This window comes from Pseudarthrobacter sulfonivorans (assembly GCF_014712225.1).
Lineage (GTDB): Bacteria > Actinomycetota > Actinomycetes > Actinomycetales > Micrococcaceae > Arthrobacter > Arthrobacter sulfonivorans.
On sequence record NZ_JACXBW010000010.1, the window covers coordinates 115,344 to 230,686 of the forward strand.

99 protein-coding genes and 1 pseudogene (2 of these 100 cut by a window edge) are annotated in these 115,343 nt (G+C 62.3%); 64 read left to right on the forward strand and 36 right to left on the reverse strand.

Features of this window, described 5'->3' with window-relative positions:
- A protein-coding gene (locus IAQ70_RS14120) for a 3-hydroxyacyl-CoA dehydrogenase NAD-binding domain-containing protein (RefSeq protein ID WP_190989942.1) crosses the window boundary here: on the forward strand, nt 1–528 show its 3' portion. Its footprint begins 1,593 nt before the window's first position; 528 of the gene's 2,121 nt are visible here — the last part of the coding sequence; the start codon falls outside the window, past its left edge; the stop codon is at nt 526–528.
- A gap of 19 nt (nt 529–547) precedes the next feature.
- Here IAQ70_RS14120 and IAQ70_RS14125 read toward each other — a convergent pair whose 3' ends face one another.
- From IAQ70_RS14125 to IAQ70_RS14135, 3 genes are all read right to left on the reverse strand, one after another.
- A complete protein-coding gene (locus IAQ70_RS14125; RefSeq protein WP_190989943.1) occupies nt 548–1,558 on the reverse strand; it encodes a zinc-dependent alcohol dehydrogenase family protein in 1,011 nt (336 codons plus the stop codon).
- Between the two features lie 447 nt (nt 1,559–2,005).
- A complete protein-coding gene (locus IAQ70_RS14130) occupies nt 2,006–3,112 on the reverse strand; it encodes a Zn-dependent alcohol dehydrogenase (protein WP_190989944.1) in 1,107 nt (368 codons plus the stop codon).
- 67 nt (nt 3,113–3,179) lie between these two features.
- Nucleotides 3,180–4,619, reverse strand: a complete 1,440-nt coding sequence (locus IAQ70_RS14135; RefSeq protein WP_190989945.1) for an aldehyde dehydrogenase family protein — start codon at nt 4,617–4,619, stop codon at nt 3,180–3,182.
- Between the two features lie 193 nt (nt 4,620–4,812).
- On the opposite strand from IAQ70_RS14135, the gene mftA reads away from it, so the two are divergent.
- The 7 genes from mftA (at nt 4,813) to mftG (ending at nt 11,982) form a co-directional block, all read left to right on the forward strand.
- Nucleotides 4,813–4,923, forward strand: a complete 111-nt coding sequence (gene mftA, locus IAQ70_RS14140) for a mycofactocin precursor MftA (RefSeq protein WP_190989946.1) — start codon at nt 4,813–4,815, stop codon at nt 4,921–4,923.
- Nucleotides 4,924–4,945: 22 nt separating this feature from the next.
- Nucleotides 4,946–5,239 (forward strand): mycofactocin biosynthesis chaperone MftB, encoded by a 294-nt coding sequence (mftB, locus tag IAQ70_RS14145; RefSeq protein WP_223860069.1) that lies wholly within the window; start codon nt 4,946–4,948, stop codon nt 5,237–5,239.
- Nucleotides 5,232–6,467 carry a mycofactocin radical SAM maturase gene (gene mftC / locus IAQ70_RS14150; protein ID WP_190989948.1) on the forward strand — a complete coding sequence of 412 codons (1,236 nt, stop codon included), beginning with the start codon at nt 5,232–5,234 and terminating at the stop codon, nt 6,465–6,467. The genes mftB and mftC overlap by 8 nt, the downstream gene beginning before the upstream one ends.
- Before the next feature lie 32 nt (nt 6,468–6,499).
- Nucleotides 6,500–7,702: a pre-mycofactocin synthase MftD gene (gene mftD, locus IAQ70_RS14155; protein WP_190989949.1), complete on the forward strand. Its 1,203-nt coding sequence runs from the start codon at nt 6,500–6,502 to the stop codon at nt 7,700–7,702.
- A complete protein-coding gene (gene mftE / locus IAQ70_RS14160; RefSeq protein ID WP_317983666.1) occupies nt 7,699–8,451 on the forward strand; it encodes a mycofactocin biosynthesis peptidyl-dipeptidase MftE in 753 nt (250 codons plus the stop codon). Before mftD ends, mftE begins: the two co-directional genes overlap by 4 nt.
- 382 nt (nt 8,452–8,833) lie before the next feature.
- Complete coding sequence (mftF, locus tag IAQ70_RS14165; RefSeq protein WP_190989950.1) at nt 8,834–10,246, forward strand: mycofactocin biosynthesis glycosyltransferase MftF; 1,413 nt, start codon at nt 8,834–8,836, stop codon at nt 10,244–10,246.
- 155 nt (nt 10,247–10,401) lie between these two features.
- Nucleotides 10,402–11,982, forward strand: coding sequence for a mycofactocin dehydrogenase MftG (gene mftG, locus IAQ70_RS14170; protein ID WP_190989951.1), 1,581 nt, complete (start codon nt 10,402–10,404; stop codon nt 11,980–11,982).
- Between the two features lie 890 nt (nt 11,983–12,872).
- Here the strand turns inward: mftG and IAQ70_RS14175 are convergent.
- From IAQ70_RS14175 to IAQ70_RS14205, 7 genes are all read right to left on the reverse strand, one after another.
- On the reverse strand, nt 12,873–13,208 hold the full coding sequence (locus IAQ70_RS14175; RefSeq protein ID WP_190989952.1) for a hypothetical protein: 336 nt from the start codon (nt 13,206–13,208) through the stop codon (nt 12,873–12,875).
- A 351-nt stretch (nt 13,209–13,559) separates the two neighbouring features.
- Nucleotides 13,560–14,540, reverse strand: coding sequence for an NADP-dependent oxidoreductase (locus IAQ70_RS14180; protein WP_190989953.1), 981 nt, complete (start codon nt 14,538–14,540; stop codon nt 13,560–13,562).
- A gap of 68 nt (nt 14,541–14,608) precedes the next feature.
- On the reverse strand, nt 14,609–15,568 hold the full coding sequence (locus IAQ70_RS14185) for an HpcH/HpaI aldolase/citrate lyase family protein (RefSeq protein ID WP_190989954.1): 960 nt from the start codon (nt 15,566–15,568) through the stop codon (nt 14,609–14,611).
- A gap of 75 nt (nt 15,569–15,643) precedes the next feature.
- Nucleotides 15,644–16,825: a thiolase family protein gene (locus tag IAQ70_RS14190; protein ID WP_190989955.1), complete on the reverse strand. Its 1,182-nt coding sequence runs from the start codon at nt 16,823–16,825 to the stop codon at nt 15,644–15,646.
- 234 nt (nt 16,826–17,059) lie between these two features.
- The gene (locus IAQ70_RS22800; protein ID WP_317983667.1) at nt 17,060–18,019 is read right to left on the reverse strand and encodes a cytochrome b/b6 domain-containing protein; all 960 of its coding nucleotides are present in this window, start codon (nt 18,017–18,019) and stop codon (nt 17,060–17,062) included.
- 455 nt (nt 18,020–18,474) lie between these two features.
- Complete coding sequence (locus IAQ70_RS14200; protein ID WP_190989957.1) at nt 18,475–19,461, reverse strand: electron transfer flavoprotein subunit alpha/FixB family protein; 987 nt, start codon at nt 19,459–19,461, stop codon at nt 18,475–18,477.
- Nucleotides 19,462–19,472: 11 nt separating this feature from the next.
- Nucleotides 19,473–20,249, reverse strand: coding sequence for an electron transfer flavoprotein subunit beta/FixA family protein (locus tag IAQ70_RS14205; protein WP_190989958.1), 777 nt, complete (start codon nt 20,247–20,249; stop codon nt 19,473–19,475).
- A 507-nt stretch (nt 20,250–20,756) separates the two neighbouring features.
- On the opposite strand from IAQ70_RS14205, the gene IAQ70_RS14210 reads away from it, so the two are divergent.
- The 9 genes from IAQ70_RS14210 (at nt 20,757) to IAQ70_RS14250 (ending at nt 30,802) form a co-directional block, all read left to right on the forward strand.
- Nucleotides 20,757–21,887 carry a thiolase family protein gene (locus IAQ70_RS14210; protein WP_190989959.1) on the forward strand — a complete coding sequence of 377 codons (1,131 nt, stop codon included), beginning with the start codon at nt 20,757–20,759 and terminating at the stop codon, nt 21,885–21,887.
- Between the two features lie 120 nt (nt 21,888–22,007).
- On the forward strand, nt 22,008–22,775 hold the full coding sequence (locus IAQ70_RS14215; RefSeq protein ID WP_190989960.1) for an SDR family NAD(P)-dependent oxidoreductase: 768 nt from the start codon (nt 22,008–22,010) through the stop codon (nt 22,773–22,775).
- 8 nt (nt 22,776–22,783) lie between these two features.
- Complete coding sequence (locus tag IAQ70_RS14220) at nt 22,784–23,566, forward strand: enoyl-CoA hydratase/isomerase family protein (protein ID WP_190989961.1); 783 nt, start codon at nt 22,784–22,786, stop codon at nt 23,564–23,566.
- 15 nt (nt 23,567–23,581) lie between these two features.
- Nucleotides 23,582–24,373, forward strand: coding sequence for an enoyl-CoA hydratase/isomerase family protein (locus tag IAQ70_RS14225; RefSeq protein WP_190989962.1), 792 nt, complete (start codon nt 23,582–23,584; stop codon nt 24,371–24,373).
- 28 nt (nt 24,374–24,401) lie between these two features.
- A complete protein-coding gene (locus tag IAQ70_RS14230) occupies nt 24,402–25,556 on the forward strand; it encodes an acyl-CoA dehydrogenase family protein (protein ID WP_190989963.1) in 1,155 nt (384 codons plus the stop codon).
- Entirely contained in the window at nt 25,553–26,602 is a 1,050-nt protein-coding gene (locus tag IAQ70_RS14235) for an acyl-CoA dehydrogenase family protein (RefSeq protein WP_190989964.1), read from the forward strand. Before IAQ70_RS14230 ends, IAQ70_RS14235 begins: the two co-directional genes overlap by 4 nt.
- Nucleotides 26,603–26,782: 180 nt before the next feature.
- Nucleotides 26,783–28,339, forward strand: a complete 1,557-nt coding sequence (locus IAQ70_RS14240; protein WP_190989965.1) for a Re/Si-specific NAD(P)(+) transhydrogenase subunit alpha — start codon at nt 26,783–26,785, stop codon at nt 28,337–28,339.
- On the forward strand, nt 28,336–29,811 hold the full coding sequence (pntB, locus tag IAQ70_RS14245; RefSeq protein ID WP_223860071.1) for a Re/Si-specific NAD(P)(+) transhydrogenase subunit beta: 1,476 nt from the start codon (nt 28,336–28,338) through the stop codon (nt 29,809–29,811). The genes IAQ70_RS14240 and pntB overlap by 4 nt, the downstream gene beginning before the upstream one ends.
- Before the next feature lie 433 nt (nt 29,812–30,244).
- A complete protein-coding gene (locus IAQ70_RS14250; protein ID WP_190989966.1) occupies nt 30,245–30,802 on the forward strand; it encodes a nuclear transport factor 2 family protein in 558 nt (185 codons plus the stop codon).
- Nucleotides 30,803–30,934: 132 nt separating this feature from the next.
- Here IAQ70_RS14250 and IAQ70_RS14255 read toward each other — a convergent pair.
- The 6 genes and pseudogenes from IAQ70_RS14255 to IAQ70_RS14280 form a co-directional block, all read right to left on the reverse strand.
- Nucleotides 30,935–31,931 (reverse strand): annotated as a pseudogene (locus IAQ70_RS14255) (IS110 family transposase).
- A gap of 511 nt (nt 31,932–32,442) precedes the next feature.
- Nucleotides 32,443–33,546, reverse strand: coding sequence for a CaiB/BaiF CoA transferase family protein (locus tag IAQ70_RS14260; protein WP_190989967.1), 1,104 nt, complete (start codon nt 33,544–33,546; stop codon nt 32,443–32,445).
- A complete protein-coding gene (locus IAQ70_RS14265) occupies nt 33,543–34,196 on the reverse strand; it encodes a TetR/AcrR family transcriptional regulator (RefSeq protein ID WP_190989968.1) in 654 nt (217 codons plus the stop codon). The genes IAQ70_RS14260 and IAQ70_RS14265 overlap by 4 nt, the downstream gene beginning before the upstream one ends.
- A gap of 79 nt (nt 34,197–34,275) precedes the next feature.
- On the reverse strand, nt 34,276–35,487 hold the full coding sequence (locus tag IAQ70_RS14270) for an acyl-CoA dehydrogenase family protein (RefSeq protein ID WP_190989969.1): 1,212 nt from the start codon (nt 35,485–35,487) through the stop codon (nt 34,276–34,278).
- Nucleotides 35,488–35,642: 155 nt separating this feature from the next.
- A complete protein-coding gene (locus tag IAQ70_RS14275) occupies nt 35,643–37,841 on the reverse strand; it encodes a molybdopterin-containing oxidoreductase family protein (protein ID WP_190989970.1) in 2,199 nt (732 codons plus the stop codon).
- The gene (locus tag IAQ70_RS14280) at nt 37,841–39,532 is read right to left on the reverse strand and encodes a 4Fe-4S binding protein (RefSeq protein ID WP_190989971.1); all 1,692 of its coding nucleotides are present in this window, start codon (nt 39,530–39,532) and stop codon (nt 37,841–37,843) included. The genes IAQ70_RS14275 and IAQ70_RS14280 overlap by 1 nt, the downstream gene beginning before the upstream one ends.
- Nucleotides 39,533–39,777: 245 nt before the next feature.
- Between IAQ70_RS14280 and IAQ70_RS14285 the strand changes: the two genes are divergently transcribed.
- Genes IAQ70_RS14285 through IAQ70_RS14305 form a run of 5 tightly spaced genes read left to right on the forward strand, consistent with a single transcriptional unit; the run spans nt 39,778 to nt 44,373 of the window.
- A complete protein-coding gene (locus IAQ70_RS14285; RefSeq protein WP_317983668.1) occupies nt 39,778–40,308 on the forward strand; it encodes a MaoC family dehydratase in 531 nt (176 codons plus the stop codon).
- A complete protein-coding gene (locus IAQ70_RS14290) occupies nt 40,301–41,224 on the forward strand; it encodes an HpcH/HpaI aldolase/citrate lyase family protein (protein ID WP_190989972.1) in 924 nt (307 codons plus the stop codon). Before IAQ70_RS14285 ends, IAQ70_RS14290 begins: the two co-directional genes overlap by 8 nt.
- Complete coding sequence (locus IAQ70_RS14295) at nt 41,221–42,459, forward strand: CaiB/BaiF CoA transferase family protein (protein WP_190989973.1); 1,239 nt, start codon at nt 41,221–41,223, stop codon at nt 42,457–42,459. The genes IAQ70_RS14290 and IAQ70_RS14295 overlap by 4 nt, the downstream gene beginning before the upstream one ends.
- A gap of 2 nt (nt 42,460–42,461) precedes the next feature.
- Nucleotides 42,462–42,974: a MaoC family dehydratase gene (locus IAQ70_RS14300; RefSeq protein ID WP_190990044.1), complete on the forward strand. Its 513-nt coding sequence runs from the start codon at nt 42,462–42,464 to the stop codon at nt 42,972–42,974.
- Nucleotides 42,975–42,978: 4 nt separating this feature from the next.
- Entirely contained in the window at nt 42,979–44,373 is a 1,395-nt protein-coding gene (locus tag IAQ70_RS14305) for an MmgE/PrpD family protein (protein WP_190989974.1), read from the forward strand.
- A 413-nt stretch (nt 44,374–44,786) separates the two neighbouring features.
- Here IAQ70_RS14305 and IAQ70_RS14310 read toward each other — a convergent pair whose 3' ends face one another.
- Complete coding sequence (locus tag IAQ70_RS14310; protein ID WP_190989975.1) at nt 44,787–46,946, reverse strand: amylo-alpha-1,6-glucosidase; 2,160 nt, start codon at nt 46,944–46,946, stop codon at nt 44,787–44,789.
- Nucleotides 46,947–47,300: 354 nt separating this feature from the next.
- Here IAQ70_RS14310 and IAQ70_RS14315 point away from each other — a divergent pair, with 354 nt between their 5' ends.
- Nucleotides 47,301–48,572 (forward strand): MFS transporter, encoded by a 1,272-nt coding sequence (locus IAQ70_RS14315; RefSeq protein ID WP_190989976.1) that lies wholly within the window; start codon nt 47,301–47,303, stop codon nt 48,570–48,572.
- A 925-nt stretch (nt 48,573–49,497) separates the two neighbouring features.
- Here the strand turns inward: IAQ70_RS14315 and IAQ70_RS14320 are convergent.
- From IAQ70_RS14320 to IAQ70_RS14330, 3 genes are read right to left on the reverse strand one after another with little or no spacing between them, the layout of a single operon-like run.
- Nucleotides 49,498–50,391 carry an ABC transporter permease gene (locus tag IAQ70_RS14320; protein WP_190989977.1) on the reverse strand — a complete coding sequence of 298 codons (894 nt, stop codon included), beginning with the start codon at nt 50,389–50,391 and terminating at the stop codon, nt 49,498–49,500.
- On the reverse strand, nt 50,384–51,265 hold the full coding sequence (locus tag IAQ70_RS14325; RefSeq protein WP_223860072.1) for an ABC transporter ATP-binding protein: 882 nt from the start codon (nt 51,263–51,265) through the stop codon (nt 50,384–50,386). Before IAQ70_RS14325 ends, IAQ70_RS14320 begins: the two co-directional genes overlap by 8 nt.
- Nucleotides 51,262–52,215 (reverse strand): ABC transporter substrate-binding protein, encoded by a 954-nt coding sequence (locus tag IAQ70_RS14330; protein WP_190989978.1) that lies wholly within the window; start codon nt 52,213–52,215, stop codon nt 51,262–51,264. Before IAQ70_RS14330 ends, IAQ70_RS14325 begins: the two co-directional genes overlap by 4 nt.
- Nucleotides 52,216–53,130: 915 nt before the next feature.
- On the opposite strand from IAQ70_RS14330, the gene IAQ70_RS14335 reads away from it, so the two are divergent.
- The 13 genes from IAQ70_RS14335 to IAQ70_RS14395 all read left to right on the forward strand — a co-directional run bounded on the left by IAQ70_RS14335 (nt 53,131) and on the right by IAQ70_RS14395 (nt 68,088).
- Complete coding sequence (locus IAQ70_RS14335) at nt 53,131–54,318, forward strand: thiolase family protein (RefSeq protein ID WP_190989979.1); 1,188 nt, start codon at nt 53,131–53,133, stop codon at nt 54,316–54,318.
- 2 nt (nt 54,319–54,320) lie between these two features.
- Complete coding sequence (locus IAQ70_RS23385) at nt 54,321–54,824, forward strand: Zn-ribbon domain-containing OB-fold protein (protein ID WP_190989980.1); 504 nt, start codon at nt 54,321–54,323, stop codon at nt 54,822–54,824.
- 446 nt (nt 54,825–55,270) lie between these two features.
- Nucleotides 55,271–56,473, forward strand: a complete 1,203-nt coding sequence (locus IAQ70_RS14345; protein WP_190989981.1) for a thiolase C-terminal domain-containing protein — start codon at nt 55,271–55,273, stop codon at nt 56,471–56,473.
- Between the two features lie 46 nt (nt 56,474–56,519).
- Entirely contained in the window at nt 56,520–56,981 is a 462-nt protein-coding gene (locus IAQ70_RS23390; protein WP_407682595.1) for a Zn-ribbon domain-containing OB-fold protein, read from the forward strand.
- Nucleotides 56,978–59,164, forward strand: a complete 2,187-nt coding sequence (locus IAQ70_RS14355) for a hydantoinase/oxoprolinase family protein (protein ID WP_190989983.1) — start codon at nt 56,978–56,980, stop codon at nt 59,162–59,164. The genes IAQ70_RS23390 and IAQ70_RS14355 overlap by 4 nt, the downstream gene beginning before the upstream one ends.
- The gene (locus IAQ70_RS14360) at nt 59,161–61,233 is read left to right on the forward strand and encodes a hydantoinase B/oxoprolinase family protein (protein ID WP_190989984.1); all 2,073 of its coding nucleotides are present in this window, start codon (nt 59,161–59,163) and stop codon (nt 61,231–61,233) included. The genes IAQ70_RS14355 and IAQ70_RS14360 overlap by 4 nt, the downstream gene beginning before the upstream one ends.
- A gap of 80 nt (nt 61,234–61,313) precedes the next feature.
- The gene (locus IAQ70_RS14365; protein WP_190989985.1) at nt 61,314–62,537 is read left to right on the forward strand and encodes an ABC transporter substrate-binding protein; all 1,224 of its coding nucleotides are present in this window, start codon (nt 61,314–61,316) and stop codon (nt 62,535–62,537) included.
- A 6-nt stretch (nt 62,538–62,543) separates the two neighbouring features.
- Complete coding sequence (locus IAQ70_RS14370; protein ID WP_190989986.1) at nt 62,544–63,419, forward strand: branched-chain amino acid ABC transporter permease; 876 nt, start codon at nt 62,544–62,546, stop codon at nt 63,417–63,419.
- A complete protein-coding gene (locus IAQ70_RS14375; RefSeq protein ID WP_190989987.1) occupies nt 63,416–65,248 on the forward strand; it encodes a branched-chain amino acid ABC transporter ATP-binding protein/permease in 1,833 nt (610 codons plus the stop codon). The genes IAQ70_RS14370 and IAQ70_RS14375 overlap by 4 nt, the downstream gene beginning before the upstream one ends.
- The gene (locus IAQ70_RS14380; RefSeq protein ID WP_190989988.1) at nt 65,245–66,015 is read left to right on the forward strand and encodes an ABC transporter ATP-binding protein; all 771 of its coding nucleotides are present in this window, start codon (nt 65,245–65,247) and stop codon (nt 66,013–66,015) included. The genes IAQ70_RS14375 and IAQ70_RS14380 overlap by 4 nt, the downstream gene beginning before the upstream one ends.
- A complete protein-coding gene (locus tag IAQ70_RS14385) occupies nt 66,012–66,746 on the forward strand; it encodes an NADPH-dependent F420 reductase (protein WP_190989989.1) in 735 nt (244 codons plus the stop codon). The genes IAQ70_RS14380 and IAQ70_RS14385 overlap by 4 nt, the downstream gene beginning before the upstream one ends.
- Nucleotides 66,743–67,360 carry a nuclear transport factor 2 family protein gene (locus IAQ70_RS14390; RefSeq protein ID WP_190989990.1) on the forward strand — a complete coding sequence of 206 codons (618 nt, stop codon included), beginning with the start codon at nt 66,743–66,745 and terminating at the stop codon, nt 67,358–67,360. Before IAQ70_RS14385 ends, IAQ70_RS14390 begins: the two co-directional genes overlap by 4 nt.
- The gene (locus tag IAQ70_RS14395; RefSeq protein ID WP_190989991.1) at nt 67,345–68,088 is read left to right on the forward strand and encodes an SDR family NAD(P)-dependent oxidoreductase; all 744 of its coding nucleotides are present in this window, start codon (nt 67,345–67,347) and stop codon (nt 68,086–68,088) included. Before IAQ70_RS14390 ends, IAQ70_RS14395 begins: the two co-directional genes overlap by 16 nt.
- Before the next feature lie 282 nt (nt 68,089–68,370).
- Here IAQ70_RS14395 and IAQ70_RS14400 read toward each other — a convergent pair whose 3' ends face one another.
- From IAQ70_RS14400 to IAQ70_RS14415, 4 genes are all read right to left on the reverse strand, one after another.
- Nucleotides 68,371–68,589 (reverse strand): hypothetical protein, encoded by a 219-nt coding sequence (locus IAQ70_RS14400; RefSeq protein WP_190989992.1) that lies wholly within the window; start codon nt 68,587–68,589, stop codon nt 68,371–68,373.
- 19 nt (nt 68,590–68,608) lie between these two features.
- Nucleotides 68,609–68,992: a hypothetical protein gene (locus tag IAQ70_RS14405; protein WP_190989993.1), complete on the reverse strand. Its 384-nt coding sequence runs from the start codon at nt 68,990–68,992 to the stop codon at nt 68,609–68,611.
- A 305-nt stretch (nt 68,993–69,297) separates the two neighbouring features.
- Nucleotides 69,298–70,287, reverse strand: coding sequence for an acyl-CoA dehydrogenase family protein (locus IAQ70_RS14410; protein WP_190989994.1), 990 nt, complete (start codon nt 70,285–70,287; stop codon nt 69,298–69,300).
- Between the two features lie 4 nt (nt 70,288–70,291).
- Nucleotides 70,292–71,515 (reverse strand): acyl-CoA dehydrogenase family protein, encoded by a 1,224-nt coding sequence (locus tag IAQ70_RS14415; RefSeq protein ID WP_190989995.1) that lies wholly within the window; start codon nt 71,513–71,515, stop codon nt 70,292–70,294.
- Nucleotides 71,516–71,895: 380 nt separating this feature from the next.
- Here IAQ70_RS14415 and IAQ70_RS14420 point away from each other — a divergent pair, with 380 nt between their 5' ends.
- From IAQ70_RS14420 to IAQ70_RS14460, 9 genes are all read left to right on the forward strand, one after another.
- Nucleotides 71,896–73,191 carry an aldehyde dehydrogenase family protein gene (locus IAQ70_RS14420; protein ID WP_223860075.1) on the forward strand — a complete coding sequence of 432 codons (1,296 nt, stop codon included), beginning with the start codon at nt 71,896–71,898 and terminating at the stop codon, nt 73,189–73,191.
- Entirely contained in the window at nt 73,188–74,342 is a 1,155-nt protein-coding gene (locus tag IAQ70_RS14425; protein WP_190989997.1) for an acyl-CoA dehydrogenase family protein, read from the forward strand. Before IAQ70_RS14420 ends, IAQ70_RS14425 begins: the two co-directional genes overlap by 4 nt.
- On the forward strand, nt 74,339–75,148 hold the full coding sequence (locus IAQ70_RS14430) for an amidohydrolase family protein (protein WP_190989998.1): 810 nt from the start codon (nt 74,339–74,341) through the stop codon (nt 75,146–75,148). The genes IAQ70_RS14425 and IAQ70_RS14430 overlap by 4 nt, the downstream gene beginning before the upstream one ends.
- The gene (locus IAQ70_RS14435; protein WP_190989999.1) at nt 75,145–75,891 is read left to right on the forward strand and encodes an SDR family NAD(P)-dependent oxidoreductase; all 747 of its coding nucleotides are present in this window, start codon (nt 75,145–75,147) and stop codon (nt 75,889–75,891) included. Before IAQ70_RS14430 ends, IAQ70_RS14435 begins: the two co-directional genes overlap by 4 nt.
- 2 nt (nt 75,892–75,893) lie before the next feature.
- Nucleotides 75,894–76,673, forward strand: coding sequence for a crotonase/enoyl-CoA hydratase family protein (locus IAQ70_RS14440; RefSeq protein WP_190990000.1), 780 nt, complete (start codon nt 75,894–75,896; stop codon nt 76,671–76,673).
- Between the two features lie 100 nt (nt 76,674–76,773).
- Nucleotides 76,774–77,529, forward strand: a complete 756-nt coding sequence (locus IAQ70_RS14445) for an SDR family NAD(P)-dependent oxidoreductase (RefSeq protein ID WP_190990001.1) — start codon at nt 76,774–76,776, stop codon at nt 77,527–77,529.
- A gap of 146 nt (nt 77,530–77,675) precedes the next feature.
- A complete protein-coding gene (locus tag IAQ70_RS14450) occupies nt 77,676–77,993 on the forward strand; it encodes a hypothetical protein (protein ID WP_190990002.1) in 318 nt (105 codons plus the stop codon).
- A gap of 28 nt (nt 77,994–78,021) precedes the next feature.
- Nucleotides 78,022–80,178: a 3-hydroxyacyl-CoA dehydrogenase NAD-binding domain-containing protein gene (locus IAQ70_RS14455; RefSeq protein WP_190990003.1), complete on the forward strand. Its 2,157-nt coding sequence runs from the start codon at nt 78,022–78,024 to the stop codon at nt 80,176–80,178.
- A gap of 51 nt (nt 80,179–80,229) precedes the next feature.
- Entirely contained in the window at nt 80,230–82,188 is a 1,959-nt protein-coding gene (locus tag IAQ70_RS14460) for an MFS transporter (RefSeq protein ID WP_190990004.1), read from the forward strand.
- A gap of 829 nt (nt 82,189–83,017) precedes the next feature.
- Here IAQ70_RS14460 and IAQ70_RS14465 read toward each other — a convergent pair.
- From IAQ70_RS14465 to IAQ70_RS14515, 11 genes are all read right to left on the reverse strand, one after another.
- Nucleotides 83,018–84,385 carry an MFS transporter gene (locus IAQ70_RS14465; protein WP_223860076.1) on the reverse strand — a complete coding sequence of 456 codons (1,368 nt, stop codon included), beginning with the start codon at nt 84,383–84,385 and terminating at the stop codon, nt 83,018–83,020.
- 61 nt (nt 84,386–84,446) lie between these two features.
- A complete protein-coding gene (locus IAQ70_RS14470; protein WP_190990005.1) occupies nt 84,447–85,721 on the reverse strand; it encodes a M20 family metallo-hydrolase in 1,275 nt (424 codons plus the stop codon).
- 2 nt (nt 85,722–85,723) lie between these two features.
- A complete protein-coding gene (locus IAQ70_RS14475; protein ID WP_190990006.1) occupies nt 85,724–86,530 on the reverse strand; it encodes an IclR family transcriptional regulator in 807 nt (268 codons plus the stop codon).
- Nucleotides 86,531–86,532: 2 nt separating this feature from the next.
- A complete protein-coding gene (locus tag IAQ70_RS14480) occupies nt 86,533–87,918 on the reverse strand; it encodes a dihydroorotase (protein WP_190990007.1) in 1,386 nt (461 codons plus the stop codon).
- A gap of 280 nt (nt 87,919–88,198) precedes the next feature.
- A complete protein-coding gene (locus IAQ70_RS14485; protein ID WP_190990008.1) occupies nt 88,199–88,585 on the reverse strand; it encodes a hypothetical protein in 387 nt (128 codons plus the stop codon).
- Nucleotides 88,586–88,686: 101 nt separating this feature from the next.
- Complete coding sequence (locus IAQ70_RS14490; protein ID WP_190990009.1) at nt 88,687–89,274, reverse strand: hypothetical protein; 588 nt, start codon at nt 89,272–89,274, stop codon at nt 88,687–88,689.
- A gap of 413 nt (nt 89,275–89,687) precedes the next feature.
- Entirely contained in the window at nt 89,688–90,233 is a 546-nt protein-coding gene (locus tag IAQ70_RS14495) for a carboxymuconolactone decarboxylase family protein (protein WP_190990010.1), read from the reverse strand.
- A gap of 139 nt (nt 90,234–90,372) precedes the next feature.
- Entirely contained in the window at nt 90,373–90,978 is a 606-nt protein-coding gene (locus tag IAQ70_RS14500; RefSeq protein WP_190990011.1) for a VOC family protein, read from the reverse strand.
- Nucleotides 90,979–91,008: 30 nt separating this feature from the next.
- Entirely contained in the window at nt 91,009–92,388 is a 1,380-nt protein-coding gene (locus IAQ70_RS14505; RefSeq protein ID WP_190990012.1) for an MmgE/PrpD family protein, read from the reverse strand.
- A gap of 47 nt (nt 92,389–92,435) precedes the next feature.
- On the reverse strand, nt 92,436–93,416 hold the full coding sequence (locus tag IAQ70_RS14510) for a flavin reductase (RefSeq protein WP_190990013.1): 981 nt from the start codon (nt 93,414–93,416) through the stop codon (nt 92,436–92,438).
- A gap of 51 nt (nt 93,417–93,467) precedes the next feature.
- Nucleotides 93,468–94,727 (reverse strand): acyl-CoA dehydrogenase family protein, encoded by a 1,260-nt coding sequence (locus tag IAQ70_RS14515; protein WP_190990014.1) that lies wholly within the window; start codon nt 94,725–94,727, stop codon nt 93,468–93,470.
- A 231-nt stretch (nt 94,728–94,958) separates the two neighbouring features.
- Between IAQ70_RS14515 and IAQ70_RS14520 the strand changes: the two genes are divergently transcribed.
- Genes IAQ70_RS14520 through IAQ70_RS14530 form a run of 3 tightly spaced genes read left to right on the forward strand, consistent with a single transcriptional unit; the run spans nt 94,959 to nt 97,594 of the window.
- Nucleotides 94,959–95,930: an alpha/beta fold hydrolase gene (locus IAQ70_RS14520; protein WP_223860077.1), complete on the forward strand. Its 972-nt coding sequence runs from the start codon at nt 94,959–94,961 to the stop codon at nt 95,928–95,930.
- On the forward strand, nt 95,927–96,736 hold the full coding sequence (gene hpaH, locus IAQ70_RS14525; protein WP_190990015.1) for a 2-oxo-hept-4-ene-1,7-dioate hydratase: 810 nt from the start codon (nt 95,927–95,929) through the stop codon (nt 96,734–96,736). Before IAQ70_RS14520 ends, hpaH begins: the two co-directional genes overlap by 4 nt.
- A gap of 12 nt (nt 96,737–96,748) precedes the next feature.
- Entirely contained in the window at nt 96,749–97,594 is an 846-nt protein-coding gene (locus tag IAQ70_RS14530) for an HpcH/HpaI aldolase family protein (RefSeq protein WP_190990016.1), read from the forward strand.
- Here IAQ70_RS14530 and IAQ70_RS14535 read toward each other — a convergent pair.
- The gene (locus IAQ70_RS14535) at nt 97,588–98,889 is read right to left on the reverse strand and encodes a TetR/AcrR family transcriptional regulator (protein WP_190990017.1); all 1,302 of its coding nucleotides are present in this window, start codon (nt 98,887–98,889) and stop codon (nt 97,588–97,590) included. The genes IAQ70_RS14530 and IAQ70_RS14535 overlap by 7 nt on opposite strands.
- Before the next feature lie 217 nt (nt 98,890–99,106).
- Between IAQ70_RS14535 and IAQ70_RS14540 the strand changes: the two genes are divergently transcribed.
- The 16 genes from IAQ70_RS14540 to dmpG all read left to right on the forward strand — a co-directional run.
- Nucleotides 99,107–99,916: an IclR family transcriptional regulator gene (locus IAQ70_RS14540; RefSeq protein ID WP_190990018.1), complete on the forward strand. Its 810-nt coding sequence runs from the start codon at nt 99,107–99,109 to the stop codon at nt 99,914–99,916.
- Between the two features lie 149 nt (nt 99,917–100,065).
- Nucleotides 100,066–101,070: an ABC transporter substrate-binding protein gene (locus IAQ70_RS14545; protein ID WP_190990019.1), complete on the forward strand. Its 1,005-nt coding sequence runs from the start codon at nt 100,066–100,068 to the stop codon at nt 101,068–101,070.
- A gap of 5 nt (nt 101,071–101,075) precedes the next feature.
- Nucleotides 101,076–101,927 (forward strand): ABC transporter permease, encoded by an 852-nt coding sequence (locus tag IAQ70_RS14550; protein WP_190990020.1) that lies wholly within the window; start codon nt 101,076–101,078, stop codon nt 101,925–101,927.
- The gene (locus tag IAQ70_RS14555; RefSeq protein ID WP_190990021.1) at nt 101,924–102,682 is read left to right on the forward strand and encodes an ABC transporter permease; all 759 of its coding nucleotides are present in this window, start codon (nt 101,924–101,926) and stop codon (nt 102,680–102,682) included. The genes IAQ70_RS14550 and IAQ70_RS14555 overlap by 4 nt, the downstream gene beginning before the upstream one ends.
- A gap of 9 nt (nt 102,683–102,691) precedes the next feature.
- Nucleotides 102,692–103,537, forward strand: coding sequence for an ABC transporter ATP-binding protein (locus IAQ70_RS14560; protein WP_190990022.1), 846 nt, complete (start codon nt 102,692–102,694; stop codon nt 103,535–103,537).
- Nucleotides 103,538–103,587: 50 nt separating this feature from the next.
- Nucleotides 103,588–104,817, forward strand: a complete 1,230-nt coding sequence (locus IAQ70_RS14565) for a CaiB/BaiF CoA transferase family protein (RefSeq protein WP_263406507.1) — start codon at nt 103,588–103,590, stop codon at nt 104,815–104,817.
- A gap of 54 nt (nt 104,818–104,871) precedes the next feature.
- Complete coding sequence (locus IAQ70_RS14570; RefSeq protein ID WP_190990023.1) at nt 104,872–106,032, forward strand: acyl-CoA dehydrogenase family protein; 1,161 nt, start codon at nt 104,872–104,874, stop codon at nt 106,030–106,032.
- A gap of 12 nt (nt 106,033–106,044) precedes the next feature.
- Nucleotides 106,045–107,520: an aldehyde dehydrogenase family protein gene (locus IAQ70_RS14575; RefSeq protein ID WP_190990024.1), complete on the forward strand. Its 1,476-nt coding sequence runs from the start codon at nt 106,045–106,047 to the stop codon at nt 107,518–107,520.
- The gene (locus IAQ70_RS14580; protein ID WP_317983669.1) at nt 107,507–108,397 is read left to right on the forward strand and encodes a 3-hydroxyacyl-CoA dehydrogenase family protein; all 891 of its coding nucleotides are present in this window, start codon (nt 107,507–107,509) and stop codon (nt 108,395–108,397) included. Before IAQ70_RS14575 ends, IAQ70_RS14580 begins: the two co-directional genes overlap by 14 nt.
- Before the next feature lie 88 nt (nt 108,398–108,485).
- Nucleotides 108,486–109,184, forward strand: a complete 699-nt coding sequence (locus IAQ70_RS14585; RefSeq protein WP_317983670.1) for an IclR family transcriptional regulator — start codon at nt 108,486–108,488, stop codon at nt 109,182–109,184.
- Nucleotides 109,185–109,337: 153 nt separating this feature from the next.
- The gene (locus IAQ70_RS14590; RefSeq protein WP_190990025.1) at nt 109,338–110,207 is read left to right on the forward strand and encodes an alpha/beta fold hydrolase; all 870 of its coding nucleotides are present in this window, start codon (nt 109,338–109,340) and stop codon (nt 110,205–110,207) included.
- A gap of 31 nt (nt 110,208–110,238) precedes the next feature.
- A complete protein-coding gene (locus tag IAQ70_RS14595) occupies nt 110,239–111,966 on the forward strand; it encodes a bifunctional 3-(3-hydroxy-phenyl)propionate/3-hydroxycinnamic acid hydroxylase (protein ID WP_190990026.1) in 1,728 nt (575 codons plus the stop codon).
- The gene (locus tag IAQ70_RS14600; protein WP_190990027.1) at nt 111,935–112,873 is read left to right on the forward strand and encodes a 3-carboxyethylcatechol 2,3-dioxygenase; all 939 of its coding nucleotides are present in this window, start codon (nt 111,935–111,937) and stop codon (nt 112,871–112,873) included. Before IAQ70_RS14595 ends, IAQ70_RS14600 begins: the two co-directional genes overlap by 32 nt.
- Nucleotides 112,873–113,688: a 2-keto-4-pentenoate hydratase gene (locus tag IAQ70_RS14605; protein WP_190990028.1), complete on the forward strand. Its 816-nt coding sequence runs from the start codon at nt 112,873–112,875 to the stop codon at nt 113,686–113,688. The genes IAQ70_RS14600 and IAQ70_RS14605 overlap by 1 nt, the downstream gene beginning before the upstream one ends.
- A gap of 10 nt (nt 113,689–113,698) precedes the next feature.
- Nucleotides 113,699–114,637, forward strand: a complete 939-nt coding sequence (locus tag IAQ70_RS14610) for an acetaldehyde dehydrogenase (acetylating) (RefSeq protein WP_190990029.1) — start codon at nt 113,699–113,701, stop codon at nt 114,635–114,637.
- A gap of 2 nt (nt 114,638–114,639) precedes the next feature.
- On the forward strand, nt 114,640–115,343 hold the 5' portion of the coding sequence (gene dmpG / locus IAQ70_RS14615) for a 4-hydroxy-2-oxovalerate aldolase (RefSeq protein WP_190990030.1). The gene runs 343 nt beyond the window's last position; 704 of the gene's 1,047 nt are visible here — the first part of the coding sequence; it begins with the start codon at nt 114,640–114,642; the stop codon falls past the right edge of the window.

A 115,343-nucleotide genomic window follows, 5' to 3' on the forward strand; every position in this document is an offset into this window, starting at 1 on the left:
TTGCGCCTGTTGACGGAAGTCTCGAAGGCCTTCGACAACGGCACCCCGGCCGGGATCGCGGACAACGCGCTCAAACCCATGGGCCTGCCGATGACACCATTTACGCTCCTGGCCATGATCGGCCTCCCGGTCGCCCAGCATGTCACCGAATCCCTCCATACTGCATTCGGTGAGCGGTTCACCGTTTCGGCCAACCTGGCGAAGCTCGTCGAACAGGGGATCGCCACGCTTTGGGTCACCGACCACGACGGCGGCCGGAACGTCCCGCAATCCACACTCGATCTCCTGGAGTTTGGCACGTCCCCGGCTACCTCCGCCCAGCTGCTCGAAAGAGTGCAGGACGCCCTTGCACAAGAGATTGGACTGTTGTTAGACGAGGGTGTCGTGGCCTCTCCCGAAGACGTTGACCTTTGTATGATTACCGGCGCCGGATGGCCGCTGCACCTAGGCGGCATCACCCCCTATCTGGACCGGACCGGCGCCTCGGAACGGGTCAACGGCATGCGCTTCCACCCTCAAAGGCGCTAGGTCGAACGGGGCAAAGCTGTCAGAACCCGTCCCGGGTGACCGCGATTTTTCCGAAATGGTTGCCTGAGTTGAGACGGCGGAACCCGTCCGCGAGTGTCTCGAAAGTGAAGGTCGAGTCGATGACCGGCCTGATCCCGATCGCGTCGAGGGCTTTGACCAGGTCCCGCTGATGGTGCCGGCTTCCCACACAGAGGCCCTGCAGGTGGATTTGCCTGCCGAGCATCCGTGCAATTGGCACCTTCCCGACAGCCCCTGCCCGGACGCCTACCATCGCGATGTGCCCGCCCACGGAGACCGCTTCGAAGGACTGCGTCAAGGTTTCTGCGCCGCCGATCTCAATTACGATGTCCGCACCGCGGCCATCGGTGATGTCGCGTACCTTCATGCCCCAGTCAGGGGTCTCGCGGTAGTTGATGAGGTGATCAGCGCCGAGGGCATGCAAGCGCTCGAGTTTGGTTTGATTTGATGATGTGGAAATTACGGTCGCTCCCATAGCCTTCGCGATCTGCAACCCAAAAACCGCGACGCCTCCTGAGCCCATGGTCAGAACTACGTCTCCGGCCTTCACACCTCCCTGCTGGAGAGCTCGCCACGCCGTTACCCCCGCTGTTGGCAACGTGGCTGCCTCGACGTGGGTCCAGCCGCTCGGAGCCCTTGTGAATGACGTTGCGGACCTCACGACGACCTCTTGTGCGTATCCATCGATTCCGTCGCCGGGAACGGTCCTCATATCCGGCAGGACAGGCGGGCCAGCAACCCACCCGGGCCAGAACGTCGAGATGACAGGGTCACCGGCGCGGAACTCGGTGACGCCTGCTCCGACATCTTCGACGATACCCGCGCCATCGGCAAGAGGAACCTGGCCGTCGTTGCCGAAGGTGCGCACGATTGCCAAATAGTCATGTGCGTTGAGCGAGTTGGCCTCAACGCGGACGCGGACTTGTCCCGGCCCCGGATTCCCGGGATCTGCAACCGTCTCGGTTGTCAGCCTTTTCAAGCCTGTTGCCGAACTCAATTTGACGGCCTTCATGGAGCCTCCTTTGGCTGTAAACGCCGCCGCGAAATGGGTCAAGTGCATGCCAAGGTGTCAGTCCTTGAGGTGTGTGGCACCAACAGTTCGTGGCTGTGATGGAGCAAGAACTCGTGGCGGGGGTGGAGACCAATCCACGGGCTTGCTGACAGGTCGTCAATGTTGATGGCCTGCCGGGATACCGCTGCTTCCTGTGCGGGTGGAGGCTGATCCGGCAGGCTCGACCCTAGCGGGCGCTGAACAGTGCGATTAAGAGACACTTCGCGTCTGGGCATGGTTTTTCTTTCGTTGGAGGATACAGGAGGATGTCGTTGATTTCACGTTCCCGCAAGTAACCGGCCCGGGCAATAAGCCACTGCCCGGGCCGGTTCGATTCATTACCTTCAGGGTGCTAGTTGGCGAAACTTTGACGGCCCCGGGAATTAGCGGGAGGTTGGGTCGCCGTTATCAGTCGTCGTAGACGATGAGGCCGCGGATGTTCCGTCCTTCGAGCATGTCTTTGAAGCCGGTGTTGATCTCATCGAGGGTGTACTTGCGCGTGATCATCCCGTCCAAGTCCATTTTTCCGGCGCGGGCCAGTTCCAGGAGCCGCGGGACGTCCACGCGGGGGTTGCAGTCACCGTAGAGGGTGCCGATGATCCGCTTCCCGAACAGGGTGAGCAGCGAGCTCGACAGGTGCATGTTCTCCTCGGCAGCGTCGTCGGCGACGCCGGTCAGGACGATGGTGCCGCCCTTACGTGTGAGGAAGAAGGCGTCGCGGATGATGTCCCCGGTGACGACACCGGCCGTGACAACGGCCACGTCGACTCCAACTCCGTTTGTGCGCTCCCAAAGATCCGCCATGGCTTCTTCACCGGAGGCATAGACGAAGTCGGCGCCCAACTTCTTTGCGAAATCCCTTTTGCCTTCCACCGGGTCGATCACCGCTACCAGACCCGCGTTCGTCTGTACTGCGGCGTTGACGGCGTTGGCGCCGATGCCGCCGCAGCCGTAGATCGCCACGACGTCACCCGCGCGCACTTGGCCGGCGTTGATAACCGAACCCCAACCGGTCGCCACACCGCATGTCACAAGTGAGACCCACTCCAACGGAAGGTCCTTGTCTACCTTGATCACTGAGCGCTGGTCGAGGACAGCGTGTTCGGCGAAGGTCCCGGTGGCTGCGATGGCGCCAACTGGCTGGCCCTCGTAGTGGAACCGGTAGCCGCCGTTGGCCAGCTCCCCAGACATCATGTTGGCCCCAAGATCGCACAGGTTCCCTTGCCCGGTGACGCAGAAGCGGCACACTCCGCAGCTGGGAATCCACGAACACGCGACATGATCACCTACCTCCAGTCCGGTGACGCCCTCCCCGACTGCTTCGATGATCCCGGCCCCTTCGTGGCCTCCGACCATTAGCGGGAGTTCAAGATGCTGCAAGTGTTCGTCGGAGTGGCAGAGTCCGGCTACCTTCAACTTGATTCGCACCTCTCCCGGGCCGGGATCGGCCAGATCGAATTCGAGTATTTCCCAGTCTTGGCCTACGCCGCGCAGGGCAGCAGCACGTGTCTTCATCGTTGAATTCCTTGCTTTTATCGGTGGTGGTGGTGGTGGTGCCGGGACAGACTATTGATATCGGCACTCAGCCGAGTTTGATCGCCTTGTAACGCAAGAACTCCTCGATGCCTTCAATGCCGTTCTCGCGCCCGAGGCCGGACTTGCGCGTGCCACCGAACGGGGCGAAGAACGAGATACCGGCAGAGTTGATCGCCACCGTGCCCGAATCGATGCGCAACGCGAGGTTCTCGGCGACGGCAGGATCGGAGGCGAAGACCGCAGCGGAGAGGCCGTAGTCGGTGCCGTTGGCAATCTCAATGGCCTCGTCTAGGTCGTCGTAGGGCATCACGGCCAGAACGGGGCCGAAGATCTCTTCCCGGGCGATGTCCATCTCGGGAGTGACGTCCGCGAAGATGGTCGGTTCGACGTAGAAGCCCTCGTCAAGGCCAGCGGGCCGCCCGCCCCCAGCTACGAGTCGGGCGCCCTGCTCGTGAGCTACCCTGATGTAGTTGGTCACCTTCTGGTACTGCATAGCAGTACCCAGCGGACCTAGCATGCTGGTTTCCGACAACGGTGACCCGATGGTCCACTGGCCGAACGCCTCGGCCAGACCTGCGATAACTTCCTCTTGGCGTTCGCGCGGCACCAGAACCCTGGAAAGCGCTACGCAGACCTGCCCCTGGAAAGGAAGGAAGCCAGGGACTATCGCCTCAAGCAGCTTGCCCAGCGGGAAGTCGCCGACAACCAGCGCGGGTGACTTGCCGCCGAGCTCAAGCGTAACGTCAGTGATATTTGCAGCACAGGATTCCATCACGGCACGACCGGCGCCGACACTTCCCGTAAGACTCACTTTGTCAACGTCCGGGTGCGAAACCAGGGCCTGACTGACCTCGACGCCACCGGGGACCACGGTGAGCACTCCTTCCGGGAGCCCGGCGTCGGACGCCATCTGCGCAATCACGCGTGAGGTGATCTGCGATTCCACGGCCGGTTTCATCACCACCGTGCACCCCGCAAGCAGTGCCGGGATCACCTTCGTGACGAGATAAAGACTTGGTCCGTTCCAGGTGGTGATGATGACCGCGACGCCCGTAGGCTCACGCAGGACACGCACGCGTCCGTCCGGCAGCTCCCGCACCTCGTCCAGTTCGATGGCTCCGCCCAGGGCAAGGGTGTACCGCCAAATGCCCGGAACGAAGGAGTCCAGGAGCCGGGTGTGGCTCACGGTCGGACCGCTTTCTTCAGTCCACGCGGCCCCAAACTCTTCGGCACGGGCCTCGTAGGCCTGACAGAAGCGCTCGAGGACCTCGGCACGCTCAGCCATGCTCAGTCGAGGCCAGCCGGAGTGATCGAAGGCCTTGCGCGCGGCAGCAACGGCGGTATGTGCGTCTTCGACGTTCGGCAAAGGGTAGGTCTTCACCACGCGCTCTGTGGCAGGTGAGATGACGTCGTAGGTTTCCGGTCCTGAAGCCTGGATCACAGCGGTATCGAGTGCTTCGTTGACGGGCGTGGTGGTAGCGGTCATGCGTCCTCCGAGGTGGTTTTTCCAAGCATCTGATGTGACATGTAACACTGTAATATAATTGTCAACACTTCACAATTGGCAGTATGTTGTTGGCAACGCATTCGCAAAGGAGGACATTCCGGTGTGAATTGCCCACACTGCGGTCACACGCCGCAGCCCTCCGAGGTGCAGCTCTAGACAGGAGAAATTTTCCATGGAATACATCAACCCCAGCATCGAAAAGGCCAGTGCGGACGGTGACGAGCTTGTCATTGAGGACCTTGTTGAAGACATCTCCATCGACGGTATGTGCGGCGTCTACTAGGCGCCCGGACAAGACCATGAAGATGACCAGCACAGACACCATGCTCGATGAGGGGTGGGTGCTGTCACCGGCTGTCGCGTTGCGGCCGGAGCCGTTCGGGGCGATGGCTTATCATTTCGGAAACCGCAAGCTCACCTTCCTTAAGCGACCTGATCTCGTCAGGGTGATTCGTTCCCTGGAGGACAGCCCAACAGTCCGGGACGCGCTCGTGCAGTCAGGTGTCCCCGAAGCCCAATGGCCGGCCTATGTCGGCGCGCTGCGCAGTCTCGCGGCCACCGACATGATCCGTGCCAGCGAAGGAAAAAACAATGACTAACGGCATCAGCACACCCGTGGCACGCCCGACCGGAGGCTCTCTGGTGGACCAGTTCGAATTCGGCCTCGACGCCCCGATCTGCCTGACGTGGGAATTGACCTATGCCTGCAATCTGGCCTGCGTCCACTGCCTATCGTCCTCGGGCCGGAGGGACCCGCGCGAATTGACCACCGAGCAGTGCGAAGCCGTGATCGATGAACTGCAGCGCATGCAGGTCTTTTACGTCAACATCGGCGGTGGAGAGCCGACCGTCCGCCCGGATTTCTGGCATCTGCTCCAGTACGCCGTAGACCACCAGGTCGGCGTGAAATTCTCCACCAATGGGATCCGCATCGATAAGGAAAAAGCGGCGTTCCTAGCGTCCACACCGTATGTGGATGTCCAGATATCGCTCGACGGGGCCACCGCGGAAGTCAACGACTACGTCCGCGGTCCCGGATCCTACGACACGGCGATTCGCGCCCTCGAAAACCTCAATGAAGCGGGTTTCAAGGATGCCAAAGTTTCCGTCGTTGTGACCCGTCAGAATGTGGGCCAGCTTGATGAATTTAAACGCATTGCCGATGACCACGGTGCCACTCTCCGGTTGACCCGGCTGCGCCCCTCCGGCCGGGGCGCCGATGTTTGGGATGAGCTGCACCCGCTGCCCGAGCAACAGCGCATCATCTATGACTGGCTGATGGCCAACGGAGACAATGTCCTGACCGGAGATTCCTTCTTCCATCTGGCGGCCTTCGGTGAAAGCCTGCCGGGCCTGAATCTGTGCGGCGCGGGCCGGGTGGTGTGCCTGATTGACCCGGTGGGCGATGTCTACGCTTGCCCGTTCGCGATCCACGAAACATTCCTGGCCGGGAATGTGCTTGACGAGGGGGGATTCAAGACGGTCTGGCAGGAATCAGAGCTGTTCACGGAACTCAGGTCCCCGCAGACGTCGGGGGCGTGCACTAAGTGTGCGTTCTTTGACGCCTGCCGCGGCGGCTGCATGGCAGCGAAGTTCTTTACGGGTCTTCCGCTGGACGGACCGGACCCTGAATGCGTCCAGGGCTACGGGGAAACGGCTCTGGCCGGAGACCGCAACCGGCCCCAGCCCAGCCAGGACCACTCACGTTCTGCCCTCCCGAAGCGTGCACAGCCCGTCATGGTCCAACTCAGCCTGACACGTCCGGACCCCGTAGCGCCGCCCGTGTCAGCCTGCGCCGCCAGCCCGCTGTCCGGATTCCACCCGTAGCGAGAGAACCATAACAGTTTCGAAAGGCAAGCATGTTCAAGAATCCCTGGGCACAGAACCCCTGGTTCGAGTCAGTGGCCGAGGCGCAGCGCCGGGCCAAAAAACGCCTCCCGGCGTCCGTCTATGCGGCCCTTGTGGCAGGCTCGGAACGCGGGCTCACACTCGATGACAACACTGCCGCTTTCGGTGAACTCGGCTTCGCACCCCATGTCGTAGGCCACCCCGCAGAGCGCGATCTGGCTACGACGGTGATGGGTCAGCATATTTCCCTCCCGGTCTTGATCTCCCCGACAGGTGTCCAGGCCGTCCACCCCGACGGTGAAGTCGCCGTTGCCCGGGCCGCCGCCGCGAGGGGCACCATCGTCGGTCTGAGTTCCTTTGCCTCCAAACCCGTGGAGGAAGTGACGGCCGCGAACGAGAAGACGTTCTACCAGATGTACTGGACCGGAACCCGGGAACAGATGGTCAGCCGCATGGATCGTGCGCGTGCCGCCGGTGCCAAAGGCCTGATCGTCACCACGGATTGGTCCTTCTCTATGGGTCGTGACTGGGGCAGCCCCGAGATCCCCGAGAAGGTGAACCTCAAGGCCGCCATCAGGCTTGCTCCCGAGGTGATGCTGAAGCCCCGCTGGCTGGCGTCCTTTGCCCGCAGCCTGCCCGACCTGACCGCACCCAATCTCGCCCCCGTGGGGGAGAAGGGCCCCACCTTCTTCGGCGCATACTACGAATGGATGCAGACCCCGCCGCCCACGTGGGACGACATCGAATGGATCGTCACCGAGTGGGGCGGCCCCGTCATGCTCAAGGGCGTTTGCCGCGTCGATGACGCGCTGCGCGCCGTCGACGCCGGAGTCACCGCCATCTCCGTCTCCAACCACGGCGGCAACAACCTGGACAGCACACCGGCCCCTATCCGCGTCCTGCCGTCGATCGCCAACGCGGTAGGCGATCAGGTAGAGATCGTTCTGGACGGCGGCATCCGCCGCGGCAGTGACGTCGTCAAGGCCCTGGCACTGGGCGCCCGCGCCGTCATGATCGGTCGCGCCTACCTCTGGGGGCTCTCCGCCAATGGCCAGGCGGGTGTGGAAAATGTCCTTGACATCCTGCGGGGGGGCATCGACTCTGCCCTGCTCGGACTCAGCGTCCCGTCAGTGCAGGATCTTCGACCAGAGCACCTGATTATTCCTCCGGGGTTTGTCCGGGAGTTGGGCGTTCCTGCCGCAGTCCGGTCGTGACTATCAGCCAACACGGGCTGGGCGGTCTTGCCTGGCCCGATGTTCCGCATAGACCCACGGTGCTCGTACCCGTCGGGTCTACTGAACAGCACGGTCCCCACCTGCCGTTGGACACGGACGCGGCGATAGCAACCGCAGTGGCCGATGCCGTCGCTCTGAAGGTTAAAGGGCAGGTGGTCGTTGCTCCGGCGGTCAGTTACGGTTCCAGCGGGGAGCACCAGTTCTTCGCAGGCACCGTGTCCATCGGGTCGGAGGTGCTGCGCCTTTTGATCGTCGAGCTCGTGCGCTCCCTCTCCACCTGGGCGGGCCGCATCGTCCTCATTAACGCCCACGGGGGTAACGTCTCGGCTCTGTCAGAGGCGGTGCTCCAGTTGAACGCAGAGCGGCACAACGTCGCGTGGTTGCCATGTCTGGTCCCGGGCGCTGACCTGCATGCCGGCAGGACGGAGACTTCCCTGATGCTTCACCTCAACCCGGCTGCGGTCCGACTGGAACGCTCCGTAGCGGGCGATCTGCGTCCCCTCGATGAACTGTTGCCGGAGCTGCTTACAGGGGGTGTCGCCGCAGTCTCATCCTCCGGCGTTCTGGGCGACCCAAGCGGGGCAAATGCTTCCGAGGGCGTCCGATTATTTGACCTGATGGTCGATGACGTTGCACGCCGAATTGCTGGGGCCGCGCTTGGCCGGAACGGAATGCTTGCCGTCAATGAGCGGCAGGCAATGGGTTGGACTCCGATCAAGCCGCGTTGAAGCCTCCCTTGACTGCTTTGCCTCGAACCATGTTATGCAGCTGGCTTCCGAAGAAGGGAATCCCCGTGTCGACTGAGTGGATGACGACCGAGCTCATGCCGCCGGAGAGCCCAGATTGGGCGACGCTTTCCCGGAAATTCGTGGAAGTTCGCCGCGGTAGCGAGATTTACCGCCATGGTCAGGTGGACGACACGATGGCTGACGGGTCAGGCCTGTGGATGGCAGCAGATGGCATCCTGGGCAGGGAACTCATCTGGCGGGATCAAGGATTCACAGTGGGCAAACTGCATGGGCCCGCTGATGGCGTCCAAGGTCAGCTGGACGCCGGATTGAGTTACGTACCCGGAGACCAGGAACAGTCTCGTATCGCAGGTGACCGATCGTGACTGTTCAGCGATCTCAACTTCCCAAGGGTTTCACGGTAAGACTAAACCGACGAGTGAAAATTGCTGGCAGGGGAAGGGAACTCGTCGGAGGTTCCCCCACGCGGGTTCTTTACATCACCGAACGTGCCAGCGGGATGATTCTGGACAGGACAGCAGTCGTCTCAGACACTCCTACGGGTTTGTTGGTGGACAGGCTATTGGAGAGCGGGATGGCCGATCCCGTGCTCGAATCGCTGCCTGACCTTGACCCTGCTTCCGTAACAGTCGTCGTCCCCGCCTTCGGGCGCCCTCTCGCCCTGGCCAGGTTGCTGACGAGCATCGGAAAACAGCACAGGGTTATCGTCGTCGACGACTGCTCCCCGGACCCTGCGGCAATCCGGGCAGTTGTAGAAAAGCACGACGCACACCTGGTGCGCCTCCCGTCCAACAGTGGCCCGGCCCAGGCCCGCAACGAGGGCCTCAAGCACGTAACTACGCCCTACGTGGCCTTCGCCGATTCCGACATTGTGCTCCACCCGGACACCATTTCGCTCCTCCTGAAACACTTTCATGACCAGAGCGTGGCTCTGGCCGGCCCCCGGGTCCTTGGCTGGGACGACGGAAACGGCATGAACTGGATCGAGCGATACGAAGAGGCAAGATCATCGCTGGATCTGGGTATCTTCCCAGCAACAGTCCGGCCCCGCTCCCCGGTTTCGTGGCTTCCAGGTGCATTTCTCTTGGCCCGAGCCAACGCACTGGGTGAAGGATTCACCTCCGGCAGCCGTGTAGGAGAGGACGTCGACCTCGTATGGCGCCTGGTCGAACAGGGATGGCGGGTCCGCTTCGAGCCCGAGGCAAAAGTGTGGCACGAGCACCGGCAAACCATAAGAGAATGGCTGTCCCGGAAAGCGTTCTACGGAACGTCGGCTCACGCCCTCTCCCTCCGGCACCCGGAGGCAATCGCGCCAGCCGTCTTCGCACCCTGGTCTGTCGCCGTCGTCGCCGCACTCCTGTGCCAGCGCACGTGGTCCATTCCGGCAGCAGGAGCGATTTCTGCCTTTGCCGCGTGGCAGATCTCCAAGAAACTCGGCCGCAGCACGCATCCGGTCCGGATTGCTGTCAGTCTGACTGCGCGTGGTGCACTCGCGGCACAAACGCAGACCATAGCCCTCTTTGTCCGCCACTGGTGGCCCCTGGCCATCGCGGGGAGCATCTTCTCCCGCAGGTTACGCCGGGCCCTCGTCGTGGCTTGCATCGTGGACGCAGTGTGGGAGTACCGCCGCACCCGTCCCCAACTCGATCTTCTTCGGTTTGCCCTCGCACGGCGCCTGGACGATCTGGCATACGGTACCGGCGTCTGGTCCAGCGCGCTGAGAGGCCGATCTCTCCGTTGCCTGCTGCCCGACGTCCGGAAAAATCCCAACTGAGCCGAATCTGCTCGTGGTCAAGCGATCATGTGCTACGGCAAGACCGATAGCCGACCTGGGAGTTCGTACCAGGGCACTGCCAAACTGTCGCAACTAACACCAGGTGTAAACAGGATGCGCGATGAGCTCAATTGGACAGGGATAAGGGTGCCGAAGTGAGATATGACGTCCTCGTGGTGGGAGCCGGCGCCGCTGGAGCTCCCTTGGCGGCGAGATTAAGTGAAGACCCGCGACGGACCGTGCTGCTGCTCGAAGCGGGCCCAGTCCCAGCGAACACGGAGGACTTCCCGCAGGAGCTGCTCAACGCCGGGACCGTGCAAGGCGCCATGCCGGGTCATCCCCACAACTGGTCACTTATGGGATATCTGACGCCAGACCTGCCCTACTCCATAGCCCGGGGCCGCATTCTGGGCGGATCAACCGCGATCAGCGGAACCTACTTTATCCGAGCGCCGAAGCAAGACTTTGACCGCTGGTCGTCCGGAGGAAATGAGGAGTGGGCCTGGGACAAAGTCCTGCCCTTTTACAAAAAATTAGAGAATGACCTGCAATACGGTGAGAGCGACCTGCATGGAGGCACTGGTCCAATGACCGTGTCCCGCCCGCCGCAAGAGCACCCCGTGACAAAAGCCTTTGGACGGGCCGTTAAAGAACTGGGCTTCCCAACCGAACGGGACAAGAACAGCGAAGATGGACCCGGCTACGGGCCCATGCCCTCAAACAGCGTCCGTGGACTGCGGATCAACACCGGAAGCGCTTACATCAACCCTGTCCGCGACCGCCAAAACCTGACGGTAGAGGGAAACTCATACGTGCGCCGGGTGCTGTTCGAGGGTACCCAAGCGATAGGGGTAGAAGTCCTCCGTGACGGGGCAATCATCACCATCGAAGCAAACGAAATTGTTCTGTCCGCGGGCGCCGTGAAGACACCCCATATTCTGCTTCTGTCCGGGCTGGGTCCCGAAACCGAACTGAACCGATTCCACATTCCCGTGATCAATCACCTGCCTGGCGTCGGCAAGGACTTCAGCGACCACCCTAACCTCGCCATTAGCTGGAGATCCAAGGTTTCGATAGTCGACTATGGCACGACACAATCCATGGCCGACGTTCTCAATTTCACCGCCAGCGGTTCGCACTGCTCAGGCGATCTGGAGATACTGCCGCTCCTCAAACCAATGAGTTACATGCTGACAGGAAGCCCGCCACATCCAGCGCATGGATCACAAACATCTGAACAGCTCCTACACCAAGGAGACGTCGCCCTCCTCGTATCACTTCAAGCAGCATCATCACGCGGTCAAATAACGCTGGAATCAGCAGACCCTGGAGTGCAGCCTCGAATCGACTTTAACTATCTCGCCGCCGAGACCGACCTCAGACGGATGCGCGAAGCGGTCCGCACCGCCGTGCGCCTGCTGCGGTCCAAGGCTTTCAGCCCGATTTTCCAAGAGCTCACGGAGGTAACCGAGCCGATCCTTCAGAGCGACACGCTGCTTAATAGTTGGATGCGCTCACATTTGGGAACAGCCATCCATCTTTGCGGCAGCGCGAAGATGGGATCCCAGAACAACCCTGACTCAGTAGTGGACCAATACGGCCGCGTCCACGGCGTAAAGGGGCTCCGCGTGGCCGACACGTCAATTCTGCCAACTGCACCCACCCGCGGCCCCGCAGCCACCGCAGTACTCATTGGAGAGCGCATGGCGGAATTCATGCGGGGCTGCGGCCCCTGACCCATACGACGAAGGTGGTTGGTACTGGTCGCGAACATCCACATGCATGAGTGGGGACCTCTCACGTCAGGCTCAGTTGACCCGAGCCTTTGGCAATTGGTGCGTCACGTAAAACAGGGTCGGCCTGCTCTTGGCATCAGTTCAAGATTTAGTTCAGCCGAGAGGAGCATGGCCACATAGAAGCAACTCCGCCCCAGCGAGCCTTGCCGCAGGTGGATTGGGCTCTGCGGTACCCAACATGTCTGCAATGGAGGCGCGGATAGTCGCCGAAGTGCACCAATGCATGGCTAGGTGAACCAGTTCCAGCTCTCCTTCCGGGCGCCGATAAGACACCTTTTCGTAAGGTAGAAGCGACGCGCCCTGTTCGGGAGGTCGTAGCAAAATGGCCGTCCCGCTGACCGCGGAAAGGGCGGCATGGGACAGGGGCGGTATGGCTCCTGAAAGGGTCTGCCTTCGGTCATGCGCTTGGCGCGAACATCTGTCAATGAAGGAGGAAGAGGGTCGCAATCTCTGATTGAGAGGAGGACTTTTCGCAAAGGGCAGGGGACGCCGCTAGAGCCGCCAGCAATTTCAACCGACTCACCCTTTACTCACCCCAATCAACGACAAAGGACAAGTATTCATCAGTCATCGAAGATCGCAGAAACCCCCAGATTCCGGGCAAAGCCGCGCCTTCCCTGCCTGCCAGTAGGCGTCCGGACCTAAAGCGGGGGTCGTCAGTTCGAATCTGACAGGAGGCTCAAGTTGTAGCTGTGACCTGCTGGTTTTACTGTTTCCGCCTAGCGTCATTCGCACTATTTACGCAGAGACTCACCTTTACTCACCCCCATCGGTCGCGCCCTCAGCCGGTGCCGGCGTTTCCGTTCCCGAGTGAGGCGCATTGAAGGCACTCAGCACCGCGCGCGTGTCGTGGCTTCTTTGTATTCCTCGACGTAGTGTTTCCGGGTCATGGATACCTTGGAATGCCCAACCTGATAAGCGGCCGTTTCGGCACCCATCGTTCGGGCGATAAGGGTTTCCTGGGCCTTTCGGAACGTCTTCAGCGTTACCCAGGAGTAGCCAATGGCGTCCGCTGCTTTGCGCCAGGTCTTGCCGACGTTGTTCTGATCACAGACGGTGCCTGTGGACGATGGGAAGATCAGCCCCATTGGATTCTGGGCGCCGCTGTTTTCCTGCCTGGCACGCAGGTTTCGGAGGGCCGCCGCGAGATACGGGGGCACTGTCACATATCGGATCCCGTGCTCGGACTTGGGATGATCCTGAATTCAGGTTGGCGTGACCGGCTACACGTGCTCGACGCCTTTGGCTGACGTTGGCGAATAGACAAACGTCGGCAACAAAGGGGGACCGACCTAGAGCCAACTTCGGTGCTCACAACCTGGTGCTGCACGTCCAGATGAAAGCCAGGCCCTAATCGCTTGCACGACGGCTTCGGAGCCGAAGTAGATGAGCACCACCAGTTGCCAGGCCGTGACTGTCACCGGGGTTTGGGAAGACCCAGCAGTCCGTGGCCCCGATAGCGAGGAACTCCTGTCCTTTGCTTCTGTCCGCAGGGTATCGGGCAACCTTAATTGCAGTCATCGGGTGCATAGAGGAACAGGATCCTGGTCGAGGTCGCTGAAGTCCAGGACAAGACGGCCGCGCAACCCTCCGACCTTGAGTCGGCGATGTGCTTCGCCAGCGCGAGAAGCGGGCAAGACCTGTGCCACCCTCAACGTGATGACACCGCTTTCTGCAAGACGGACGAGGTTCTCCAATTCCGTTGTGCGGCGGGCAGAGTCTCCCACGCGCACTGGCCGGACATCCACCTTCTGACTGGCTGATTCTGCCCGTGCACGAAGGGTGACGAGCCTGCCGCGAGCTGCCAATGCTGGAATGACTTTGTCATGCAACAGGGCTCCATCCACTACGCCCGGAACGCCTTGCGGAACGAGCTGCCTTACTCGGACGCCGAGTTCATCGCCCCGCTCCACAATCCTGTCGGCGCCCAACGACTCCACGAGCGCCATGTCCGATGGCTTTGCGTCTGCTATGACATATAGCCCGTCCTGCTTCGCGAGTTGGATCACATAACCCCCGAGGGTTCCCGCTGCACCGGTCACGAGCAACGTGTCACCACTTGAAAGCTGTGCTGCCTCCAAAGCGGCACGGGCAGTCATCGCGTTCATCAGTAACGTTGATGCGGCGAAAATACTAACCCGGACAGGTGCAGCGACCACCGACTCGGCAGGAACCACTACTTGCCCGGCATAAGCGCCGTTTGTTCCATACGGCGTCACCAGCGCAACCACGCTTTGACCGACGGCGAGTCGGCCATCCGCCCCTGGCCCTACCTGGTCAATGACCCCGGCAGCGTCCATACCCGGAACGTAGGGACCTTTTGGGGGCTGGAAGGGCCGGACTTGAGGAGCGCCAGAACGAACCAACGTGTCCGTCGGATTAACCGCTGCGGCCAGTACACGAATCCGGACCTCGCCGGCACCGGCATCCGGTGCCGGGAGGGCCAGAACCTCAAGCGCCTCAGGCCCCCCGAACGACCGAACCCCAATAGCTTTCACATTTTCCTCTATGGATCTGGGCCAAATCCTCAGCGAACGTGCCTTTTTGGAGGTACGGCACTGCTGAACTAGGCGGGCCGCGACCAGCGGGAAACGGGCGTCATCCCGGCGGCCCGTCCTTTGGCGCTGACAACGAGGGCCATTTTTCGCGATGCCTCGTCGATCATTTCGTCGCCCAGCATCGCTGCACCACGCGAACCGCCATCCGCAGACGTGTGCCAATCGTAGGCGTCGAGGATCTTCTCTGCCTGGTCGAAGTCCCCTTGCCGAGGACTGAATGTATCGTTGACGATGTCAACCTGGCTGGGATGAAGCACCCACTTTCCATCGAAGCCGAGGGCTGCGGACCGGCCGGCAACCGTGGCTAGTCCATCGAGATCCTTGATTGCAAGATACGGCCCGTCAATCGCCTGTTTGCCGTGGGCTCTCGCACAGATCAGGATGGTCATCAGGATGTGGTGGTAAGCGTCGCCGACGTCGTACCCTGGCGGCTGCTGGCCGACGGTAAGGGTTTTCATTTGGAGCGAGGCCATGAGATCGGCCGGACCCAGTATCAGCGTCTGCACCCGCGGGCTCGCTTGTGCGATGGCATCAATATTGCGAAGGCCGCGGGCACTCTCGATTTGAACTTCGATCCCCAGGCGGCCGTATTCAAGGCCCGCGCTGCGCTCGATCTGTCCGAGCAGCATATCCAGCGCTGCCACATGTTCTGCAGACTCGACCTTCGGCAGCATCACGCAATCCAGGTTGGCACCTGCACCCTCAACAACCTCAACCACGTCACGGTAGGTCCACTCAGTGTCCCAGCCGTTGACGCGCACGATCCTGATCTTCGCGCCGAATCCACCCTCGTTGAGGGCAGCGACGATAGTGCGGCGCCCGTTCTCCTTTTCCGACGGTGCGCAGGCGTCCTCAAGGTCCAGGAAGAACGCGTCGACATTCAGTCCCCGCGCCTTCTCGATCATGCGGGGGTTTGAGGCCGGCACGGCAAGTGTGGTCCGCCTCGGTCGGTTCGCTGTGGATGTCATGGAAGTCTCCGTTTCCCTGTTGATACATATCTTGATGTGCGGAATCACCGCAGTCGGTCATGGCCTCGACCGGGCTTATGCGTCCCAACGCCGGAGCAACGCCGCAAGCGCTTGGCCGCCACCGATACACATCGTGACGACGGCATACTCGAGGTCGCGCCGCTGCAGGTCGAGCGCGGCCCGCATCGTGAGAATGGCACCGGTGGCACCGACTGGATGGCCCAGCGCGATAGCCCCGCCGTACGCGTTCGTCTTCTCGGGGTCGAGCCCGGCATCGCGGATCACCGCGACCGCCTGGGCTGCGAAGGCCTCGTTAAGCTCGATCACGTCTACATCTGCGGCAGTAAGGCCCGTCTGCTTGAATAGGCGCGACAGGGCAAATACGGGCGCGTATCCCATCAGCTTGGGGTCGTTGGCGGCCGTGGCGACCGCTTCGATCGTCGCCAGACCCCTAAGCCCACGTGAGCGGGCGTCCGACTCACGCATGAGGACAGTCGCTGCTGCGCCGTCGTTGACGCCCGAGGAGTTGCCCGCCGTTACAGAACCGCCCTCTTGGAAGGCCGGTCGCAGCGCCGCCAAGGTTTCGAGGGTCGTGTCGGGGCGGGGATGCTGATCCATTGCCACGTCGACGGGTTTGCGGCCGCTTGTCGTGACCGGCACGATCTCCTCCGCAAATGCAGCCCGCGCGGTATCCGTCGCGGCCCGGCGCTGGCTCTCGACGGCGAATTCGTCCTGCTCTGCCCGGGATACCCCGTATTTCGCGGCTACGTTTTCTGCCGTGACGCCCATGTGCTTGCCGGAAAATGGATCGGTAAGAATCCCGACCGTACCGTCGACGAGCGTGCGGTCACCGAGGCGGTCGTTGAACCGCGAGTTGAAGTCGTAGAACGGCATCCGCGTCATGTTCTCGTCCCCGCCAGCCAGAACAACATCCACGCCGCCCCACAACAACTGTTGGGCACCCGACCAGATTGCCTGCAACCCCGATCCGCAGAGGCGGTTCACCGTGAAGGCGGGCGTGTTCATGGGCAGTCCTGCAGCCAGTGCCACCCGGCGGGCGTTGTACGCGTCGCCCGCGACCTGGCCAATGCATCCCATCACCACCTCGCCAACCTCATCCGAGTTGATCCCCGAACGGCGCAACGCCTCGGTTGCTGCGGCCGCACCCAACTCATGCGCCGCCGTATCGCGAAACACACCACCGAAACTGCCCACGGGTGTCCGCGCCCCGCCGAGGATGACGACCTTCTCGCCCATAACTAAGCCGCCTCTTCACCGCGGTTCAGCGGCGAGTTGATCTCGTCCCCGAACCTGGCCGCGACCATCTTGCTGAGCGGGACGCCAGCAAGGCCCTTCTTGAACTTGCTCGTGTCGGTCATGCCGGCTTTCCTAACTGTGGATCTGATGTACAAGAGGCTGATGCCCGTGGACCTTGTGGTTAGCGCTCCCGTCGAATGGAGACGGTCGCCAGGGTAAGCGGTCATCCGGAGGTCAGCGGCTCGTCACCTTGCCGGAGAGTTTCGCGATCGGGGCGAGCACCAAAGGCCTGGCAGCGAACCAGACGGCGACGATGATGAGCAGCGAAGCGAAGAAGATCCAGAACCCGGCCCAGTTCACGTCGTCGGTACCGCCATACATGTGGTTCAGATTCCGCAGCGCCCCGGTCGCGAACACGAGTGCGACGTGCACGACGATGAATGACACGAAGTACAGCATTACCGGGAAGTGGACTGCTCTCGCCCATTCGACCGGATAGACCCGGTTGAGCGTCTTGGTGTTCTTCGGCCACAGTCCCGACATCCGTACACCCGTGATGGCCGCGACCGGGGCGGCGAGGAAGACAGTGATGAAGTACATGATCTGCTGCAGGCTGTTGTAGTTTACCCACCCGTTCTCGGTCGGCCAGTCCAGTGAGATGTACTGCAGCAGCGCGGAGAGCGCGTTGGGGAACACTTCCCAACTCGTGGGCACGATCCTCATCCAGTGCCCGGTAACGAATAGCAGCACAATGAATACCAGGCCGTTGACGAGCCACAGGATGTCGAGCGTCTGGTGGAACCAGAGCGCCAGACTGATCTTGCCCTTGCCGTCCTTGGACCACTTTGGCGTCCAGTAGGCGTCCGGACGTTTCTCGGTGCGTACCTGAAGACCCGATCTGATGATCAGGACCATCAGGAACACGTTGAAAAAGTGCTGCCACTGTACCCACGCGGGGAACCCGGATGTCGCGCTGTCGGGCAAATGGTACTCACCAGGGAACGTAGTCAAAAAGTCGCTCATGAAGTCTAGGTTGACGAACCAGCGGGCGGCGATCACCAGGCCAGTCGCCGCGAGCAGCAGCCCGAAGACGCCGATAAGCGCGTAACGCAGCAGCTGCCCGGGGGTGCGTGTACCGAACCGCCCGGGCTCCTGCGCAGCTGCGCTGCGGGGACTGGCCTGGGCGGTGTTCACCGGCCGTGCCCTGGAGGGGCCGCCGGCTGCTGCCGCCGTCTCGGGTGGAGCCTCGGAGGGCGCAGGAGAGGACTTGCGCGCCAACCCCTGGCGACCGGATCTTGTTGGTGCAGGAACTCCGGTCGCCGAAGGGGACGCACTTTTGTGCGTGGGCGTCGCTTGGCCGGGTGCCGCGGATTGCGCGACACCCGATTGGCCGGCGGCCGCGGATTGCGCGGCAGTCGCTTGGAGGGATACCACGGGTTGCGTGGCATCCGATTCATTGGCTTTTCGTGGCAAGCCTTGGCGGCGACCCGGCTTCGTCGGAGGCGCAGCGGCCTGCCGGGCATTCACGGCTTCGCCCCCGGGGCCGTCGGCCCCCGCAGGACCGGTAGTAACGTCCGACGCTACCGAGGACTGTAGCTCGTCAGTAGTAATCCGGGGCAGACCCCTTCGAAGCCGTTCCGTCATGCTGGCTACTTCTTCCGGGCTTCGATTGCGTCGATCAGCTGCGGGACGACTGCGAACAGGTCCCCGACGACGCCGAAGTCGGCGATCTCGAAGATCGGAGCCTCCGCGTCCTTGTTAATCGCGACGATGGTCTTTGCTGTCTGCATACCGGCGCGATGCTGGATCGCGCCGGAGATACCGAGCGCGACGTACAGCTGCGGCGACACAGAGACTCCGGTCTGTCCGACCTGGCTTGTCTGCGGAATGTAACCGGCATCCACCGCGGCACGGGACGCGCCGACGGCAGCACCCAGGGTATCGGCGAGCTGCTCCACGAGCACGAACTTCTCCTCGGAGCCAAGTCCGCGGCCACCCGAAACGACCTTGGCAGCGCCACGCAACTCGGGCCGATTCGCAGCCACGGTCGCCTCGGTGTGCCCCGTGATCGTAGCGGCCGCAGCACCGCTCGACACTACCTCAAGTGCCTCGGCAACAAGCGGTTGGCCTTCGGCCCGAGCATCAATCGCACCCTGACGTATCGTAATTACGAGCGGTCCTGTACTTGCAGCGGAGTCAACGTTGTACGAGCCCCCGTACACCGAGTGATGGGCCACTATTCCCTCGTCATCACGTGAGACGTTCACTGCGTCGACGGCGAGGGCAGAGTGTGTTCGCGCTGCGAATCGAGCCGCCACGTCACGACCCTCGATCGAGTTGGAGATCAGCACGGCTTCAGGTGCAACCAGCCTTGCGGCGGCGGCAAGAGCGTCTGCGCCCGGTACGGTCAGTGATGTTGCGACGTCGGCTGCCTCTGCCACGAGGACACGTGTGGCCCCGAATGTTGCCACGATTGCGGCGGCATCGGCCGCCTGGCCGGGCGAGGCGACAACGAGTGCGATAGGACTGCCGACCTGCGCCGCGGCGCCGATGAGGGCCGCGGCACTCTTTTGCACCGTGCCGGTTGGCGATACTTCGGCGAGAACGAGGATCGAATCAGCGGGGAAATCGGACATATTCGTGCTCCTCACACCAGTCGGTTCTGAACGAGGAAGTCTGCGAGCTGGCTGGCCGCATCCCCCTCATCGATGATTTTGACGCCGGCTGCGCGCGCCGGCCGCTCCGAGACGGCTACGACAATCGAGCGCCCCTTTGATTCGTCCTCGGCGTTTATCCCAAGGTCGTTGGCCGTAAGCGTTTCAAACGGCTTCTTTTTCGCGGCCATGATGCCCTTGAAGTTGGGGAATCGCGCGTCCGGAAGGGCCTCGGTAATAGATACAACCGCGGGCAGGTCTGCCCTTACGTTCACCGATCCGTTCTCGACGGCACGGACACCGGCAACTGCTCCTTCGGAGATCTCAACCGAGGATAGATTGGTGGCGGCAGGCACGCCGAGCAGCTCCGCGACGATCGACGGAATGACGCCGCCCGATCCGTCCGTGGAGAGGTTCCCGGCCAGCACGAGGTCAAAACCCGTGCGGCGGATGGCTGCCGCGAGAACTTCGCCAGTCAGCCCGAGATCGGCGCCCATCAGGGCGTCATCCATCACGTGCACAGCACTCGCAGCACCCATTGCAAGTGCTTTGCGAAGGGTGCCGGGTACGGTGTTTGGTCCGACCGACATCACGACGATCTCTGTGTCGGCGTTCTTGTCGGCATAGGTCAGCGCCACTTCCAGGGCACGCTCGCCGATCTCATCGGGCACGGCATCGTTTGCCGCACGATCCGCGAGGCCTGTCTCCAGGTCCAACTTACGGTCCCCGTATGTGTCGGGGACTTCTTTCACAAGGACAATGATCTTCATTGAACGCTCCTCACCTCGGATTCCAGTGTGCCTTAATATTAGCTGGTTGACAAGCAAATTATGTTCCGCACATCTCTCGGTTCCACTCTCGGTGCCAGTGTCACTTTTCGCACTCCTTTGATGATCCATGAGAAATTGCTGGTTGACAATCTATGATTTTGGAGCATCCTTGATAGGAGTACCAGGAGCGCTCTGTGCAACGCCATAAGGGTTGTACGGGACGCCTTACGTATCCCTAATAGCCACGATCAGGGGAGGACCGCGAAATGGATCAGCTGACCTTCGTACATCGGATCGAGCAGACGGCGGCCCAACCGTGTTCTTGGCCACTAGGGCGCACAGACTACGCCGTCACGGATCCGTCGATCATGAATCGTGAGTTCACGCCTGAGCACTTCATGGCTCACTCCATAAGCCAGGGTTCAGTCGTCCACTTGCGGGGCTAATTGATTCGAAAATCGTGGTTGGGCCTAAGTCGGCCCAGCCCAAACATTGAGGAGCAAACATATGAGGGACGCAGTCATAGTTGACGCCGTTCGGACACCTATCGGCAAGCGAGGGGGTGCCCTTGCTGACGTACATCCCGCGGAGCTCTCAGCCGTGGTCCTCCGCGCGCTGGTGGAGCGCACGGGTATGGACCCAGCTTTGGTCGATGACGTCATCTGGGGATGTGTAAGCCAGGTGTCTGAGCAGGCCAGCAATGTCGGACGCAATGCCATTCTTACTGCGGGCTGGCCTGAGAGCGTGCCCGGTACCTCGGTGAATCGGGCCTGTGGATCGAGTCAGCAGGCGGTCAGCTTCGCCGCTGCCGGCGTAATCGCGGGTCACTACGACATCGCTGTGGCCGGTGGTGTCGAGTCGATGAGCCGGGTTCCGATGGGTAGCGCCGCTCAAGGCGCGCAGTCTGTTCCGACGGCGGTGCTCGAGCATTATGGCGTGGAAGCCTTCAACCAGGGTGTCGGCGCAGAGATGATCGCGGAGAAGTGGGGATTCTCCCGCACGCAGCTCGATGAGTACGCATTGCGATCACATGAGCTCACTGCGGCCGCGGTCGACGCGGGGGCATTCAACGCTCAACTCGCCTCGGTCGCAACTCTGAACGCGGACGAGGGCCTCCGCCGTGGCGGATCGTTGGAGAAGCTGGCGTCCCTGGCTACGCCCTTCAAGGAAGACGGCGTCATCCATGCCGGGAATGCATCTCAGATCTCTGACGGTGCTGGTGCCGTCCTCGTGATGACCTCGGAGATGGCCCGGAAGAATGGGCTCACCCCAATTGCAAGAATCCATACCTGCGTGGTTGCCGGCGACGATCCTGTCATCATGCTTACTGGCCCGATCCGAGCCACGGAAATGGCACTGCGCAAATCAGGCCTGTCGATTGATGACATAGGCGCATTTGAGGTCAACGAGGCTTTCGCACCCGTTCCTCTGGCCTGGCTTCAGGAGACGGGCGCCAAACCTGATCGCCTCAACCCGGTAGGTGGCGCCATCGCCGTGGGGCACCCGCTGGGAGGTTCAGGCGCGATCCTCATGACCCGTCTGGTGCACCACATGCGGGATAACGGGATTCGGTACGGCCTCCAGACCATGTGCGAGGCCGGTGGCCTCGCGAACGCGACGATCCTCGAACTGCTGTAGCCCCCTTCCGCCAGTTAGCACACAACGCCGGCGGAAGTTGAAATCATTCACGCTCGAAAAATGCTTGAACGGGACCAGCACTGGTCGTGGTCGAGCCGAGCACCCAAATCAGGAGACATTATGAAAATAGACGAATCAGTCATTGCGGTGACCGGCGGAGCATCTGGTCTAGGGTTCGCGACCGCTCAGCGACTCGTCGAGCTGGGCGCGAAGGTCGCACTCGTCGATCTGCCAGGCTCTGATGGTAAAGCTGCGGCGGCAACCCTGGGTGACCGCGCACTGTTCGCGCCGGGCGATGTCACTGATGAAGAGTCGTTTGGAGGCGCCCTGGACGCCGCTGAGGCGGCACTCGGCCCCTTGCGGGGGCTCGTTCACTGCGCGGGAAGCGGTCGCAAGCTCAGGCTCCTCGACAAGGAGGGAAACCCTGGTTCCCAGGCTGACTTCGAGTTCGTCATCAAATTGAATCTGGTCGGCAGCTTCAACGCGCTCCGTTTGGCAGCGGCCCGCATCAACAAGCATGATGCCATCGACGGAGAGCGGGGGGCCATCATTATGACGGCGTCCGTCGCAGCGTTCGAAGGTCAGATCGGCCAGATCCCGTACACGGCGTCGAAGGCGGCCGTCGTCGGGATGACCATTACGGCTGCTCGCGATCTCGCGAGCAAAGGAATCCGCGTCTGCACCATCGCGCCGGGCATCATGGACACCCCCTTGCTTGGCCGTCTGCGTGAGGATGTCCGGGAGAGCCTCGCCGTCAGCGTCCCGAACCCCCAACGTCTCGGCCGCCCTGATGAGTACGCGCAGTTGGCAGCTCACATCCTGGAGAACGCCTACTTGAATGGCGAGACCATCCGTCTCGACGGCGCCCTGCGCATGGCACCCAGGTAGGCCGGGTCATGGCCGATTTGGAATATACCGTCACCGATGGCATCGGGACGATCCTGCTGAACCGCCCGCAGGCGAAAAACGCCTTTACGCTCGAGATGATCGATCAGTGGGCTGATGCCCTCCGCTCGGCCAAGACGGATCCCTCCGTAAGGGTCGTCGTATTGACGGGCGCCGGTGACGCGTTCTGCGCGGGCATCGATCTGTCGGTTCTCGAAGCAGTGGGCGACGAGCCCATAGCCCTGAAGTCCATGCTGAGTGACGGCGTGCACCAAGTCGCACATGCCGTCGCAGAACTGGACAAGCCGATGATTGCCGCTGTCAACGGAGCAGCGGTGGGCGCCGGAATGGACATGGCGCTGATGTGCGACATCCGATTGATGAAACAGTCGGCACGCATGTCTGAGGGGTATATCAAGGTCGGGCTTGTCCCCGGAGACGGAGGGTGCTACTACCTCCCGCGCCTGGTCGGGATGGCCAAAGCTCTGGAGATGCTCTGGACCGGCGACTTCGTGGACTCCGCTGAGGCGCTGCGGATCGGTCTCGTGAGTCATGTGTATTCCGATGATGACTTCGAGAAATCGTACGGCGATTTCGTGGCCAGGCTCGCAAAACAGCCGCCGATCAACGTGAGGATGATCAAGCGCGCGACGTACCAGTCTGCAAGGTCTGATTTACGCACCGCGCTTGATCTGATTTCGTCACATCTGGCAGTGGTTCACGGGACAAACGACTCCCGTGAGGCGCGTTCTGCTTTCCAGGAGCGTCGCCAGCCGTCGTTCGTAGGTAGTTAAGGGCAGGATCAGGAAATGGAAAACGAGGAATCAGTGCTGTTCTCCGTGGAAGACGGAATCGCACGGATCACACTGAACCGTCCGGAGCGGAAGAACGCGATCGACGAGTCCATGTGGCGGTCACTCGCGGCGGTACTTGCTGACGTGAGGAACCATCCCGGCATCCGGGTTGTGGTGCTCTCAGGTGCTGGCGGCGATTTCTGCGCGGGCGCGGACGTGGCCAAGAGCGCCCACGCGGAGCACCCGGTTCCGCGTTTGCGGCGGATTGGTGACGTCGCATTGGCTCTGTTCGAGTTGCCCATGCCGGTCATCGCGAAGGTCGACGGCGTTGCAGCGGGGGCCGGGTGCAACATGGCCCTTGCCTGTGACTTTGTGATCGCGTCCACCAGATCACGGTTCACGGAGATCTTCACGCGACGTGGTCTCTCCATCGACTTCGGCGGCTCCTGGCTTTTGCCGAGGATTGCTGGAATGCAACAGGCAAAGCGGCTGGCGTTTCTCGCAGAGGTCATCGACGCTGAGGAAGCGTACAGGCTGGGACTGGTGACCTGGCTGACCCCGCAGGACGAGCTGGATGGGCTCGTTACCTCAACAGCGCAGCGTCTCGCCGCGCTACCGCCTATCGCGCTGGCCCAGACCAAGAGGTTGCTCAACGACGGTGCAGGAAGCAGCCTGCGCGATGCCATCGGCAATGAGTCAGCGGCGCAGGCTGTCAACTTCGCCACAGAAGATGCACCGGCGGCTTTCCGGGCGTTCCTAGAAAAGACCGACCCACCGACCTATTCCGGTCGATGGGCACTGGGCTGACCGGCTCGATGATGAGGAGACGTATTCGATGGACTTCATGACGCTCGAACCTGTGACCTTCCCCGATAACCTGGTGAAGCTTCGTCATGAGGTGCGTGAGTTCCTACGCAATGAGATCGAGAGCGGTCGTATCGAGTCGCACAGCGACCAGTGGCTCGCGGGGTGGGACCCGCAGTTCAGCCGTCGACTGGCCAACCAGGGGTGGATCGGCATGGCGCTCCCTAGTGAGTACGGCGGCTCCTCTGCGAGTCCGCTCGCCCGCTTCGTCGTGATCGAGGAACTCCTCGCGGCAGGCGCCCCGGTCGCGGCGCATTGGATCGCGGACCGTCAGTCTGGACCCTCGATTATGAAGTTCGGGTCGGAGGAGCAGCGACAGGCATTCCTACCTCGAATCGCGCGCGGTGAGTGCTTTTTCGCAATCGGTATGAGTGAACCCGACACAGGCTCGGACCTCGCATCGGTGCGCACCAAGGGTACGCGGGTCGATGGTGGCTGGGTCCTCAACGGCACCAAAGTCTGGACGAGCGGCGCCCATAAGGCGGACGCCATGATCGCTCTGGTCCGGACTGAACCGCTCGGACAGGACCGGCATGCCGGTTTGACGCAAGTGATTGTGGAACTGCCAGATCCGAACATCCAGGTGCGGCCCATCCGTTTGCTGACGGGTGAACATCACTTCAACGAGGTAGTCCTCGAGAACGTGTTCGTCCCCGATTCCAGGGTCCTGGGTGAGCCAGGTTCCGGCTGGAAGCAGGTCACGAGTGAGCTGGGCATGGAACGGAGCGGTCCCGAACGCATATTGTCGACATTCCCACTTCTTGTCACGGCCCTGCGGGCCATGGCCGCATCCGGAACCGCAATCGATCAGGTCGGTCTTGGTCGGCTGATTGCGCGACTGTGGGCACTTCGACAACTTTCGATCGCTGTCGCCGGAAAACTGGAGCTGGGGGAGGACCCCGCTATCGCCGCCGCCGTAGTCAAGGACCTCGGCACACAATTTGAGGGAATGCTGATCGACGTCGTACGCACACTGGTCGATGTGGAACCGGACCCCGGATCCGCCGAGCCGCTTCCGCGGATGTTGGCCGAGGCCGTGCTGCACAGTCCGGGCTTCACGCTCCGCGGCGGGACGAACGAAATTCTGCGAGGACTTGTTGCCAAAGCGTTGGGAGATGGGGCATGAACGACGTCACTGAAGCGTTGATAGAAGCAGTGGCCGATGCGTGCGAGAGGTACCCTTCGACGACAGAAGCCGGCGGGGACACAGTCTGGAACCTGGCACTGTGGGGTGCACTGGATCAAATCGGCGTAACTCTGCTCTCGGTCCCCGAGACCACCGGCGGGTCAGGGGGAGACCTGCAGATGGCTGTGGCTGTGCTCGAGGTGCTCGGCCAGCACTCGGCGGCTGTTCCCTACGCGGAGACCGCACTCCAAGCGGCGTGGATGCTGGCCGAATGCGGTGGGCCAATCCCGCCGGGACCTCTCGCGGCAGCCGTCGCTGGATCCGCCGTAAGCATGGTGGAGAACAGCGACTCGTGGGTGCTCAACGGGACCCTTCGGCGGGTGCCATGGGCACGGCACGCCGAACACATCATCGTTTTGATCGGTGGAAGGATTGTTACCATCCGGCGAGGCGATGTCACGATCGCTCAGGGCACTAATATGGCCGGCGAACCGCGTGACGACGTACTGCTGCAGCACATCACCGTCGCGGCAGACTGCGTGCGGGACGTGCCTGAAGCATCAGTAGTGTCCGAGAGTACATTCAATGCCCGCGGAGCGCTCGCCCGCGCAGCGATGATTGCCGGTGCCGCCCGCCGAGCGTTGGAACTCTCCGTACAGTACGCCGCCCAACGCCAGCAGTTCGGACGAACAGTTAACGCGTTCCAGGCAGTTCAGCAGCAGATGGCATCGATGGCCGGAGAGGTGTTGCTGTGCAAGATCGCGGCCGGGGCGGCCGCCCTGTCGCTTGATACGGATTCGGCAGGAACTGTGGCGGTGGCGGCGGCAAAGACCTCTACTGCTCAATCGGCCGGGACGGTGGCCAGGATTGCCCATCAAGTGCACGGAGCCATCGGATTCACCGACGAGCACCTGCTCCGCCTGAGCACTACACGCCTATGGGCATGGCGCGAGGAAGCTGGATCCGAAACCCAATGGGCGCGAGAACTCGGAGCCCTGAGTCTTGCAACTGGCGCCGACGGACTATGGCCCGCACTCGTCGATTAGTGCTCAGTTGGTGTCCCACCACCACGCCCGGACGGATCGGATCAGGGGGAAGAACGGGGGCGGGATTCAGCGACTGAAGTCTTTTGCTGACTTGGTTCTTTGAAAGAAATGAATTGATAGCCAATGGCAGTCGTGGCAGATCTTCTGCGCAGCTGGTTGGTTGGATGAGAGAGAGAAAACGTGACACGTATTGGCATTGTGGCCGAGTTGGGTCGCGAGACGAGGGTGGCGGCGACGCCCACCACCGTGAAGCAGCTATTGGGTTTGGGCTACGAGGTTGTGGTCGAGAAGGGCGCGGGGGAATCTTCGTCTTTCCGTGATGACGCTTATGCCGAAGCGGGTGCACTGATCGTCGGTGCGGACGAGGCGTGGGGCAGTGAAGTGGTTTTGCGGATCAGCCCGCCCACTGAAGATGAGATCGCCCGTCTCGCGGACGGTGCAGCGCTGATCGGGATGTTGAGTCCGGGGCTGCGGCCGGAGCTGGTGGAGGCGTTGGCCGCGCGTCCAATCACGGCGCTGGCGTTGGACGCGGTGCCGCGGATCTCGCGGGCGCAGTCGATGGATGTGCTCAGCTCCATGGCGAACATTGCCGGGTACCGGGCGGTGATTGAGGCCGCACATGAGTTCGGCCGGTTCTTCACCGGACAGGTGACTGCGGCGGGCAAGGTCCCGCCGGCGAAGGTCCTGGTCGCAGGTGCCGGTGTTGCCGGGTTGGCGGCGATCGGTGCCGCGTCCAGCCTGGGCGCGATCGTCCGGGCGACTGACCCGCGCCCTGAGGTTGCCGACCAGGTGAAGTCCATCGGCGGGACCTACCTCAAGGTCGAGGTCGCCGAGGAGATGAAGTCCTCTGACGGGTACGCGAAGGCCACGTCCGAGGCGTACAACGCCCGCGCTGCCGAGATCTACACCGAGCAGGCCGCGGATGTGGACATCATCATCACCACGGCCCTCATTCCTGGGCGCCCGGCGCCGAAGCTGCTCACGGCGGAAGACGTTGCGGCGATGAAGTCCGGCAGCGTGATCGTTGACATGGCCGCGGGCCAGGGCGGGAACGTCGAGGGCTCAGTCGCCGGGGAACGCGTGGTGACGGATAACGGTGTGGTCATCCTGGGCTATACGGATCTGCCGGCCCGGTTGCCGGCGCAGGCGTCCCAGCTGTACGGGACGAACATGGTGAACCTGCTCAAGCTCCTGACCCCGGAGAAGGACGGGGTCCTGCGGATCGATTTCGACGACGTCGTCCAGCGGTCGGTGACGGTGGTTCGCGAGGGTGAAAAGACCTGGCCGCCGCCCCCGGTCCAGGTCTCCGCCGCCCCGGTTCAGACCGAAACCAAACGCGCCGAGGAGCGGGCTGCCGAGGCGGCGAAAAAGATGGGCCTCAGCCCTGCCGGTAAGGCCGGGCTTTTCGCCGCGGGCATCGCGGTGTTGTTCGGGATCAACGCGGTGGCTCCGGCGCCGCTGCCGCAGCACTTCACGGTCCTGATGCTCTCCATCGTGGTCGGCTTCTACGTCATCGGTAAAGTCCATCACGCCCTCCACACCCCGCTGATGTCGGTGACGAACGCGATCTCCGGGATCATCGTCGTCGGGGCCCTGCTGCAGGTCACGTCCGACAACATCATCATGCAGGTCCTCGCCGCCGTCGCGGTCCTGCTGGCCAGCATCAACATCTTCGGCGGCTTCGCCGTCACCCGGCGCATGCTCGCCATGTTCTCGGCCGGGAAGGCACGTTCATGAGCGCCGCCACCGAAGCAGCAGCAATTCTATCGAGGAGCCTTACCGTGTCTGACACCGTCACCGGTCCGTTGACCGCCGACTCCATCGCCGGCGCCGCATACGTCGTCGCGGCCCTGCTGTTCATCCTGTCCCTCGCCGGGCTGAGCAAACACGAGAAAGCCCGCGCAGGTGTCATCTACGGCATCACCGGGATGATCATCGCCCTCGCAGCCACCATCTGGCTGACCGTCCAGGACGCCTGGGGCACCGGAGCCGGCCTGACCGGCCTGGTCTTGCTCGTCGCCGCGGTGATCGTCGGCGGGGCCATTGGGTTCTGGCGCGCCCGCGTGGTCGAAATGACCGGCATGCCCGAACTGATCGCGCTGCTGCACAGCTTCGTTGGCCTCGCCGCCGTCCTGGTGGGCTGGAACGGGCACCTTGAAGCCCCCGCCCTGTCCCCGGACCTGACGGCCATCCACCATGCCGAGGTGTTCATCGGCGTGTTTATCGGCGCGGTCACCTTCACAGGCTCGATCGTGGCGTTCCTGAAACTCTCCGCCCGGATGAAGTCCTCACCCCTGATGCTGCCGGGCAAGAACGCCATCAACCTCGGCGCCCTCGCCGCGTTCATTGCCCTGACCGTCTGGTACGTCAACGACTCCCAGCTCTGGCTCCTCATCGTCGTCACCCTCCTCGCTTTGGGGCTGGGCTGGCACCTGGTGGCCTCCATCGGCGGCGGCGACATGCCCGTGGTCGTGTCCATGCTCAACAGCTACTCCGGCTGGGCCGCCGCCGCGGCGGGGTTCCTGCTCAACAACGACCTGCTGATCATCACCGGCGCCCTGGTGGGCTCCTCGGGTGCCTACCTGTCCTACATCATGTGCAAGGCCATGAACCGGTCCTTCATCTCCGTGATCGCCGGCGGCTTCGGCATCGCCGCCCCCGCCAGCAAGGGGGACGCGGACCAGGGTGAGCACCGGGAGATCACGGCCGAGGCCACAGCGGAAATGCTGACGAACGCCTCGAGTGTGGTCATCACCCCCGGGTACGGCATGGCCGTGGCCCAGGCCCAGTACCCGGTCGCCGAACTCGCGCACCAGCTTCGGGAACGCGGCGTGAATGTCCGGTTCGGCATCCACCCGGTCGCCGGGCGCCTGCCCGGACACATGAACGTGCTCCTCGCCGAAGCCAAAGTCCCCTACGATATCGTCCTGGAAATGGACGAAATCAACGACGACCTGGGCGACACCTCCGTGGTCCTCGTCATCGGCGCCAATGACACCGTCAACCCCTCAGCCGCTGAAGACCCGGGAAGCCCCATCGCGGGCATGCCCGTCCTCAAAGTCTGGGAAGCCGAAAACGTCATCGTATTCAAACGCTCAATGGCTGCAGGCTACGCCGGCGTCCAAAACCCCCTCTTCTACCGCGACAACTCCCAAATGCTCTTCGGCGACGCCAAAACCCGCGTCGAAGACATCCTCAAAGCGTTCTGAGAGAGGACGCCAAGGGTCTTCCTTGATCGATATGACAACACCCGCCTGGCGTTTGGTTCGCGTCCGCAACCAGGGCCAGGCGGTGGAAACGATAGGACTGTCCGTGTTTAGACGCAGAGTTCTTGCCAATTTGCCTATTCGAGAGGCGTCCAGCTCGAACACGAGGGTCGGTGCGTCTTGCGCGGGGGAAGTACAGGCACTCTGCCAGGCATTCAACATTGATGAAATCTCTGCGTCCCCCTGGATTGGTCTCCACTACCGCCATGAGTTCTTGCTCCATCACAGGCACGAGCTGTTAGAGCCTGGCAAAGACTGATCCGCTCAAAGCCTGGTCGGCCTGTGACTTCGCTCCTGTGATCGCGGAAACTCAAGCGGGAAGTCGAGCATTTCTCCTTCAAATTGCAATTTCTGGTCCCAAAAGAAAGGCCCAACGATGTCCATTTCGTCAAAAGACGCAGCGAGCTCCGTGGCTGGCGTCGATCAGGCCGAGCTTTCCGAGCTGATCGCCAAACAGAAGCTTTACGAGAATATGGCGATTTACTGTCGAGGGCAGGACCGCAAGGATCTCGAACTTATGAAGTCGACCTTCTGGCCGGAGGCTACCGACAATCATGGAATGTTCGACGGCCCAGCCCATGAGTTCTGCGAGTGGTCTTATGAGAATCAGAAGAAGACCCTGCATCGTTCCCACCACTACATCACCAACGTCATCGTGGAACTCGACGGCGATCGCGCCAGGCGGGAGAGCGCCGTCGTGTACGTCATGGTGAAGCTTGGAGGTGAACCGACAGACATTATGGGTGGCCGGTACCGCGACTTGTGCGAACGCCGTGACGGTGCATGGAAGGTGCTTCGCCGGGTGGTGATCTTCGATCATGTAGCGCAGTTCCCCAACACGGGCGAACTCGGAGCAGTCTTTGGCGGCATTCCCGCGACCGCGCGAATCGGAGACACCTACCCTCGCGATCCGATCCACGATCTTGAGTGGTGATCTGAGCCTATTACTGGGTGCGTGAAAGAAAACGCGGAGGCGTGTTCCTGTCATGTCCGTCGTTGAGGGCGTGAATCCTCAGACTTCTGGCGGTATCGGCCGATCACGTAGTCGGCCGACTAGGGAGTGTCCTTATGCTTCTGGGGTGTCTTCGTTGAGTGTGCCGTGTCTGAGCATGGAGTGGATGACGTCGCACGGGCGTCGGGCCACGCAGATGGCGGCGGCGTTGTGTTTTTCCTGGGCCGGCTTCTTTTGGTAGTACGCCTTTGAAGCCGAGTGACGACAGCTGGCTATCCAAGCCGAAGTGAACATCGCGTTCTTGAGCTGTTTGTTCCCCGAGCGTGCTGGGAGTTCACCGCGGATCGAGATTCCGGAGCGCCGCATCACGGGGCAATGCCGGCGTAGGCGGCCAGGTGTCCTGCGGGCATGAAGGTGCCGGCATCGCCAATGGTCAGGAGTGTCGTGGCTGCGGTCTTGATGCCGACTCCGGCATGGACATCAAGGCCTGGGAAAGAGGGAAGTCACCGAGAAGTTTTTCGACTTCTTCGGCCACAACGGCGCGTTGGTGTTTGAGTTCCTTGGTCTGGGCGGCGACGCGTGCGATGACCAGTTCGACGGCCTGTGCCGATCACGGTCACCCTCTGCTCGCCCAGCTCCGAAAAGACCGCGTCGATGAGATTCACCGGGTCCTTCGGCTGTGGTTCCTGATCCAGCGGAGCACGTTGGACCGCCCGGCGGTGCGCAGTCCGGTGGGTCCGGAGTACTTGATGAACAGCTCCAGCACCAGGGATCGGGTCAGCACGGTTCCGGAAAAGACACGTTCCAGGGCGGGGAAAATCTGCAGCAGCAGGGACCGCAGGCCGTTGATCGCCCTAGTGCACTCATGGGTCAGATCGGCATTAACCCGGAAAGCACCTACAACGCCGCAAGCACTTCGCTGTCTCGGTCAACAGCCCGCAGGGTGTGCGGAAGCGCTCGGGCCGCCTCGGCAATGATGAATGCATTAGCGCGCGTCCGTTTTGGACTTGCCGGGATACAGATCGGATTCGCCAGCGGCGTTCAATGCGACGGCGTGATGCTCGGACTTTCCGACATCGAGTCCGCAGTAGACGTCATATCCTTTGTCCATCCGGCGATCCTTTTGCACCACGATCTGGCCGCAGTCCCGACACCCCGATGCTGGCACCACGTTTTACAAAGACCTGGTACCCGTGGAAGGAGCCGGCCGTGTCTCTATAGGTAGTCACCGCGTGCCTCCGAACTCGGCGACAACACCCCCGGATCATCAAGTGACAGGGCAAGAAAGTCATACCAGGCCCAGCGACCAAATCTCCGACTCTCGCGGACCCAATAAATTTAACGGCGCGTCCGCGCAAGATGGGCTGGTCCCGACCTTGAAGGCGCCGGACCGGGTGCAGGGGACGCCCAGCGGATGGGCGAGGGTCGAGGCGGAGACATCGAAACTGTGCAGCGCGCTCGTAAGCGACGACTCCCATGCAGATGTATGTCGAACAACGGAGAGATGTGCATGGCGATTGGGCGCTACCGTTGGTGTTCGAATCAATTTTAATCTCGATCCGTGTAATTTTCACGGTGGTTCAGCCTTGCTGGTACATAGCCGTCAACCACCGGTGGCACCCTCAATTGCTCGCGATGCCCCACTCAGCAAGGATCTCGTGGGCGTCCGTAACTTGGAGTGGCGGCGCTTTCGGAATGCCGGGATCACTGCGTGAAAAGCGGGGCGCGGGTGACGGCTGGACGATACCGTTCAGGTCTCTAACGATCTGCCGCTCCACCATATGTTCGTGCTTACTGGCCTCGTCGAACGAGAGCACTGGAGTGACACAGGCGTCGATTCGCTCGAACATCTCGATCCAGTGCTGACGCGGCTCGCGGAGGAACGCTGAAGTCAGAGCTGCCCGCAAAACTGGCCATCCGGTGCGGTCATACTGTTCCGGGAGGTCTGAAGGAGGCAACCCGAGGCCATCCAGGAGACGTGCATAGAACTGGGGCTCAACAGATCCGACTGCCATGTAGCCTCCGTCAGCGCACTCGTACGTATCGTAGTAGGGCGCACCGCCGTCGAGAATATTGTCGCCTCGGTTCTCATTCCACGCGCCTCCGCCGTACATCGACCACAACATGTGGGCCAGCACGCTTGCCCCATCAATCATCGCAGCGTCGACGACCTGGCCAATCCCTGACCTATCACGCTCCCAGAGCGCTGCAAGGATGCCCGTAATGAGGAACATCGATCCGCCGCCGTAGTCACCAATGAGATTAAGGGGTACAACGGGACGCTCATCGGCGCGTCCGACGGCGTTGAGTATGCCGGCGATGCTCAGGTAGTTGATGTCATGTCCAGCCCGGTCGGCTAGTGGTCCGTCCTGTCCCCAGCCGGTCATCCGGCCATAAACCAGACCGGGGTTGATGGCGTGGCAATCCTTGGGGCCGAGTCCGAGCCGCTCCGCCACACCGGGCCTGTTGCCCTCGATGAGCACGTCTGCCCGGGCCACCAACTCCAGGACAAGTTCCTGATCGGCGGCTGATTTTAGGTTCGCAGTCACGGTGCGTCGGCCCCGAAGCTGCTCGTTGCGTCCCTGCTTGCCAAGACCGAACGGAGCATCCGGGCGTTCCACCCTTACGACGTCGGCGCCGAGGTCTGCAAGCATCATTGCCGCATGGGGGCCTGGTCCGATGCTCGCCAGTTCGACGACGCGCATCCCCTTGAGCGGCCCGCTCATAACTTGACTTCCTGGAGGGCTGCCGGATCGGTGGCCAAGGTTCGTACCCATTGGTCGATGGAGAGCCTGAGTACCGCCGCGGGGTCGATGCTTTCCTTATCGAGTTGCCATAGGTATCCCACGCCGCGCAACGTGGAAACGATCACGGCGGCCTGCTGATCGGGGTCGATTCCGCGATCAATGGAGCCGTCTTCCACGCCAGTGCGAATGGTCGCGGCGATGCGCGATCGCAGGACCTGGTGGAAGGTGATGAACCGTTCGCGCAGGTCAGGTACAGGGCCAAGAGCTTCGAAGATCAACGCGTACAGTATGGTGAGCGACCGAGGATTGCGTTCGTAGGAGTCGCAAATCCCCCTCAGGAGGACTTGCAGCGCCGCGAGTCCGTTGAGTCCGGTGGCCTCCGCGTCGACCTTCTCCACGGTCCAACGGACAACGACCTCGTCTACGAGCGCCTCGAGCAGCTTACCCTTGGACCCAAACCGCGCCGTCGCGAGACTCCGACTGTAGCCGGCGCGCTCTCCCACGGTCGCAAGCGTCATCGACTGGTAACCGCCCTCCGCGACTAGATCACCTGCGGCGCGGATCAGCGCACGGGTGGATCTCTCAGAGCGAATCTGATGACCGTTGAGCTCTTCTTCTTTGGTTTCCACAACATCAATCCTAGTCGAACAACAAAGTTATGGTACAGGTCACCACGCGGAGCGCTTTCCGTTGCGCCCCGCGCGATGATCAGCGAAACGGAGTCGGCGGAAGTAGCCGATCGGAGATTAGGCGCTGCATGATTTCCGACGTGCCTTCGAAGATCTTCGTTAGCCGGGCGTCCCGCCAGTACCGTTCGATGGGGAAGTCCGTCGTGTAACCGGCGCCTCCGTGCAGCTGGAGCGCTTCGGAAGTGACGCGCTCAGACATCTCCGATGCGGAGTACTTGAGCATGGCGGCCCGCACGTCGGACATCTCGCCGGCGTCAACGTCGGCAGCGACTTCGTACATCAGCGCCCGGCAGCTCTCAATCTCCGCAGCCATCTTGGCGATCTTGAATCGGGTCACTTGGAAGTCGCCGATGGCGTGCCCGAACTGCTCACGTTCCTGGACATACTTGATCGAGTCCTCGAGGGCGCCCCGCGCCAATCCTATCGAGCGCGCAGCCGTGTGGATCCGGGGCGTGAGCATGCCTTCGGCGACGCGTTTGAATCCGCCGTCCTGTTGGCCGTCGGTCTGTTCGTATCCCAACAGACCATCGTCCGGGACGAAGCAGTTGTCGAAGGACAGCTCGAACGTGTGCCAGCCGTGATAGCCGATCTTGCGCACTGGCGTTCCTGTGCAACCGGCGGGCAACTCACCAGGCTTTTTGTAGACGATGAACCGTCGGATACCGTCGCGCCGGCGGGCAGGATCATAGGGTGTAGTGCGGGCGACGACGATGATCCCGTCGGACTGGTCAGCGAATGTGCACCACATCTTCTGGCCCGTGATCAGCCACCCGCCGTCGACCTTGTCAGCCCGTGTGCGGATGGAAGCGATGTCCGAGCCCGCTCCCGGTTCGGACATTGCGTATGCGCCCAGCCACTGTCCACGTGCCGCGAGCGGAAGGATGGCCGCGCGCTGCGTTGGATCGAGGGCGGCTGCAATTCCGGACCGCGTGATGATGCTGGCCACACTCATCCATGCCCGGGACAACTCCTCGGTGATGAGCGCGTACTCGAAGACGCCGAGGCCGAGACCGCCGTCCTCCTCTGGTACCAGGATTCCGAAGAAGCCAAGTTCGCCCATCTTCGCCCTAAGGCTGTCGGGGATGAGGCCGCGTTCCGGATCCAGCTCATTCGCCACCGGGAGCACTTCCCGCATTGCGAAGTCACGGGCCATCTCCTGGATCGCCTCACGTTCATCGGTACGGTAGATGGCCGGAATACGCGGACGCGGGTCGACCAGGGGCCGGCTCACGATGCCTGCTCATCTCTGGCGCGGCCTGCTCGGCTGATAGTTGCTTGGGGCACGGTCGGAACCTCCATTAAATAGTTTGTTGACTAGCAATCTACTTGATGTACGGACCCGGCACAACCCCTTGGCAGTGTCCGCCCAGCAGGCAGCGGTACCACTTAGCTGGTAACGCGCTCCATACGGATGGGGATGCCATTAAGAATGGACATCCCCGCGACGGCTTCGACGTCTTCATGGCTCACGAGCTCATTGCTGTTCGAGCCCCTGAACGCGTTGGCCCGCTGCCACGAACCTCCCCGGTGGCCCCAGCCGTTGGGCACGCTTACCACCCCCTGCCGCATTGAGTCCTGGATCGACACGGTAACCACGATGGAACCCGCCGCAGATACCAGGCGCACCTCGCCGCCGTCCTCCACGCCGCATGCGTCCGCATCGGCGGCGTGGATGTGGGCTGCGAAGGTATATCCATCGGGATAGACAAGGCGGGAATTGTGCATCCAGGTGTTTTGCGAGCCTTTCTCGCGCCGGCCTATCAAGCGGAGCGGCCAGGTGGCATCCGGCTCGGCATAAGCGCGCAAGCGGGCAACCTCCGACCGCAACTGCAATGAGTACAGCTGAACGCCCCCGTCCTCGGTTGGCAGGTTCTCAGTGAGCTTTCCGACGGGCAATGTGTCCCGCAGCCTGATCCCGTTCGGGTGATTTGCCACCAGCTCTTCGAACGTGAGCCCCTTCACAGGTCCCCTGGCGAGTAGGCGGTCGATGACCTCGGCGGGGGTAGGGCGCTCTCCGCGTGCCTCGGCGAGGGCCTGCAGCTCCTTGTCGGGACAGGAGCCGCCGAGACCCATCCGGCGGGATACTTCGTCGAACACCCACCAGGCATCCCGTGCATCGCCCACGGGAGAGATTACGGCGCGGGTCGCGTAAGCGGTCGGCCGCAGTTGCATGTTCCCTGTGGTCACCGGGTAGTCGTCTCGCTCGTACATCGTTGTCACGGGAAGGAGTACGTCAGCGTAGCGGTTAGTCTCATTCATGTAGAGATCCATGGCCACACTGAAATCGAGCTTTTCAAGGGCCGCTTCGAGCCGTTTCCCGCCGCCGCCGCTGGTCAGCACCGAATTGTTTCCGCGAATGACCAGTGCCCTGACGCGGTCGATTCCTGGGTGTGCGATATCAGCTGCGAGGCCAGCGCTTGGCAGACCGCCGCCGACCTCAGGCCGGCCCTCGGCTCTGCTGCGACGGGTGCCCGATTTTACGCCAGGTGTCTGCGGAGTCAGGTCGATCGCCGCCCATCCAGCAAGCAGTCCACCTGGTCGGTCGATGTTTCCTGTTAGCGCCAGGAGGGTGTCCTGCAGGATATTGGTCAAGGTGCCGAATCGCTGGGCACAGGTGCCAGTGCCACCGTAGACGACGGCGGATGCGGCCTTTGTGAAGGCGCCACCTACGTCAACGATTGCTTCGCGCTCAACACCGCACTTTGCTGCGCATTCGTCGAGATCGAAGGACTTCGCGAGGAGGACGAACTCGTCAATGCCTGAAATGGCCGCGCCGCGCTGGGCAAGCTTCGGCATCTGGTGGTTCTCGCAGATCACCTTGCATACACCCATGAGGAACCAGGGATCTGTGCCCGGCCGGATGCTGATGTGTTCGTACCTCTCGGCCGTGGCAGTGCGCCGGGGGTCGACGACGAGCACTCGACCGCCGCGTGCGACGACCGAGTCGAGTGCTTCCCGGGATTGGGGTTCGCTCACTCGTGTGCTGCGGGCGATCAGAGGATTCGCCCCGATGACCAGTGCGAGATCCGTATGCCAGAGATCGGGACGCGGAAACCGGTTGACGTCGCCGTAAAGGGCTTCGTTTGCTGTCAGTCGTGAGGCGCCGTCCTCTGCGTTGATTGTGTAGTTGCGGCTGATGCCGAGCGCTGCAGAGAACCCCAGGCCCCACAGAAATCCTGCTGATTCGAAGAAGGGCGGATTTCCGCGCAAGTTGGCGATAGCCTGAGGGCCGAACTCGTCTCGCACGGCCGACAGTTTGGCAGCGCAGATGTCAAGTGCTTTGTCCCATGTTGTGGGTGAGAATTCCCCGGGTCCACCGCTCCGCACCATTGGTGTGGTGATGCGGTCAGGGTCATAAGTGAGCTCCACCAGCCCCTGCGGTTTGTTGCAGGAGAAGCCACGCGAGTGTGCGTGGGCGGTGTTCGGCCGAACTCGGACCAGGCGATCTCCGTCCAATTCTGCAATGAGCCCACAGCATGCCTCGCAGATGCGGCAATACGTCGAGACGGACGTGGTCTTCTCCCGAAGGATGGGGTTACGGGCGACTGGCAGCGATGAAGGCATCGGGAGGGCCACCGTCGGCATTACTGCTCCCCGCGGTGGATGGGGAGCGAGGGGAGCGGTGCGTCAACCCGCACAGGAATGCCATCAAGCACCCCAGCAGCCCGCAACATGCTCGACACCTGGGTGTACTTCCGGCGTGGTCGCCGAACGGCAGACAGCTGGCCCGCATGCCTCTCCGCGGCGTCGAGGGCATTCCAGCCGTTCAGCGTCACAAGATCAGGCTGGCGGGCGCCAAGGATGTTCCCGAGCGAATCAGCGATGACAGCCTGTGAGGTCAGGCCGGAGCGCAAATCTTCGAGGACGGCCGACGCGGTCTCGCGCGAGCATACCCGGTTGGTCCCGATGACTCCTGACGGGCCGCGTTTCGCCCAACCCACGCAGTACAGTCCGCTGATGAGATCTCCGGTCTGCTCGTCAATAGCACGGCCGGCGACGTTCGCGATTGTCCGTGTTGATGCGTCAAACGGAAGCCCTGGCACGGGCGAGACGCCGTACCCGATGGCGCGGAGCACCAACCCCGCCGGGACAATCTCCGGAGCGGCGTCCTTGTCGTCGGTGCGTTGCAGGTGGACGGCTTCGGCCATATCCCCGCCCGCGATGTGCACCGGCTGCCAGCCGAACCTGAACGTGATGCGGCGGCCGCCCGGCGTCGAGGGGGAGCCGGGACGAGACATCTCGCGGAACGCGTCCACTTTGCGCTTTCTGTTTCCAGTCCACGAGGGGTCGTCGCCGCCGTCGACCTCGTCTGCCAGTGTCCGGACGTCGACCCCGGGCATCCGGTTCAGTTCGAGGAGTTCGGGCAGAGTGCAGGCGGCATCGGCCGGACCGCGTCGGCCAATGATCACGACTTCGCGAACGGCACTCGCGGCCAGTGCATCGATCGCGTGGTCCGCCATGTCGGTGGAGGCGTAGGCCTCAACCGGCCGGATGAGAGCGCGTGCGACATCCAGTGCCACATTTCCGTTGCCGAGCACGACGACGGTCTCTCCGGACAGGTTGAACTCTCGGTCTGTGAAGTCTGGATGGCCGTTGTACCAGGACACGAACTCTCGTGCCGAAAACGATCCCGGAAGTGATTCCCCATCGATGCCGAGCTTTTTGTCGCCGTTAGCGCCGCCGGCGTGGATTACCGCGTGGTGGCGCTCGCGGAGCTCCTCGAGGCTGATATGAGTGCCCACCTCAACGTTGAAATAACAGGTCACGTTGGGTAGTTGGAGTAGGGACTGGAAGTAGTCTGCGACGAGCTTGGTGTCGGGATGATCGGGCGCAACCCCCGAGCGGACGAGGCCGAAGGGGGTGGGCAGCCGGTCGAAGACGTTGATCTCTATACCGGGCACCTCGCTGAGCTCCGCAATGGCGTAACAGGCCGACGGCCCCGCGCCGATGATGGCAACTCTGGCCTCGACCGGCGCGGTGGCAGGCTTCGCCTCGATGTCGAGGAAGCGAGGCGTAAGGGGTTGGTCAAGGAAGTAATCCCGGTTAATGCCAGGGAAGTCACTGAGGTGCTGGGGAAGGTCATTTTCATCGTGAATGGCCGAAACCGGGCATGCGAACATGCACGCCGAGCACCCGATGCAGGATAACGGATCGATATACAGCTGTTCCGCAGTCTTGAACTGAGGGTCTCCGGGATGGGGCCGGATGCAGTCGACAGGGCAGACGTCCACGCACGATGCATCGTTGCAGCAGCCTCCGGTGATGACAAAAGCCACGGTGAGATTCCCTTCAAAGGCGGGTCTGGGTGTCCTGACTTACCTGGTCCCGCTGGTGAGTCAAGAACGTGGGGCTCGCTCCAGGCGTCGGACTCAGAGAAGTTGAGTCTCTCAAAAAACTTGCTTGTTGACTAGTCAAACTTGGGATACCGCTTGTCGGGAGAAAACTTGTTCGTTGACAAACTTCATTTCTTAGTCGAGATTGTACTTATGAACATTCAGACGAACTTAGGCGGGGAAGCCCTGTGAGCACTGGAGGGGCACCGGATCTTGACTCGTTCCCCATCGTGGCGAAAGGGAACAAGTACGAGGATTTCGAGCTGGATCAGGTTATGGCGCACCACTGGGGCCGAACGCTGACACAGGCTGATAACGTGACGTTCTCTACCGCCACCTGCGCATGGCTGCCATTGCATCTCAATGTGGAATACGCCCGCAGCCAGGGTCATCCCGACACGGTCATCAACCCGATGCTGATCCTTTGCACGGCAGTGGGCCTCTCGGTCGAAGACCTCAGCGAGAGCGGCGGGCCGTTCCTCGGCATCGATGACTGCTCATTTGTCCGGCCGGTCTACCCCGGCGACACGATCAGCACCACGTCTCGTGTCGTCGCGATGCGTACGTCGGCCAGCAAGCCAGGCGTGGGAATCGTCACATGGCGCACCACAGCCGTTAACCAGAAGGGCGAGCCCGTTGTGGAGTTCGTCCGAACAAACTTGGTCGCGGCGCGCAATGGCAGCGCTGTGGCCACTACCAGGAGGAAAGAAAATGCGTAAAAGCCGATTGCGACGGAGCGAGCTCTCAACGCCCGGGCACAGCCCCAAGATGATCGCAAAGGCTGCGGCAAGCGACGCCGACCTGGTCTTCCTCGACTTGGAGGACTCAGTTGTGGCGTCCGAGAAGGTGGCTGCACGCAGCAACATCATTGACGGCCTCAACAGTCTCGATTGGGGGAACAAGACACGGGCGGTGCGAATCAATCCAGTGAGTACACAGTGGTGCCACGGTGACCTCATCGACATTGTTTCGGCCGCGGGACGGAACCTGGACGTCATTATCATCCCCAAGGTGCTCGCACCGCGAGACGTGTGGTTCGTCGACGACCTGCTCACCCAGCTTGAAACCTGGAACGGGCTCGAAGTCGGACGAATCGGCGTCGAGGTTCTGATCGAAGAGACAGAGGCGTTGGCCCGGGTCGAGGAGATCGCTGCCAGCTCGCCGCGACTCGAGGCCCTCATCCTCGGGGTTGGTGACTTGTCCGCGAGCCAGGGAATCCGCCTCGGACACATTGGGGCAGCCGCCGAAGGGCAATACGGCTATCCCGGCGACGTTTGGCACTATGCGCGGAACCGCATGATCGTGGCAGCCCGCGCCAACGGTCTCGACGCGATCGACGGCCCCTTCGGGGCGATCTCCAACCCCGACGGCTACGAGCGTGAAGCTTCCTGGGCGGCCACCTTGGGTGCCGTCGGCAAATGGGCGATTCATCCAAGCCAGATCTCGATTGCCAACGAAATATTCGCTCCCACCAAAGCGGAGATCGAACGCGCCACCGCAGCCGTCAGAGCCGTTAAGGAAGCCGAGGCCGCCGGTCTCGGTGCAGCGTCTTTGGGAGGCATGATGATCGATGCCGCCACCACCCGAATCTTCGAGGCGGTACTGGATCGTGCCGATCGGTGCGGTGTGGCATGACCCCCGGCTCGCACCCAGGACCACTTGCCGGCGTCAAGGTCCTTGACCTCACCGCGATGCTGGCGGGTCCGTTCACGACGATGTTGCTCGCTGACCTCGGCGCCGACGTCGTCAAAGTCGAGCCGCTGACCGGCGACAGAACGCGGGGACTCGGCCCGTTGCGGCCGGACGATGATCCCGAGCGGGCGCTCGGTGGATACTTCCAATCGGTGAATCGCGGTAAGCGCAGCGTGGTGCTGGACCTGAAGGTGCCGGAAGACACTGCACGGTTCCTCGAGTTGGTACGCGTCGCTGATGTGCTCGTCGAGAACTTTTCCGCGGGCGTCATGGAGCGACTCGGCCTTTCCTACGAGGTGCTCGCTGACATCAATCCGCGGTTGGTCTACGCGGCACTGCGCGGCTTCGGAGATGCACGCTCAGGGGAGAGCCCCTACGAGTCGTGGCCTGCGTTCGATATCGTAGCCCAGGCCATGGGTGGCTTCGCCGGAATCACAGGCCCGCTGGGCGGACCGCCGCATAAGGCGGGTCCCGGTGTCGGGGACATCTTCCCGGGCACTCTGCTGGCGCTTGGCATCGTGGCCGCTGTACGTCATGCCGAGCACACCGGCCGAGGTCAATTTGTCGACGTCGCGATGTACGATGCCGTGCTTGCGCTGAGCGAGCGTATTGTCTACCAGCACTCGTACCTGGGTACAGTGCCGCAGCCGATGGGGAACGGCCACCCGCTGCTGGCGCCGTTCGATATTATGCAGACGCTCGACGGCTGGATCGCCGTTGCGGCGCCCAGTGATAACCACTGGCGCATTCTTGCCGAAACGATGGCCCGGCCCGATCTGGTCGACGACCCGCAGTTCGTGAATAACGCAGCACGCATTGTAAACGTCGACGCCGTTCGGGAGGTGCTTGGCGGTTGGCTTGCCGGCCATGCGACTGCTGAAGTGATCCGACTCCTTGGAGGCCGGGTTCCGATTGGTCCGGTCAACAATGCGGCAGACATCTTTAAGGATCCGCACGTTCGGCAGCGCGAGATGTTGGTCGACGTCGAGCAGCCCGGTTCGGACGTGCCAGTCACGATCGCCGGCGCACCAATCAAATTTAGCCGCACCCCGGCTTACGTGAGAGGTCGCGGTCCTAAACTCGGTGAGGACGATACGGCAGCAATCCTCGATGAATGGTCAGCCGCCCCACCTCAGGTGGTAAACCCGGCGATTTCCGCAACTAAGGAACGGTGGTGACGATGGTGGATGTCAGCGATTCGGTTCTCGGCATCTCCGGCTGGTTCGAGGACTTCGCGCCAGGACAGCGCATGCGCCACGCGCGCGCGGCGACGGTGGGAGAGCTCGAGGGCAGCGGACCTGCCAAACAGGTGATGAACACCGCTCAGGCGCACTTTAATGACCATTTCCTGACAGGGTCATCGCTTGGCGATGACCGCATCGTCTTCGGCTTGTCCACTGCTTCGCTCGTCTACGGGCTGGCCTCTCAGGACACGGCCGAGCACGCGGTCGCGGAGCTCGGCTGGGGCCGGCTGCGCTTCCTGGCGCCAGTCCATCACGGTGACACGATCGAGGCTTTCACCGAGGTAGTCTCGGTGGAGCCGGGCGATTTCCCGGACGCCTCGGGCGTAGTGGGATTCCGCCACTGGGGTCGGCGCCAGGACGGCGTGGTCGTATTCGAGGGCGAGCGGAAGACATTGATGCGACGGCGTCCAGTTGAGACCGGAGCCGGCACCACCGGTAGTGGAGGATGAGGGCGTGGCGGAAGTGACTGCTCCTGAGGACTTGCCATTAGACGACCGTGCGCCCCACGCGGCATCGTTGACCGATCAGCTCATTGAACGAATACGCGGTATCGATGGCCGGCATAAAGATGCTGTTGCCGGTGCAACCCACTGCATCCTGGACACGCTTGGGGTGGCCATCGCCGGTTCGCGGGAGCCGGTTTCCGCGGTGCTCCTCGCGAGTTTGCTGAGCGAAGGCAGCTCTGGTCAAGCAGGTGTTTGGGGAACAAACGAGCGTGTGTCCCGCACACAGGCGGCGTTCGTCAATGGCACCGCCGCGCACGCACTGGACTTCGATGACGTCAGTGCAGCTATGGAGGGGCATCCATCTGCTCCCCTCCTTCCGGCATTGCTGGCAGCAGCGGAAGGCTCGGGCATTAGCGGCAGCGAACTCATCACAGCCTTCGTGATGGGCTTCGAGACGGAGGCGATGATCGGCCGTCTAATGTCGCCGTCGCACTATGCCCGTGGCTTTCACACCACCGCAACAGTCGGGACATTCGGGGCAGCCGCGGCAAGCGCCCAGGTACTGGGCATCGAGAAGTCCAAGTGGCTGCATGCGTTCGGGATAGCAGGTTCCCAAGCATCGGGCCTGAAGTCCATGTTCGGAACAATGACAAAGCCCTTGCAGGTGGGGGCCGCGGCCGAAAACGGGTTGAGGTCTGCGCTGCTGGCCAGGGGCGGCGTCACGGCCCATCCCGATGTTTTGGGTGCGGCACAGGGTTTCCGAGATACGCAGTCGGACGAAGCCGGGGTCCCGGTTGAGTGGGGCAGGAGCACGCTGGCGATCAGCGACGTCCTGTTCAAATATCACGCCGCCTGCTATCTGACCCACTCGGCAATCGAGGGACTTTTAGCGATGCGCGAGGCAGGTCTTACGCTGGAGCAGGTTCGGTACATCCAACTTCAGGTGCCGCCTGGCCACCTGAAGGTCTGCAACATTCAGACACCGTCCACGCCGCTTGAAGGCAAGTTCAGCCTGCGCTTCGTCACGGCCTTGGCCTTGGCGAAGGGCGACCTGAGTGAAAGCGTGTTCGACGAGGGCTCGCTTCAGGACCATCGAGTGATGGGATTCCTGGACCGGGTTCACGTAGAGGCGAGGACGGGTGAACTTCGGTCGTCGATTGTCTCCGTAACGCTCAACGACGGCACCCAGCGTCGTGCCGACGTCGACGTCAACGAGCCCACTCCGTCCGAGCATCTCGATCGCCGATGGACGGGCCTGGTCAGCAAATTCCATTCCCTGGTGGACCCGGTCCTTGGCCGCGAGGCCGCCGAGGACATCGTTTCGCTCGTCGCAGGACTCGAGGCTGCCCCCAGCGTGGAACCTCTCCTGGAGGCACTCGGGCGCGCCCCTTCGTTGGCGTAACCCGAATCTGCAAGCGGCTCTGCCCGTCCGGCTGGACGTTCCAGGGGCGGCACTGCCCTCAGCACGCGGACTTTGTGCGCATACACACATCGAAAAATTCAAGTACGAAAGGCATCTCGTGGAAAACCACACAGAGTGGAACGATCTGGTCGGCCGTATGGTGCAGGTTCAGAAAAACGGGCACACTATTCGCACCGGGCAGGTGGAGGCCGTAACCGTGACAGCGGACGCTCTCTGGATTAGAGCCGTCGGGGCCGAACCCCGCGCCTTGTATGAGAAGGCAGAGGGCCATAAGGTCCTGCCCATATCGGCTTGATTCGAACGCAGTTATGCAGCTTCGCGGTCCCACGTCCCGTCGGAGGCGAAGTGGCGGTGGCCGTTCCACACGGTCTGCCATGGACGGACGGGTGTTGCTAATCGTCAGTGGTGGGCCTGGCCTGGTTCACGAGCTCTGTGAGCCATGGCCGGTGTTCGCGGTGGAATGTCATTCCTTCAGGCAACCCCTGCACGGAAGGTTCGGAACCCCTGATATCGATGGTGATTCGGCCTCCGGCCATGGGCGCGTTGGTGATGTGCAGGTCCCCGAAGGATTCCGGGAGTACCGGGTCCATCCAAAGACCACCTCGGGACACGTGCGCGTTGTACCGCATCAGGCTCGTGACCAGCAGGATTGGTGTGGTCGCTGCCCAGGCCTGCGGCGAGCAGGCCGTCGGGTATGGCACGGGCCCGGTGACTTCGTCACGGCTGAAGCCGCAGAACAGCTCTGGGAGCCTGCCGTCGGTGTAATCGGCTGCCTCGAACAGGGCGGTGGCGATTCGCTGTGCTTCTTCCACGAAACCGTAACGGATCAGGCCCGCGGCGATGATGGCGTTATCGTGCGGCCAGACCGAGCCGTTGTGGTAACTGGCGGGATTGTAGGCGCCCATGTCGCTGGCCAGGGTTCGGACGCCCCAGCCGGTGAACATTTCGGGGGACATCAGCCGTTCGGCCACCAATGGTATTTTGTCCTCATCGAGTATTCCGTGCCACAGGCATTGCCCCATGTTGGAGGCGCAGGCGTCGACAGGTCGTTTTCTTGCGTCAAGGGCGACGGCGTAGTATCCGCGTTCGGGCATCCAGAACTGCTCGTTGAACCGTTTCTTCAGCTGCGCCGCCTCGTCGGTGAGCCCGGCCGCCAAAGGCGCGTCACCGGCGTCGTACGCCATTACTGCCCGTGACAGTAAGGCGCTGTAGACGTAGGCCTGGACCTCGCAGAGCGCGATAGGCGGCTCGGCCAGTGTCCCGTCGGCGAAGTTGATACCGTCCCAGGAGTCCTTCCAACCTTGATTGATGAGCCCTTGACCGTTGAGGCGCGAGTACTCGACGAACCCGTCGCCGTCCTTGTCGCCGTAATTCCGGACCCAGTCCAGCGCGCGGTCGGCGTGGGGCAGCAGCGCGGCGATAGTGTCCTTCGCAAAACCCCAGCGGTTTACCGATCCTAAGGTGGAAACGAATAGAGGAGTGGCGTCAACGCTGCCGTAGTAGGCGGACTTGCCGCCCAACGCGAGGCCGCCGGAGACACCCAGTCTGACCTCATGCAGGATCTTTCCAGGTTCCTCCTCGCTCATTGGATCCACCATGCTTCCTTGCCTGTCGGCGAGTGTCTGCAAGGTGCCAAGTGCCAGGGAAGGGTCCACCGGCAGCGCCATTAGTGAAGCCCAGAGCGAGTCGCGGCCGAATAGAGTCATGAACCATGGCGCACCGGCGGCCACCACGATCCGTTCCGGATTGTCCGGGTCCTCAATGCGGAGTGCTCCCAGATCGTCGTAGCTTCGCCGCAGCGTCCGTTCGATGGAGCGATTGCCCATGTGTAGGTGGGGGATCTTCGCCAGCCATTCCTGGCGGCGGCGGTCGCTGCGAGTTATCTCACCTTCAGCCGGCCGAACGAAGGAGGCCACTGGGTCCCCGCTGCCGTTGACGACAGGCACCACGCTCAGCAACGTCTTCCACTGGCCGTGCGGCGGGATAACTGTCCGATACCTGAGGCCATCGGGCGTGACGTCGGCGCCGTCCCCCTTAACTATGACGCTCTTCGAGACGTCCTGCCAGACGCCGCTGATAGTCAGAGAGCTGCCGTCGGGTTTCCGGGATTCTTCCCATCGCCGTTGGACACGAGCCTCCTTTACTTCGAAGAGATCCGCGAAATCCGACGCCACGCTGAGGACAACGACACATTCTGCCGCCTCTAAGGAGTAATTGCGGATGGTGATCTCCTCCAGGATCCCCGCGCCTACTTCCCGTAGTCGCTTCACGATCAGGGGGCTGTCCGCATGCCCGTCAGCTCGGGGAACCCGGCCAATAAATAATGCCCGATACGGTTCCTTCGTCTCAGCCGTCAACGGCTCCAGTGGCTGGCCATTCACGGCCAGATTCCAACGCGACAGAATGCGGGTGTCCTCATGGAAAACCCCGTGTGGAGACTCAGGATGGATGTCCCCGTTCGCCAGGGAAATGCAGAAGGATGAACCCTCCACCAAGGTAACGGTGCCGGACCCTACAGGCCCCGCAGCTGTCTCAGCATTCCAACCAGCCATCCCCGACTCCTTCACAGCTAATGAACTGGGCAGCGCAATCCGAAGTCCGGGCCCATCCGTCGATCGCCGCCATCGTCCGATGGATAAGACGCTACGCTTGTCCTTTCCTCGATAGAAGGTGGCTGAACACCCAAGCTTTGGTCGGCTGTTCCGGCCATTCGGCTAAAAGTGGCATCATCGGAGAGGTGACTGGGCACAAGCGCACTGCTTTGCCGCGGGCATCATTATGGGGACCACGCAGACTTTCTCAATAAAATGCTGGTCAACCAGCTAGTATTCGAGGTACCGTCTTAAGCGGGGCACTGAGCGTTGCACATCGACGTGCTGACCTCACTCCCCGCGAAAGGTAAGGCAATGACGTCCCGTCCAACAATCGCCGTCTCTGATCCCACTGCTGTCGTATTCAGGCGCCACCGAGCGATGTCCACCGCCGGGGCATTCTTGTTCATGGTGATGGCGTCGTTGAATATGGCGATGGGGTTCCTGGTGCTGCCAGGATCTAAGTGGTTCGGCGTGACAACCGCAGAGTACTTGCTCTGGTACACCGTGTACATGCTCTCGAGCGCCGCCGTGTTCATTGCAGTAGGCAAGCTCATGGCAACGATCGGTGTGCGACGTGTTGTCATCGCGTCGGGCACACTCGTTGTGCTGTGTCTGTCCGCGATGGCATTCGCGCCTAACATCGTCGTCTTCTACCTGCTGTCCTGCCCTCTTGGGATTGGCTGGGCGGGAACCGCGGCGCTTGCGTCGAACTCCCTCGTCACGGGATGGCATACGGATAGGCGTGGCACGGTCCTTGGCGTTGTGGCCACGGGGATCGGCGTGGGCGGCTTCATATGGGGGATCCTCTTTCCGCCGGTTGTGGCCGCGTTCGGCTTCCGTGGAGGCATGCTTGCGTTGGCCTTTTTGGTGACCTTGTTGTCAGTCGTGCCTGGCATCCTTTTAATCAAAGACCCCCCGCGGTTGGCGGGCGGCAGCACAAGGCAGGAATCGTCGGGGAAACGCCACGGACTCCTCAAAGGTGTGGGCACAGCGGTCGCGTTGCTCGGTGCCGCGGCGCTGGTGATCGCGCTAGAAGGGACTTTCTCGCAGATCCAACCAGCGGTCTACGCCGCCTCCGGTATTGATCTGCAGCTCGCCGGCCTCCTTGTTTCCTACTATGCGCTCTGCGGGGTAGTTGCCAAGCCGGTCCTGGGGTACTTGTACGATCGATTGGGAACTGGCGTCCTCTTTGTTGCGCTGGGTGTGTTGTTTGTTGTGGGACTGCCTGGAATCGCACTACTGCGGGAATCGGGGATTTGGGTCTTCTGGATACTGATCCCGGTCGCAGCGATATCTCTCTCGGTTATCACCGTCGTGTTGCCGCTTCTCACAGTGCGTGCAGTGGGTGAGGACCGCTTTCCGGTCGCTTACGGCGTCGTGATGAGTGGTACGTGGGTGGGTCTAGCCGTCGGTCTGCCGCTGTGGGGATTGACGTTTGACATCACGGGCGACTATGACTTGGCGATGCTGCTGGCCGGAATGGCTGGACTGGTCGGCCTAACCTTCGCCTTTATCGCCTTGAAACTCGGCAGACGCTCCGAGCTCCAACCTCAGACCGAGGCCCAGCTCACCGTTCCGGTGTAGGTGCTGGTGCCCGCTGCGGGAAGTCGGTGAGCCCGCCACAGTCCGGGATTAGATGCCCTGGCGCTCGCGGCCCGGCATATCGGAAGAGGCCAGGGCCACTAGATAACTTTCCTAGTTTCATGCCGGCAACCACTCGACAAACCAGTCGAGGCGGCTGCGTCTGTTTCAGGTCACCTTCCCCACGCCTATCTCGGCCATGCGGCGCACTTTGGCGAGGTGTTCGGTGCCACGGTGTCCGCATGGTCTTGGACTGCCACGCTGTGCCCGCGAGGGTCTTCTCGCTCAAGCGCCATCCGCTCGGCTCCATGCTGAAGACATGTGGGGCTGAGCTGGGATTATCGCGAAGCTTGGTCCAGCAGCTTCCGGAACTGTTCCTCGGTGTTGCGGATGAGTTTTTCGCCGTTAAGGCAGAACGTCAGTGTGCCCGTAACGCCCAGGCCGGTGCCTCGGCGATGCCTTTGCGGATCCGTTCCCTGGTTTCTTCGGCGGTTACGGCGGCGTCCTACTTCTCCAGATCCAGATCCAGATCCAGTCCCAGGTCATGGGCGAGAGTGCGGAAACAGGGCTGCCTGACGCGTCCTGCTTTTCACCCACTGCGGCCGCGTGTCGAACATCTGAATGGACATCTGTGCGAATCCGTTGCGGACCCGGTCACCAAGCGCACTTATGTCAGCGCCGCCAAAGACGGGTGCGCCGACGAACACAAGAAACTCGGACTCAAACCTGCCGCGGCCGGCCGACTCCGCAAGGCAGCCATGCGAACCTCAGCACGACAAGGGCGGATGGCCCAGGCATGCGCCAGGGCGGCCCGCTCAAAGAGCGGACCGCACTGTCGCATCGAGGGGCCTCGCGACGACATTGGTGATTGGGGCAACTCAGAAGGCTACTGGACCATATCGGCAGAAAAGTGTGGCCCATTGCTGCTTTAAAACGGCGTAGCCGCCTGGCCCGTTTTGTCTGCTGCCCACGGAACCAGCCACTTCCCTAGCAGCTTGACCGATAAGGTCAACATCACGCCTGTCACGGACACCGTGATGATTCCTGCGTACATCTGTGCCGTAGCCAGGAGAGACCACGAACTCCAGATCAGCCAGCCGATTCCCTCCCGCGCTGACACGAACTCGATACTTACGACCATGAGCATCGCGACGCCGATGTTCAGCCGCAGCGCGACGAACATGGCCGGCAAGGCGGAAGGGAGCTCAACGTGCCATATTCGCTGAAATCGGGATGCCCCAAAGGACCGTGCAGCTTCTTGAAACCCGCGAGGAGTCGTGCTGAAAGCAGCCATCGTCTGCAGCCAAGTGAAGAAGAATATCGTGATACCGATCATCAGCACTTTCGGCGTTTCCCCCAAGCCGAAGATGAGCAAGAGGATGGGAAAGATCGCCAGCTTGGGGATCATGTACATAGCGGTCAGGACACCGTCCAGCGCCGCCCGTACAAGCCGGGAGAGACCCATGACCATCCCGATGATGGTTCCGGCGATCACTCCCATTATGAAGCCGAAGAGGACGCGCTGCAGACTCACAGACAAGTTGGACCACAGGACTCCTTCCGTAGCGAGTTGTGCAGCTTTGGCAAGGACGCGGGATGGTGCCGGGAAATAAGCGCGGTCAATCGATCCTGACTGTGCGGCAATCTCCCAACTCGCGAGGAATACGATTGGTGCGACCCATGCGAGGCCGGTCTCCGTCCAGCGCCTGCGTCGGCGGTACTGCTGAGGATTCAATTCCGCTGCCGCTGGCCTGATGACCTTGGACGTGGGCTCGGGCATCAGATCACGCTGTATCGGATTTCTTTGTACAACATCAGTCATCTTGGTTCCCCTCGTTCGGCTTCGGTAGTCTGCCGCCTACTTCGCTGCGCAGCAGACCCCAGATTTCTTCCTGTAAGGCCGCGAATTCAGCGGTTCCTCGGATCTCCGGCAGCCTGGGGCGTTCAAATGGGATCCTGAAGTCGGCTATGACTCTGCCCGGCCTCGCCGACATGACGATGACTCTGTCCCCGAGAAGGATGGCTTCCTCCAAGCTGTGTGTGACAAAGACGAGAGTTCGTCGATCTTTCTCCCAAAGCTCAAGCAACTCGTCCTGCATTACCAGCCGCATCTGCGCGTCTAGAGCTGCGAACGGCTCATCCATGAGGAGCACCTCGGGTTCGACGGCCAGTGCCCGTGCAATGGAAACGCGCTGGCGCATCCCGCCGGACAATGTTCCAGGATATGCATTGGCGAAGTCGGATAGGCCAAGGCGGGCCAGCAGACTTTCAACCCGCGCTTTCCCTACTTTCTTTGGGACCCGGGCCAAGTCAAGCCCGAAGCGAACATTGGCGGCAACCGACTTCCAAGGGAAGATGTTGTAATCCTGAAAGACCATCGCCGTCGGCACCTGTGCCGAACGTTTGCGAATTTCGATGGTGCCTTCAGAAGGACGAAGGAGGTCAGCCATGATCTTCAACAGCGTTGATTTTCCGCAACCCGATGGGCCGACGATGCAGACCAGTTCACCATCATTAATAGTGAGGTCGAGCGGTCCAAACGCCCTCATTGCGCCGTTAGCCGACGCAAAAGTCCGGCCTACTCCGGTCGCGATAATTTTAGGTTCCAGTCGTGGCATCGTACCCACACCTGACCCACCAATCGCACCAGTGTCTGGTTGCACAAAAGACCCCTTTTTCGAGATGGCATCATTCATCGGAGGACCGATTCCAAAACTTTGGAGTCGGTGATCTTGTCAACCCCGAGCGGCTTGTCATAGTTGAGCAGTCCACCAACACGGATCCAGAACTCCTCCAAGGGCACCACTGAGTCAAGCGGCGGCGCAAGATTGGGGTCGAAATTCCGAGGCACGCCGGCCTTCAGAACGGACTCCTCGACGCCGATGATTTTTGACAGCGCGGTCAGGACGTCTGGATCGCTGTAGTAATTGCCCTGAAGGTGTGTGCGGGCAGTCCGAAGCATCGCGCGGACAACCGCCTGGGCAACCTCGGGCCGGTCCTCAATGAGGTTGCCCATGATTGTTCCGATGATCCCCTTGTTCCAAGGTGCCACTAAGACGGCGTCACCGCTCTCCTTCAACGCCTTCGCGAACGGCAGGGCCACTGATCCCAGCTCAACGGCTCCATTTTGGAGTGCCTGGACAGTCTCGGGAGGTGTCAGTTCTACCAAAGTCACATCTTTGATCGAGAGTTCACATGAATTGAGGTAGGTGTCCAGCGAAACAGCAAGGGGATTTCCTTCGCCCCCAGTCTGAATTGCAACGCTCTTGCCTTTAAGATCGCAAGCAGAAGTGGTGCCATCACCGCCAGGGCGCTGCCACCACCCCGCATCGGCGGCCTTGGCAACTTCTCCTCCGCCGGTCACGAATCGGATGTTTGAGCCGTCAGCTGCTTGGTTGAACATGCCCGCGAAGGGGGCGGTGACGGCAAGGTCTAACCGGTTTTGGGCCATTAAGGCGAAGATCGTGCTGGCCGGGGAAACGACCTCGATCTGTACGTCGATGTTCTCCTTCTCGAACTCGCCCATCGCTTCTGCCAGGGTGAGGACGGCATAGCCCTCGCCGTTTCCGGCAGTTGCGGCTTTTAGCGTGACGCGCTCAGCGAGTGGGTTCGGATCCAAGCCCGGCTTTAGATCTTCCTTCGCCACTACTGACTCCGCCCGGTCCCGGGCGTCGCAGGCGGCGACCGTGAAAAGGAGAGCAGCCGCGACCGCGGCCGCGAGTGGCCGGCCAGCGAATCGGCTAACTGACGGTACAAAACCATCCTTCATGAATTGCCCTTTCTATAGGTTCAAAAGAGGAGAAAATAAGGCGTTATGCGGACTTCTGGCGGCACTTGCTGTGTCTGCTGAGGTGGCCGACTACGTCGTCATCACGACTCCCGCGCGTTGGAGCGCCGGCACGGGCGGCACATCACCAGCCTCGAGAGCCGGCGCGACGAAAGCTTCCGCGACAGCGGGGCCACACAGTGGGATGGTCTGTCCACGGAAGCCCCGCACCGGACATGCATCAGCCAATGTAGCTCGACTACGTGGCGTTTGAGGCCCAGGGTGAGGACGCCGAAACATGGCGAAGATGCGGTTCGCCCGATAGCCCGCAGACTCGCGGCATGGGCGGCTGGGTGTCGTTCCTCTGGACAGGGTCAGTCCAAGTAGGTGATAAAGCGTCTGACTACGCCGCCTCGATGAGCAAACTCTTCCCCTTCGTTGATGCCATCGAGGTCAATGGCGTTGGCGAGTAGGTGGTCCAGGTTGTACCTGTCTACAGGCACAACCTGGGCGAAGAACGGGACATCGACCTTGAAGTCCCGGGTAAGACGGTGATGGAGGCCACACTAGCAAAAATAACTGAACAGTCAACTACTTTCCGTCAGGCTGCTCGCTGAGGGCCATTCACTAAACTGGAAGACGCCAGCTAGCCATACACATAAACCCTTGACTAATGTTGCTGGTTGACTAACTATTAGGTGGGTAACAGGCGATGCACGCTTATCACGCCACTCGCCCAAGCCCTGCCGATGTTGTTGCCTCGCATCGGTAGCATTGCTTCCCGAAAGGACATTTATGGCCATCGATGCCTGCATTGTCGGCATAGGCACCAGTCATGCCGTTGGTCTGGAGCTCGGGCAAACGCCGCTCGCGCTGCAGTTCGAAGCGTTCACTGCGTCACTGGAGGACGCTGGTCTGGACAAGGACTTGGTCGACGGAATCATTACGGCCCGCGGCGCACCGTCCGGTGTCGATTACGACGAGTTCGTGGTTGCAGCCGGCCTGAACGTTCGTTGGGTCAGCCAAATGTGGTCGCACGGGCGGTGGACGGCTTCCGCGCTTTCTCAGGCAGCACTTGCCGTGTCTGCTGGCGTGGCGGACTATGTCGCCGTCACCAACTCCCACGTGTCGGAGCGTGGATACGGGCGGCACCTCACCAGCCTCGACAACCGGCTCGACGAGAGCTTCCGCGACGGCGGCGGACCGTACAGCGGATGGGCTATCCATGGAAGCCCTGGCGCCGGCACCGGAGCGGCATTGGTCACTCAGCAGTACATGGACAGATACGGTGCTACCCCTGCCGATCTCGCGGCAGTCGCGGTCGGCCACCGCCTTCATGCCGCCCGAAACCCATTCGCACTTCTGCGCGACGATCCGCTGACCGAGGCGGACTACCTGGCATCACCCGAAATCCTCGGCCCTCTTCGCTCACCTGACATCTGTCGCATGATTGACGGAGCGACGAGTCTTATCGTGACTACGTCTGACCGGGCTGCTGAGCTTGATGTTCCCTTCGTCCGCATCGCGGGGATTGAGGGGATTCGGGCCAGCAGGGACAACTACGTGTTCTTCTCACGTCCGGGACTCGGCTCCGGTATCAGCGCCCCATCGGACTACATCGCGCCGGATACATCTCCGGTCTACGAGATGGCGGGCGTTTCGCGCGCCGACATCGATGCGCTCTACCTGTATGACCCGTTCGCGCATATGGTGTGGATGGTCATGGAGCGATGGGGGTTCTGCAAGGAGGGTGAAGCCGCGTCCTATGTCCGAGAGAGGGGCATCGGCCTCGATTCACCATTGCCGATCAACACCAACGGCGGCCTCCTCGCAGAGGGGCACCTCTTCGGATACGGCCATCTCATTGAGATGACACGGCAGCTCCGAGGCACCGCCGGCGATCGACAGGTCACCGATGCCACCGTGTTGCAGTGGGCCAATGCTTGGGGCGACTCGCTCATCCTGACGAACCAGAGGGGCTAAACATGTCAACTAAGGAAGCCGCAGATCACTTGGCACTTATTCCGCTGAAGGGGCGCGGGCGTGGTCTTCCTCCGCTCGTCCATCCCGAAATTGCGCCGTTCTGGAATTCGGTTGCGGCCGGACGGCTCTCTCTGCAACGGTGCAAGGCCTGCGGGACGCTCAGGTTCCCGCTGGCTCCAAGATGCCATACATGCCTGAGCGCCTCCTACGATTGGGAGGTCATCGATCCTCGGGGTTCGGTAAACGTCGCAGTCCTCAATCCCAGCGCTCCTGAAGGGATGCCGCGGATCGGCCTCGAGCCCCCATGGCAGGACGTGACCCCCTACATTACCGGCGCGGTTGACATGGACTGCGGCATCCGGCTGCCAGGACGAATTATCTGCGACTGCAACCAGGCGCGAATCCCCGGAACTCGTGTCCGGGGCGTCATATTGGAGACAACGGATGGCACTCCCGTATATGGCTTTGCGCATACCTGTGTTGTTGAGGTTGACGCCCCAGCGTAACTATCACCGCAGGACCCGGATTCCTGCGCCCACTGGCACCTCGCAGGGCCGACTCTGTCCAGGGTTTTATTGACGAGGGCTGGGGTTTGCTGCTTACGAGAGCAAGCCCCAGCCACGGAGCAGATCCCACGTGCCTGGGCTATAGGGCTGGCCGCATGCGATACCGGTTTGCCGCCGCTGCCGACGTCGTGGGTGACGCTGGCGAACCCGAACAGGGGCGCGCCGTCTTCGCAGGATCCAGCGCGCCCAATGGTCTGTCACGTACCGGCGGTGAAGGCCAAACCGCATCAGACTGACTAGATTTCCCCTGATTTACCTTGGCGGCCGAAGGGTTGACAAGAAAGTTAGTTGGCTGTTCACTTATATTCGAAGTGGTCCGCATCACGAGTAAGTGATACGCCACAGTGTCCGTCGGAATGTCTTCGGACTCCAGCAAAGGAGCTACGGTGAAATTTGGCGCTTGTGTGGTTGGTCTCGGCACCAGCGAGGTGATCGGGAAAGATCCCGGCCGCAGCCCGCTGCGCTTGCAGTTCGAGTCGTTCCGCGCCGCGCTGAAGGATGCCAACCTCCAGAAGGCCGATGTCAACGGCATGGTGACCGCCTGGGGCGCTCCGCGCGGCGTTGACTATGACGAGTTCGTGGTGGCTGCAGGTTTAGACCTTACTTGGGTAAGCCAGCTGTGGACCCACGGCAGGTGGACAGCCACCGCGATCCAGCAGGCTGCCATGGCCGTGTCCACAGGTGTTGCCGACGTTGTGGCGGTCATCAACAGCCACGTAGCCGGTCAGGGTTACTCGCGCCATTTCGGCACCATGATCTCACCACTCGGCGGTTCCATGGACGAGGCGATGCGCGACGGAGGAGGCCCCTATGGAAACTGGACGGTCCACGGCACACCGGGCGCCGGTGCAGGGGCAGCATTGGCCGCGAGGCAGTACATGGACCGTTATGGTGCAACGGAAGACGATCTCGCCGTGATTCCTGTAACCCAGCGGGCATTCGCCGGCAACAATCCCCAGGCTCTCCTTCGCAACCAGCCGCTGACCACCGACCAGTACTTGGCAGAACCCAAGCTCTTCGGCCCGCTCCGGCAGTCGGACATGTGCGAAATGGTGGATGCCTCGACCTGCCTGATCGTGACTACGCCGGAGCGCGCAGCCGAACTCGGGCGGCCCATGGTGCATATCGCGGGGATCCAAGGCATCCGGGCTAATCGAGACAGTTATGTCTTCTTCTCTCGCCCCGGCCTGGGCGCAGGCGTGGGCAAGTCCTACGACTACGTCGCACCCAAGACCTTTCCGGTGTTTGAGATGGCCGGCCTCGGACGAGAAGACATGGATGGTTTCTACACCTACGATCCATTTTCGTCCCAGATCTGGATGGCTCTAGAACGCTGGGGATACGTGGGTGCCGGAGAAGCCGCCGCCTATTGCCGTGAGTACGGAATCGGCCTTGACTCTCCACTTCCCATGAACACTTCCGGGGGAAGCCTGGCAGAGGGCCACCTCTACGGCTACGGACACATGCTCGAGATGGTCCGACAGTTGCGCGGCGAGGCAGGTGCGCGGCAGATCGAAGGTGCTAAGGCGTTGCAATGGGGTACCCCTTGGGGCGACTCCCTGGTCATGACAACCGAAGGAGTGAGGTAACCACGTGAAGCAGTCTGAGAATCCAGTCCGATTCGACCTGGTTCGCGTGGATGCGGCAGCAGGGCCAGCACCGCACCTCCATCCGGACATCGCGGGGTTTTGGAGTTCGTTGGACCACGGCCAGCTCTCGCTCCAAAGATGCGGTTCCTGTGAGACCCTTCGTTTCCCGATCTCGCCCAACTGCCACGAATGTCTAAGCAGTGACTTCTCGTGGGAGCCGATTGAACCTCGAGGCACCGTCAATGTGGCCATCCAGGCCCATGAGGCCGTATCGAAGTTACCGGCCAGTGGAATAAGCCTGTCAGAGCCCTGGCGCGGCATGACCCCTTACCTATCCGGCGTGGTCGACATGGACGCGGGCGTGCGGCTTCCCGGCCGTATTGTCTGCCGTTGCGGCGACGCCCTCATCCCAGGCACGGAAGTCAACGCCGTGCTGCTCGATGCGGCCCAGGACATCACGATCTACGGGTTCCTGCATGAATGCGAAACAACGAGGAGAACTAAATGAGTGTCAGTGAACAGTCGGATTCGGGTAGGAGGCAGTTCTCGATCGGAATCGATGTCGGCGGAACGTTCACGGACCTCGCGTGCGGTGACGGAAAGTCCTTGTGGCGGGCCAAATCCCCTACGGATCCGCAGAACTTCGGCCGGGGCGTCATGGGCGCTTGCCAGCTCGTGGCCGAGCAAATCGGTTTGAGCCTCGACGACCTCCTCGGCCAGGTCGCACGATTCGGCCTCGGCACCACGGCAGTCACGAATGCGCTGGTTGAGAAGCATGGTGTCAAGGCTGGCCTGCTAATGACTGTGGGCTTCGAGGACACGCTCGACATGGCACGATCCCGGAGGGTGTCTTCCAACGGGTGGCTGATTCCACCGTGGAGCCCGATCGAACGTTCCGCTGTGGTGGGAATCAACGAGCGTGTGGACCGGGAGGGGGCGGTCCTCGTACCCGTCGACCTTGGCGAGGTCCGCACTCGTGTGGACGAACTCATCGCAGAACATCAGATTGAGGCCATCGCGGTCTCGTTCCTCTGGTCGTTCAAGAACCCGGCCAATGAGCTCGCAGTTGTCGAATACATCCGCAGGGAATATCCCGACATGCCGGTGTTCAGCGGCGTCGAACTCCACCCGAGTATCCGGGAATACGAGCGGACTTTGGTGGCGGCACTTAACGCGGTAACCAGCAATGCGCTTGACGGCATTGAGGCACTGGCCGGTGAGCTCAAGTCAAACGGTCTTCAAGTACCGCTCCTGCTGCTCCAGACCAGCGGTGGAACGGTAACCCTGGCAGAGGCGCGACGGTCCCCGGTGGTCCTGGTCGCTTCCGGCCCGGCCGCCGGCGTCATGGCAGCCGCCGAGGTGTGCGCGGACGAGGGCCTGACTGACGCCATCTGCGGCGACATGGGTGGCACGAGCTTTGACCTGGCGGTCATCGCCGGCGGGCAACCGCAGCGCTCAGAGCGCGGCGAACTGCACGGGATGATCATCGCCCAGCCTCGCATCGACACCCTTTCCATCGGCTCCGGTGGGGGCTCGATCGCGTGGGTCGACGGCCGCGGGCTGCTTCGCGTGGGTCCTCGATCCGCCCGAGCCTGGCCCGGCCCGGCCTGTTACGGCAACGGCGGCACCGACGCGACAATCACCGACGCCCTCGTTGTTCTCGGCTACATCGACCCAGCCAGTTTCCTCGGCGGCACGATGACCCTCGATCGCGCGGCATCAATGCGTGTGTGCGGTGAACTGGGGGCAAAGCTCGGTCTCTCCGCGGAAGACGCGGCGTGGGGCATCCGCGAGATCGCCCTCGCTGAGATGACCAAGGCCACAAAGCTTCACGCTGGCTCCAGCGGTCTCGATCCGCGACGGCTCTCATTGATCTCCTACGGAGGGAGCGGCGGCCTGTTTACGGGGAGTATCGCCGCAGCGGCGAACATTTCGACAGTGATCGTCCCTCCTGCAGCCTCGGTTCTGTCCGCTTTCGGCGCAGCATCCGCCGATGTCAGACGCCAGAGGATCAAGTCCGCCAGCCTGCTGCTGACTGCGGCGGATGCGCAGACCATCGCAACGGATCTGCGCAGTCTCGGGGAAAGTGTCTTTCAGGATGTCGGCGAAGACGGCGTGGCCGAAAGCGATCGGATCGTCACGTATGACGTTGGCGTCCGCTTCTACCGCCAGACGTCGGAAGTATCGGTGGCTCTAGCCGGTACTGAATTCGACGCGAGCGCAGTCCGCGACGCTTTCCTCGCTATCTACGCGAGCCGGTACGGTGCGGGAGCCGTTGGGCGCAACACGCCGCTCGAACTGACCTTCCTCCGGGCCGTCGCAACGGGCCGGCTCCCACGGGCAACTTTCCCGGTTGACACGTCGCCGAGATCGAGCGGCACGCGGGCGCCTTCGTCGTATCGCTCGGTCTATCTGGACCGCGATGGCGCTCAGGACCTGCCCTGCTACCGGACCCCCGACCTCGTGCCAGGTGATTGGGTAGAGGGCCCCGCGCTCGCCGATGATGTGGACACCACAGTGTTCATCCCACGTGGCGCCATCCTGACAATGGGGGAGCGCCGCTCCCTTAGGTTGGACATGAGCTCTTCACCGCTCGCGGACGACATCGATTCCACAGTGTTTATCCCACACGGCGCGACCCTTGCAACGGGTGAGCGGCGTTCCCTCAGAATGGACGTGACCTCCTCATGACGCTCGACAACATCTCACTTGAGGTCATGCGGCACCAACTGGAGGCCTTCTGCGCCGAAGGCGCCGTGACCATCCGCCGCACGGCAGTAAGCCCACTCGTGGTCGAGGGCGGCGACTACTCGTGCACCATGCTCGACGGCGTTGGCCGCCTGGTTACCGGTGGCGGACATATTCCGTACCACTTCTTCGCGGCCACCAACGCGATCGAGGGCGTCCTTAAAGAGCACGGCTCTGAGATCTACGACGGCGACGTCTTCCTGGCCAACGATCCGCACCGCGGAGGCGGACTGCACGCTCAGGACGTGTTCATCATGCGGCCGGTGTTCGCAGCGGGTCGGCTCGTCGCATGGATGGCTAATTCTGCCCATGTTGTGGACGTGGGTGGCATGGTTCCGGGCTCGTTCGCGCCAGCTGCCACAGAGGCCTACCAGGAGGCGCTTCGGTTGCCCCCCGTAAAGATCACTTCCCGCGGAGTTGAGCAGAAGGATATTTGGAGCATCCTGCTCAACAACGTCCGCATGTCAGACCTGGTCGAGATGGACATCCGTGCCTTGTGCGCGGGTGTCGATATCGCAGCCGCGAAGGTTCAGGAACTCGCCGAGGAAATTGGACCCGACGCGCTGCAGGCGGGCTTCGACGAGCTCAACCGTCGCACGGAGGCGGCAGTCCGGCGGGAACTCGAAATCCTGGAGGACGGGGTCTACCGGTCAACCAGCTGGACAGAGTGGAATGAAGAGCGGTTCCGTATTCCATGTACGACGACGGTAGCCGGAGACTCGATCCGGTTCGACTTCACCGGGGCTGCCGACCAGACCACCCACTTCTTCAACACCAAGACGTACATCGTCAAGGGGAAGATCGGGGTGGAGCTCCGGCGCATGATGGGGCGCGATCTTCCGCTCAACCAGGGGTTCTACGACGCTTTGGACGTGTACTGCCCTGAGGGAAGCATTGTGAACTGTACGCACCCCGCTCCCGTCGGTGCCGCACACCTGATGGCGTCACACGATGCGAGCGAAGCGGCCCAGCGGACCTTCCATCAGGCGGTCGCAGCTTCGCCGGAGAGCCCAAGCCGGCCGTTCCTGTCCAGTTCGCAGGCGATGTCGGCCAACACGGTGGTTACCTTTCACGGACAGGGTCTGACCGGGAACACCGATTCATGGATCATGGTCGACGGAACCGCCGCCGGGTCGCCGGCAGGCAACGACCGCGACGGCACCGACTTCAGCTTCTATCTGCTCGGCTCAACTGCCTCGATCGAGACGAATGATGTTGAGGTCAGCGAGTCCTGGTACCCGCTTCGGTTCACCCACCGCCGCCGTTCGACTGGGGTTAGCGGTGCTGGCGAGTTCCGTGGCGGTTCCGGAGTCGACCTGGAGTTCACCGTTGCTGGTTCCCCGCTTCTGACCGGTTCCAGCATCGGCGGGCACGGACTTGTCCCTCTGGTCGGAACGGCCGGAGGTGCGCCCGGACGTCCGACGAGGATCGAACTGCGAGATCCCGAAGGGGTAGGGGCGCGAATCAGCACCCTCACCCAGGGCTTCGCGCTGCCCGAAGGCCACAGCTACTCGGTGAGGGCCGCCGGCGGCGGGGGCTGGGGCGATCCGCTGGACCGTGACGTTGCGGCGGTGCTTCACGATGTGGAGACTGGACGCATCACGGCCGAGGAGGCCAGCGAGGTCTACGGCGTGGATGCTTATTCCCGCACGGCTTCCGGACGGCCGGAGCTACTTCAAGAGCGGCTGCGGCAGGCTGAGCCTGCTGCGGTTCAGCCGAAGGATGTTGACCCCGATGAATTGCGATCGGTGGCTTCCCACCCGATCACGCCCGGTGTGGAGCAGCGCGGGGGAGTAGCTGTCAGCATCCGGTCCGGCGCGGTGCTGGCACATTCACCCGCTCACTGGACCGAAGGTTGCCCTGTCCTCCGCGTACCCGTCGTCGACGGAGTGGAGACGCGAAGCTACCTGGATCCAATGACCGGTCACATCCTGCACACGGAAGTTGCGGTAGCCGGCGAGACCAGGAGCTTCGAATCAAGCCCCGCCCGCTGGACCGCCTGGGAGCGCTAACCCTCCTCGGTTTACTGAAAACCCAACGTCGGAAAGTATCCGCGTTCTACCAATATGCCCAAAAACTAAGGAGTAGTTCAATGAAGAACAAAACAAATAGTCGTCAGATTGGATGGCGTCGTCGTCTCGTTACGGCGATCAGCTTTATGGCTGTCATGAGTGTTGCAGCGACCGGGTGTGCGGCCACGAGCGCCAGCAGCACCAACGAAAGCGGCAAAGCGGATTTCGTCCTCTATGCCAGCCTGGGGCGCTCGGGTGCCAGCGCCAGCTTTGCCTCCTCGATTGAGGCCGGTATCAACGCAGCCGTCGCCACGGTCAACGACCAGGGCGGCCTGCTCGGGCGTCCGATGAAGCTGGAAGTTGAGAATAACGAGAGCGTGGCGACGAAAGCTGTCTCCAACCTGCAGAATCGCCTGCGCAATGGCGCACCGGACCTCGTCTGGGCAGGCAGCACAAGCTCTGAGACCCTTGCCATGCTCAGCCTCACCACTCGCGAAAAGGTCATCGCGTTGAACAACGCCTCGGCACCACAGATCGGAGAGGCTTCAACCTTCCCATACAGCTTCAGCGCCGGTGTAGGCAACGAGGCCCAGGCTCAATTCCTCCTTCGAAATTTGAAGGAGAAGGGGCACAAGACGATTGGTGTCCTGACCGCAAAAGGGGCCTTCGGTGAGGCACTGAGCAGTCAGTACAAAAAGACGTTCGAAGGGGCAGGACTTACGGTAATACCGGAATCCTACGAGCCCGACGCAGTCGAGATGGACGGCCCCTTGGCGCGAATCCGCGACAAGGGCCCCGACGCGGTCGTCTTCAACGACTTTGTGCACCCCGCCTACATCCTTGCGAGCCGCGTCAAGGCAGGCATGGGCAACGTGCCCTTCTACGGTGATGCCTCCACCACCATCAACGACATGTCGAAGACGGTAAGTGCAGATCAGAAGGAGGGGGTCACTCTCATGTCATACAAAGTCCAGACGACCGCCGCTGACCGTCCTGCCGTCAAAAACCTAATCCAGACGCTCAACAAGGCCAACGTCTCCATCTCCTCCGGCCTTTATCTCTACGCGCTGGCCTACGACACGGTCCTGGCCTATGCAAACGCCGTTGAGGCAACCAAGTCGACCGACGTCGATAAGGTCCGGACCGCCATGGAGTCCGGCGAGGGGAAGAAATACGCGCTGGCCCTTACCGACAACATCGGCTGGACCAAAGACGTGCACATCGGAGCGGGCGAAGACGCGGAACTGTTCAGCCTGATCCCAGTCTCGCCAATGGTCGCAGGCCAGTTCCAACTGCAGAAATAGGAGGGCATGACCATCGTGGAAACTGCACTACTAACAGGACTGGTTCTCGGTTCGATCTACATATTGGTGGGAGTCGGTTATAATATCGTGCTCATCACTTCGGGAGCCTTCAATTTTGCGCAGGCCGCGAAGGTCATGCTTGCTACATTTCTCGCGTACCAGTTCGGGGTGGTGGCGGAGCTTCCCACCCCGCTCGTCATGGTGTTCGGAGCCCTCATCGGTGCAGCGGTCGGGCTGGCTACCGAGCTCGTCGCCATCCGCCCCGTTGCGGGCAAAGGCCTTCACGGTGAACTGGTCACCACCGTGGGGGTCTCCACCATCATCACTGGCATCGTTGTCACGATTTGGGGCACCAACGTACGCCCGGTCAACGCGTTCGTCTCGGCTGAGGTCATCACCGTTCTGGGTGGCAGAATCACCGTCGATGCGTTGATCCTTGTGATCGTGGCCGTCGTCGTATGCGCGTCGGTCTGGGCATGGTCCCGCTTCACCCTGAGCGGGCTAGCTGCGCTTGCGATCTCCGAGGACCGCGTAGCCGCAACCCTTCGGGGAATCAACGTCAACCGCTTGTCGATCCTGGCGATGGCAGGCGCCGGTGCCATCGCCGGGGCGATAGGGCCCATCGTGGGAACCCAAACTCTCGCGGTATCGACCATCGGAGCCGTGGTAACACTGAAAGCCTTCCTTGTTCTCATTGTTGGCGGTATGGGCTCCTTCCCGGGACTCCTGGTGGGTGGCTTGGTGATCGGACCGATCGAATCTCTCACCGTCCGATACTTCGGGAGTGAATTCTCGACCCCGGTGCTGTTCGCGGTGTTGCTGATCGTCCTGCTGGTAAAACCCGAAGGACTCTTCGGACAAAAGATAGAGAGGACAGTATGAAGGTCCTGAATCGGGTTGGCCTGAATGGGCGGCGTCTCTGGATCGTCGCCCTGCTCGCAGCCGGAATCCTGATCCTGGCACCATGGCTCGGCGCCCGGCCCGGGGACCTGCGCCTGTGGATGCTGGTGGCAATCCTCGCGCTCTCTGTGAGCGGCCTCAATCTGGCCTGGGGCTACGGTGGAGAGCTGGCCATCGGGCAGCTGGCGGTGTATGCACTGGGAGCCTACGTCACAGGATTTATGGTGACGCAGGGATACGACCTTTCGATCGCCCTCCTGGTCTCTGCGCTGGCCGCCGCCGGACTAGGCCTGCTGACCTCGCTTCCCGCGTTGCGGGTCAGCGGCTGGGGTGTTGCAATGGCTTCGTTCTTCCTGATCATCATGATCCCCCAGATCGTCAAGCTGTTTCCGGAGCAGACCGGGGGGGCCGTAGGGCTGATCGGCATTCCGGGTCCGGTACTGTTCGGGATCGAGCTGAACGACAACCAGTTCTACGTTGTGGTGATGGTCTGCATGGTTCTTTGGCTCGCCCTGATGCGCAACCTGGTTACCTCTAGGCATGGGTCCGCGCTTCGCGTTATGCGGGAAAGCCCTGTACTGGCCTCAAGTCTCGGGCTGAACGTTCGCAGACTGAAAATTACCGCATATACGCTTGGCGCCATTCCGGCCGGGGTCGCGGGCAGCCTCTTCGTCTTCGTTGACAGGTTCATCGCTCCCGACTACTTCACCTTTGCGGCGGCTATTCTTATCATCGCCGCCGCTGTACTTGGCGGCGCCGAGACAGTGTATGGAGCAGTGGTCGGAGCTGCGATCATCACCGTGCTGCCCCAGCAGTTCGGGGCATTCGACCACTACGCGGAAATTGTGTTCGGTGGATTCCTCGTAATCGGTGGAGTGCTTCTGACGAACACGCGACTCAAGAACAGCGTTGACGCCCTGAAGCTTCGGATTCGCCACTGGGGTACCAAACCCGCTGGCGACCGGGACGTCGTTGAGCAGGCCGATGTCCCCGATCTCCCCAGGCGCTCGATCGTCGTCGACTCGATATCCAAGTCTTTCGGCGGAAACCGTGCCCTGAACGGAGTGTCACTCGAGGCGAAGCCGGGTGAAATCACGGCATTGATCGGAGCCAACGGGTCGGGCAAGACCACGCTGCTCAACATCGTTTCTGGCTTTTACCGCGCCGACGAAGGAGAGATCCGGCTCGACGGCGAACCTTTGCCGTTGGGGCGAGCGGCGAAGACCGCAAGAAAGGGGGTTGCCCGTACCTTCCAGACGCCCATCGTGCCTTCGTCCATGACGGTAGAGGAAGCAGTGGAAGTGGGGCGTTATGTCCACGACTATTCCGGCATTTTGCCCTCCATGCTGCGGTTGCCCGCCTATCGGGCCGTCGAGCGCCGCGGCATATCGGCGGCAATGACCTGGCTGGCAGCCACGGGGTTGCGCGGGCAGGCCCGTGCACTCGCAAGAAGCCTCTCGCTGGGTGACCGTCGCATGCTCGAGGTTGCACGTGCCCTCGCCACCGGTTCATCGGTACTCCTGTTGGATGAGGTCGCATCCGGCCTTGACCCGGCGGATCTGGAGCGGCTCAGGACGCTGCTGTTTGCAGTGCGCGATGCCGGCGGCACTGTGATTCTCGTCGAGCATAACTTCCGACTGGTCTGCGACATCGCCGACTCCATCTATGTTCTTGAACGCGGAGAACTGATTGCGCACGGAGATCCAGCAATGATCCAGCAGGACAAGGCGGTGGCCCGGAGTTACCTTGGGGAAGAGTTCTCCCACGCAGATCTGGCTACCACTGTCAGCGCATTCGAGGAGTCATCATGAACAACCCGTCCACCGTCCTCGAAGTATCCGGACTGGCCGCAGGGTACGGCGATATTGGAGTCATCTCGGATATTCATCTCGCCGCCCGGCAGGGCGCCGTGACTGCGGTATTCGGCGCCAACGGAGCAGGCAAAACCACGCTGCTGTCCACCATTGCGGGACTAGTTTCTGCGCGGGCCGGCTCAATTCAGCTCGACGGAAAGGACATCACGAAGGCACCCGCCCATGCCCGCTCGGCAGCGGGCCTGGCTCTGGTCCAGGAAGGCAAGCGGGTGCTGCACAAACGGACGGTCGATGAGAACCTTCAACTGGGCGGCTATCGGCTCCGCCGATCGGATCGCCGCAGTGCGATCAACGGCGCCTACGAGCGGTTCCCGATCCTGATGGACAAACGCGACGCCAAGGCCGGGTCGCTTTCGGGCGGACAGCAGCAAATGCTCGCCATCGCACAGGCGCTAATGTCTGGGCCCCGGGTCCTCCTCCTCGATGAACCCAGTGCGGGGCTTGCGCCGATCATCGTCGCAGAACTCTTGCGCAGCATCGAGAGACTCAAGGCAGAGGGCATGGCTATTGTGCTCGTCGAACAGCTGGTGGGCCAGGCGATGTCCGTGGCAGACCACGTGATCGCCCTCCAGCAAGGCGGTGTAGTCATCGATGCCCCGGCTTCTGAGGTCGACAACGCTCAGCTTCATGCTGCCTACCTTGGGAAGCAGGACTCTTCAACGATTCCCGCTGAACGGACCAGAAAAGACCTGAGCAAACGATGAGAATAGGAATTCTTGGAGCGGGCCGCATCGGCGGAACGATCGCCGCACGCCTGAGCGCGGCCGGCCACGCCGTGCAGTTGGCGAACTCGCGTGGTCCCGAGACGATCCGCGACCTCGCGGCGGCCGCCGGAGCGACCGCCGCGCATGTGCGCGCCGCCGTGACAGGGGCCGACGTCGTAATTACCTCGGTCCCCTTCCCCCAACTGCCATCCCTCCGCGAAGACCTTGCCTTTGCCCCCGGCGATGCCGTCATCATCGACACCTCGAACTATTTTCCGTTCAAGGACGGCGTCATTGCCGGGGTCGGGGCGGGTGAGGTCGAGAGCACCTGGGTGGCCGACCAACTGGGACGCCCCATTATCAAGGCGTGGAACAACATCCTCGCGGGAAGCTTTGCGACGAAGGCATCGGCGGTGGGTATGCCAGGGCGTATCGCGCTCGCGGTCGCCGGTGACGACGCGACGGGGAAGGCGATCGCCATGGATCTCGTGGAGGCCACCGGATTCGACGCCGTGGACTCCGGAGGGATTGCGGATTCATGGCGGCAGCAGCCCGGAACCCCGGCGTACTGCACAGAACTCGACGCCGCGGAACTACGACGTGCGTTGGCTTCCGCCGATCGATCAAGGCTGGCAGAGCGCCGTGACCTCATGGTCACGAGGATGCTGGGCCTTGGGGGAGAGGTCAGTAACGACGATCTTCTGCGCTTGAGCCGTGAGGTCTATCTGTGAGCGCCGCAACGACACCACTGGGCGGTGACGATGCCTCGGCCTGGGCAGCAGAACGGGAACAACTTCGCATCTTGATCGCCAAGCAGGAGCTTTATGAGAACATGGTCCGGTATTGCCGGGGCATGGACCGTAAGGAGCCCGATCTTATGAAGTCCACCTTCTGGCCCGAGTCCACCGAGGACCATGGCATGTACGTTGGCCTGTCCCACGACTTCTGCGAATGGGCGTGCTCGGTTCAGAAGGAGGCCTCCTATAAAGCCAGCCATTACGTCACCAACATGCTGATTGAGTTCAACGGCGATCAGGCTAAACGTGAAACCGCGTTCATCTACATGAAAGTTCTCACCGACGGTGGCCCAACAGACGTCCTCTGCGGGCGTTATCGGGATTTGTGTGAGCGACGTGATGGCGCGTGGAAGGTACTTGCGAGGACGTGCGTCTGGGATGCCGCCCAGCGGCTAGCTCCGGAAGCGGATTACGCCGAGTTGTTCGGGATCCCAGGGACGTCCAACTTCGGCGCCCTTTTCCCGCAGGACCCCACCTATTCTGATGACTGGCGGGCGGAGCCGGAAGACTCCACTCGAGTGAAAGGATCCCAATGGACAAGCGCGTGATTGTTGTCGGAGGCGCGAACGGCGTGGGTGCCGCCTGCGTGCGCTCGCTTACGGGCGCGGGAGCGTCTGTTTTCTCGCTCGACATGGCCGAAGAACCCGGCAGGAGGGTCGCCGAGCAGGCGGGCGCGGGCTTCCTCCCGTGCGACGTGACCAGCCGGGAGCAGGTCTTCTCGGCGGTGGACTCGGCAGCCAGTGAGATGGGCGGACTCGACGCGCTGGTCCACGTGGCAGGGATCCTCGTACAAGGTCCCGCTGAGGAACTCACTGACGAAGTATGGTCACGGGCGATGGACATCAACGCAAGGGGGCCCATGCTGACAAACCAGGCCGCCTTCCCGCACCTCAAAAAGGGCGACCGGAGCTGCATCCTGAACTTCGCATCCTCAGCGGCGCTCACCGCCTATCCGGGCGGTGCCGCCTACTCTGCGTCCAAGGGAGCTGTCACCGCATGGACGCGGACCATCGCTGTGGAGTGGGCACGTTTCGGCATCCGTGCCAACGTGATCCATCCCTCTGCCGCGACGTCTATGGTCGAGCAACACCGAAACAAGATGTCCGATGAGGAGAAGGCAGCGTACGCCGAGCTCATGCGGCAGAAGGTTCCGCTGGGCGGCGAGTTCGGCGATCCCGACCGTGACATCGCCCCGGTGATCACCTTCCTGGTGAGCGACGGTGCCCGGTTCATGACCGGGCAGAACATCCCCATTAACGGGGGCTACTACATCTAAGCAGAACTCGGGGCGCGGGCTAATTCGCCCGCCCCACGCGTTTCGATTTGCAGTTCATTGGCGGAGCGGCTCTTCGCATTTAAGAATGTTGGGCCGTTGATCCCGGTGGCCGCGGGCCAGGGCGAGGAAGATTTCGCATTCTGTCAGCGACTCTTCAACCCGTTTTTCGGCCCTGCGCCGAGAACGGCGGTGCATAGCGAGCAGCCGACCCGGCGGGCAGGGGGCAGACCATTTTTTACAAGCTGCTGGCCGGCGCAGCGGAGACGACTACCTGCCGCCCGCTCATCGCGGCTCGTTCCCCCACTTTTCGATGGTCAGACCCGGGGGAACGTTGCTGTTCAGGCGGGCTTCATAGCGGCCCGGGACGAGCCGCGTCACCGAGATGCCAACCTGTTCGGTAATCGCCGCGGGCTGCAGGAGGTCCACCGCTTCATCCAGGGCGGCGTCCAGTTCCGTCCGGGTTTGAACGGCTACGACGAGACAGCGGGGTGCTGCGTGCATGGTGATGAATCCTTTACTCTCAGGCGGTGATCAGTATTGAGGACGCCAGATGTTCTGGCGTCGAGGGGAGGCGTCGCAGCCCGCCGGCGTGGTCAACAGGAGCCTTGATTGCCGCAGAATGACGGTGGTTTGCTTCCGACAGCCCAATGATGGTGGCTTCAATGTCTTCCAGAGATTGCCGGATCCACGCGAGGGCGGCCAAGTCGTCGGAGCTTTGAACAGGGTCACTCGATGACGCATTCAGGAGCGCAGCCCGGCGGCTGATCGTGGCGGAAAGCTCAAGGATCAACGGCGGGATCATTGCGGGGGATTCGTCCCGCGACACGTGCGCGGACGCTTCCGTTCCAGCGAAACGGTGTGTGCCGGTGACCGTGAGGGCAAGGTCGGAGGAGATGGTGGTCATAGATGTGTCCTTCAGATGTTCAAATTCTTTGTTCTTTGGGATGCTCCAGGTACGCCGGAGGGGAGTCCGGGGTGGCCCTTCAAACCGGGCGCCCCTCCCGATAATTGCTGTCAGCTGCGAACGGCGTCTTCGGAGGCAACCTTCTCCACGCCCTCGGTGGCCCGGTCTTCGGTCTCAACAACACCGATCGCCAATGACCTCTGCCGGGCCCACAGACCAGGAAGGCTTAACTGCGAAGGGCCAGAAGCGGCGCAACGAAAGCGGCCCGGACGGGATCTCCCGCCCGGGCGACTATGCGTTGCTGCTCAGGCCACGTTCGAAAGGCTTCTCCGCGCCACCAATGTGAGGTGTTCTGTTTCATCGCCGAGCAGGAGCCGGTCGACTTTCGCCCGTCGCCAGTACAAGTGCGCGTCGTGCTCCCACGTAAAACCGATGCCGCCTAGCACGTGGACAAGCGTTTCGCAAGCGGTCTCGAAGGTGGCGGCACAGTAAGCCTTTGCCGCGGAGGCGGCGATAGGAAACTTACCGGGGTCGTGGTCGGCAGCCCAGGCGGCCCACCAAACCAATGAGCGTAGCTGGTTGATTGCTACCCAGTCGTCCACAATCCGGTGTTTGACCGATTGGTACGAGCCGATCGGACGTCCGAAGGTCTCCCGGCTCTTGGCGTGCTCAATGGCGAGCTCGACGACCCGCTCGGCGGCGCCCAGCCCTTCTGCCGCGAGGATCGTGCACGCGACAAGCTTCGCCTTCTCCCATTGAGCGGCAGATCCGACCCGGGCGGTTTCAGCCAAGTGCATGCCCACCGTGCCGACGCCCCGCGTAGCGTCGATGGGTTCGCCGACGCTGACAGTGCCGGGTCCGAGGATAAGGTCGTCGCCGTCCAGAGCGAGGAAGTGACTGGCGGACGTGACGTCCATTGACGGTGCGGAGGCCTCGGGTGAACCGTCCACGACGGCGACGGCGATGCGGCCTGTGGCGACGTCTTCGAGGAGATCGTTGCGGCCTTCAAGCAGCACAGCGACGCGGGCTGCCGTCGCGAGGGATGGTCCGGCCAGCTGGCGGCCCGCCTGCTCGGCGACCAGCGCCATGTTCAGCAGCTCCGAGCCGACTCCGCCCGCCTCCTCGGGAATCGTCAGTGAAGAGAATCCTAGCTCTGTGAGCAGCTCCCTTCCCGGGGAAGGTTCGCCCGGCTCGTCCAGCAGGGCCCTCGCGGCAGCAGTTCCAGCGTGCTCAGAGAAGAATTTGCGGGCGTGCTGGGCGAAGTTGCGCTGCTCGTCATCGATGTCGAAATTCACGGTGCTACCTGTCGTTCGTCTTGGCCGTCGCGGGTTCCTGCGAACGGGGCTTGTCAGGGGGAAGGCCCAGGACGCGTTCGCCGAGCACATTCCGAAGGACCTCGTCGGTGCCGCCGGCGATTGCGATGCCGGGAACTGATGCCTGGGACGTTGCCCAGCGCCAGTCGCCGTCGCGTGATCGGCTGAAGACCGCGTCTTCGCCGAGCAAGCGGAGCCCAAGGTCAGCTGTGGCGTGAGCGACCCGCACGGCAGTCAGCTTGCCGGCACTGGCCTCAGGTCCAGGGCTCGCCCCCTTTTCGATGCCGGTCTGGAGCCGGTAGCCGGTGTAGCGGGCAGCGAGCGATTCGACGAGAACGCGTCCCAGAGCCTCATAGGCGAGGGGGCGGCGTTCGGCGGGAAGCTGAGGAAGCCGGACCGCAGCATGCGCAATGAGTGCGTCGCTGCGGATTCCGATCTCACCACCGCCGCCACCCACGGCCATCCGCTCGTTCATCAAGGTCGTCAACGCCACACGCCAGCCATCGTCGATGTCGCCAAGACGTTCGGCATCATCGATCATGACGTCGTCAAGGAAGATTTCGTTGAAGCTTTCGTGGCCGTTCATCTGGCGGAGCGGCCGGACCGTCACCCCTGGTGCCGCCATGTCGATAACGAACATGGTTAGCCCGCGATGCTTGCGAGCTTCCGGGTTGGTACGCGCCAGCAGAATTCCGTACCGCGAGTGCTGGGCGAGTGTGGTCCAGACCTTCTGGCCCTGAATGCGCCAGCGGTCTCCCTCGCGGACGGCCTTGGTGCGCAACGCGGCCAAGTCGCTGCCGCTTCCCGGCTCACTGAACAGCTGGCACCAGATGTCGTCGGCGCGGAGGAGCCGGCGGATATAGCGTTGTTTCTGGTCTTCGCTGCCGTGAGCCAGGATTGTAGGTCCGCACATGCCGAGACCGACGTGGCCCACTGGGCCGGCGACCCTGGCGCGGTGCAGCTCTTCGTTGACGACAGCTTGTTGGGCATTGGTCCCGTCTCCGCCGCCGTACTCTCGCGGCCACGTCAGACCGATTAACCCGGCGTCGAACAACACGGCCTGCGTCTTCCGCAGCGAGTTGATCCGGTCGATTCCGGGCTCCTCAAGGTAGGCGCCGTCGCCGTGATCGAGCTCTGTTTCGTGTTCGGCAAGGAACGTTCGTACCTCTGTACGGAAACGTTCTTGTTCAGGGGTGTCCTCAAAATCCATGGTTCAACTCTCTTGCTGATCAGCTCTGACCGGACGGACATGTGGTTCCACACGAAGTCCGTCACTCGACACGGAGCGCTTGGCAGCCGGTCGAAGGCCGCGCAGATGTCGACTTCCTCGGGAAGCGACTTTCGGGCCCTCAGCCAGTATTACCTGACATTGTCGGTGAAGGGAAGAGAAACATTGTTGGTTGACCAAAAAAACTTTGTGGGGCATGCTGGGTGCATGTTTAGTATGACGATGAGGTCCCTACAGCTGGAGTCAGCCCAGTGAGCCGCCGCTACGATCACTGGATCGGAGGCCGAGAGCTACCGCCCGGATCGGGCGAATATGCAACGTCGACATCCCCTTGGGACGGCTCGGCCGTCGCGGAGATCGCCTTGGGCGACGCTTCCGACGTCGACGCCGCCGTCACCTCGGCGAAGATCGGCTTCTCAACCTGGCGTGCGCTCAAGCCCGGCGTTCGCGGAAAGCTGCTGTCGCAGATCGCGGATGCGCTCCGTGCCAACCGCGAGCTCCTCGCGCAGCTGGAGGGTGCCGAGGCTGGTAAGCCCGCTCCGCAGTCGCTTCGTGAGATCGAAGCCGCCGCGATGTACTTCGACTTCTACGCAGGGCTGGCGAATATACCGTCCGGAGAGGTCATCGATCTCGGCGAGGGAATGCACGGCTACACGCGGAATGAGCCATTCGGCGTCATCGGTGTAGTAACACCGTGGAATGCTCCGCTCAATCAGGCGGCCCGAGCAGTCGCCCCAGCGATACTCGCCGGCAACACCGTGGTGGTCAAGCCGTCCGAATTCACTTCGGCGACGACGCTCGAATTGGCGCGGATTGCCACGGAAGTGGGTCTGCCCGATGGTGTCCTGAATGTGGTCACCGGAACGGGAGTGGGTGCAGGCCAGCCCCTCATCGAGCATAGGGACATCCGCAAGGTGGCATTCACCGGTTCGCTCCGTGCTGGCAGGGAGATCGGCCGGGTTGCAGCGGACAGAGTGCTCCCGCTTACCCTGGAACTTGGCGGGAAGTCCGCGAACATCGTGTTCGCCGACGCCAACCTGCGTGACGCTGCGGCCGGTGCAGTCCGGGCCTTTACCGCCAATGCCGGCCAGATCTGCAGCGCGGGAACCCGGCTGTTGGTCGCCAACGAGGTCCACGACGAGTTCGTGCGACTCCTGCTTGAGCAGGTCGGCAGTGTTGAGCCTGGTGTGTCTTACGGCCAGATGACCACCGGCGACCAATACGCGAAGGTCCAATCCTATTTTGACGTCGCCCGTGAGGATGGAGCGACCCTTGCCGCGGGGGGTGCCGTAACCGGTAGCGGATGGCTTGTCGAGCCGACGGTGTATACCGACGTCACGAATGACATGAGGATCGCCCGCGAGGAAGTGTTCGGCCCGGTGCTGGCCGTGCTCAGGTTCAGCTCCGAGGAGGAGGCGATCGCGATCGCGAACGACTCGGAATTCGGCCTCGCCGCCGGCGTGTGGACCGGGGACGTCTCGCGTGCCCACCGCGTTGCGGCACAGCTGGAAGCAGGCCAGGTGTATGTCAACGACTGGCTGACCGGACTAGTTGAAGGACCCTTTGGAGGGGTAAAGAACAGTGGCTACGGCAGAGAGAAGGGCATGGAAGCGCTTCATCATTACACGCAAACCAAATTCGTGGCGGTAAAGCTGTGAGCGGGGCATTCCCCGGCCTCGAGGACCGGTACCTTGAGCTGCAGGCCAGGGCGCGGGACCTGGCAGACAAGTGCGCGCCGTTGGCTGAGCGCGCCGATGAGAGCGACTCCATCGATCCTGAAGTGCTTGACCTCCTCAGGATGAGCGGGCTCGCGGCCGTGCAGGTCCCAGCAGCTTACGGCGGACATTTCGACACTCCCGACTCGCTAGCCGTGACCGTCGTGCGTGAACAGCTCGCCGCCGGATCCAGCCATTTGGATTCGCTGTTTGCGATGCAGGGCATCGGCAGCTATGCGATCTCGGTCGGAGGTTCGGATGAGATCAAGAGCGCGTGGCTCCCGCGGGTCGCCTCGATGGATGCCATTGCCGCTCTGGCGCTGACCGAACCCGACGTCGGGTCCGATCTCAAGGCGCTCAGCACGACGATCGTTGCGGACGATGACGAGCTGATCGTGACTGGCCGGAAGAGTTTCATCACCAACGCCGGCGATGCCAGCTACTACTGCGTCCTGGGCAAGGAGGAGATCGACGGCGTCCTCGGATTCTCGTTGGTCCTGGTCCCGGCCGATACGGCCGGGGTAACCACCAGCCGTCCGCACCAGATCATCGCCCCGCACGTGCTCGGTGACATTGACTTCGACTCCGTCCGCGTGCCGGCCTCCCATAGGCTGGGCCTCCCCGGCAAGGGGTTCGGACTTGTGCTGGCGACCTTGGCGACCTTCCGGGTCTCGGTGGCAGGCGCCGCGATCGGCACTGCCCAGGCTGCTCTCGATGACGCGCTGGAGCACACCACCACCCGTGAGCAGTTTGGCGGGCCGCTGGCGCGGTTGGGGCCGGTGCCCCAGATGCTGGCAATGTCCTGGACCGAGATAGAGATGGCCCGCGCGTTCACCTATCAGGTCGCGCGTGCTGCGGCTGTCGACGCAACCGGCAGCCTCTACCTCTCGTCCATGGCCAAGATCGGCGCAACCGAGGTCGCGGGCCGAGTGGTCGACCGCAGCGTGCAGGTCATGGGCCGGTTCGGCCTCGTCCGTGGCGCCAGGATCGAGCGACTTTACCGGGCCGCACGCCCGATGCGGGTCTACGAGGGAGCGACCGAGGTTCTGCTGGACGCACTCTCCAAGCAACTGATCAGGAACCACGGCGCATGATCATCGATGCGCACTGCCACGTCTGGCCAGATGAGATCGCCCGCAAGGTGCTGGAGGACCGCCCAGTAGGCCTGGACCCCATGCACGACGGTACGCTCGAGGGGCTTCGTCGCACCATGGACGGGGCAGGAATAGACATGGCGCTGACGTTGGCGGTCGCGAACGTGGCGCGCACTGTATGGCGGACGAACGAGTTCATCGGCAAGGTGGACCGCACGAGATTCATCCCGTTCGGCACCGTCCACCCCGATCTCACGGTAGAGGAGAACCTCACGGCCCTGCGCGAGAACGGCGTGGTGGGGGTCAAGCTTCACCCGCTGTTCCAGACCGTCGACTTCGCCGGCCCGAAGACGCGGGAGATCCTGACTGCTCTGGCCGAGAACGACATCCCGGTGATCTCGCACGTCGGGTCAGGCGGCGACGATGAGCAGAATCGCCGCGGCGCGCCGGAACACCTCCAAACGCTTATTGCTGGCATCCCTGGACTTCGCTTCATCGCTGCGCACTTTGGTGGCTACCAGGTCCTGGACGAGGCCGAGAAGTGGTCGGTCGGCGCTGATATTCATTTGGAGACGTCATGGCCGCCGTCCATGGGAGACCTTCCGCGTCAGCGGATCCTGAGCATTATCCGCCGCCACGGCGCCGACCGGATCGTGTACGGCTCCGATTGGCCGATGACTGATCCCGCGACGGAGATCGCGGCGATCCGTGAGCTTGGTCTGACGGCGGAGGAGGAACAAGGTGTCCTGGGCGGCAATCTGGCGCGTCTGCTCAAGATCCAGCCGGCCGTAGGAGTTTCACGGTGAAGATCGACGGCGCGTCAATCCTGGTGACCGGTGGAGCGTCCGGCCTGGGTCTCGCCACGGTGAAGAGGCTCACTTCGCTCGGCGCATATGTCACCGTGCTGGATCTACCTGCCTCCAGGGGCGCTGAGGTTGCAGCTGAGGTGTCGGGGCAGTTCGTTCCTGCGGACGTGACCAACGATGGCCAGGTTAGGGCGGCTATGGCGGCGGCGGACAGCCGTGGCCCATTGCGCGCTGTGGTGCACTGTGCCGGCGGTCCAGGTAAAGCGGCAATCCTGGATGAGGGCGGCAAGGCTCTGCCTCTGGACGTCTTCAGGGCGACAGCAGAGCTGAATCTGCTCGGCACCTTCAATGTCCTTCGGCTGGCCGCTGAGACTATGGCGGCGGCCGAGCCCATCGACGGCGAGCGGGGAGTGTGTGTCCTCACTACGTCGATTGCCGCCTTCGAAGGTCAGATCGGCCAGGTTCCGTATGCAGCCTCCAAAGCCGGAATCGTTGGACTGACGTTGGCGTCAGCGCGCGAGCTCGCCAGCCGTCAGATCCGGGTCTGCACTATTGCGCCCGGCCTGTTCGATACATGGCTTCCATCCTCCACATTCGACCGGTTCTCGGACTCCATTCCACACCCGAACCGTTTGGGGCGGCCCGACGAGTACGGTCTCCTCGCCGCCCAAATCATTGAAAACCCCATGCTCAACGGCGAGACGATTCGCCTTGACGCCGCCACACGACTGCCCGGGAGCTGAAAATGACTACCAACACGCATGACCAGCCGCTCATTGTGACCGATCACGAGGGTGTCCGGACTATGACACTCAACCGTCCGGAGGCCCGCAATGCGATAAACCTTGAGCTGGCCGCCGCGATCGACGAGGCAATAACCGAGCTCGACGAGCGGTCGGACCTTACAGTCGCGATCCTTGCAGCCAACGGACCCACGTTCTGTGCCGGCATGGACCTCAAGGCATTTCTACGGGGGGAGCGCCCCATCACACCCGATCGGGGGTTCGCCGGGATTGCCCAGAAGCCTCCGCGCAAACCAATCATCGCCGCAGTCGGCGGGCCAGCGGTCGCGGGCGGCTTCGAGATCGTTCTCGCATGCGACATGATCGTTGCCACCGAGAACGCGTACTTCGCGCTTCCCGAGGTGAAGCGTGGTCTTGTCGCCGCCGGCGGGGGCCTGCTCCGACTGCCCAATCGCCTTCCGTACCACTTGGCCATGGAGTTGGCGCTGACGGGCAAGACGCTGTCAGCGGCCGACGCGGCGCGCCTCGGACTCGTCAACAGGCTTGTCCAAAACGGTGATGCCCTGGCCACAGCGACTGAGCTTGCCAGGGAAATCGCCGACAACGGACCGCTTGCAGTCGCGACCACCAAGCAGATCCTGCAGGACAGTCCCTCTTGGGCCGCCGATGAGGCCTTTCAGAAGCAATCGAAGCTGTGTGAACCTGTGCGGTCCTCGGCCGACGCCAAGGAGGGTGCCAGGGCCTTCACCGAGAAACGGCGCCCCGTATGGATAGGCGCATAACCGCTGGACCGGAAACCGCACTCTAGAAGTTCCCAAACGCGCGACGCGCACGATCTGAGAACCCGGCGCCGACGGCGCCCTGACTGACTAGGAAGAATGTATGGACCTGAACCTAAAGGGCCGCGGGGTCATAGTGACCGGCGCGAGCAAGGGACTGGGCAGGGCAGCCGCCCGAGCACTGGCTGCGGAGGGAGCAAACGTTCTCGCCGTGGCACGGAGTGAAGCCAGCCTCAAGGAGTTGTCCATGGAGGACTTCGCTGGCACGATCTATCCCCAAGTGTGCGACATGCGGGACCGCGCTCAGGTTGCCGCCCTGGCCGACCAGGCGGTGGACCTCCTGGGTCGCCTGGATGTGGTGGTGAACAACGCGGGCATCGCGCCGGCGGCGAACTTCCTCGAGATGGACATGGCGTTGTTCGACGAAGTTATGGAAGTAAACGTTGCTTCGCTCGCAGTCCTCTCACAGGCCGCTGCCCGGAGGTTCGTGGAACAAGGTAACGGTGGGCGCATCATCAACATCGTCTCCACCTCGGGCATACTCGGAAAAGCGACCCTCGCCGCCTACTCGGCGTCCAAAGGCGCTGCCATCCAGATGACGAAGGCGCTCGCGGCCGAGTGGGCGCGGCACGATATCCAGGTAAATGCCATCGCACCAGGCGCTTTCGCCACCGAAGCCCAGGCCTATGTCACGGGCAACCCTGAGGTCCTTGAAAAGCGGGTCAGGAAGATCCCTGCCCGTCGAATGGCTGATCCCGATGAAATCGGTCCACTCATTTGTTATCTGTCGTCGCCAAGTTCGAAGTTCGTTTCCGGGGCGGTTTACGTTATCGACGGCGGCGAGACTGCGAAGCAGTAACGGACGATCGGCGCGCCGATCGGAAGAGAGACCTGGTCATCGCGGCCCGGTCAGCAACAGTCCTATAGAGGGCCTGGCCGGACTGCACTTTAAGGGCTAGTTCAACCCGACGCGCTGTGGACTCCTGAATGGCCAGAACTTGCGGCTTGGACACCAATATCAAGCGGATCCGCGACGTTGACCGGGTTGGCGGCACACAGCGTGGACAACTGCCGTCATTCCTCATCCGCCCACTCAGCGAGCACAACGGGCATGAGCAGCGTTTCCGTGTAGCTGGCAGTCTTTGCTGCCTCTCAAATTCCGGCGGTGAGGTGTTGGATGATCACCCGGATCATCAACAATCGCAACGTTTAGGGCACCTCACCGCCGGTGCCAATCTTTCCGGTGCTGAGCCCAGCCAGTTTCGTTTGATTTCGAGAGCATACGAGGCCTGCGATAGAAGCTTGGCCGGAAAGACACAATGACCGAAACCGCTTCACAAGGAGCCGCCGTATGAGCGCCGCAGAATTCACCAAGCTCGCCAAACTCTTTCCGGACGAAACTGTGACGCATTCGTACGTCCAGGACATCGAGCTGCCCGCGGTACCGGGCCAGCCACGCCCTGGAGTCTTTGCGCTGATCACCCTCGACAACGGCCTGGACCACTCCAAGCCCACCACCCTGGGCCCGAACACCCTGGTTGAGCTGGGCACCGTCCTGGAGGGGCTAAAGGAGCGTGCCGCCCGCGGTGAGATCGTCGGCGTCGGCGTCACCGGCAAGCCCTACTTCCTCGTCGCCGGCGCGGACCTGTCCGCCGTCAAGTCCTTGGCGAACCGCGAACACGGCCTGTGGATGGCCCAGCTCGGCCACGATGTTTACGCCACGCTCGCCAACCTCGGCGTCCCCAGCTTCGCCTTCATCAACGGCGTGGCCCTGGGCGGCGGCCTGGAGATCGCCCTGCAGTCCACCTACCGCACCGTATCCACGGGGGCCGGCGCCCTGGCGCTGCCTGAAGCCTTCCTCGGCCTGGTCCCGGGCTGGGGCGGCGTCTACATCCTGCCCCGCCTGATCGGGCCGGAGAACGCGGTCAAGGTCATGATCGAAAACCCGCTCAGCAACAACCGCACCCTCAGCGGACCGCAGGCCTTCGAACTCGGCATCGCCGACGCCCTGTTCGAACCGGCCGACTTCCTGGAGCAGTCCCTCCTCTGGGCAGCAAAGGTCATCACCGGTGAGGTGTCTCCCGGGCGGGCCAACGCCGTCGATCCCGCCGACCCCGCAGTTGCCGCCCGCTGGTCAGCCGCGGCGGCAGGCGGCCGCGCGCTGGTGGAGGCCAAGACGTCCAACGCATCCCCGGCACCGGCCAAGGTCCTGGACATACTCGAGGCCAACCGCACCATGAGCCAGGCTGATTCCGCCGCACTCGAGTGCGAGACCCTGGCCGGGCTGATGCAGAGCGATGAATTCCGCTCCACGGTCTACGCCTTCCTGGACCTGGTCCAGAAGCGGTCCAAGCGGCCGGCGGGCGCACCCGACCGGAAGCTCGCCCGGCCGGTCACCAAGGTCGGCGTGGTGGGCGCGGGACTGATGGCAGGCCAGCTCGCCCTGCTGTTCGCGCGCCAGCTCAAGGTCCCCGTGGTGCTGACGGACATCGACCAGGCCCGCGTGGACAAGGGCGTGGGTTACGTCCACGCTGAGGTGGACAAGCTCCTGGGCAAGAAGCGGATCAGCCAGGACGCGGCCAACCGCACCAAGGCCCTGGTCTCCGGCTCGGTCTCCAAGGAAGCCTTCGCCGACGCCGACTTCGTCATTGAGGCCGTCTTCGAAGAGCTGAACGTCAAGAAACAGGTCTTCGCCGAAGTGGAGGCCATCGTCCCGCCGGAGTGCGTCCTCGCCACCAACACCTCATCGCTGTCCGTCACCGCCATGGCCGAGGACCTTCAGCACCCCGAACGGCTGGTGGGCTTCCACTTCTTCAACCCGGTGGCGGTGATGCCGCTGCTCGAAATCGTGCGTGCACCCAGGACCGACGACGCCGTGCTGGCCACGGCGTTTGAGCTGGCCCGGGGCCTGAAGAAGACGGCCGTCCTGGTCAAGGATGCGCCCGCGTTTGTGGTCAACAGGGTCCTGCTGCGGCTCATGGGCGAGGTGACGGCCGCGTTTGATGAAGGCACCCCCGCCGACGTTGCGGACAATGCCCTCCGCCCCCTGGGCCTGCCGATGACCCCCTTCACGCTGGGCGCCATGGTGGGCCTGCCGGTGGCGCAGCACGTCCAGGAGTCCCTGCACGCAGCGTTCGGCGGCCGCTTTGCGGTGTCCGCCAACCTGCAGAAGCTGATCGACAACGGTGTGAAGTCACTCTGGGCTCCGGCTGCTGACGGCAGCCAGGAAATCCCCGCATCCACGCTCTCGCTGATGTCCTTCGGCACGTCCCCGTCCACCGGAGCTGAAGTCCTGCACCGGGTACAGGATGCGCTGGCCGAGGAAATCGGCCTGATGCTGGCCGAGGGTGTGGTGGCCGGCCCCGAGGACATCGACCTCTGCATGATCCTCGGCGCAGGCTGGCCCATGTTCCTGGGCGGCATCACGCCATACCTCGACCGGGTCGGCGCCTCGGAGCGGGTAAACGGCAAGCAATTCCACACAACGGTGTTGCTCCCCGTGCCGTAGCAAGCCGCCAGCCAGTTGTTGGACCAAGGATGCACTTTTCGAAGGAGCAACATGATTGACTCGAGGCCAAGGCGGTCATCCTCCTCGGCCATCACCACCGTCCTGGCTCTCAGTGGCACCGTTGTTGCCCTTATGCACACGCTCGTGGTTCCGCTCCTCCCGGATTTCCCAGGGATCCTGGGAGTGACTGGCGACGACGCTTCCTGGCTTGTGACGGCGACTTTGCTTGCCAGCGCCGTGGCAACCCCCATCGTCTCCCGCAGCGCGGACATGTACGGTAAACGCAAAATGATGGTTATGTGCTTGGCCATTATGGTTGCGGGTTCGGTGCTGGCAGCGGTGGGCGGATCCTTCGTATGGCTGATCATCGGGCGTACACTCCAAGGCTTCGCAACCGCCCTGATACCGGTCGGCATCAGCATCATGCGTGATGAGCTGCCCAAGGAGAAGATGGGTTCCGCGGTCGCCTTGATGAGCGCCACTTTTGGAATCGGCAGTGCCATGGGCCTGCCCCTCGCGGGAGTCTTGTACCAGAACTTGGGGTGGGCAACAATATTCTGGGTTTGCGCAGCCGCAGGCGCTCTGCTGCTCGTTGCAGTGGTGGTGGTAGTGCCTGAATCCACGATCCGCACGCCTGGCCGCTTCGACTATGCCGGGGCGCTGGTGCTATCCGCGGCCTTGGTTGCCCTGTTGCTCGCCATTTCCAAGGGAGGCTCATGGGGCTGGGGCTCCGAGCCGGTTCTCCTACTCTTCCTCGCTGCCGCAGTACTGTTGGCCGCATGGGTCCCCCACGAACTTAGGGTTAGCCAGCCTATGGTTGACCTGCGGACCTCTGCCCGCCGCGCCGTGTTAATGACCAACGTGGCGACGCTGCTCATCGGATTCGCCATGTTCGCCAACATGCTTCTCACCACCCAACAGCTGCAGCTGCCCGCCTCCACCGGCTACGGTTTCGGGCTAAGCGCAATTACTGCCGGCCTTTGCATGGTCCCGTCCGGACTCGCCATGGTGCTGTTCGCGCCCATTTCCGGGCAAATGATCCGCGTCTTCGGTGGGAAGACTGCGCTGCTGTCCGGGGCAACCATTATGATTGCTGGCTACGTGGGACGCGTCTTCTTCTACGATTCAATAGCCTCGGTGGTTATTGGATCAGCTGTAGTCAGCGTGGGCACAGCCATCGCCTATGCCTCCATGCCGACGCTGATCATGGGCGCGGTTCCCATAACAGAAACGGCCTCCGCTAACGGGCTGAACAGCCTGGTTCGTTCTATAGGAACGTCAATGTCCAGCGCTGCGGTCGCCGCAGTCCTCACCTCAGTGACCATGACCATAGGGGCCCAACGTCTCCCCGCCTTCGACGCATTCAAGGACGTTTTTTGGATGGCAGCGTTGGCATCGGCGGCTTCCATGCTGGCGGCGGTCTTCATCCCCCGCTCCGCCACCTCAGGTCGCGATGCCCCCGGCGTCACTGCCGGCGAGCTCGTAGTCCGAGGACGTGTCCTGGCCCCCGACAGGCGTCCCCTAACTCCAGCAATCGTTACGGTCCTTCAACTCAGCGGGGAGCCGGTGGACTGGAGCCGGGTAGACACAGAGGGAAACTATTCGGTGGCGCTTCCCGGCTCAGGCAAATATCTCATGGTGGCCAATACGGCAGGATGGACGCCCATGGCCGAAGTTTTCGAGTTCGACGGCCTCACCCTAGAGCACAACTTCCTGCTACGGGACAGACTGAAGATCAGCGGAGCAGTATGCGTGGGCGGTGAGGCTATCGCCGGCGCAATGGTGACCCTACTCCAAGGCACTGGAGGCCATGTTGCCACTACTCGGACGGACGACGACGGGGCGTATGCTTTTCCGCTGCCCCCCGCGGGACGCTACCTCGTGACCACGCTCCATCCACCAACAGAGCAGGCCATGGCCCTTAAGCTCGCGGTGGACAACCATTCGGTCACCCTGAACCTCGTCGCGCCGCCAGCAAAGAAGACTCCGAGGATCCCGCGGGAATTCTGACCGGTGAGGGGCCTAATGGGGCTGGAGTTGTTCAAGTCGAATTTCAATCGGTTACGGCACAGTGGACCCCGCGGATTCTGAACCGGACTCCTTGGAAGTCGTCCGGGCGCTTGCCCTGGACATCATGAACCACGGCGGTTCTTCCGCACTCGGGTACGTCTTCCTGCGGAGTCAAGCCTGATCACGCTCAGACGTTGTCCTCGTCACTGCTGGTTCTTAGAAAATCAGTGGGTGGGCACGTTTAAGTCATGGGCCATAAGATGTGCGTCGTCATGAACAGCCATAGGGGTCACTGAGATTCGTACAGGGCAGGCGAAAAGCGCCCGGGTAGACCCGGGAGGACGAGCACTGCGATGCAGCCAGCAATTGCAGCCGTCCAGATGCCGCTTACGCAGAGCGGGCGGATGAATTAGGAAGAACGGGCTAAATCTTCGGTTCGAATCCTCCTGCCGACCCAACAGGCGGTGACCTGCGGGGTTACTGCCGTGGGCAGTCGGGAGAAGGCGATGCCCCCACGTGACTCACCTTTTACTCACCCTGATCGGGGTCCGGTGACTCCTCTTTCAACCCGAGATTGAGTGCGAGCTTCATGTCCAGATGAGTGAGTGGGGGCCGGAGGGCCCGGCTAACCCTTCACTCGCAGCGCCCGTTCGCGAATATTCCATTGGCCCGGCTGGGTGATCGAATCGGGTCGATGCACTGCGACAGCGGTTAATCATTCCCACGCGCAATGGGCAACGAGTGATGCCAGCGGCTCGCCTTCGATAAGGCGAGCCACCGGCGTCGTGCCTCTACGGGCCCAAGCATGATGTACTCGGTCCGCCGAAAGTCACCCGGCGGCGATCGCGGATTCCGCCTCCTGCTTGGCGATGAGCCGGAGGAAGGCCGGGAGTGTCGCGAGGGCCACGAGTCCGGCCATGACCACATAAATGCCTGTCGCGAACGATGTGAGCTGCACGGCCCACGTCATGAGCGCCGGGGTGAAGCCGGCGAAGAAGATCGCCGCGATGTTGTAGGAGAATGATGTTCCGGTCGAGCGGACCTTCGCTGGGAACACGCGGGCGAGGGCCGAGGGGATGATGCCCGCGAAGCCGGAGACCGCGATGCACAGCGCGATGTGGACCACGATGAGCACCGGCAGCGTCGGAACGGCGTGCAGCACTAGTAGGGCGGGAACGGGGACGGCGATGAGCACCCATGTCATCCATCGCAAGGTGCGTTCGGTGCCGAACCTGTCGGCGAGGCGGCCTGCGTAGACGCATGCGAAGATCATGAACACGTTGCCCACGAGCGAGGCCCAGAATGCCTCGTTCGGCGTGAATCCGAGGGCCACGGTCTTGGATGAGTAGTACGTGGGCGCGTAGATGACGAGCGCGTAGACACTCACGGTCCACAGGATGGCCATGAGCGCGGCCACGATGAGCTGCTTCGGGTAGTGCCGGAAGAGCTCGCGGATCGGTGAGCGCTTCTCCGCGCCCATCGACTCCTTCATGCTGAGGAATTCCTCGGTCTCGTCCAGTTGCTTGCGGATGTACACTGCGACCGGGACGATCAGGAGTCCGATGAAGAACGGGATGCGCCATGCCCACTCCGTGAGCTCGCTCTGGGAGAACGTGGATGTGATGACGACGCCGATGAGCGCCGACATCGCGTTGGCGAGGCCCATCGAGCCCTGCAGCCAGCCGGTCAGGCCGGCACGCCGCTCCACGGGGGCCTTCTCGACGAGGTACGCGGTCGCGCCGCCGATCTCGCCGCCCGCGGAGAAGCCCTGGAACAGCCGCCCGACGAGCAGGAGGATGGGGGCGCCGATGCCGATCGCCCAGAACGGCGGGGCGAAGCCGATGATGAACGTGCCTACGGCCATCAGCGAAACCGTCAGGGTCAGCGTTGCCTTGCGGCCGTGCGTGTCGCCATAGGAACCGAGGACGATGGCACCGAGCGGGCGGGCGAGGAACCCGACCGCGAAGACGAGGAACGTCGCGATAAGGCCGGACGAGGAGTCGCCCTGCATGAAGAAGTTGACGCTGATGTATGAGGCGAAGAACGCGTAGCTCGAGAAGTCGAACCATTCAAGGGCGTTACCGGCGGCAGCGGCGATAACGACCTTGCGCAGCGGATCCTTGCCGGGCCTGGCGGAGCCTGCTGGCTTCGCTTGGCCCATGGTGGGGGTTGCTTTAGACGGGAGGGTCTTGGACATAGGGGGTCCTTGGGGGATGTGTTGTAAACAGGATAAGGGGAAATTGAGTGACCTGCGCCGCTCAGGCGGCAAGGGTCTCGGCGCGGTCCAGCTCGGACAGGGTCTCTGCAAGGACGCGGATGCCGCGCACGATGTCGGCCGTGGGCGTGAATTCCTCGGCGCAGTGGCTGCGCCCTCCGGTGGAGGGGATGAAGATCATGCCCATGGGCCCGAGGTGGACCATGTGGGCCGCGTCGTGCCCGGCCCCGGACGGGACGGGCGTCCATGTGTGGCCGAGCCGGTCGGCGCTGGTTGCGATGACGTCCCGGATCGCGGACGCCGTGGGGACGGCGTCCTGGTCAGTGAGCCACTCGATCATGTGGGACACGCCGCGGCGGTCCGCTTCGAGGCCGATCTCCTGGGCGAGCCGACCCTTGGCCCCGGAAAGCCACTCCGAATCCGTGGAGCGGAGCTCGGCCCACAGCCGCGCCTCGGACGGGACCACGTTGAACGAGCCCGGATAGGACTCGATGCGGCCCGTGGTCGCGACGCCGTGCACGGGCGCCCCGCAGCCCTCGCGCTCGATCGTGAGCACGGCCGCCGCGGCGGCAGTGAGCGCGTCGAGGCGCGCGTCCATTGGGGTCGCGCCCGCATGGTCGGAGCGGCCGATGAACTTCGCCATGAGCCGGTCGATACCCGCGATCGCGGTCACGACTCCGATCTCGTGACCTGATTGCTCAAGCAGTGGCCCCTGCTCGATGTGCAGTTCGATGTACGCGTGCAGAGAGCCCGGCGCCCACGCATTTTTAAGGGCAGCCTGCGGGTCGAGGCCCACGGCAGTAAGGGTGTTGCCCATGCTCTGCCCGCTCGCGCCCGTCATGTCCAGGTGCTCGGGAAGGAGGATGCCGGCGATCGAACGGGAGCCGACGCAGGAGATGCCGAACTCGTTCGGCTCCTCGCCGAGGAAGTCCACCACGTAGAGGTCGCGGTTGAGGGTAACGCCTGCGCGGCGCAGTGCCTCGACGGCTTCGATCGCGCCGAGCACGCCGACGATCCCGTCGAACCGCCCGCCGCCGCGCACTGTATCGGTGTGAGACCCGGTCATGATCGGCTTGAGGGCCAGCCCGGACGCGGATGCGCGGCCGGGGAGGCGACCCACGATGTTCCCGCCGGTATCGTGCGTGACCTCCAGGCCGGCGTCGTGCATCCGCTTGGCGACGAACTCGCGGGAGGCGCGGTAGGGGTCGCTGAAGACCTGCCTCGTCCACCCGTCCTGGGTGGAGTCGACGTAGCCGGCGAGGTCGGCGATAGCCGCCTCGACGGATTGGGCGTCCGGCTCGATGAGCGTCTGGGTCATGATCAGTCTCCGGTTTCGGTGGGGTCGGTGGCGTTCCACGGCAGGCCGTCGGACGACGCCGGGAGGTGCTTCGTGAGGTGATCCGCGGCTTCGCGGAGGGTCGCCAGGAGGGGGTCGACGTCGGCGAACTGGGAGGAAGGCCCTGTGAGCGAGAGGCAGCAGAAGACGCTGCCCCGGTCGAACACGGGCAGGCCCAGGGCCGTCCATTGCGGCTGGATCTCACCATGGGAGAGGTCGTAGCCGCGCTGGCGGATTTCGGCCAGCTTGGCCGGAAGAGCCTCCGCCGTTGGCGTCGCGGCGGTGTATCGCTTGATACCCGAGGCAAGAACATTGGCGACCACTGCAGGCGCCGCGAAGGCGAGCAGCGGTGTCGCGCTCGCCCCGGCATAGAGGGTCCGGGTCGCACCGATCCGGAATACCGGGGCACCCGAGCTCCCCGCCGGGACAACGTCGAGGCACAAAGCAAGGGTGTGGACGCGGACGGTGAGGACTGCGGTGATGCCCGTGGCCCGGGCTGCCCGGATAAGCGCCGGCCGGGCATAGTCCACGAGGTGGGGGCCCTCCGTGGAGGCCGGTGCCATGGCGGCGCCGGCGTGGATGCGGCCGTCGTACTCGACGACGAACCCGGCCTCGCGGAGCTGGTTCACGATCCGGTATGTGGTGGCCAGCGGCAGCCCTGCACGTTCGGAGAGCTCCTTCACGCTCGCGCCGCTCGAAGCGGCTACGAGGTGCAGGAATCCCAGGCCACGGGCCAGGATTGACGATCCCTCCTGGCCCGTCGCGAGGATCCTCTCCAGTTCGCTGTCCATGGCTAGGCCCGCGTCACGTGGCGGCCGTAGCCGGCCTGCCCGAGCTCGCCGCTGGCGGAATCCCAGATGAGGCGGCCGCGCAGGAACGTTTTCTCGACGAACCCGCCCGGGCGCATGCCCGAGTACGGGGTCCAGCCGGCGTTGGAGTGCATTGCGTCGTCCTCGACGGTGTAGCCGGCGTCGGGGCGGAATACCATGAGGTCCGCGTCGAAGCCCGGCTCGAGGCGGCCTTTGCGGTCGCCGATGCCGAACCGGTCCGCGGGCCCGGACGTGAGAGCGGCGACGGCGTTGTGGAAGTAGGTGGCAGGGTCCTGGCTCCGCTTTAGGGCCCCTCCGAGGGTGACATTCACGAGGGTTTCGACGCCGGGAGCGCCCGAGGCGTTCTCGAGGATGTGTTCGTGGGACTTCATCGACAGGGGCCACGGGGCGTGGTCGGAGGAGATGATGGGGACGAGCCCGTCGCCGATTCCTTGCCAGAGGCCCTCCACATGCTCACGGTCGCGCAACGGCGGGTTGATCTTGAGTCGGGCGCCCTGGGCGTGCATGTCGTCCGCCGTGAACGTGAGATAGTGCGGGCACGTCTCCAGGGAGATGTCCGCGCCGTCCTCGTTCCACCAGGCAGCGAGCTTGACCGCGCGAGGGATGGACATGTGGCACAGGTGCAGGCGCGTGCCGCGGTCTTGGGCGATCTCCATCGCCGTCAGGACGCCTAGGGACTCGGAGACTGGCGGGCGGGTGCGTACATGGGTGAGCGGGTCGAGGGGGTTGGACTCGCGCTCAACGCGCTGGAGGTGCTGGACGATCTCGTTGTTCTCGGCATGCACGGCAAGAGTGCGCTTGACATCCGTGGTGGCAGCCATGATGTTGAGCAGCTCGGCGTCGTCGACGCGCGGGAAGCGGTTCGTGTCAGTGTGGTAAAGCGAGACTTTGTAGCCCACCACTCCGGCCTCGGCCATCGGTTCAGCCTCTCGCCACCCGCCGCCTGGCCAGAGCGTGCCCATGAGGGCGACGTCGGTGATGGCCTCGCGCGTGATGATCTCGCGCTTTCGGTTGACGAGGTCCGCGTCTCGGACGGGGCCGGTCCGGTCGAAGGGCATCTCGACGATGGTCGTGACTCCGCCGGCCGCAGCGGAGGTGGTCGCAGCGAGCATGCCCTCGCCCTCGTGGGAGTAGCAGTGGACGTGGGCGTCGATCGCGCCGGGGAGGACGTAGGCGTCGCCGACGTCGATGTGGCGGGCGCCGTCGAGTTCGGCTTCGCTTTGGGGGGAGCCGGAGGTGACACGGTCAATGGTCTCTCCGGAGATCCATACCGAGCCTTGGCCGTAGCTGCCGTTGGGAAGGCGCAGCGTCCCTGTGACGACGAGCGTGGGGCGTGGTGAAGAATTCATGATTCGAGTGTGACGGGGGCCTCTCTCGAATACCAAAGGGATTCCCGTAGATTGAGAATCTTACGTGGCTCGTACCTGCCGTTGGCCGACGCATGGAAAAGTAGACAGGGGGAGCCCTCGGCCGCAGTCCGTGAACAAGCTGCACCCGTCCTATGCGCCCTCGGCTCCGAGTTGGAGCTCAACGGGACAGGACTTACGACCGTGCATCTCGAGGATACTGCCACCCGTACTCAAGATTCTCGAAAACTCGTGGGCCGCGGCGCGTGACCGGCTGTCTACGTTACGCTGCGCCTTCGTTCCAAACGCTGTAAGCATCCCGAACCACCTCGTCGACCCCGGTGTATATTGACGGACGCATTCGGACGTAAGCCTTGAACATCTCATTGCGGAACCTCACGAGGCCTCGTTTTTGGATTCCTGGCACGAACAAAACGTCCCCGAACTCCGGCTTGCAGAGCTGTCCGCGATGGGTAGAGCTGCTACTGACGCCCAAGCTATTCTTGAGGATTTTGTAGACTTCGCCCGTGGGTATGTCGGGGTCGGTCCAATGGGCGAAGACCCTAAGCGTCTGCTCTCTAGCCAAGGAATCCCGGACTGCCGCCTGGTACATGTCCGAGAACTGCTGTGCCAACCTGCTATCTACGATTCCCTCGATGGCATTGTCCACGTGAGCTCGTTGGATCGTGTTGTAGCCGTGCCGGTCGGCTTCAATCACACACTGCTGTCCGAGAACGTGGACGAACCAGGGAAAGCCTGCCGCTACCTGGATCAACTTACCGATCGCAGCAGGGGAGAACTTGAAGTCGAAGTCTGCACCTTGCAGATAGTTCTGCTTTCCATGCGGTCTAGCTCGTCGACCACAAACAGGACGGGTTGAGCGTAGGTCAGTGTTAGCAGCTCGGAAAGCTGAACTAGTTTTTCCTCGAGATTCAAGTCTTGATAGCTCAGCCGCTGACTCTCGACCGCGTACTTCTTCGTGCTTTCCACTTCGACGAACTTCAGGGTCAAACATTTGCGCGTGACCCTGTCGATGAGTTGACTCGCATCGCTGGAACCGACTGATTCAACAGCTTCGGCCGCATTGACCAAGGCCTGCAGGTGGTCTTGGAAAGACTTCGTCGCATCTGTGCAGGTGACATATAAGGTGAGGTAGTGTCTGTCCGCTGGTAAAGCCAGACGTTCGGCATTCAGGATGCAAGAGCTCAGGATTTCCCATGGCAATGAGTCGGATTTGAGGGGCCAAACTCGATTTTCCGAGACCTCGGTCTCCATAAATGAGAGTGGAGCCTCTAAAATGCAAAGAACCAGCCAGTTCGCGTACCTGCTGGTTGCGCCCGGCAAAACGTTCAGGGTCATCCAGTTCAGTTGCCGGAAGGAACGCGTTCAGCATCACAGCACGGTTATTCATTTGGCTCTACACCAATTGTTCTTACGACTCTCAGACAACATACCTTCGGAAGTGAAACTGCAGTATTATGCCGCTAGCTATCGCGGAGGGCATAAACAAATTTGCTCGGTTGTCTCTTGCCGTCCGGGAATGGCTGTCCCAGCACGGCCGTCGCTGCCTCAGGCCCTTAGAATGGGTTTTTTCGTGCTGCCCTTAGTATCACTTGGTGCCGCGAAGTCCGCCGTTCGAAACCGCTGGCCGCTCCAAAAGCTCCTGGGAGCCTGAGCGAGTCGTCAAATCTCGTGAACTTCATCTGCCCTCGCTAACTGTGGAGAAAGCCTATGGGCCCCATAGGAGGCACTAGCGATCCGGTAAGGGGGTGCTACTTCAGCTGGATTGTGAATACGCCCGCAGGTCCGGATTCGTGGTCAATCTCGAACGTGTTCATCACGCGGCTGACCATCATGTAGAACCCGATGAGCAGTACGAGTTCTACGAGTTGGCTTTTGGTGAATCTCTTTTCCACTCGACGGAAGACGTCTTCGGGGGGAGTCGTTTCTCGGACAACGGCGTCAGTGAAGGCGATCAGGTCGAGTTCGGTATCGTCGAAGACATACTCAGTTTCCGGGTAGTCGCCGATGGCTTGAATCTTTTCATCGGAGAGCCCGACGCGGCGGGCTACAGCCGTGTGTTGCTTGATCTCATAGGAGGCCTGCGAGAGGTGGCCAACACGGAGAATCACAATCTCGCGGTCGACGTGGTCCAATGACGATCCGTGGCTCAGCCTTTGCCCAAGTGCCAATACCTCGGCGCCGGCGCCGTCGGAATTGGCGATCATCCGGAAGATGTTGATCTTCTTCTTTCCCTCCAGTGCCTTCACGATCTGGGGTGAGGCACTCTCGGGATCAAAGTATTCAATGCGGGCCATTCGGACTTCTCCATGTAGTTGATAAGGCTCGGTCAAACGAGCCGAAAGTGGTTGGCGGGTCGGTGGACGACCTGATCCCAAGGAGCCAAAGCGGCTCCTTGGGATCAGGTCGACTGTTAATGCAGAAGTCTTCTGGGGCCTAGGAAGCCAAGGCGACCCGTGCTGCCTTCAGCTTCTCGGCCTGCTCGGCCATCCACTCGGTGCGGGGCCGGGCTTCAGGATCCCGCTTCACGAGTTCGTCCGTCTGGCGAAGAATCTCCTCTTCGCTGTCTTCCAGGTTCAGCGGTTCACCCAGCGGCTGCTGTGTGTAGTAGTCGGAGTGTGTGTAAACCTCGATCATGTTGCCGTCCGGGTCATCGATGTAGATGCTCCAGGCGTTGCCGTGGTTCTTGACGACCTGCACGGGGATGCCTGTTTTCTGGACGTGCCGCCAGAATGCGCGCAGCTCGCTGAGGGTCGGGACGAGGAAGGAGATCTGCGCGGTGGTGGGCGGGGTGTCTTTGGCGCGTCCTTCGATCAGTGCAAGCTGGTGATGCTCTGAGGGATCGCCTGTGAGGAAGGCGCCGCGGCGCTTGATTCCGGCCTTGCCTGACTTACCGAGGCCGGAGTCGGAAATGATCATGCCGAACTCGCGGCAGTAGAACTCGACCATGGCATCCAGGTCCTTGCAGAAGATGCCGAGGTGCGCCAGCCGGGGGTTGAACTCAGTCTTCTGCGCGGCCGTCGTTGTGGTGGTTTCCGTCATCGTTCTTGTCCTTTGCTTTCTGTGGGATGCTCAGCGGCTTAGCTGGGCTGCGAGCTCGGTCACGTCGGTGACCTGCTCGAGGTTTTCAATCAGGTGAAGCGCGTGCTTGGCACGATCGTCGGAGACGAGGTTTGAGAACCGGATATTGCGCCAGTACTTATCGACTATGGCGTCGTAAGGGGCCGGAGTGTCGAGCCAGCCCGACGGATCTTCGCGGTAAGTCTCTACTACGCGCCCGTCCTTGAGGTGGATGGTCATCCGGATGGCGTGGTTTTTGCCTACGGGAAGGCCGGCCCTGAGCTTTACCCGGGCAGTCAGGTCCAGCACTGCGGGATCGTGGATTAGCTCCTCCGTGTAGTGCTCCAGCTCTGGTCTCCCGCGATGGAGCGCGTTGGCCACTGCGTAGGGGATGGTGAACAGGAACTTTGGCTGCTGGTCTTCTGCGGTGGCTACCTGGTTCAGGAAGTGATCGATCCGGTTGGGAGGCACATCGAGGAAGACCTCTTCCACTTGGTCGGCTGTAAAGCCATGCTCGTCGCGGAGCAGCATGGCGCATTCGATCGGATTATGGTTCCCGTAGCAGGAAGGGTGCAGCTTGTGTTGTCCCTTGACGTAGAAAATGGACCCTAGATCGGCCAACATGACATCCGGGTGGGGATCAGCGCAGTACAGGTTGAAGTAGCCCAACCGGCTCTCGAGCGCGTCCTGCACTCCGGAGAATCCGCCGACCGACAGTTGGCAGCTGAGAATGCCGTTGTACGCCGCCGCTGCGCCGGGAAGCTTGAAGGAGTGCACCCCGTCCCAGATGCCTTGGTAAGAACCTGCCATCAGGTTCAGCGCGATGCCGAAGGCGTTGCGGAGCTGGTCGTGGTTCAGTCCCATGAGACGGCCGGCTACAGCTACGGCACCGAACGCGTTGGAGGTTCCGCACACCTCGAAGTCGGCATCAAAGTTGAACGTGTTGGAGACGGAAATGCGCGCTGCGACATCACCTCCCAGGATCACTGCTGCGAGCATTTCCTTGCCGGTGGCGTGAGTGTATTCGCCCACGTTCAAGGCCAGTGGCTCAGTGGTACTGGCGACGTGACCCACCATTTTGCCCTTGTTGATCCCCTCGGGCTCCGGACCGCACACTTCAAAGTCGAAGGACCGCGTCTGCAGCGAATTCACCATCGCCGCATGTGGAAGGGGCAGCTTGGTCCCTGAGCCCAGGACGGTAGCCTGCGGAGCTCCACCCCATTCGCTGAAGAGATTGAGCATGGCATCGTTTCCCGAAGCGCCGGCTCCGGAAACAGTGCATCCTAATGCATCGATCAGGCGTTTCTTGGCCGCAAGGATCGTCTCCTCGTTGAAGGCCTCGAACGGAGTGTCGAGTACGTGCGAGACCAACTGGTCGACAATGGAAGGCAAAGTGGAACCTCCGGGTGATTGAAGCACGTGCGCGGGGGAGAGAGTCATCAGGCTATGCCTCCGCGTCCCAGGAGGGTGCCGAGCACACGTTCGGCCGTAGCAAGATCCTGGGCGGGGATCCCCCGGAGTTGCTCAACCGTGAACTGTTCGGCGCTGCGCCGCAGTGCGCCCCGTACTTCCCGTCCCTCATCGGTGAGGTCCCATTCGCCGCCGGGCAATTGAGCCACCTGGCCCTTCTGAACGAGCTCGGTTAGGGCGTCTTCCACGGCGCTTTCTCCCAGGAACGTTTCCAGCTCGAGAGTATCGGCGGCACAGGGACCCTGAGACAGGCGGTTGAGGATCCGACCGGTAGCGACAGTTACCCCGAGTTCCTGACGGTGTTCCTGAAACAGGGTGGACATGTGCTGATCGGCTGCCTTGACCAGGGACAGGAAGAGCGACTCCTCCGATTCCTGGCCGTCGTTGACGGTTGTGGAGGCGGATGCCGGAATGGCATCGGGGTGGGCGACCGGCACACCGTACTGGCCTTGGGCAAACAGCAGCGGTGCACCGTCGAAGCGAGCGAAACGCTCCACCCGACCGATCAGGATGTGGTGGTCGCCGCCGTCGACAACGGACTCGGTCACGCATTCGAAGTGCGCGATGGCGCCTTCCAGCAATGGGTCGCCGTGGCGTCCGGCGTCCCACTTTGCCTGGCCGAACTGGTTAGGCTGCGGGCGGCCGAACAGCCCGGAGACTTCCATTTGGTCTTCGCCCAGTACGTTGATGCTGAAGTGCCCGTTGTTGAGGAAGGAGGGCAGGCTCTTGGACTCTTTGCGTATGGACCATAGCACCAGGGGCGGGTCCAAGGAGACTGTGGAGAACGAGTTCGCGGCCATGCCGACCACCTCGTCACCGGCGCTGGTAGCTATCACCGTGACACCGGTGGCGAACTGGCCCAGCGCGCGCCTGAACGCGCGGAAGTCGTCGGCGGGATTGCCCTCCTCGACAGGGCCGGGGGAGTGCAACAGGTCAATTGCTTGATTCATCTGAATGGTCCTTTCACGGGTGCGGAAGCGGGCTCACGACGGCCCGGGACCTTACTTGTAGTAGCTGAGCGTGCCGAAGTCGGAGAACGGTGCCGGCGGCAGGCCGAAGAGCTCTTTGACGTACTGTCCGGCCGCGAGTTCCTTGCCCGCCGAGCCATGGTTTCGCGCCGCCATAAGGTCGCGCATGGTCTGCTGGAGCGGATTTGCGCTTGAGGATGCGGCAGCACCTGCGATCGGCCAGATTTCGGCGAAGGACTCGAAGCTGGCGGCAATCGCGTCAGCGGCCTCGAACCGGACGCGCATGCGTTCGAGTGGGCTGGCCTCCTGCCCCTGGCAAGCGAGATCAAAAAATTCGCGCCAGTTTTTCAGGTGACGATCCTTGACCGTGCGGACCCTTGTACGGGCTTCGGCGACCTTCAAGTGCAGGAACGGGTTCTGAGCAGCTGGTGCGCCAGTACCCTGGCGGGTAAGCCGGACCCGCGACTGCTCTATGAACGTCTCGATGCCCCCGGTCGCCGTTCCGATGGCTGTGTTGGCCGGTGTCGAATTGAAAAGCGACAGAAAGGAGACCCAGTACAGTGGGCGGTTGTTAACTTCCCACCCGGGGTTGGCATCGTTGTAGGTGTCAATCAGCATGTGCGTGCGGTATCCGGGGACAAAAACATTGCTCAGGGTCACGGACTTGCTGCCGGTGCCCTTCAGGCCCTGGACGTCCCAGCTGTTCTGATCAACGGCTGTATCACGGAGCGGAACGACAAATGTGCGGTCGCCGCCACCCAGGATGACCCACTGGGCGTGGTCGACGCCGCTGGAAAAGGTCCAGGTACCGTTGAGCCGGTAACCCCCTTCGACCGGTTCGAACTTGCCGACCGGCGCGTAGGAGCTTGAGGCGCGAGTGTCCGGGCTTTCGCCCCAGAACTCTTCCTGCATCCGTTCGTCCATGAGAGCGATCTCGAAGGAGTGGACGTTCAACTGGCCGGCGATCCAGGCAGCAGCACTGTCTGCCTCCGCAATGCGCATGATGCCCTCGAAGAACGACGCCGGGTCCATCTCCAGCCCGCCGTACTGCACCGGCGTGAAAGCACGGAACAGGCCCGTGCTGATCATTGCGTTGACGGAGCTGTCTGGAACGCGGCCTTCCTTCTCCGAAAGTGGACGTCCTGCCCGCACAACGTCAAGGATCCCGTCCACCGCGGCCAGATACTTCTTCCCCTCGGTGATTGCCCTGTTCCGGTAATCGCTCCAATCCTCGGCACGCGGTCCGAGGTAGTCATGGGCCTGTGTTGTGTGATCTTGGGCTGTGGTGTGCATCTGCATTCTCCTTGGTGCAAGGACTGGTGTTACCGGGAGCATATGCCGACAACCTGCACGGTCGCGAGGGCTGTCTTCCACATAGCGGAACGCTGCCGAAGGTTTTCCGGGCTCCCATTTTCGTTCATGACCACCCCTGTCGTAACTGGCCGAAATTCTGTGGACCAGTCATTCCATAATGCGGCATAAAACGATTCCTGTTTTCCAGGCTGGCCCCTAATGTGGGTCCCCATGCACCAGCGCGCCGAGAGGCGGCTCGACCTCGGCATCTTCGCCGTCCGGACTTACAGAAAGGAATCCATCATGACGGATACAGCGGACACACCTCGCTATCGCAGCGTATGGACTTACCTAAACACCGTTCCTCACACCATGGGCTGGGTGAACGCCGGTGAGGTCAGAACACGCTATCTCGAGGCTGGGAACCCCGATGGTCCTGTCATTCTTTTGCTTCACGGTACGGCGGGAAGTCTTGAAAACTTCTGCGCCAACTACGGGGCGCTGGCTGAGAGCCACAGAGTCATCGGCATCGACATGCTGGGGTGCGGCTACACAGACAAGCCCGACCGGCCATATCTGATTCCGGACTATGCCGGGCACGCGCTTGCTGTGCTGGATGCTTTGGGTATCCATGAAGTCTTCGTCATCGGCGTTTCCCTGGGCTCATGGGTCGGGGCAAGGCTCGCCCTGGACCACCCGGACCGGGTCACCCGCCTGGTCATGGTGGCCCCCGCCGGTGTCGTGGTTGACGCGGACGAAGAGAAGGACTTCGGCGCAGATGTGAGGCATCGCAGGCAAAACGCTGCCCAAGCACCCTCATGGGAATCGGTCGCCACAGCCATGGGCCGGTTGATGCTTAATCCTGAAGATCTCATCGATGACCTTGTGGGCGTCCGCCTGCGCATATACGAACAGCCGGAAATGGCCAAAGCAATGGGCCATCTGCTGGCCTTCACTGATGGTGGACAGCATCTTTCCCTTGAAGAGTGGGCGCGGCTGGAACAGCCGGTCATGGTGATCGCGGCGGTGGATGCCCCGAACATGTTCCTGGACAACGCACGGCTGCTCGGGCAGATCATCCGGAACGTCGAGGTGGTCGAGATGACGGGCTGCGACCATTGGGCACAATTCGAACAGGCCGACGAATTCAACCGGGTAGTCCTTGGCTTCCTCGGGGCCCTGCAGCGGGAGGATGCCCGATGACGGCGCTTGACCAGCAGACGTCTGATCTCCTGGCCCGTGAGTTGCATGAGGCAGAACAAAACCGGAAGCAGCTCCGGCATTTCTCGCAGCGATTCCCGCAGATGAGTATCGAGGACGGATACGCTGTTTCGCGGGCCTGGAGCCGGATCAAACAGAGGGAAGGCCAGCGCATCGTGGGTCATAAGATCGGCCTGACTTCACGTGCCATGCAGGTCAGCAGCCAGATTACAGAACCTGATTTCGGAACGTTGTTCGACGAGATGGTCTACGAGTCAGGCCAGGCAATCCGTGCGGAGCGCTTCATCCGCCCTCGAGTGGAGGTGGAATTGGCCTTCCTCTTAAAGACGCCGTTGGAGGGCGCGCACGTGACCATCAACGATGTCCTCAACGCAACCGACCGGGTAACTCCAGCCCTCGAGATCATCGACGCACGCATCGAACAAATCGACCGCGACACAGGTGAACCCAGGAAGGTCTTCGACACCATTTCCGACAATGCCGCCAACGCCGGCATTGTCATGGGTGGCACGCCTGTGAAGCCCGATGACGTGGACCTTCGCTGGGTCAGCGCACTCCTGTACCTGAACGGGGTAGTCGAAGAATCCGGCGTCGCAGCGGCCGTGCTGGGGCACCCCGCCAGTGGTGTCGCCTGGCTGGCGCGTCGGTTGCACGGTTTCGGTGAGCGGCTGGAAGCCGGGGAAATTATTCTCGCCGGATCGTTCACGCGGCCTGTGCCACTGGCTACCGGCGACGTCGTCCAAGCAGACTACGGGCCCCTCGGAACCGTGTCCTTCCAACTACTCTGAGCCCGGAGAACCATGTCCATCACGAGTAACACGCCGAGCAACCGGTTCAAGCAACGAATGGCGGCAGGCGAAACGCAAATCGGGCTGTGGTGCGTCCTGGCGGACGGCTACAGCGCGGAAATCATTGCCGGATGCGGGTACGACTGGCTGCTTCTCGATGCTGAGCACGGTCCCAACGACCTGCGTTCGGTCCTTGCCCAGCTCCAGGGCATCGCGGCCGCAGGTTCACTTTTGGGCGGAATGGCCCAAGACCTCTCCCAGCCCGTCGTGCGTCTGCCTCACGGGGACACGGTGCTTATTAAGCAATATCTGGAGGTGGGGGTGCAGAACCTGCTGATCCCGATGGTCAATACCGCCGCCCAGGCGGCCGAACTGGTCCGCGCCATTCGTTATCCGCCTTTCGGCATACGGGGCATGGGCAGCGGCCTCGGACGATCCTCCCGCTGGGGCCGCCTTACTGATTACGTCTCGGCCGCCGCCGACAACATCTGCCTCGTGGTCCAGATCGAGACCGTCCAGGCCCTTGAGAACCTTGGCGAGATCGCGGCGACAGAAGGAGTCGACGGCGTGCTGTTTGGTCCGGCAGATCTTGCCGCTGACATGGGATACCCGGAGCAACGTTCCCACCCGGAGGTCACGCGTGCAATTCAGGACGGCATAGCGACGGCCAAGAGTGCTGGCACTCCAAGCGGCATCATGCTCACTGACGTTGCCGCCGCCCAGGAATGGTTGCACAACGGCATCACCTTTGCCGGAGTGGGAGTGGACTCATCGCTGTTGGTCCGGGCGGCGGATCAACTCCTTGCCCACTTTCGCGACAATCGTGCTGGGTCACTGAGGGCAGTCAGCGCCTACTGAGCTCCATGGGTGGTCGTTGCCAGCCAATGATCCAACGGCTTAGTGAGCATGGGCACCAGGATGCCTGCTACCGCCTGGGGTGCCACTGTGCGCCCCAGCGCGGAGCCCAGCATCAGCCCTTCACACAGCCGGGCAACAGTCCACGCCAGATGAACCCTGATTGAGTTTTTGCCCTCGGCTTCGGGAAGAACTTCCTTGAACCAGTCAGCCAAGCGCTCTTCTGCCAAGGCTGTACCGGCCAGCACCGTGGAACCGCCCGAGGTTGGTGGGTCCCAGCGCTGGAGCTTCAGCAAGAGGCCGGCCTTCACGGTGTCGGGATGGTTAAGAACCTCGCTCATAAATGTTTCCAACGCGTAGGACAGGTCGTGCAGCCAGTCGTCGGTGGGGTTTGGCAGAACCAGAAATGGGGCCAGCAAGCCCACGAACGGCTCGGCGACAGCTGCCTTGATCAGCGTGTCTTTGTCCTTGTGGCGCCAATAGACTGAACTGCGCTTCATCCCAGAGGCCGCGCAGATCCGGCTCATCGTAGCGCCTTCATAGCCATGCTCCGCGACCAGCGCTCGCGTTACATGCAGCAGATTGTTGCCGCCTTCTCCGTCCGCTTCAGGAGTTGATCCCTCCGGTCTCGGGTGCTCACAAGGAGGCAGTTCGAAGGCCGCGGACGGCGGCTGGCGAGCCACTACATCGAAGGCGCCGGCCAATGCGTGCGCCAGAATGGTGCTGCGTTGGGCCGCATCCCTGTCGTCGGCCACGACGTCGGAGATGTAGTGCCCGTCGAGGAATGCCAGCGTCAGCCTTCCCATCCATTCGATCCCCGCCGAGCGGTCGCCGGTGTCTGCCGCTCGGGCGGAGAAAGCCCCGGCCCACCAGGCCTCGATGCGGCGTTGCGCGGCGGCACGCCTGCGCCGAAATGGCTCCTGCACCTTTGAATCGGCGGCGCTTCCCTCCAACGCGAGCATGATGCCCAGGCGCAGAGGATCCTCGGACTCCGAAGCGCGCAGTTCAGGCTCGAGCTCTTCGCGCAGTTGATCAAGGAGGGGCCGCTTAGGGCTGAACTCCTCCCAGGGGCGGCGCGATGGTGCCTGCTTCGAGTACGAGCTCTCCAAGGCTGCGGCAATGAGCTCATCCTTGTTCTCGAAAAACCAGTAGATCGAGCTTGCCGGCCGATCGGTGGCCTTAACGATTCGGGCAATGGTTGTGTTGTCGAACCCGTAGCGGCCGACCAGTTGCACGGTGGACTGAAGGATGCGCTGGAGACTCGCTTCCCCGCGAGCGTTTCGGCGGCTTGTGTTCATGGAAATCTCCCCTAGGAGGCGCGAGGACGGAACGCAACGCTGCCCACCATCGTACTTCTGCTGTCTCAGGACCACGGCATTGCCAGAATGTGGAACGCTCGTTACAATCAGTGTACCATTCACTACAGAAGTGAAACAGCTCACGGAATACTTTGGGGCTGATAAGGATGTTGCCCGGCCCCGTGCCGGCCCGCCCTGAATAAAAGTGGAGTCAACAATGACAGCAGTACTGGAAGAACAGCATGACCTCCGAGAGCGGCCCGGAGCCGATGTATCCAGAAGCGAACAGCAGGGGACGGCCTCCGTCCTGAAAGCTCTCCAGTTGCTGGACGTTTTCCGCGACGGTGGCCCGGTCCTGGGCGTCAGTGAGATTGCCCGCCGGGTAGGAGTTCCCACCTCAACGGCTTTCCGACTGCTGGCTTATCTGGTCGAGGGGGAGTTCATCACCAAGGAGGGCACCCGTTACCGTCTTGGCGACAAGCTCTTTCAACTCGGCAACCAGGTCTCCCTTTGCCTGCCCAAGGGGCTGCGCGAGCTGGCGGGTCCCCATCTGGGTGAGCTCTACGCCGCGACGGGCATGACCGTCAGGCTCGCCGTCCTAGAGGGTGCCGAAGTGGTTATCGTTGACAAAATTGTTGGCTTAAGGACGGTCCCGGCCGCGACGGCCATCGGCGGCCGAGTGCCGGCGACATGCACGGCGTTAGGTAAGATCATGCTCGCATTTCAGTCTGCGGGGGACATCGCCAAGGTTCTGCAGGCGCCGCTTCCACGACTGACGCGCTATTCCCCCTCCCAGCCCCGACTGCTGCACAAGCAGCTCATTGATATTCGCTCCACGGGTCTCGGTTACGACCTGGAAGAATCGGTGCTGGGTCAAGTGTGTGTGGCTGCTCCTATCCTGAGTGGCGGCGTGGCCGTGGCCGCTATTAGCCTGTCCGCCCGCACGCACCAGACAAACCTGACGCAGTCGACTGCAGCGCTGCAGCAGGCCGCAGGCCGAATTTCGGGTCTCCTCAACGCCCAATAGCCGCTTACGCCAACTAAGGTTTTGCGCCATCTGGAAAGGCGCGTTGCGCACCGTCAGGCCGCTTCGTAAGATTCTGTACCAAGCACTACATAAGTGATGCATAGCACAACATCCCGCTCACCATAGACCGGAGTTCCCCAATGCCCGTCATGACAAAAACTTCCTCCCCAGTCCGCCGCGCCACGGCCGCCGCAGCCGGTATTGCCCTGGCGTTGAGCCTCGGAGCCTGCGCTTCAGCCGCGCCTGCCGCGCCCGCCGCTGCCGACCAGGCCAAAGACCTCAAGGTCGGGGCAACGCCTACCTTGTCCGGTCTCGGGCTCCGTGTGGCCATCAGTGAGGGCAACTTCAGCAGCGATGGACTGAACGTGACCCCCGTTGTGAACAAATCAGCCAACGATGCCGTGCCCCAGCTCCTCAGCGGTGAGCTGCAGATAGCGCAGATGGACACCATCACGTTTATGCAGGCCCGCAGCCAGGGCCTGCCTGTCAGGATCATCGCCGTCAATGGCGAGCAGTCCACCAATGGCGAGGATGGCGCGATGTCCGCCGCGGGTGTCGTCGCCAAGGCGGATAGCGCGATCAGTTCACCGACCGACCTCGTTGGCAAGAAGGTCGGTGTGCCTGCGATCAAGACTCAGACGTGGATGAACATCAGGGCGTTCGTCGACGCCGCCGGGGGGGACTCTTCGAAGATCGAATTTGTGGAGGTCCCGTCCGCCCAGACCATCGACCTCGTGGTGCAGGGCACGGTTGATGCGTCCACCCCTGCTGAGCCCCTGATGTCGAGCTCGATTGCTGCAGGAAAGGTCAAGCTGATCCACAACACGGACGCGCCGGGCAACAAGGGAGTTCCCAGCTCTGTTTACGTAGCTACTGAGGAATTCATCGCCAAGAACCCGGACACCGTGACGAACTTTGCTGACAGCGTTTATGCGGCCGCCAAGGTAGTCAATGGCAACCGCGAGCTCGCTGCGAAGGTCGCCCAGTCGGAGCTCAAGTACACGCCCGAACAGCTGAAAAACGCCTTCTTCCAGACCTTTGGCGTCGCGGCGACAACGCCGGCCCAGATTGACCAAATCTCTAACCTCGCCGTCAAATACGGCATCCTGACCGACAAGCCCAAGGCCGAGGACCTCCTCGCTGATTCCAAATGAGCGAAATGACCCCCAAAAGTAACACGGCCGTCCTGGCCGGCGCCCGGACGAAAGCCCGGAAGGGTGGTTCCGCCGTTGCCGGGCGGCGGCGGGTTGGCATCGGTCCGAAACTGATCGCCATCGCAGGGGTCCTGCTCCTGTGGCAGCTTCTCTCCGTAAGCCCGCTGGTGGACAGTGACAGCCTTCCCGCCCCGGTGACGGTTTTCGCTGCGCTGCTCGGACTTTGGGGGACCGGTGCGTACTGGGCTGCACTCGGTACTACTCTGCAGGTGTGGGCCATCGGGTTGGCGCTCTGTGCGGTGATCGGAGTTCCCGCCGGGCTGCTGATCGGAGTATCCATGCGGGCAACGCAGAGCACGCGGTGGGTCATCGACTTCTTCCGAACCATTCCGACAATTGCTCTCCTGCCGCTTGTCCTCCTGCTTTTCGGGGCTACGAGCCGTATGGAGATTACGATGATCGTCCTGGCCGCAATCTGGCCACTGCTCATCCAGTCGATGTACGCGGCCAAACAGGTGGAACCTCTGCTGAAGTGGGTGTTCCGGGTGTTTCGGATTTCCACCATGGACCGTTTGCGTTTCCTCTGGGCGCCGAGTGTGACCCTGCTCGTCTCCACCGGGATGCGCCTGGCAGCCACCATGGCACTGCTCATGACCATCGCCGCCGAATACATCGGGGGGGCACCAGGACTCGGATTGGAACTGTCCCACATGGAACAGGCCTTCAAACGGCCCGAGGTCTTCGCGTATGCGATCACCGCCGGAATGATCGGCCTTCTGATCAACGCCGCCCTCGTCCTGTTCCAACGCCGGGTGCTCTGGTGGCACCCGATTATCCGAGGGGAGCGTTCCGAATGAAACGCCTCACATCTCTCGCCTGGGAAATCTGGCTCCCGTTAGTCCTTATCATCCTCTGGCTCGTGCTGTCGGCCGGCAGCAAATCCTTCTATTTCCCGCCACTAGCCAAGATCCTGGAGACAGTAAATCAACTGTGGTTCTTCGACGGGATCGTCGAGAACATGCTTCCGAGCCTGTTGCGGATCCTGACCGGATTCGGACTCGCCCTGCTTGTTGGCGTCATCGGCGGTGTCCTCTTGGGACTTCTGCCCCGTTTCGAGGAAGCGATCCGGCCGCTGTTGGAGTTCCTTAGGTCCACGCCAGGTGTTGCACTGCTGCCAATCGCCATTATCTTCCTTGGCATCGGCGACGGAATGAAGGTCTTCATGATCGCTCTTGCCTCCATGTGGCCGATCCTGCTGAACACCATCGACGGAGTGCGTTCGGTGGAGCCTGTGCTTCTTCGGATGGCCAGCAGTTACCGCATCCCGCTTAAGGACAAAGTCCGCTTTATTTACATCCCGAACGCGGCACCGCAAATATTTGCCGGTGCACGGGTAGCCCTGGCCATCGCCGCAGTTGTCATGGTGGTCACCGAGATGGTTGGCTCCCCGGGCGGCATCGGCTACTTCATTCTCGACTCCCAGCGCACCTTCAAGGTGCTGAACATGTGGTCCGGCATTGTGATGCTGGGCGTGCTGGGTTATCTCCTCAATTTCGGATTCCGACTGGTTGAGGCCCGGGTCCTGGACTGGCACAACAAGAAGAACGCTTAGGAGCCTGACATGAACAACTCTCAAACCCCGCTCGCGGGCCGCGTCCCGGCGCAAACGGACGAACTGCTCGTCGTCGAGAATCTCGGCAAAAGCTATGGCGACCACCAGGTGCTCGGTGACATCAGCGTCACCGTCCGCTCAGGTGAGTTTATGTGCATCGTCGGACCGTCCGGTGCTGGCAAAACTACCCTTCTGCAGTGCCTGTCGGGGCTTATCAACCCCACCAGTGGGACGGTGTCGCTCCGCGGCAAGGTGGTCACGGAACCACCCGCTGAAATGGCTATCGTCTTCCAGGATTACTCCCGTTCGCTCATGCCGTGGCTCTCCGTCCTGGACAACGTGATGCTTCCCCTGCGCTCAGCGACCAAAGATAAGGCCGAACGCAAAAAGAAGGCAATGGAAGCACTGATCGAGGTCGGGCTCAAAGACCACGTCGAAAAGTACCCATGGCAGTTGTCAGGCGGAATGCAGCAGCGCGTCGCCATCGCACGTGCCCTGGCCTATGCCCCGGCGATCGTCCTCATGGACGAACCGTTCGCCTCCGTGGACGCACAGACCCGAGGAGACTTGGAAGATCTGACGCTGAAGCTGAAAAACCACCTGGGCATCACGATCGTGCTCGTCACCCACGATATTGACGAGGCTGTTTACCTCGCCGATCGTGTTCTGGTTCTGGGTAACAAACCGACGCAGGTTGTCGACCTCATTGAAACCCACTTAGGTACGGAGCGCGATCAGATCAGTACCAAGGCGACCCGGGAATTCGCCCAACTCCGTACCCGGGTGTACCAGGAGATCCGGCACGGCGATATTCCCAGCTCCGCCGGGTCGGTGGCCGCACCGGCAGCCAGCTAAGACGAGGCCCCCTCACCTCGCGACCGGCAAATCTTCGAAAGGAACCCCCGTTGCTACCTCACGCCGAGCCGCGCCCAAATGCTCACCAGCGCCCGTTGGATGGCATAATCGTCGCCGACTTTTCGCGCGTCCTGGCTGGCCCTTTGGCAACCATGACGCTGGCGGACCTAGGCGCGCGGGTCATCAAGATCGAACGTCCGGGTGCCGGCGATGACACCCGAAGCTGGGGGCCTCCCTTCTCCCCAACCGGGGCAACCTACTTCGAAAGCGTGAACCGCAACAAAGAATCCATCTGCCTCGATCTCGCGGACCCGGATGACCAGGACACAGCGCGTGAGCTCAGCCGCAGAGCCGACATCGTCGTCGAAAACTTCAAACCAGGCGGCATGGCCAAGCTAGGTCTCGGCTACGCCGAACTGGCAGCAGAGAACCCAGGACTGATCTATGTGTCAGTCACCGGGTTTGGCAGCGGCGGAGGAGCGGACCTGCTTGGCTACGACTTCGTAGTACAGGCGCTTGGAGGCCTGATGAGCATCACCGGGCAAGCTGACGGCGACCCCACCAAGGCGGGTGTGGCACTCGTGGATGTCCTCACTGCCAAGGACGCAACCATCGGGGTACTGGCAGCACTCAATGAACGCAACCGCTCAGGGAAGGGTGCGCTGATAGAAGTCAACCTGCTCTCAAGCCTGCAGGGAGCACTCGCGAATCAGGGCCAAAGCTTCCTGGGCGCCGGAAAGGTGCCCGCCAGGATGGGCAACGACCACCCCTCGATCGTCCCTTATCAGTTGCTTCAATGCGCGGACGGCACCCTGGCAGTTGCCTGCGGAAACGATGGCCAGTTCGTCAAGCTCTGCGGCGCCCTGGGCCTCAGCAGACTGGCCGTGGACGAGCGGTTCCAGACCAACAACGCCAGGGTCCGGAACCGCCTGGACCTGATCCCACTGCTGGAGGATGCCCTGGCCCGCGCCGGTGCCCAATATTGGCAGGACACACTAAACCGCGCAGGTGTACCCGCGGGGCAGGTGGCCACCATCAAGGAATCGTTGGAGTTCGCAGAGTCGCTGGGGCTGGAGCCGACGATCCCCGTCCATGATGCCAGCGGCGAAATCACCGGCCGCCAGATCCGGCATCCGATCACGTGGACTCCACCGCTCGATCAGCGCCGGACAGCGCCCCCTGCTCTAGGCGAACACAGCGAATCAGTGCGGCGGTGGCTTACCAAGTCTGCGACCGGCCGCACTGCCTCTTCTGGCACAAAACAGGCAGCTGACGTATGACTCCTCCTGCCGATACCTCGAACCAGCCCCCCGAACACTGCACCAAAGGAAGACATGACTGACTCAACAGATCTGCTCAACTTCGACAGCCTGCTCAGCCCGGACGAGATCGCGCTCCGTAACTCCGTACGTTCCTTCGTCGACTCGACCATCAAGCCCAACATCGCCGCCTGGTACGAGTCCGCCGTCTTTCCGCTGGAAATTGTCCCCGAAATGGCCAAACTTGGCCTTCTCGGCATGCACTTGAAGGGCTACGGCTGCGCCGGCCGCTCTGCCGTCGAATACGGGCTGGCCGGCGCTGAGCTGGAAGCAGGCGACTCGGGCCTGCGGACCTTCGTCAGCGTGCAGGGCTCTCTGGCAATGAGCGCCATCTACAAGCACGGCTCCGAAGAACAGAAACAGGAATGGCTGCCCCAGATGGCTGCCGGTGAAGCGATCGGCTCGTTCGGGCTGACCGAGCCGACGGCGGGCTCGGACCCGGGCGCGATGAAGACCTTCGCACGCAGGGACGGCGAGGACTGGATCATCAACGGCTCCAAGCGGTGGATCGGTCTCGCCTCCGTTGCCAAGCTGACGGTTATCTGGGCACAGACGGATGACGGCGTCCGCGGGTTCATTGTGCCCACGGATACGCCAGGATTCACCGCGACGCCCATCGAACAGAAGCTGTCCATGCGGGCCTCCATCCAATGCGACATCGAGCTCACGGACGTACGTCTGCCTGCGGACGCAATGCTGCCTAACGCCAAAGGCTTGAGGGGACCTTTCGAGTGCCTCAACGAGGCGCGGTACGGCATCATCTGGGGCGCCATGGGTGCGGCGCGGGACAGCTACGCCACGGCTCTGGCCTACGCCCAGGAACGCCTGCAGTTCGACAAACCGCTGGCCGGATACCAGCTCACGCAGGAAAAACTCGTCAACATGGCACTGGAAATCAACAAAGGTTTCCTGCTCGCCCTGCACTTGGGCCGGCTCAAAGACGCCGGGATGCTGGAACCGCACCAGATCTCGGTGGGCAAGCTCAACAACTGCCGCGAGGCCATCAAAATCTGCCGCGATGCGCGCGCCATGCTGGGCGGAAACGGCATCACCCTGGATTACTCGCCGTTGCGCCATGCCAACAACCTGGAATCGGTCCGCACCTATGAAGGCACCGACGAGGTCCACACACTGATCCTCGGAAACAAGATCACCGGCATTCCCGCCTTTCGCTGAGAGAGCAAACCCATGACACCAGCCATCCAGCTTCAACACCTCATCAATGGGGCCTGGCAAGACGGGACCGCAAGTCCCCTGGCCAGCAGCAACCCGGCCCGCCCCGACGAGACCGTCGCCCACGGCCTCCAGGCAAGCGACGCCGAGGTGGACCGGGCCATGGCAGCGGCCACTGCAGCCAAGCGGGACTGGGCCCGAACCCCCGCCCATGAACGGGGTGCCGTGCTGCTCCGTGCAGCAGCCAGCCTGGAGGAGTCCGCTTCAGACCTGGGACTTGAACTGGCCCGCGAGGAAGGCAAGACCCGCCCTGAAGGCGAAGGCGAAGTGTTGCGGGCCGCCCAGATCCTCCGCTACTACGGGAACGACGGCGACCGCGCGGCCGGCGGAATCTATTCTTCACCCCGGCGCGGCGAAAAGATCCTGGTAACGCGAAAACCGTTAGGCGTGATCGGGGTGGTGACCCCGTTCAATTTCCCTATTGCCATCCCGGCATGGAAAATCGGCCCCGCCTTGGCCTACGGGAACACCGTGGTCTGGAAACCGGCCAGCACAGTGCCGCTGCTGGCCATGCGGCTGGCGCAAGCCTTAGGCGCAGCCGGCCTTCCAGCCGGGGTCCTGAATCTCCTGATTGGCCCCGGCTCCATGGGCAACAGCATTGTTGAACATCACGCATTGGACGGACTGACATTTACCGGGTCCACCGGTGTGGGCAGGAGCCTGGCCTCCAAAGCCGCCGGCCGCGGTGTTCCGGTGCAGGCAGAAATGGGCGGAAAAAACGCGGCCGTTGTGCTCTCTGATGCTGACCTTGACCTGGCCGTCGAACAGGTCATGCTTGGCGCCTTCAGGTCATCCGGACAAAAATGCACCGCCACATCCCGCCTAATCGTGGCCGAGAATATCGCCGACGAGTTTCTTGCCGAACTCGGGAAGCGGGCAGCCAACCTGCTAATAGGGGATCCGACGGCGGCCGGGACCGAGATGGGCCCCGTCATCAATGCCTCCGCACGCAAGTCCATCCAGCAGGGAATCGACACCGCACTCGCGCAAGGAGCCAGCCTCCTCGCCGGCGGGCACCCCTACACTGAGGGCGCCCTGGCCGACGGCCACTTCATTGCCCCGACCGTTCTCGAGCTGCCCGGCGACGGAACGCAGAATGTGTGGACCGAAGAGCTTTTCGGGCCAGTGCTGAGCGTTCGCCGTGCCCAATCAACCCAGGAAGCCTTTGAGCTGGCCAACGACAGCGAATTCGGCCTCTCGGCGGCACTGTTTACCCAAGACTTGACCACAGCCCTATCAGCCATGGATGAGATCGACGTCGGGATCCTGCACATCAACTCCGAATCAGCCGGGGCCGACCCCCACGTTCCCTTCGGGGGAGCCAAGAAGAGCGGCTACGGGCCGAAGGAACAGGGCGAAGCCGCCAGGGAGTTCTTCGCGCACACCACAACCGTCTACCTGCGCGGAGGTGCTGGCAGTGTCCAGTCCTGATCCCTCACGTCCTCAGATCCAACGCATCCTCGTTGTCGGCGCCGGGGCCATGGGCTCCCAGATCGCCATGGTTTTTGCCCTGGCCGGGCACGACGTCACCCTCCAGGACGTTATCGAGTCCGGACTGACGAGAGCCGGAGCCCAACTCGCCGACCGCATGGGCGCCGCCGTCGCCAAAGGCCGCATGAGCCAGGCGTGCGCCGAGGAAGCCCTGGGCAGGCTCAGTTTCAGCACTGACCTTGATCAAGCCGCATCAACTGCGGACTTCGTGATTGAAGCTGCAACCGAAAAACTGGAGATCAAACAACAGATATTCGCTGCCCTTGACCGAGCCGTCCCGGCCCATGCCATCCTTGCCACCAATTCCTCGACCTACGGTTCCTCAAAGGTGGCTTCAGTCACCAGCCGTCCGGAACGTGTCTGCAACGTGCACTTCTTCAACCCTGCACTGGTGATGAAATGCGTCGAAGTGGTCCGCCATCCGCAGACTTCACAGGAAACCATAGATGTGGTCATGGAACTTGTCCGCACGATTGGGAAGCAACCGGTGTTGCTCAACCAGGAAGTTCCAGGCTTCGTGGCCAACCGGCTGATGGGGGTACTCCGAGACGAAGCACTAAATCTGTACAGTTCCGGCGTGGCCAGCATTGAGGACATAGATGCGGCCGCGAAAACGGCGTTGGGACATCCCATGGGCCCATTCGAGCTCATGGATCTCGTAGGGCTGGACGTCAACTGCATGATTGCCCAAGCCACCTATGAGGAAACCGGCGACCCCGCAGACCTGCCCCACCCGATCATGCAGAAAATGTATGAATCAGGGAGGCTCGGACGCAAGAGCGGGATGGGCTGGTACAACTACGAAACCACTCGATGACAAGAGTGAGTGGCCCTTGCCGTCGGGCGTCCGTGATGAAACCAAGAAAATTGGAGCACCGGTTGTGTCTCGTCACTAGGCTGTCCCTGTGACTACAGAAATGCCCGCCAGCCCCTCGAGGACCGTTGGCTCCCAGACACTTGCCCGCGGACTGGAGGCCTTGAAGGCAATCGCCGACGCACGCGACGGGCTTGCGATCAATGACGTCGGCGAGCTTCTGGGTGTGCACCGCACTATCGCCTACCGCATCCTCAACACGCTGAGCGACGCGAAGCTGATACACCGAAGCGACGACAACCGCTACCGCGGCGCGGCAGGGCTGCTCCAGCTCACATCTGCAGCGCATGATGCGATTCGTGCCGCGGCCCTCCCGGTTCTGCACGATGTGGCCAATGACCTGGCATCAACGGTCTCGTTGCTCATTAGGGAGGGAAACGACGCGGTGGCGCTGGCCGTAGTAGAGCCGCGGGGCCCCTCGTACCATGTCTCATTTGCCCAGGGAAGCCGGCACCCGCTCAACCGTGGAGCCGCAGGACTAGCGATCCAAGCAAGCCAGCCACCGTTGTCCTCAGAAGCCGAAGAGGTCCGGATTGCCAGAGCCAACGGCTTTGCCATCACCTTCGGTGAAGTTGAACCCAACATGTACGGACTGGCCGCCCCCATCAAAGGTTCTGGACCGGAGCTCGCCGCCTGTATCAACCTCATCACGACCCGGAGGGAAGTCGCGGAAGGCGCCGCCACGGCCATTGTTGCCGCGGCGGAGCGTATTTCCAGCCGTCTTGGCTGAACTTGAATGGCCGAAAGACGTGGACTTCAGGACATTCCACTAGCCGGCAAGCTGCCATAGACACCCACGTCACCGCAGTGATTCGATGTCGTCATCGAAGTGCAATTATCGCCTTTGCGTGTGCGATAAATACACAATCTAGGGAGTTTAGCTATGACACCGCGTCCGTACACCAGCGTCTGGTCCGACCTTGCCCAGACTGAATTCAGCCAGGGCTACATCCAGGCCGGCCCGTACCGCACCCGCTACCTGCACGCAGGGGACTCCTCAAAGCCCACGCTGATCGCCATGCACGGCATCACCGGCCACGCCGAGGCATACGTCCGCAACCTCCAGCCCCTGTCGGAGCATTTCGATGTGTGGGCCATCGACTTCATCGGCCATGGCTACAGCGCAAAGCCTGAACACCCTCTGGAGATCAAGCACTACATCGAACAGGTCCTCGGATTCATGGAGGCAATCGGCGTCGAGAAGGCGTACCTCACCGGCGAATCACTGGGCGGCTGGGTCACGGCACAGTTTGCCATCGACTACCCGGAAAAGGTCGAACGCATCTTCCTGAACACCATGGGCGGGACGATGGCCAACCCGGTAGTGATGGAGCGTCTTTACACGCTGTCCATGGAAGCTGCCAAGGACCCTTCCTGGGAGCGGGTAAAAACCCGGCTTGAGTGGCTCATGGCCGACCCTGCCATGGTCACCGACGACCTGATCCGCACCCGCCAGGACATCTTCCAACAGCCGGGCTGGCTCCAGGCCTGCGAGGCCAACATGGCCCTCCAGGACCCCGAGACACGCAAACGCAACATGCTCACGGACGAGGCCCTTGCCCAGATTAAGGCTCCGGCTTTGGTGCTGTGGACAACCAAGGACCCCTCCGGCCCGGTCGACGAAGGACGCCGAATCGCCGGCCTCATCCCCAATAGTGAACTGGCCATCATGGAAAACTGCGGCCACTGGCCCCAGTACGAGGATCCGAACACGTTCAACAAAATCTTCCTTGACTTCATGCTGGCCCGCTAGGGCCCACCTGCAACGACGCGAAAGCACCGAAATGACAAGCAATAACTTCGATATTGAAACCGATGTCCTGGTGGTGGGCGCCGGTCCGGTGGGGCTCATGCTCGCCAACCTGCTCGGCATGTACGGCCAGGACGTCACCCTCGTGGAAAAGTTGCCCGAGTTGATCGACTACCCGCGCGGAGTCGGTATCGACGACGAATCCCTCCGCTCAGTCCAGACAATCGGCCTGACGGAAACGGTCCTGCCACACACCACCGCACAGCACATCATGCGGCTGGTCAACGGCCGGGGCAAGGTCATTATGACCAACGAGCCCAAGGCCGACGAGTTCGGCTGGCCCCGCAAGAGCGGCTTCGTCCAGCCCCTGGTGGACCGCGCACTGTTCGATGGCCTGGACCGCTTCGCATCCGTCACGGCGCACTTCGGCCACACCGTCGTAGACGCAGTGGAATCAGCCGACGCCGTCATCGCCACCGTTGAGTACAACGATGGTGGCACGCCTGCGGTCAAGCGGATCAAAGCCCAGTACCTCGTCGGTTGCGAAGGCGGAAAGTCACCGACCCGCAAAAGGCTCGGTACAACGTTTGAAGGCCAGTCGCCGTCGACCCGCTGGCTCGTGGTGGACGTCGAGAACGACCCCTTGGGTACCCCGAACGTCTTCCTCGGCGCGGACCCGAAGCGGCCCTACGTTTCCATCGGCTTGGCGCACGCGATCCGGCGCTGGGAGTTCATGATCTTCGATCACGAAACCGACGAGCAGGTCACAGACAAGAAGTTCATTTACAACCTGCTCAAGGACCACGTCCCCAACCCGGACGAGCTGGAAGTCATCCGTGAACGCGTCTTTACGCACCATGGGAGGATTGCCGGTACGTTCCGCAAGGGCCGCCAGATTGTTGCCGGCGACGCCGCACACCTGATGCCCGTCTGGATGGGCCAGGGCTGGAACTCCGGCGTCCGCGATGCCACCAACCTCGCATGGAAACTGTCGACTGTGCTGCGAGGTCAGGCGGGGGAGGGGCTCCTCGACACCTACGAGGACGAGCGCCGTGACCATGCCAAGGCCATGATCGACCTCTCCCTGACACTGGGCGCGATCATCAAGCCCACCAACCCGGTGGTGGTGGGTGCCCGCGATGCGACAGCAGCGGTCCTGAACCTGTTCCCGCAGGTGAAGTCCTATTTCTCGGAGATGCGCTTCAAACCGATGCCGCGCTACACCAAAGGTGTCGTCGTGGACCCCACCTCCGCTGCCGCCGGTACCGCTAGGGCACGGCTCACGAGCAAGCTGATTCCCGTCCTGACGGCCAATAACCTCAACTCGTCGGTGGGTGTGCAGTTCATCCAGCCCCGGGTCAACACCAAGGGCGCGCAGGGCATCCGGCTTGATGATGCCATCGGCAAATGGTGGACCGTGCTGGCGTGGGGCAATAACCCCAAGGGCATGTTCAGCGCCGAGGAAATTGCCCGGCTGGAAGCACTTGGTGCCACCCTTGTCGCCGTCGTACCCGAATCACAGCGCCGCTGGGCCGAGGAGCGCTACAGCCACGACGTGACCGTCGTCGGCGACGCCGAAGGCCGCCTCAAGAAGTGGTTCGATGACCGCCCCACCCCGGTGCTTTTCATCCGCCCGGACCGCTTCGTTGCCGGTGCCTGCCTGGCACAGGACGCACCGCGCACTCTCGCAGCCATCCTCACTGCAATGTCTTTCAAGGAAGGAGCCAGCCATGACGCTCGCACTCGTCTGCATGTCGCATAGCCCGCTTCTGGAGGTCACCGAACCGCCGGAAGAAATCCAGAACGACGTCGACGCCGCCTTCGCGGTGGCGCGCAAGTTCGTCGAGGACTTCGACCCGGACCTTGTAGTCTCTTTCGCGCCGGACCACTACAACGGCTTCTTCTATGAGCTGATGCCGCCGTTCTGCATCGGCTACGATGCCGTTTCCGTGGGCGACTACGGTTCCGAGGAAGGTCCATTGAACGTCCCCACGCAGATTGCCAGGGACCTCGCCCAAGCAGTCATCGACGCCGACCTGGACGCTGCGATCTCGCTGAAGATGGAAATCGATCACGGCGCCGTCCAGCCCCTGGAGGTTCTCTTCGGCTCCATCGCGGCCAAGCCGGTAGTACCGATTTTCGTCAACTCCGTGGCCCCGCCGTTCGCGTCGATGCGCCGCGTGCGGCAGCTGGGCACCGCCGTCGGGAATTACCTCAAGACGCTGGACCGGAAGGTCCTCATCATCGGTTCCGGCGGTCTTTCCCACGACCCGCCGGTGCCCCAGATTGCCACCGCGACTCCGGAGCAGAAGGCAATGCTGCTCAACGGCAGGCACCCAACGGCTGCCGCCCGCAACGCACGGCAGCAGCGTGTCATCGACACCGCCGCAGCGTTCGCGAAAGGTGAGGCCAGCATCATGGACCTCAACCCCGAATGGGACCGTGAATTCCTCGCCATCATCGCGTCCGGGGACCTGGAGAAGCTGGACGCCTGGACCGCCCCGGCCATGGCCGCCGCAGCCGGCAACTCCGCCCACGAAGTCCGCAACTGGGTGGCCGCCTACAACGCGCTTGCAGCAGCAGGCGATTACGCGGTCACCTCCGAGTACTACCGCCCGATTCCCGAATTTATCGCCGGCTTCGGCGTGACCACAGCGATGGTGAAATGATGAGCACACAGACCGAAACCGCACGTACCGAGCTGAAAGATCAGCTCGCCGCGGAACTGCTGGAGGCCACCGGCACTCTGGTACCTGTGGCACCTTTACGGGACCGGCTGCAGGACATGACCGTCCAGGACGCCTACGAAATTCAGACAGCCCAGCTTGAGCAACACGTTGCCGCCGGGCGGGTACTTGCCGGCCGCAAAGTCGGGCTGACATCCCTTGCCATGCAGCGGCAGTTGGGCGTTGATTCTCCGGACTTCGGGTTCTTCTTCGAGGACATGGTCCACCATGATGAGGCCCGGATCCCGGCCTCCCAGTTCATTCAGCCCAAGGTGGAACCGGAACTCGGTTTCGTCCTGAAGGAGCCCCTTCAGGGCCCAGGTGTCACCTTGGAGCAGGCGGCGGCCGCCATCGGCGCCATTTACCCCGCCATCGAAATCATTGACTCCCGGATCAGGGACTGGGACATCAAACTCGTCGACACCATCGCCGACAACGCCTCCTGCGGTGCCATCGCAGTGAGTGCCCACGCTCTGTGGCTGGATTCCGCCGATCCCACGGGGCTCCTGGATGTCACCTGCTCACTGGTGATCGACGGGGAGGTAACCGGCACCGGGACCGGCGCGGACGTCATGGAGCACCCCCTTGCGCCGCTGGCTTGGCTGGCCAACGTGCTGGGTGAGCAGGGCGTGGCGCTGGAAGCAGGCCAGCTGATCCTGCCCGGCTCCTTCACGGTAGCCATGCCGGTCGTAGCCAACAGCACCGCGACGGCCGATTTCGGCCCGCTGGGTTCACTGACTATTCACTTCACAGACTAAGGACACCACCATGGCAAAGAAAACAGCCGCCATCGTCGGCTCAGGCAACATCGGCACCGACCTGATGTTCAAAATCATGCGGCGCAGCAAGAACATTGAAGTCAAGTACATGATCGGCGTGGACCCGGCCTCGGACGGGCTCGCTCGTGCAGCCCGCCTGGGCATCACCACGTCCGCGGAGGGTGTTGACTGGCTCCTGGCCCAGGATGAGCTCCCTGACTTCGTCTTCGAATGCACCTCAGCCAAGGCGCATAAGGCCAATGCACCCAAGTACAAAGAAGCGGGGATCCACGCGATCGACCTGACCCCGGCCGCCGTCGGCCCGTACCTGTGCCCGGTGGTGAACCTGGACGCGCTCGAGGACGTCCTGAACGTGAACATGATTACCTGCGCCGGGCAGGCCACCACCCCGATCGTCGCCGCGATCTCCTCCGTGGTCCCCGTGGACTACGCCGAGATCGTCGCCTCCATCGCCTCCAAGTCCGCCGGTCCGGGTACACGGGCCAACGTGGACGAGTTCACCGAGACCACGGCCAAGGCCCTTGAGGAGGTCGGCGGTGCCAATCGGGGCAAGGCCATCATCATCATCAACCCGGTGGAACCGCCCATGATCATGCGCAACACCATCTACGCCGCGATCCCTGCCGAAGCCGCCGAACCCGGCCCGCTCCAGGACCGGATCGTCGCCAGCATCAACGAAGCGGTCGCCAGCATCCAGGACTACGTCCCTGGCTACTCGCTGCGTGTGGAGCCGCAGTTCGACACGGCCCGGGAGGACTGGGACGGCAACGGCCGGGTGGGTGTCTGGGTCCAGGTCAAGGGTGCCGCTGATTACCTGCCCGAGTACGCGGGGAACCTGGACATCATCACCGCCGCCGCCACCCGGACTGCTGACCTTCTGGCCGAACGCATGGACGCCGCCACCTCTTCAACACTCGTAGGAGCCTAACCATGACCCCCACCACCGAGACCACAGCACAGAACCTGAGCGTCCGGCTGACGGACACCACGCTGCGCGATGGCTCCCACGCCATGAGCCACAAATTCACCGAAGCCCACGTCCGTTCCGTGGTCCGCGCCCTGGACGACGCCAAGATCGAAGTCATCGAAGTCACCCACGGCGACGGCCTGGGCGGGTCCTCCTTCAACTACGGGTTCTCCCTCACCCCGGAACTGGACCTGGTCCGGGCCGCCGTGGACGAAGCGAAGAACGCCAAGATCGCGGTGCTTATGCTCCCGGGTCTGGGCACCATCCACGACCTGAACCAGGCGCACGAAGCCGGCGCGTCCGTGGCCCGCATCGCCACCCACTGCACCGAAGCCGACGTCTCCATCCAGCACTTCCAGCACGCCCGGAAACTCGGCATGGAAACCGTCGGATTCCTCATGCTCTCGCACCGGACTACGCCAGAAAACCTGGCCGAACAGGCACGCATCATGGCCGACGCAGGATGCCAGTGCGTCTACGTCGTGGACTCCGCCGGCGCACTCATCCTCGAGGATGTCTCCGACCGCGTCACAGCCCTCGTTGCCGAGCTCGGCAACGACGCCCAGGTCGGGTTCCACGGACACCAGAACCTCAGCTTCGGCGTCGCGAACTCCGTCTACGCCGCCCGCGCCGGGGCCAAACAGATCGACGGGACACTCCTGGCCCT

Coding starts and splice junctions, on each gene's coding strand:
- IAQ70_RS14125 (WP_190989943.1), bottom strand. CDS start 1,558: ATGAAGGCCGTCAAATTGAGTTCGGCAACAGGCTTGAAAAGGCTGACA.
- IAQ70_RS14130 (WP_190989944.1), bottom strand. CDS start 3,112: ATGAAGACACGTGCTGCTGCCCTGCGCGGCGTAGGCCAAGACTGGGAA.
- IAQ70_RS14135 (WP_190989945.1), bottom strand. CDS start 4,619: ATGACCGCTACCACCACGCCCGTCAACGAAGCACTCGATACCGCTGTG.
- mftA (WP_190989946.1), top strand. CDS start 4,813: ATGGAATACATCAACCCCAGCATCGAAAAGGCCAGTGCGGACGGTGAC.
- mftB (WP_223860069.1), top strand. CDS start 4,946: ATGACCAGCACAGACACCATGCTCGATGAGGGGTGGGTGCTGTCACCG.
- mftC (WP_190989948.1), top strand. CDS start 5,232: ATGACTAACGGCATCAGCACACCCGTGGCACGCCCGACCGGAGGCTCT.
- mftD (WP_190989949.1), top strand. CDS start 6,500: ATGTTCAAGAATCCCTGGGCACAGAACCCCTGGTTCGAGTCAGTGGCC.
- IAQ70_RS14185 (WP_190989954.1), bottom strand. CDS start 15,568: ATGACATCCACAGCGAACCGACCGAGGCGGACCACACTTGCCGTGCCG.
- IAQ70_RS14190 (WP_190989955.1), bottom strand. CDS start 16,825: ATGGGCGAGAAGGTCGTCATCCTCGGCGGGGCGCGGACACCCGTGGGC.
- IAQ70_RS14200 (WP_190989957.1), bottom strand. CDS start 19,461: ATGTCCGATTTCCCCGCTGATTCGATCCTCGTTCTCGCCGAAGTATCG.
- IAQ70_RS14205 (WP_190989958.1), bottom strand. CDS start 20,249: ATGAAGATCATTGTCCTTGTGAAAGAAGTCCCCGACACATACGGGGAC.
- IAQ70_RS14210 (WP_190989959.1), top strand. CDS start 20,757: ATGAGGGACGCAGTCATAGTTGACGCCGTTCGGACACCTATCGGCAAG.
- IAQ70_RS14215 (WP_190989960.1), top strand. CDS start 22,008: ATGAAAATAGACGAATCAGTCATTGCGGTGACCGGCGGAGCATCTGGT.
- IAQ70_RS14220 (WP_190989961.1), top strand. CDS start 22,784: ATGGCCGATTTGGAATATACCGTCACCGATGGCATCGGGACGATCCTG.
- IAQ70_RS14225 (WP_190989962.1), top strand. CDS start 23,582: ATGGAAAACGAGGAATCAGTGCTGTTCTCCGTGGAAGACGGAATCGCA.
- IAQ70_RS14230 (WP_190989963.1), top strand. CDS start 24,402: ATGGACTTCATGACGCTCGAACCTGTGACCTTCCCCGATAACCTGGTG.
- IAQ70_RS14235 (WP_190989964.1), top strand. CDS start 25,553: ATGAACGACGTCACTGAAGCGTTGATAGAAGCAGTGGCCGATGCGTGC.
- pntB (WP_223860071.1), top strand. CDS start 28,336: ATGAGCGCCGCCACCGAAGCAGCAGCAATTCTATCGAGGAGCCTTACC.
- IAQ70_RS14250 (WP_190989966.1), top strand. CDS start 30,245: ATGTCCATTTCGTCAAAAGACGCAGCGAGCTCCGTGGCTGGCGTCGAT.
- IAQ70_RS14260 (WP_190989967.1), bottom strand. CDS start 33,546: ATGAGCGGGCCGCTCAAGGGGATGCGCGTCGTCGAACTGGCGAGCATC.
- IAQ70_RS14275 (WP_190989970.1), bottom strand. CDS start 37,841: ATGCCGACGGTGGCCCTCCCGATGCCTTCATCGCTGCCAGTCGCCCGT.
- IAQ70_RS14290 (WP_190989972.1), top strand. CDS start 40,301: ATGCGTAAAAGCCGATTGCGACGGAGCGAGCTCTCAACGCCCGGGCAC.
- IAQ70_RS14295 (WP_190989973.1), top strand. CDS start 41,221: ATGACCCCCGGCTCGCACCCAGGACCACTTGCCGGCGTCAAGGTCCTT.
- IAQ70_RS14300 (WP_190990044.1), top strand. CDS start 42,462: ATGGTGGATGTCAGCGATTCGGTTCTCGGCATCTCCGGCTGGTTCGAG.
- IAQ70_RS14310 (WP_190989975.1), bottom strand. CDS start 46,946: ATGGCTGGTTGGAATGCTGAGACAGCTGCGGGGCCTGTAGGGTCCGGC.
- IAQ70_RS14315 (WP_190989976.1), top strand. CDS start 47,301: ATGACGTCCCGTCCAACAATCGCCGTCTCTGATCCCACTGCTGTCGTA.
- IAQ70_RS14320 (WP_190989977.1), bottom strand. CDS start 50,391: ATGACTGATGTTGTACAAAGAAATCCGATACAGCGTGATCTGATGCCC.
- IAQ70_RS14325 (WP_223860072.1), bottom strand. CDS start 51,265: ATGAATGATGCCATCTCGAAAAAGGGGTCTTTTGTGCAACCAGACACT.
- IAQ70_RS14335 (WP_190989979.1), top strand. CDS start 53,131: ATGGCCATCGATGCCTGCATTGTCGGCATAGGCACCAGTCATGCCGTT.
- IAQ70_RS23385 (WP_190989980.1), top strand. CDS start 54,321: ATGTCAACTAAGGAAGCCGCAGATCACTTGGCACTTATTCCGCTGAAG.
- IAQ70_RS14355 (WP_190989983.1), top strand. CDS start 56,978: ATGAGTGTCAGTGAACAGTCGGATTCGGGTAGGAGGCAGTTCTCGATC.
- IAQ70_RS14360 (WP_190989984.1), top strand. CDS start 59,161: ATGACGCTCGACAACATCTCACTTGAGGTCATGCGGCACCAACTGGAG.
- IAQ70_RS14365 (WP_190989985.1), top strand. CDS start 61,314: ATGAAGAACAAAACAAATAGTCGTCAGATTGGATGGCGTCGTCGTCTC.
- IAQ70_RS14370 (WP_190989986.1), top strand. CDS start 62,544: ATGACCATCGTGGAAACTGCACTACTAACAGGACTGGTTCTCGGTTCG.
- IAQ70_RS14375 (WP_190989987.1), top strand. CDS start 63,416: ATGAAGGTCCTGAATCGGGTTGGCCTGAATGGGCGGCGTCTCTGGATC.
- IAQ70_RS14380 (WP_190989988.1), top strand. CDS start 65,245: ATGAACAACCCGTCCACCGTCCTCGAAGTATCCGGACTGGCCGCAGGG.
- IAQ70_RS14385 (WP_190989989.1), top strand. CDS start 66,012: ATGAGAATAGGAATTCTTGGAGCGGGCCGCATCGGCGGAACGATCGCC.
- IAQ70_RS14395 (WP_190989991.1), top strand. CDS start 67,345: ATGGACAAGCGCGTGATTGTTGTCGGAGGCGCGAACGGCGTGGGTGCC.
- IAQ70_RS14400 (WP_190989992.1), bottom strand. CDS start 68,589: ATGCACGCAGCACCCCGCTGTCTCGTCGTAGCCGTTCAAACCCGGACG.
- IAQ70_RS14405 (WP_190989993.1), bottom strand. CDS start 68,992: ATGACCACCATCTCCTCCGACCTTGCCCTCACGGTCACCGGCACACAC.
- IAQ70_RS14415 (WP_190989995.1), bottom strand. CDS start 71,515: ATGGATTTTGAGGACACCCCTGAACAAGAACGTTTCCGTACAGAGGTA.
- IAQ70_RS14430 (WP_190989998.1), top strand. CDS start 74,339: ATGATCATCGATGCGCACTGCCACGTCTGGCCAGATGAGATCGCCCGC.
- IAQ70_RS14440 (WP_190990000.1), top strand. CDS start 75,894: ATGACTACCAACACGCATGACCAGCCGCTCATTGTGACCGATCACGAG.
- IAQ70_RS14445 (WP_190990001.1), top strand. CDS start 76,774: ATGGACCTGAACCTAAAGGGCCGCGGGGTCATAGTGACCGGCGCGAGC.
- IAQ70_RS14455 (WP_190990003.1), top strand. CDS start 78,022: ATGAGCGCCGCAGAATTCACCAAGCTCGCCAAACTCTTTCCGGACGAA.
- IAQ70_RS14460 (WP_190990004.1), top strand. CDS start 80,230: ATGATTGACTCGAGGCCAAGGCGGTCATCCTCCTCGGCCATCACCACC.
- IAQ70_RS14465 (WP_223860076.1), bottom strand. CDS start 84,385: ATGTCCAAGACCCTCCCGTCTAAAGCAACCCCCACCATGGGCCAAGCG.
- IAQ70_RS14470 (WP_190990005.1), bottom strand. CDS start 85,721: ATGACCCAGACGCTCATCGAGCCGGACGCCCAATCCGTCGAGGCGGCT.
- IAQ70_RS14475 (WP_190990006.1), bottom strand. CDS start 86,530: ATGGACAGCGAACTGGAGAGGATCCTCGCGACGGGCCAGGAGGGATCG.
- IAQ70_RS14480 (WP_190990007.1), bottom strand. CDS start 87,918: ATGAATTCTTCACCACGCCCCACGCTCGTCGTCACAGGGACGCTGCGC.
- IAQ70_RS14490 (WP_190990009.1), bottom strand. CDS start 89,274: ATGACCCTGAACGTTTTGCCGGGCGCAACCAGCAGGTACGCGAACTGG.
- IAQ70_RS14495 (WP_190990010.1), bottom strand. CDS start 90,233: ATGGCCCGCATTGAATACTTTGATCCCGAGAGTGCCTCACCCCAGATC.
- IAQ70_RS14500 (WP_190990011.1), bottom strand. CDS start 90,978: ATGACGGAAACCACCACAACGACGGCCGCGCAGAAGACTGAGTTCAAC.
- IAQ70_RS14510 (WP_190990013.1), bottom strand. CDS start 93,416: ATGAATCAAGCAATTGACCTGTTGCACTCCCCCGGCCCTGTCGAGGAG.
- IAQ70_RS14515 (WP_190990014.1), bottom strand. CDS start 94,727: ATGCACACCACAGCCCAAGATCACACAACACAGGCCCATGACTACCTC.
- IAQ70_RS14520 (WP_223860077.1), top strand. CDS start 94,959: ATGCACCAGCGCGCCGAGAGGCGGCTCGACCTCGGCATCTTCGCCGTC.
- hpaH (WP_190990015.1), top strand. CDS start 95,927: ATGACGGCGCTTGACCAGCAGACGTCTGATCTCCTGGCCCGTGAGTTG.
- IAQ70_RS14530 (WP_190990016.1), top strand. CDS start 96,749: ATGTCCATCACGAGTAACACGCCGAGCAACCGGTTCAAGCAACGAATG.
- IAQ70_RS14535 (WP_190990017.1), bottom strand. CDS start 98,889: ATGAACACAAGCCGCCGAAACGCTCGCGGGGAAGCGAGTCTCCAGCGC.
- IAQ70_RS14540 (WP_190990018.1), top strand. CDS start 99,107: ATGACAGCAGTACTGGAAGAACAGCATGACCTCCGAGAGCGGCCCGGA.
- IAQ70_RS14545 (WP_190990019.1), top strand. CDS start 100,066: ATGACAAAAACTTCCTCCCCAGTCCGCCGCGCCACGGCCGCCGCAGCC.
- IAQ70_RS14550 (WP_190990020.1), top strand. CDS start 101,076: ATGACCCCCAAAAGTAACACGGCCGTCCTGGCCGGCGCCCGGACGAAA.
- IAQ70_RS14555 (WP_190990021.1), top strand. CDS start 101,924: ATGAAACGCCTCACATCTCTCGCCTGGGAAATCTGGCTCCCGTTAGTC.
- IAQ70_RS14560 (WP_190990022.1), top strand. CDS start 102,692: ATGAACAACTCTCAAACCCCGCTCGCGGGCCGCGTCCCGGCGCAAACG.
- IAQ70_RS14570 (WP_190990023.1), top strand. CDS start 104,872: ATGACTGACTCAACAGATCTGCTCAACTTCGACAGCCTGCTCAGCCCG.
- IAQ70_RS14575 (WP_190990024.1), top strand. CDS start 106,045: ATGACACCAGCCATCCAGCTTCAACACCTCATCAATGGGGCCTGGCAA.
- IAQ70_RS14590 (WP_190990025.1), top strand. CDS start 109,338: ATGACACCGCGTCCGTACACCAGCGTCTGGTCCGACCTTGCCCAGACT.
- IAQ70_RS14595 (WP_190990026.1), top strand. CDS start 110,239: ATGACAAGCAATAACTTCGATATTGAAACCGATGTCCTGGTGGTGGGC.
- IAQ70_RS14600 (WP_190990027.1), top strand. CDS start 111,935: ATGACGCTCGCACTCGTCTGCATGTCGCATAGCCCGCTTCTGGAGGTC.
- IAQ70_RS14605 (WP_190990028.1), top strand. CDS start 112,873: ATGAGCACACAGACCGAAACCGCACGTACCGAGCTGAAAGATCAGCTC.
- IAQ70_RS14610 (WP_190990029.1), top strand. CDS start 113,699: ATGGCAAAGAAAACAGCCGCCATCGTCGGCTCAGGCAACATCGGCACC.